Origin of the sequence: Liquorilactobacillus mali (assembly GCF_001437155.1) — a bacterium.
In the GTDB taxonomy this organism is placed as follows: Bacteria; Bacillota; Bacilli; order Lactobacillales; family Lactobacillaceae; genus Liquorilactobacillus; species Liquorilactobacillus mali_A.
In genome coordinates, this window is record NZ_JQAR01000003.1 from 57,672 (window position 1) to 158,938 (window position 101,267).

Sequence of the window (101,267 nt, forward strand, 5' to 3'; positions counted from 1 at the left end):
CATGTACTGACTGCAGAAAAAAGTCCTTTTGTACAAGTTTATCGGCTAGCAGGAATTCCAGCGGCGGCAGCTATAATTAATTTTGTTGTTTTAACAGCAGCTGCCTCTGCTTTGAATAGCTCTATTTTTTCTGCTGGCCGCCATTTTTACCAATTAGCTCTTGAAACATCAGATCAAGATTGGTTAAAAAAAAGATTTGCTCACATTTCCAAAAATGGAGTTCCAACAAGAGCGATTATAGTTTCGGCCACATTGGTATTGATTGCACCTTTAATGAGCCTTTTGAAAGGAATTAACAAAGCTTTTACAATTGTTACTGGAGCTTCTAGTGACCTCTACATTATAGTTTACATTCTTATTTTATTTGCACATCGTAAGTATCGAATCTCTAATGACTTTTTATCAAATGGTTTCCTCATGCCAGCTTATAAAATTACGAGTGTAGCCACTATTATTTTTTTTATTTTAGTTTTTATTAGTTTGTTCCTAATTCCTGCTGATATTCCAGGAGCAGTAGGAGCAATCATTTGGATAGTTGCTTTGTACAGTCTCATCTCAATAAGCAGGCATAAACAAATATAATTTAAATTGGCTATTCCAAGAAATAATAATTGTTTCAAAAATGTCCAAGTATTAATTCTACAAAATCTGTCATTGATAATAAGTTCTACTACTTTTAGCTCAACACAAAATGCCTATTAAAAATATCAAAACGATATTTTTAATAGGCATTTTGCAATAACTTTTGTTTCACATGAAACCCATAATTTTTTTATACCTTAACCTGACAAGATTGATCAATCATATCAGCGGCCATCCGCCCCTCGTAAATACCCCAAATTACAAGACTAGCACCACGACGTGCATCACCAGCTACATAGACTCTTTCTTGATCCGTGGTAAAGTCTTTATTCATTTCGGTAATGTCAAAGGCATCAATAACTGATCTCTCAGCACCCGTAAATCCAAGGGCAATTACTACAAAATCAGCATCTAATTCTCTTTCGGTTCCAGGAACTGGCTTATATAAGCGTGCCTTGCTTATGACAGCTTTCTTAATCTTTCCGGCTCTACCCTTGAAACCAGTGGCAGTTGTCTCATAAATGGTCAAATCTCCATTGATTACACTGTCTGCCTCTTTTTGCCCATAACCTTTCTTAGAAACAATCGGCCATTCTGGCCATGGATTGCTCGATAGTCTCTTCAAAGGAGGCTGTCGACTGATTTCGAGCTGCTTGATGTCTGTTGCTCCTTGCCTTACTGCAGTTGCAATGCAATCAGTTGCAGTATCACCACCACCAACAATCAGAACCTTCTTACCAGCTAATTTTTTACTTGCTGCTACACCATCGTGCAAAACTTCCTTGGTAGCCAATGTCAAATAATCAAGTGCTTGCATGATACCTTTCAATTCACGACCCTCACCGTTAATATCGCGAGCCTGACGTGCACCAACAGTCAATAACACTCTAGCAAAACTTTCCTTGAGTTCATCAGCCGTAATATCGACACCAACATTGGTATTCACAACGAATTTTATGCCAACATCTTTCATTACCTGAATTCGACGCGCAACGATATCTTTAGGAAGCTTCATATTTGGAATACCATACATTGCTAACCCACCAGGGCGATCATCTCTCTCAAACACGGTCACATCATACCCATATTTGTTAAGCTGCCAAGCGGCAGATAAACCCGTTGGCCCGCTTCCGACAATCGCTATCTTAATACCATTTCTATGAAGTGGCATCCCACTTTCTCTAACCCAATCAAATTTAAATCCTTGTTCAATAATAAACTTTTCATTGTCTTTAATTGTAATCCCTTTGCCATGAAGTGCCTCATTACAAGCCGCCTCACAAGGTGCAGGGCATACCCTCCCAGTAAACTCAGGAAGAGGATTAGTTTTTGTTAATCGTTCAAAGGCTCGTTTATCCTCACTCCGATACACTAAATCATTCCATTCAGGAATCAGGTTATCGTTGGGGCATCCACTAACAGCCTTACCACCAGCATAGAAGAAACCAGCATGACAATGCGGAACTCCGCAGTTCATACAACGGGCAGCTTGCTTACGTCGTTCTTCATCACTAAGTGAATTCTGCATTTCTGCAAAATCTTTAATTCGGTCTTCTACAGAACGTGTAGGGTTATCTACACGCGGATATTTCAAAAAACCAAATGGATCTGCCATCTTCGTTTCCTCCTTACTTCATGATAGTTGGCTGAACACCCACAATTTCGTCAAATGCTTTTTGTTTCAGCTCTTCTTCAGTAACATTTTCACTTGCATACTTAGCCATAATTTCGTTGATATGTCTAAATTCTTTAGGATATACCTTCACAAAATGGCCTGCTTCTACTTCCCAGTTATCCAGAATGAACTTGGCCTTTTGTGAATCAGTATATCTAAAATGCTTACGCAACAAGTCCTTTACAATTCTTTTATCCTGATCATTATTAGCAATATCAAATAGTTCAATCATTTCTAAATTGCACTGTTGTGGGAAACTGCTCGCGGGATCATATACATACGCAACTCCGCCAGACATTCCAGCACCAAAGTTTCTTCCGGTTGAACCTAGGATCATCGCAATTCCATTTGTCATGTATTCGCAGCCATGATCTCCAATTCCTTCTGCAACCACATGTGCACCCGAATTTCTAACACAGAAACGCTCACCTGCTCGTCCATTGAAGAATGCCTCACCACTAGTAGCGCCAAAACATGCAACATTTCCAACAATTGGCGCATTGCTATAGATTTGTTGGGCAATTTTAGGTGCTCGGACTACCAATCGTCCACCGCTTAGACCCTTACCAACATAGTCATTCGCTTCGCCCGTCAGATCTAGCTCCAATCCACGCGTAATAAATGCACCAAAGCTTTGTCCGGCGACACCAGTGTACTCAAACTTAATTTGTCCCTCAGGCAATCCATCATTACCAAAGCGTTGCGCGATCCAGCCGCCCATTCTTGCTCCAACAGTCCGCATTCGATTATTGATTGGTTGTTTGATAACTACTGGCTGTTTACTTGCCAGTGCCATTTCAGCAAAAGCATTCAGTTCTGGCCATTGGTATTTAGGTACAAATGGATCAACCGACTTACGTTTGATTCCAACAGATGTACTTAAAATTCTAGAAAAATCAAGCGATTTTGCTTTGCCTTTGGCAATAAATCTTGGAGTAATATTTTCAGTGTGTCCTACCAATTCATCGATTGTACGATAACCCAATGAGGCCATTTCCTCACGTAAATCTTGGGCAATAAATCTCATGCAATTTTTTACATGCTCTGGTTTACCTATAAATAGTTTGCGCAATCCTGGATTCTGCGTTGCTATTCCCGTCGGACACGTATTGAGACTGCATACCCGCATCATAATACATCCAATTGAGACCAACACCAGCGATGCAAAACTGAATTCTTCAGCACCAAGCATAATCGCAATAGCAACATCACGGCCCGTCATTAACTTACCATCAGTTTCAATTGTTGTTCGCTGTCTCAAATTATTTAAAGCAAGAGTCTGATGTGCTTCTGCTAATCCCATCTCCCATGGGAGACCTGCATCCCTGACAGAATTACGTGGGGCAGCACCGGTTCCTCCATCGTAGCCACTGATGGTTACTTTGTCGGCTCCAGACTTGACGACACCTGTAGCAATTGTTCCTACGCCCGTACTTGATACAAGTTTGACGGTTATCTTCGCAAAGGGATTGATTTGTTTCAAATCGTGAATCAACTGTTTCAAGTCTTCAATTGAATAAATATCATGATGCGGTGGAGGTGAAATCAGACGAACTCCTGGAACAGAACCACGGATTTCTGCAACCCAAGGGAAATTCTTAGTTCCAGGTAGTTGTCCCCCTTCTCCGGGCTTGGCACCTTGAGCAACCTTAATTTGCAACTCTTCAGCACTCATTAAATATTCAGCATTGACACCAAATCTTGCTGATGCAACCTGTTTTATCTTGCTGTTAAGGTTTCTTCCATCCGGTTGTGGTTTAAATCTTGCACGATTCTCGCCACCCTCACCGCTATTACTCTTAGCATTTAATTCATTCATAGCCTGTGCAATACATTCATGAGCTTCCTTAGAAAGTGAGCCAAAACTCATTGCTCCAGCTTTAAATCTTTTCACAATTTGGCTAACCGGTTCAACTTCAGACAGAGGTACCGGACCATTCGTTCCCTTGATCTCCCAAAGAGAACGGAGTGTCGTTGGTGAATCCAGTTCCTCTTTTCGCACATCTTCAACATATTCCTTATAAGTCTCATAATTTCCTGTACGTACGGCCTGTTGAAATTTATACATCGTCAAAGGATTATATAGATGATGTTCACCATCAATACGATACTTGAAACTGCCACCTGATGGTAAATCCTCAACCGCTCTTGTGTTAAATGCCTTGCGATATCTCACAAGATATTCTTCTTCAATTTGGTTTAGGGTCAAACCACCAATACGACTTTCGGTCCCAGTAAAGTACTTATCGACTACCTTCTCTGACAGACCAACAGCCTCAAATAATTGAGCACCTTGATAACCGATAATGGTGGAAATTCCCATTCTACTCATAACCTTAACAATCCCTTTTTCAGCCGCTTTTCGATAATTTTCAAGCTTATCTCCTAGATTGTAAGAAAGTAATGTTGCATATGCACCATATGGGTGAATTGCTGATGCGCCGTATCCAAGTAATGTTGCAAAATGATGAATCTCGCAGGCCTCACCCGTATCAACAATAATTGATGCTAATTCTCTTTTCCCTTTACGTACCAAGTAATTATTCAAGCCTGAAACTGCCAATAACACGGGAATGATCAATTGTTCTCTTGTAGCGCCTCGGTCACTCAGAATTAACAGGTTTGCACCTTGCTCAATTTGCAATTCAGCTTCCTTGAACATGTTGTCCAATGCTTGTTCCAAACGATTCGGACGTGGTGCAGTATCATAGCAAATTGATATAATTGCGGCCTTAAATCCATTTTTTCCGTTCAGATGTCTTAATTTCTCATATGATTTTAAGTCCAAAATTGGTGAATCAAGCTTAATCTTTTTCGCATTCAAAGGAACATCCTTTGTAATATCTCCGTCTGCGCCAAGAAACATCTCAGTTCCAATAACCAGCTTCTCTCTGATTGCATCGATAGGTGGATTTGTGACCTGCGCAAATTGCTGTTTAAAGTAGGTAAATAGCGATTGTGGTTTCTTGCTTAACACCGCCAGTGGAGAATCATATCCCATTGAAATAACCGGTTCCTCACCTTTTTGAGCCATTGGAATCAGTGCATCGCGAATGACATCTTCTGTGTATCCATGACGTCTCCATAAAGTCCGCAGTGCGCTTTCTGAAATGTTTTCATCAACATCTGCTTCTGACAAATCATCAAGTGTTAGTTGCTCATCTTTAAGCCATTTAGCATATGGTTGACTGCTCGAATATTTTTCTTTGATTTCAGCAGTCTTGTAGAACTTGCCCAGACTAGTATCTACAAGAATCATATCAGCCGGTCCTAGAATTCCTTTTTCAATAATATCCTCGGGAGCAACATCGTAGACACCAGATTCGGAAGCAACTACTAAAAAATTACCCTTTACAAGATTATATCTTGATGGTCGTAGTCCATTTCTATCTAATGCTGCGCCAACCTGAACACCATCCGTGAAGCAAAGAGCTGCGGGACCATCCCATGGTGCAACAAATCCTGCATTGTATTCATCAAATGCCGCCTGCTTTGCGGACACATGGGCATCTTTACCCCAAGCCTCTGGAACCATCATCAACAGAATCTGAGGAATGTCTCTACCATTTCGATATAGATATTCCATACAATTTTCCAATTTAGCCGAATCAGAATCTTCATCATTATATATTTCTATATTATGACTTACCATCCAATTTTCCGCTCTCTTCAAAGTGTTAATCTCACCATTATGAGCAATAAATCTAAATGGTTGCGCACGTTCCCAACTAGGGAAGGTATTGGTGGAAAAACGCGAATGAATCAATGCAATTGCAGATTCCATAGATTCATCATGCAAGTCTGGGAAGAATTCTCCTACTTGATATGCATGCAGCATTCCTTTATAACAGATTGTCTTACTTGATAGACTAACGATTGCAAATTCTTCGGCAGAAAAAGTCTTTTCCAGATGTCTACGCAAACGGTAAAGGGAGTCCTCATACTCTCTTCCTGGAGCTATATCAAACGGTTTCCCAATAATTAACTGTACAAAGCCCGGCATTGTTTTCTGAGCTGTTGGTCCACAACTTTCATATACATATGGAACGTCTCTTGCCCCAATAACACGAAACCCAGCACTATTGACTTCATCCTCAATAGATGAAAGCATTGCTTCTTTTTCATTTTGCTTTTGAGGTAGGAAAAACATCCCAACAGCATATTCCCCAAAAGCCGGTAGGTTTATCTTTTGCTCACTAGCATATGTTCTAAAGAAATTATCAGGCATCGCAAATAGTATACCTGCTCCATCACCTGTATCCGGTTCAGAGCCCGTACCACCACGATGATTCATTCTCCTCAACATAATAAGAGCACGCTCAATTAATTCATGACTTGCTTTCCCATCAATCTGGGTAATAAACCCCATCCCACAAGCATCATGCTCAAAGGATGGACTATACATCGTATTATTGAAATTCTCCATCTCTGTTCCCACCTTGCTAACAATCTGACTTCAATAAAATAAAATCTCGATTAAACACTCTAATGTTCTTTTAATTCTAGTTATAAAATAAAAAAAACACAAGACTAATAACTCTATTGTTTGGAATCAAAAGAAATCTAACATCAAATGTTAATTATTATTAGCCTAATTTATCATTTGTACTCACACCGTACTCCTGTAATTCCAGAAATGCGAATAATCATTCGTATACTGATTTTTTATTCGCTGATTTCCCGTAATTGCGAGGCAAAATATTAATATAATTAACTTTTAGACTCAATTCAAACTGTATTGGTTAGTTTAGGTCAAAAATAAAGACTGGGTTAAAAGCCATCTCTTAACCCAGTCCTAAAATCTGTCTATAAGCCAGAAAGCCTCTATCTAATTTCGAATTACTTCTAGCAAGATAAACACCACTTGCACGTAATCTCAAGTTAATACTTAAGTCTTTCCCAACTCACTCTACGGATAATTCTCTTATTTAATTTCAAATTATAATTTCCGTTTATTTTCCCTTGATATAATTCTGACCATCTGCTGCTGGTGCAACAGCCTTACCCAAGAAGATTACCAAGACAATAATTGTTATCGCATAAGGTGCAATTTGGAACCAAACTGAATTAACATGCGATAGCACAGGAATATAAGCTCCTATGATTGGCAGGCTTTGGGCTAAACCGAAGAACAACGCTGCTCCCGTCGCACCTAAAGGATTCCATTTACCAAAAATCATAGCTGCTAGTGACATAAATCCTTGTCCTGAAATAGTACTTGCTGAGAAGTTCAATGTAATTGATTGTGCCATTACGGCACCACCAATCCCACCAAAGAATCCTGAAATCAAAACACCCATGTATTTGTATTTAACTACATTAATTCCTAATGTATCAGCTGCTGCTGGATTTTCACCCACAGATCTCATCCTTAATCCAATACTTGTACGGAAGAAGAAATACCAACACAAAATACCGACAATAATTGCGATAAAAGCCACAAGTGAAGTATTCGTAAATAAAACTTTCCCAATAAATGGAATTTTAGACAAAATTGGAAAGGTAAAGTCACCCATACTCTGGTTAATAACTGGTGTTTGTCCTTTGCCTTCATATATAACTCTTGTAAGAAATACTGCCAATGCTGGTGCCATAAGATTCAAAACTGTCCCACTAATAATGTGGTCAGCTCTGAAAGTAACGGTCGCAACAGCGTGTAATACTGAAAAGATCAATCCGAATAAGGCACCGATAAATAGTGATATCCATGGGGTAAGACTCCCAAAGGTGCTTGCAAAAGTCAGGTTGAATACTGTACTTCCAAACGCTCCAATAATCATCATACCTTCAAGTCCGACGTTAACGACACCACTTCTTTCAGAGAAGGTTCCACCTAAGGCAGTAAAGATAAGTGGTGCAGCATACACAAAGGTAGTCGAAAAGACCGTCATTAATATAGTTGTTAAACTCATTTTTCAGCACCGCCCTTCTCTACCTTATTCTTACGGTTAAACCATCCTTTTTTGGCCATAAGTTCAAATGCATACTTGATACCAACAAAGAAAATGATTGAAGCAATAACTATATCAACAATTTCACTTGGAGTATTAGAGTATACCGAAATACTCAATCCACCTATTTGTAACGCTGAGAAAAGCAACGCGGCAAAAACAATTCCAATCGGATTTTCGGCTGCCAATAGTGCTACCGCCATGCCATTAAAACCAACATTAGGTAAATTATTAGAAACTGAGATATTTTCAAAATTGCCGAGTCCATCAATTGCACCGCCAAGTCCGGCCAACAAACCAGAAATCAACATTGCGATGATTATTGTTCTCTTCACATTGACACCTGCATATTGCGAAGCAGATTCGTTTAGACCAACTGCTTGAATTTCAAACCCAGATTTAGTTTTATTGAAGTAAAACCAAACCAAAGCAACAACTGCTAACGCAATAAAGAAACCCCAGTTAAACGTTGAATTATCAGTGATATGCTGCAGAAAAGGCGTATTCAAGTTTGCTTTAGAAGTAATGTTAGGTGAAGAATCACTACCCTTGCTGGCAAGCCAGCCCTTCACTGCAAAATTAACGATGTACAAAATAATGTAATTCAGCATGATTGTGGTAATAACTTCACTAGTTCCAAAGTATGCCCGTAAAATACCGGCTATCATAGACCACAAGCCACCAGCCAACGCTCCACACAATAGTGCGCCAATTATCAGAATAATTGCAGGCAAATGTGAAAATTTCAATGTAAAAACAATTGCCCCAAACCAGCCAATCAAATACTGGCCGGGTCCACCAATATTGAAAAACCCAGCTTTACTTGCTACCGCAAATCCCAAAGCAGTTAAAATTAAGGAAATCATGTTTCGTAGAGTTTCTCCTATTGAATAAACACCACCAAGTGATCCAACCAATAGATTTTGGTAATTCTGAATCGGATCATATCCAAATATTAGCATCAAAATTGCACCAACTATAAAACCGGCCAAAACTGAAACTAAAGGTATAGCTAACCCTTTAAGTGATTTAGTATTCACTGTATGTTCCTCCCCTATCCTTCTTGTCCAATCGGTGTTTTTCCAGCCATCATTAATCCGAGTTCTTCACTAGATGTATGTCTGGGATCAATCTCACCAACAATTTGACCTTCATGCATTACCACAATTCTATCAGAAAGTTTCAAGATTTCATCGAGTTCAAAACTGATTAAAAGGACCCCGCGCCCAGTGTTTCTTTGCTCAATGATTTTTTCATGTATATACTCAATAGCGCCAATATCAACACCACGAGTTGGATTAGCCGCAATTAAAAGATCTGGACTAGCAGAAATTTCCCTTGCAACAATCACTTTTTGTTGATTTCCACCAGAAAGATCTCCTGCAAGTTCTTTTTCACTTTGTGAACGAATATCAAAAGATTTAATAAGCTGTTTACCCAACTCGTTAATTTTCTTATAATTCAGCAGGCCATGCCTACTGGCAGGCTTTTTATAATAGCTTTTCAAAACGAGATTTTCAGCAATTGTAAAAGGCAGTATTAATCCCACATTTTGCCGATCTTCTGGAATACAGCCCACACCAGCTTCTGATATTCTGCGGGCGCTCAGATTCTGCAGTGGTTTACCTTTTAACTCTATAGATCCTTTTTTAATTTTACGTAGCCCGGTAATCGCTTCGATTAATTCACTTTGGCCATTTCCATCGACCCCAGCTACACCAACAATTTCTCCACTATGAACATTTAAATCCAAGTCTTTGACTTTAAGCAATCCATGAGCTTCAACATTCAAACCATTAACTGACAAGATAGTCTTTGACTTGTCAGTCTCCTTTTTTTCTACTGCGAAGTTAACCTTGCGGCCAACCATCATTTCAGCAAGAACTTCTTCTTTTGTCTCTGCAACCTGAACTGTTTCAATAACCTTCCCCATTCTAATCACTACACAACGATCAGCAACTTCTTTAATTTCTTTGAGCTTATGCGTAATGAAAATCACTGAGTTGCCTTCTTCTGCAAGGGCACGCAAAATTTTAATTAACTGCTCGATTTCTTGAGGAGTTAACGCTGCTGTCGGTTCATCAAAAATAAAAACATTTGCTTTTCTATACAATGCCTTCATAATCTCAACTCTTTGCTGCATTCCGACCGTAATATCACGAACTTTTGCATTTACATCAATATCCAAATGATATTTCTTTGCCAGTTTTTCAATATCACTTGCTGCTTTTTTATAATCTATCCTTGTTGCTTTTGTTGGTTCATCGCCAAGTATAATATTTTCAAGCACCGAAAAAGCAGGAATTAACATAAAATGCTGGTGGACCATCCCTATCCCCAACTTTTTAGCATCTCTTGGATTCTCCATCTTGACGACTTTGCCATTAATTAATATCTCACCATCAGTTGGTTCTAATAAACCTGAAAGCATCCCCATTAAAGTTGACTTGCCCGCACCATTTTCACCTAAAAGTGCTAAAATTTCACCTTTTCTTAATTGTAATGAGATATCATTATTTGCTTTGTAGCTACCAAATTGTTTCGTAATGTGTCTCATTTCAACGACATAATCTTCCATATGGTCCTCCTTAAAGTTCTCATACCCTATGCACTAAAATGGTGAAGAATTGGTTATTTCCCAATGCTTCACCATTTTATACAAACAATCAATTATTAATTATAATACCAAAATGCATCTGCTAATTACAACCATTCTTTATTTTGTTATTTAGGGCTAACTTTAATTGTCCCATTTTCAATCTTTGTTTGATATGATTGAACAGCTTTCCATGCACTTGCTGACATATTATCGTTTACAAGTCCAACACCATTACTCTTAAGATCATAAGTTACAGTCTTCCCACCAGGGAACTTGTTCTTCATTGCGTCATTTGAGAGATCCTTAACGGCCGTACCAACCTTCTTAATAGCAGAAGCTAAAGTAACGTTACCGCCCTTGTATTTACCATCGGCTTTTTGATCTTGATCAACACCGATAACCCATACTTTTTTGCCATTTTTTGCTGCATTCTTTGCTGCTGTGAAGACACCTGCACCAGTACCACCAGCTGCTTGGTAAACAACATCTTCGTTATTATTATACATAGCAGTTGCCAATGATTGACCAACATCAGCTTTTGTGAATGAGCCAGCGTACTTAACATCAATCTTAATGTTAGGATTTACAGCCTTTACACCTTGTTCAAATCCTTTTTCAAATGTTGTAATAACATCGCTTTGGATTCCGCCAATAAATCCAACCTTATTTGTCTTTGTTGTTTTAGCTGCGGCGACACCTGCAAGGAATGAAGATTGCTCTGTCTTAAATGTTACAGAAGCTACATTCTTACGGTTGCTTACAACTGAATCAATAATTGCAAAGTTAACATCAGGGTTTGCCTTTGAAGCCTTTGAAATTGCATTATCGAGCTTATAGCCAATTCCAAAAATAGTTGCATATTTTGCTTTGATTAACTTATTGATATTTGGTAAGAAATCTGAATCATCAGTAGACTGAGCATAATTATACCCATTGATACCCTTTTGGAGATTGTGACTTTTTCCCCAGCTCTCTAGGCCTTCCCATGCTGACTGATTAAATGATTTGTCATCGATTCCGCCACCATCAGTTACCAAAGCCGCTGAATGTTTTGTTCCCTTGCTAGATGATGAACTATTTCCACAACCCACAAGAATTGCCCCTGCCATCATTGTCGCTGCTAATACTGCTAAGACTCTTTTTTTCACTAAAATACAGCCCCCAAAATATAATTTTCTTAATAGTCTAAAGTATACACATTAAGTTACGCAGAATCAATATATTTTGTGCTTTTTTTTTGGAATTGTTCGCTTTTAACAAAGTATCTTATGACAGAGTATGTTAGCTTATGAATAATTATCTATTTTGACGAACGGTATTATGTTCTGTATAATTCGCTTTGCGTTGAATAAAAATATTTTATGGGGGTTTAATAATATATGTCAGAAAAAGTATACTTTAATCATGATGGGGGCGTTGATGATCTAATTTCTTTATTCTTACTTCTACAAATGGATAATACTGAATTAATTGGTGTTGGAGCTGTTGACGCTGATAGTTACGTTGGACCATCTGTTCAAGCAAGCCGTAAAATCATAGATCGTTTTGGCCATGGTGCTAACTTAGCCGTGGCAACCTCAAATTCTCGTGGTGTTCACCCTTTTCCAAAAGAATGGCGTATTTCAACATATTCTGAAAATGCACTACCTATCCTCAATGAAAGTGGCAAGATAATAACTCCTGAGGCTGATGAACCTGCCCATTTAGACTTGCTCCACAAATTACAAAATTCTTCAGATAAAGTAACTTTGGTCTTTACTGGTCCACTAACAGATTTAGCCCGTGCTTTGGAACTTGACTCAAGTATCACAAAAAAAATCAAGCGGCTTGTCTGGATGGGTGGAACCTTTTTAGAGAAGGGTAACGTTGAAGAACCCGATTCTGACAATACTCAAGAATGGAATGCTTTTTGGGATCCAGAAGCTGTTAAAACCGTCTTTGATTCGGACATTTCAATTGATCTAGTTAGTCTTGAAAGTACGAATAATGTTCCATTAACACAAACTGTTCGTTTGCATTGGGCCGCACAGCGTCGCTATCCTGGTCTCGATTTTATCGGTAACAGTTATGCCTTTGTTCCTGAACTAGGTCTCTTCGAAACTTATTCTACCTATTATCTTTGGGATGTTCTAACAACTTGTTACTTTTATGATTCAAGTCTTGTTAAAACCAGGGAAATTCACTGCGATGTTAGTACCAAGACCCCAAGCGATGGCCGTACTTTCTTAACAGAAAATGGTCGCAAGGCAAACCTTGTATATGATGTAGATAACGCGAAGTTCTTTGCCTTGATTGATAAATTAGCAAAAAAAGTTGATTAAAAACATTTTAATACCTGTGTTTGTTCTTTTTAAAGTTATTCATTTTGCGGTATAATAAGCTGATATAACTTCAAATAGGAATTTTCTATAAAATTTACTCTTACCTAAAGGTGAACTAAATGACAAAATCATCTGAGCATAATTTACCAAGCACCATTGAACTAGAACGCAGTGTGCAGCTATTCAAAGCTTTCGGCGATCAAACACGCTATAAAATTCTTTCACTACTATCCAACAAGAATTTGACGGTTAACGAAATAGCCGATGAAATTGGAATAACACAGTCAGCTATTTCCCATCAACTAAAACTCTTGCGGCAGACTGGTTTAGTGAAGGGTATTCGTGATGGTCAGAAAATTAATTATGAATTATCTGATCAGCATATCATTACTATCTTCGAACAGGTTAGGGAACATGTACGCGAAGGAAATTTATAGTTATCCTAAACAAATATACAAACACAAGAGAATAAGATCATTCTGCTGTTTATGTATAACTTAGGCAGGTGTAAAAAAGGAGGCTTTTACGCCTCCTTTTTTACACCCTCACAAACTAGTTTGTTTTCTGGTAATGAATAATTTATATTGCAAACATGATCTTATGAATTAATTAGCTGAGTCCACTCGCTTTTTAGAACTCCATACTTTACGGAATCCCAATACTTTCCTTGCCAGTAGCGAACCTTTCGTACTTCTGCCTCTTTTTTTAAACCTAAACTTTCCGAAAGTGCCAGCATTCGGTAATTTCCAGACCATGTAGTTAAACCAATATGCGGAAGCTGAACTTCGTTAAAAAGTTCAGTAATCCACTGTGTTAGGGCCAATTTACCTATACCCTGTCTCCATTTTGTATGTTGATAAATACTAATACCTGTATCTAACCATTTATTTAATGGTGCATCTTCATAATATGCAAAAACCATTCCAACCATTTGATCATCGACCCAAATAACTTTTCTAAAGGGATTATTTAAATAGTTATTCTTATCACTGCTTATAAAATCAGCTTTTTTTGGTAATTTATCATGAAAATACGGGCCATTCCACTTAGTCCATTCGGCATTTGGATTACTAAACGCCAGATCCCAAAAGTCTGACAATTCATCACGTTGAAGCATTTTTAAAGTTATTTCCATATTTTTCCCACCATTTCATAAAAATATTAAGAGAAATAATTTCCTCATTGATTTCGAATTCATTCAATTTTGTCAATATTTCTTCAGCATCAGTTGATATTCCCTACTACAGAGAAGTTGAAATATTTTCAGAGCTGTAAAAATTATAGCATTTTTTATTTTCACGATTATACTATTCTTATCAGTAATTGAGCCAATTCTATCATGCAATTCTTCACTCTTCTCAAATACTGTTTATGAAGAGCCGTATACTCGTCCAATAAGATTTGTTTGGTTTTTGGTGCTGATAAGAGTAGCTGCTTTTTGCTTTACAAGTTATGCATAATATGCCAATAAAACAGACATTGCAAAAGAAGGTTTCCCTGTATATTATTAGGTATTGTTACTTACAACAAAGTACAGAGTGTGCATAGGACGATAAGATTTGAGCACCGAAATGAAATTACAACTATGGCGTATATTTTGTTATGAATAATTCAAGACCACAGAGTTAAACGGAGAATGTTAACTTATAGAACATGTTTTACAGAATAAATAGTGGAACTAGGTTCAACTTTAATTTTTGACCCAGCCCCCAAAAATATACTGAAGGGATAGAAAAAACTTGAAAAAGCTTGAAAAAAAAGTGCTAATTCAGAGTTTAACTCTTTTGCTAATCATTCTAATTGGTGCAAATTTAAGGACACCACTGACTGCTGTACCTCCAATCTTAAATAACATTTCTAGCTCATTTAATTTGCCCACCTGGTTCTTAGGCAGTATGACAACGATTCCCCTGTTATGTTTCGCTATAATTTCACCTTTTGTAAGTCAACTTAGCCGTAAATTCGGTATCTTAACAACCATTACCATAGCGATAATTGGGTTACTTATTGGTTCCCTTTTTAGAGTTTATTCATTCCCAACTTTGCTGGTTGGAACTCTATTAATTGGTAGTTCAATAGCAATCTTAAATGTTTTATCACCTGTTTTAGTCGCAAAGTTTTATCCACACAAAATCGGACTAATGACCAGTGCATATACTTTTTCGATGACCATTTTCAGTGCTCTATCGGCAGGATTCAGTGCCCCACTTTCGGCAAGAATTGGATGGAAATCCACACTTCAATGGTTAGTTGTCATCCCAGTTATAACTTTATTAGTATTATTTTGGCAGCGTGACAGCAAAAAAGCCAATCACTTATCGAATAAATCATTTGTTCCAGCCGAGCAATTAAAATCAATATGGCACCAACCACTAGCCTGGTACTTAACTTTTTATATGGGATTACAATCATTTTTATTCTACACAATTTTAACTTGGTTGCCATCAATTTTTGTAGCTCATGGTATTAGTCAAAATCAATCAAGCTTTCTGCTGGGATTAATGCAGCTATCATCGCTTCCTGTAGCGTATCTCATTCCAAATTTAGCCAGTCACCTTAAAAAACAGACATTTTTAATTTGGATGATCTTCTGTTTATTCATTTTTGGGTTCAGTGGCTTATTATTTAAAACCTCTTCTCTTTTCTTTGCGGCTATTATCTGTATCCTATTGGGATTCGCGACCAATTCTGCCTTTTGCTTATCTATGGTTCTGTTCTCGCTAAAGACAAACAATCCCGACGAAACATCAGCTATGTCGGGAATGGCTCAATCAATTGGTTACTTAGTCGCCTCAATTGGGCCTGTCCTTTCCGGAATCATGCACAGTCTGACCAACTCTTGGAATTTAGTTATCCTTATGTTACTTGCACTTGTTATCATTCAAACAATTTTTGGGTTGATGATCGATAAAAAAAAGACCGTATTCGGCTAAAATTTGGCTCACTTATGTCTGTGAATTAACTATGCATTTTAATTAGAGATTTTATATGTAGTACATAATAAACTATTTCCAACACAAAAAAGAGGGTGGATCAAAAGTTATATTTTGAACCAGCCCCTCTGTTTATCCCGTATAAACGTATCCCATAAAATCTTAGTTTAAGTTTGGCTGCCCGGTCGATGCACTTGTTCCTCCATCTACAGTCAAAATAGTTCCCGTAATATATTTTGCATCTTCTGTGGCTAAGAATAGTACCGCGGGGGCTATATCTTCGGGAGTTCCTGGTCTCCCTAATGCCACTCGGCTGTTTATCAGCGCTAACTGATCTTTATTTGTTGCCACATCGCTTGTCATTCTGGTAAGCGTAAATGCTGGAGCAACTGCATTTACTCTAATATTATCCTTACCCCAATCTAATGCCAAAGAACGAACAAAACCGTTAATGGCATGTTTACTTGCATTATAAATGGCCTGCGACCAATCGCCTGATATACCAGAAACCGATGAAATTGCAATCAACGTTCCCTGAGTTTCTTTTAATGCAGAATAAGTAGCTGTAGCCAAGTAGAAGAAGGCATCAATATTAGTTTGACGAACTTTTTCCCAATCATCATTACTTAGTTGATCAATCGTACCACTGATATATGCCGCAGCATCGCTAACAACAATATCTATTCTTCCAAATTTTTTCTGAACCTCATAAACTAAGTTTTTAGATGTTTCGGGTTTGGAAACATCCCCAACGAAAGCTCCAGCTTGATCATCTTGATAGTTTTGAATGGTTTCTTGTAAAGATTTCAAATGACGTCCAGCTACTGCTACTTTCGCACCATTTTCTAAAAAGCTTTGGGTAATTTCACGACCGATTCCACTACCACCGCCTGTTAATAAAACTACTTTGTTTTCTAAGTCATATTTGTTTTTTGTCATTTTATTACCTCTTTTAATTAAATTTTATAAATAGCTGATAAATTCTATTCTTAGTTACTTAATTTGAGTTTTGAAAGCCTCCATTTAAAGAAATAAATTAGTTGCAGGAATAACAAAATCAAGTTCCTAAATATTAATTATTTTTTTGAGATTTATACTCTCCTTCTTTATACTACTGTCGTTGACAACCAAATAGGTACATTTTACAATAGGCGTTAAATTATAGACAGTACTGATTATTTTGATACTACCTTTACATACTGAAAGAAGGCTTTAAAATTGCAAAAAACATATCGACAATTATTACAGTGTAACTGTTCTTCAGCCAACACAATGGCTTTAATTGGCGGTAAATGGAAAGTTATTGTTCTAGACCATCTGCATCACAAAGATTATCACTTTAACGAATTACAACGATCAATCAATGGGATTACACCTCACACATTGAGCCAAATATTAAAAGAACTTGCAAAAGATGATTTAGTTAAACGCCATGACTTTAAAACTATCCCACCACAGACCGTTTATTCATTGAGTAGTAAAGGGAAAGAACTAATTCCATTGCTGAATGAAATTACCAAGTTTGGCAAGAATCATCCCTTACAATGATCAAATGACTTATTTTATTATCTTTTCAATCTTAAAATGGCAGAAAGCCTACCAATGCAACACAATTATCACATTGGCAGGCTTTTTGATATAAATTTTTTCTAATTTTAAAGTTAACTTAGTTTAGTATAGGGAAAAAATACAGGAAATTATCCTTATCTTCGTGATAAATCTTTCGCCTTCATTCTTTCAAGTTCCCCTCTTATCTTCTTTTCATGTCTATTTTTTCCGCTAACAAAATAGCCAAATAACCAGAAGTTTCCTATAACTAATACGGCTACTGCGGCTACTAAAGTGATGTGTTTTCCATTGAAAAAAAGTAAAATTAGAAAGACATTATATAATAGAGTTATCAAAAAACCTGTAATTCTTAAATTAAAATAGCCAAAGATATATTGTAAGACCGTAGCAATAACGGCAATACACCAAAATAACACTGAAAACATATCCATCTTTTGATCACCTCTTATTGTTTTAAAGATCTCTGGCTTTCATTTTTTTGTCACATCATGACCACTAAATATTAGCTAGTTTTGGTAAAATAATGCTTCAACAGTGGTATTAAATACATTAGCTAATTTAAAAGCTAATTCTAGTGAAGGAGAATATTTTTGCTTTTCAAGCGCATTTATTGTTTGTCTCGAAACACCGCACAACGTCGCTAATTTTTGCTGTGACCACTTTCTCAATACACGCTGTTCATATATTTTGTTCTTCAAAATTATGAATACTTCCTTTTGTTGATGACATAGCTAATAAAGTAAAGTATTAGACTAATCCCAATGTAAAATAACGGATCCCATTTTGAAACACTAACAAACTTAGGGGTAAAAAAGTTATCAAAAACTAATACCGACATCAACCCGACCCATGAAAATGTGATTTGATTTGCTCCTAAGTCAATATCTGGCACATAAACGATGCGCGAAACTGGCGCATATCGTGTTTACACGCAATCTAGTTTTGGTTAAACTGAACAAATTGTTGTTAATTTCTCGGACTATTTTGCGGATCCATTCTTTATTTTTTTAACTATTTTACCGGTATTTTATAAAGCTTGTAGTCTTCCTAGCAAATCAATGTTTCTTTAATGTTAGCACCGCTAACCGCCAATTTATTGCCGTAACTTTACCTTGTGCTATGCTCATGGATTGCAAACAAATTTTTTAATTAATTTGGATTCTTTTTCATTTTAAAAATAAAAAAGTACACGTAATAAAAAAATGAATTATTTTGTTGCTGAGAACAACTTCTAAAACAAATTTTGAAGTCAGAGCTTTCACCTAAAAGTAGTTGAGTAATTGCTATACGTTTAATTATATACATTGAAAACTGCAATAGTACAGAGTATTATGAGAAATAGAGTCTTTGGAGATGCTGTAAAAAATTTATTATGCAGGTATTTTTTAGAGGGTTCAAAAAAACTATAAGGAGTACTTTCCATCCATGTCAAAAAAAGCCATTATTATATTCAGTCTGGGCGTCTTTTTCATTTTTCTAAGCTTTGAAATTTTTAGTTACAATGTTTCCTCTACAAAAAATATTTTGCCAAAAACAAATAGCTTTGTTCAATCAATTAGCTATATTACTGATCTCAAAGATAAACATATTCAGGGAAAATATGTTTATAAAGTTGACAATGCTACTATTAGCAGAAATTCTCGAAAAAATCCAACTCTTGATATAAATGGATGGATCATAAAGAAGGGAACTCATATAAATAGCGTGTCAATCAAAGTAGCTTTAAAGAATAAATCTAACTCTTATTCTTTGTTGCCCACAGTAGTTACCACTAGACCCGATGTTACTAGTACTATCGACGACGGAACTAACTATAATTATTCAGGCTTTTCTGTTCATATGCTAGCCCGAAAGAAAATAATTAATCGAAGAACACGATTGTATATATTTTTACAAATAAATGGATCAACAAAAATCATAAAAACAAATACATATCTTGAATAGTCAAAGGGGAAAAATGAAAATTCTTAATTGGTTAAAATCAGATTTTAGACAAAATTATTTCTTCTATTTTCTTGCTTTAACATATGGAATAATTTTTAGCGCAATTAAAATTGTACATGACGATATCATAAATATGAGTTCACAATTCATACATGGGAAAAGTGTTTTGGGTATTGTTTATCAAGGATACTTTACTTGGTCATCTAGAGTTCTTATCAATACTATTATGTATTATACCGAAATTATTAGTAGCCATTGCATTTTACTTTTTGGCTTTATAACCGGAATATTAGTCCTCTTATTATCTAAATCTCTTAATTCAGTATTTAATGAATTTGATAACTTGTATATTAAATTAGCTATCATTGTTTGCATACTTATGTATCCTTTTAGTATTTTGTCGTCTGCTGGCTGGGTCGCTACTATAGCTACTTATTTTTGGCCATTTGTTTTCATGAGTATTAGCATTATGTCTTTAGTACAAGTACTTAACAAAAAAAAATTATCTTTAACTCAAAAAATTATGTCCATTATCAGTATTATTTATGCTGCTAACAATGAGCAAATTACTGTTATCCTAATATTTGTGTATACAATTTTTTTTGTTGTTTTTCTATTTGAAAAGAAACTGAATAAATTTTTTATTATTCAATATATGCTTATTATAATTAGTTTGCTCTTTATAATAACAACTCCTGGTAATGTAGCACGTAGTCATAGTGAATTAGCAAACTGGTTTCCAAGTTTCATAACATTGAATAGTCTATCTAAGTTTCAATTAGGATATACAAGCACTATGTATAAAATAATTTTTAACCCTAATTGTTTGATTATAGTTTTTACAATGTTAGTCGCTATTATTGTTAATACAAACTCTAAAAGTCTTTTTGTTAAAATAATTAGTGTCTTTCCTTCTGTATTATGTTTGGTGTTTGGACCATTACAAATTGTATTCACCAATTTGTTTCCCAATTTAATTTATCTGAATCATCCTGTAAGTGAATCTAATCTAATATATGGATTAATAACTGAAAATAATTATGCCGATAAAAGTATTTTTTTAGAATATTTAGTTCTAGGTATATTTTTACTTACCTTGTTTTTTGGAGTATATTTTTCTTTCAACTCTAAAAATGAAAGAATTTTATCCTTATCTCTATTAGTTGGCGGTCTTCTCTCTAGAATTTCCATAGGGTTTTCTCCAACGATTTGGGCCTCTGGTGATAGAACTTTCAGTCCTCTGTATGGATGTATTTTTCTTATATGCATAATCCTAATGAAAAATTTATTTTCTGACAGTTCATTTAAGAAACAAAATAAGACATCCATTATTATTCTTTCTATGTTATTTGGAAGCTTTAATTTTTTATCTTTGCTCATTCAAATTTTGGTCCAATAATGCTCAAACAAATTAAATTAGTAATCAAAGGGATTTATGGTCCAACTCCGCCTCCTACGATTAGTCAAGCATTAAAATTCATAATAGAAATAGAACATGATAATTGTGCTTGAGATCGATCTTTTCAGGAAATAATTTCTTCCAAGATCATAAATTGTCAGAGCCTGCAAAAATTTTGCCATTATCTGGCACAACTTAACTAAATTTTTGTACCCTAATAGTCCTCGTAAATAATAGCCTTTAAACTTTTACGAGGTATAATCATGGGAGTGTGACATAAGTCGGTAAAATTTGAATACCAACAAGAAATTACGAACATAGCGAGTAACTTGCTATGAGTGATTCAAGGTTAGACGGAAAATTTTGATTTATGGAACACGTTTATCCGGAATAAATAGAGGGGCTAGGTTAAAATTTCATTTTTGGCCCAACCCCTTTAAAATTGCTAAACTGTCATATTTAAAGAGTTTAAATGGAAATATAACCTCCACCCCTTGTGTTTCATAATTAAAATCTAATGACGGAGGATTGTTACAACAGGAAACAAATCTATATGTCCGACTATAGAAAAAAATCAGGGAGAGAATCATTGCTTACCTATTCATAGGAGTTATTTGATTGTCATATATTTTTATTTTATTATTTTGCAGTAAGTACTTGACCTTTACTCTACGTCAAAGTTTATACTTTATTTTGCAAGTGAGGCGACACAATCATGACTTATTCGATAACAGAATTAGCAAAACTAGCAGGCATTTCAACGAGAACATTGCGCTTCTATGATAAAAAAGGCCTTTTAGAAGCACGAAGAGATCCAGAAAACAATTATCGTTATTATGATGAAGCTGAAGTTAACCAGCTCCAGAAGATTATGTTTTTAAGATTGTTCGATTTGCCACTGAATCAAATTAAAAAAATTTTGGAAGATTCTGTAGCCGTACAATATCAGGCTTTATGTGACCAACGTAAGAAGATTATTGCTGAGCAAAATCGATTGTCAGATTTGATTGTCAATTTAGACGAAACACTTGCGACAATGAAAGGAGCATCCGTAATGAGTGATACAGAAAAATTTGCGGCCTTTAAGGCAAAAGCAATTGATGACAATGAGATACAATATGGTAAAGAAATTCGAAGTAAATATGGTGAAACAACCATTGATGACAGCAACCGAAAGTTTAATTCCCTAACAGAAACCGATATGATACACCTTAAGGAGTTGACCAATCAAATTTTAACAAAGCTTAAGGCATTAGTAGGTACCCATGATTTTAAACTGCCTGCTGCAAAACATCTTTTTGATTTACACAAAGAATTTTTACTTGTGCATTGGTCAAAGGAACAGTATTCACCTGAGGCACATAGGACTTTGGCAGCCATGTATATCTCTGATAAACGTTTTATCAAATATTATGAAGATGGTACTGGCAAAAAAGGAGCGGCTAAAACACTAAAAGAAATAATTGATTATTATGCTTAGCCTAATCCAGCAGTAACCATAGATTTAATTCCTAGTTTTTTTAGCATGTGGTGTATCATCATTCAATATAAAAAAGTCGCGATTTTCATAATTGCGGCTTTTTTATGTTTCAGTCCTCTTATGTATCTGTTCTTAGCAATAATTTTTTCAGTAGAAATCCAAAAAAGATGAGGACTATTAAATAAGCGGTACGACAACATACCAAATTGATGAAATATTAAGGATTACCAATAATACTAAATTTAGTATTTATTGTAGATAATGGCCTCCTAAAACTGTTCCTAGGAAACTTTTATTTTTACATCAGAGCTACTTATAATTTGGGATCACCTATCAATCTGAAAAGATGAGGTTTTTCATAAAAATATCCTTGACGCAAAGGAAGATCAAGTTCATTTAATAATTCATCGTCTACAACACTCTCGACCCCCTCAACGATCAATCTTAATCCAAAATTCTGCGTTATTTTCCGCCAAAACAGCAACTGGCCTGGAATCTCTGATGCCCGGTGCTCACTGCGCAAGTTTTGCATTGGAAATTTAATCTCTGATGCAATATCTAAAAGCGGAGCGATTTTTTCGTAAGTATTGTCTCCACTGCTGACATCATCTATACTCAACTCTATCCCATACTTAAGATATTGCTTTGCATATTGCTTGATTTCTTCGATCCTAATATTTTGATTTCCCTGATCTTCCGTTAATTCAACGATTAACGTTGCAGGATAAATTTGTTTTTGGGTTTCAATCAGTATGTTTGTCATCGTTTGACTGGTGAATTGTTCACGGTTAAGGTTAAAAGACAAAGACTCGACCTTCAATTTGAGATCTGTTCCTACCTTTTTTAATAAATTAATTTGTTCTTCAAGCGGAATTGATGCAAAGTCCTGGGGTAAATGCCATCCATTGCGGTCATATTTACGAAACAACATCTCGTAACCAATCAGTGAACGCGTATATACATTTTGTTGAGGTTGAACATAAAATCGATACATTTGAATCACTCCTTATCTTCTCAAAGAATAATTGTCGTAAACAATCATTTAATGTTATCTGTTTATCTATTATTTCTTAAAAATAATTGTTAAAACTTAAAAAATAATAAATTATACTTAATTATAGTACACAATACGGGGGAAGTTGTCATGAAAGTAATAATAATTGGTTGTACCCACGCTGGTCTAGTAGCCGCAAGGGAAATATTAAAAAATCATCCAGAAACAACTCTGACAATTTATGAAAGAAATAACAATTTTTCATTTGCATCTGACGGTATTTTTTTATATTTAAAAAAGCAAGTCAAGGATTTAGCAGATATTTTCATCTCTTCTCCTAAAGAGATTCGCCAACTGGGTGCAACGGTCAGAGAAATGCATAATGTTTTGAGTGTAGATACCAAAAAACATCAACTTCGTGCAGTAGATATGAACACAGGAGATATCATTAATGACACTTACGATAAGTTGATAGTAACAACCGGTGCCAATGTTCGTCTGCCCGCAATAGCAGGAATTGATAATCGAAGAGTTTTAGTATGCAAAAGCTACCTACAATCTAAAAAAATCTATGAATTAGCACAAGAAAGTCCCAAAATCGCAATTGTCGGTGCGGGGTATGTTGGAGTAGAACTAGCAGAAAGCCTTGTTACAAGGAAACACGGACACAAAGTTGATATTTTTCAGTCACACGGACAAATACTCAACAATTACTTCGATACCCAAATCTCAGATATGGTTGAAGACCTACTTAAAGAACATGGTATCACGGTTCATTTGAATTCAGATGTTTCTGATTTTGCGGATGAATCTGATTCAACCGTTCGTCTAATAACTTCTAATGGCAACTTTACCGAAGATATGGCTGTTGTTTGTACTGGGTTCGTTCCTAACACAAGACTCTTTGCGGGACAATTAGCAGTTGAGAAGCATGGCGCCCTCCTAGTCAATAGTTATCTTCAAACCTCAGATCCTGATGTTTATGCTGCTGGAGACTGTACCGTGACCCACTTCAATCCTACAGATAAGGACATATATTTTCCCTTAGGAACCAATGCAGTTCGACAGGGGCTTTTAGTCGCCCATAATATATATGGCCATTCATCACCATATATGGGTACACAAGCCACTTCGGCATTAAAATTATTCGATCATAATTTTGCAACCACTGGTTTGACTCTAGCAAATGCCAAACGACAGGGACTAAATGCATTCAGTGTCTCATATACCGATAATTGGCGTCCAAAGTATATGCCTGACAAAGAACCAATAATGCTGACCTTAGTCTATGATCGCAATAACCGCAAAATACTAGGACTGCAGTTAGCCAGTAAACATGATATTACATTAGCAGTAAACGTTGTTTCAGTTGCAATTCAAAACAGGAATACTATCGATGATCTTTCATTTGTTGATATGTTCTTTCAGCCAAATTACAGCCGCCCATTTAATTATCTAAATCTCGTTGCACAAAAGGCAGTTGAACAGGAGCGGCAAGCAGGATTTAACCAGCCGAGATATACTCATTTATATTGAAATATATCATCATCCCTGTACAACTACTTCTTCTATATGTTATTTGTAAGACTCTAAGCAATTGTCCCGTGTACAGTTTTAGTATAGACATGTGTCCTTTTTTGATAGTGGGACTATTCACTGCTATTTAGAACTTTCAAAACTAATTTTTTCGTTAATGGCCTAAATATTACAATGATAGTTTCTCTGTTAATGAGTCCCCTAGTGGTATTAATGCTCCAATTCTCAGTCTTCAGAATTTTCTGATTGCAGTGATGGTCAAAAAATCTTAACTAATGTCTGTATATACTGAGGCAATATCTTTGTTGGAATAAAGACAGCAGATAAAGTAGATAAAAATGTTAAGTACAGCACCAAAATTTAGCCCATGTAAAGGACTTTTGACAGTCATTTTCCTTAAAATATGCTACTTTATAGACAACAAGGAGATGAAGACATGTATTTTGGAAAACAGTTAGCACTTATGAGAAAACAACGCGATCTTTCACAGGAAAAACTAGCTAGACAGCCTTATGTTTCACGACAAACAATATCTAGTTGGGAAAACGATAAAACATATCCGGATCTAAAATCCTTACTCATTCTATCAAAAATATTTAATAAATCGGTGGACAACCTAGTTAAAGGTGATATTGATCAAGTTAGGTATCAAATGATGCGACGAAAGATATATTGGCTTTACATCAGCAATATTTTTTGTCTAATATTAATCTATCTAGCTTTCACCAGTCTACATTGGTTACCATTGTCAATTAGTCTGATCCTTATGGTTACTTTCACTATTCTTGGAATTGAAAATACCTTTTATTTAATTAAATTTAGCAATAGAACTAATTTGCATAATGTTCACCAAATTATGAACTATTTGAATGGTAAAACTTCTCAGGCAAATGAGATAAATAAACGAAATTTATGGATTCAGTATATTGCCGGTGGATTCCTAGGAATATTTATCAGTTTATTGTTTTTGTTCTTAATAAGTAAATATATTTTGGATATACACTTTTAATCACATTTTTTTCGGGCATTATTTGTAATACAATCCCCAAAACAATAACATACCTTACTAAGCAGACAATATTTTCAAGCATATCAGTATAATATCTCTGTTATTTTATACTTTTAAATTACAGATTTTATTGAACCATACTCTAACCGAATTAATTAAAGGGGATAAATAAAGATGAATAATATCATAATTATCTATTGTCATCCATATCAGAAGAGTCTGAACCACGCTGTTTTAGAGTCTGTTGAACATAATCTACTGCAAAAAAAGATCCCATATAAAATTATCGATCTTTACCAAGATAACTTTCAGCCATTTTATGATTTAGAAGAACTTCGTTTATTCCACACGGGAGGAACGCATGACCCCCTAGTTACACAGTACCTTGAGCTCTTAAAAAAGGCAAAGGGCATTATTTTTATAACACCAATTTGGTGGAACAGTATACCTGGAATGTTGAAAGGATTTATTGATAAAGTTATGAAAGAGGGCGAAGGGCTTTCACATACTGTTTCTAAATATGGCATACATGGTTGTCTAACCAACCTATCTCACGCTTATGTCTTAACGACTTCTACTTCTCCCACTTTTTATTTTAGGCTGTTTATGGGTAATGGTATCAAGAAAATCTTTATTTCTAAAACGCTAAAACAACTTGGAATTAAGCAAGGAACCTGGATAAACTTTGGTAATGTGACTAATTCAACCCATGACAAAAGAGAAAAATATTTGAAAAGAATCAAAAATTATCCTTTTCAATTCTAAAATTCAAATTTGACCTTTTATGGACTCTTTCCTAATCTAATATTCTCACCTAATAAAAACTTATGGGTCATCTGTATTGATTTGCAGAATATGTTTGTATGAAATCAAAGAAATAGAAGAGTCAGGTCTAAATTAACTATTGACCCAACTCTTCTATTTTTTACAAACTAATCCATATTATTCAATTAACTTTTAAATCTCTAGTTTACCTGGCAATAATTTTTGTTGGACTGGATTAGATTCACCCACAAAGAAATATTCATTGTCGTCATTACGTAAAACATAGCCGATTCCACGATCTAAAATATTTGTACCATTGAAGTATTTTGCCATCCATTGATCAACTTTGACACTTGAGTCAATTGTTTTACCTGTCGATACTTGAACGCTATTAAATAAATCTGGATGTTCAATTTCCAATAAGTCTAGGAATTCACCACCATACTTCTTTTGGTATTTTCCGCCACCAATAGTATTGGCAACGTACAACATCTCATGTATCTCCGAGTTTGCTAATTGATTCCCTTCTTCATCAGTTCGATTAACTGTTACTAACTCTTCAATAGGTAGGTTGTAAATCTGATCTGGTACCCAATCAGCAATTGCTTGAATACCGGCCACATGCAACGCTTTAATAGCATTTCGTAAATCATCCACCGTACCATATTTTGTTGGTGTTCCAAAACCGAGATCATAGCGATCAGTGAAAGCATAGCCATTATCAATTCTTGAGTCCAAGAATGTCTTGTCACCACTTGAGCGGTATTGCGGTGCCAATTCAAAGCTTGTAAAACCTAACGCTTTGAATAAAGACGTATTTTTGGCAATAATTACATTTGTGTTATTATCATGTGAATCAGGATAGAAAATAAAATTTGAGAATCCCTCAAAAATAACATTTGAATCTAGTGCCGCATTTGAGTGAAATACTTTACCATCGGTTGACGCCGTTGTTGTTGCCACCGTGCGTACATCTTGCTCAGCTGCTGCACCAACAGGTACCCAAACTGCTAAATAACCTGTAACTTCAGGATTAGCATACCCCTGAACACTTGTATTAACCTCATCCTTACCATTAACTAGTAAATCATGATTTGTAAAAATCAAATCCCCACTATCATCAGTATATGCAATTGGTGCACCCTCATCCGAAGTATAATTAACAACTCCGTCTGTTGTAGTTAGAACAGCTGCTCGGTAGGTTTGATTACAATGGGCTGCTCCCATATGCAGTACTACCTGCTCGTCGTCTTTTAAACTCAGGCTAGTATTATTGCTAACAATGACTCCGACACCTTCCGTCCGTGTTTCTTCCGTACCCTTGTCGTCAACCGTCATTGCACCTTTTCCAAAACGAACACTGGTTAAAATATCATTACTATCAACTGCCATTGTCTGACCGCCGGTAACGTATTTAATACGACTTGTCAATAAATTAGCGATTGTATCATAGTAAATCGTCTTATCAGCCATATATTGTCCACCTTCAAGATACATATCCCCGTAGTAGATACGCGGAACCGTATCTTTATTCGTTAGCAGGAGCGCATAAGCACTAGGCATATTATAACGATTATATTGCTTAGAAGTTGATGCTTGGTCTTCATAATATAGCTTCAAACCTTGCTCAAGTTGATCCCATGTAAAATCACCATATTCACCACCAGTTGCAGCCTGAACAGCCGCTTGGATTTGATCCTGCGAGTTAGAATCATGGGCTCTAACAAATGTGTAGTTGGGAATTGCTGTATTATCAGTACTATCTTCAGAACGGTCAATCAAATACCATTGTAAAAAACGCGCCATTGTATCATTCGAACCAGGTGTATTTTCCAGAGACGAGTTCATTTGCCCGACAAAATAATCATCCATCGTTAGTTGATTAGCACCTTGATCATATATATACTGTGGATCATCACTGCCCCAATCTTCTAAAATTGATAAATGAGCATTCGCTGTTTGTTCATTTTCGTCGACATGATAAACATCCTTAAAGTAATCGGCTGCAATACTTAGTAGATCTGCATCAACATTATCGACAGCATCAACACGAATGCCATCAAAGTTTGCAGATGAATCATTTGCAGTAATTGAACCAAAGTTCATCAAATAATGAAGCCAATTCAACTCTTCTGCTTGAACAATTGGATTAGAATTATCAATATCATTCGCCAATAAGAATTCGGAACCTTTATTTTCATGATCTCTAATATATGAAGGAACGTAGCCTAAAATACGATAATCAGAGTTTGCTTTAGAAGTCCTTTGACTATTCTGGTATGCCAAAAATCCACCTTGCAAAGACTGCAATCCATCTGAACTGACATCTTCTGTTGATTTATTCCAAATTGATTCTGTTTTAATAAAACTATGCATTAACTGTCGTAACCAATTGGTAGACTTTGTCAAAGTTATATCTTTTTCTAAAGCAATTTGAATAGTCTGTACCGCGCCGTTGAGCATTAACCAACTGTCAGTTGTTGAAAATACATGATTACTTTCCACAATTCCACGTTCAATCATATAGTTTACATAATCTGATTGAATACTCTTACTTGGCCACCAAGCCATCAGGAGTGGGCGGAAATCTTCAGATTTAGATTTCCTCCAAGTCTTACCACCAAGTAATATTTCCTTAGGACGGTACCAAGAATCGGCAGTTAAATAACCATCTAACGTCTCAAAACTTTCGATACTCCTTGTTTTTACGCCATTGTGAGCCGCAAAACTGTTAACAGCTTTGCCTGAATTAACCTGCTTCGGTATATGCTGCGAGACTAGCCGCTGGACTTTTCCGGTTCCAGCTTCAGAATAATAGGCTTTGCCCTTGACTGTTTCTATCTGATCTTTAATCAAATAGCCATCCTCATCAAAGTAATAAACCTTTCCATCAATATTTTGCATTCCTGTTACAAAAGAACCATTCTTATCAAAGTAATAAATCATCTTATCTTGGTCGGTGAAAAAACCTGAACCTGCTGGTTGGCCTTTTGCCTGGTAAGCAGTTGTTTTTCCATTTTCTTCTAAAATATACGGAATGGCGTTTCCTGAATCTTTATCAAAATAAAAAGTTGTTTCACCGTTTTTTACGTACTCGCCTTTGACTTGTGCGCCAGAAGTTTGATCGAAATACTGTAAGTTGCCATCAATCAAATTCAATCCTTTAATCTTATTTCCCTGCTCATCAATGAAAAACCACGTATCATTAATGTTTACATATTCACCTCCCACAACTACTGGAATTCCCCAACTGCCAAAGATGCTCTCAAAAGAGCCTAATCGAGCAGTTTCTTTAACTCTTAGGCCTTCACCATCATAAATGTGTTTTGGCCTTTCTACTGTTATTTGATCCATCTTAAAAACTTCCTTTCCTTTAGGTTGACATTATCTTAAGCCCGTATTTTTGCTTAATCAAACATATGTTCGATTAAATTGTAAAAAAAATTTCTATTCCCTTTTTGTTTGTTCTTTTTCTCCAACTTGTCGCTGCTTTACAGCTGTAAGTTCTTTGGTTAACAATTCAATGGTCTGGTTAGCATCTTCCAAAGCTTGTTTAAATTGAGGATCCTGTAACTTACTTCCAGTTGAGATTAAAATCTGATTGTTCAAAACATTGCCGATTAAAATAATTAATGAGCCAATTGCACTAATTATTACCGAAATATCAGCCGCAGAAATAGTTATATGCCATACCCATTTAGCAACCATCAGCATAATTATTCCGCCGAAAGCAATTAAAGAAATCCAAAAATTAAGTTGATGTCGATTTGTCTCCCATAATGTACATAAACGCGAAAAAGTTTTCCTAATCATTTTCTTCACCTCCTAAAAATTTACCTAGCTTGTAAACCCTGACTGTGTCCGCATAATTTGTCCTAGCTGCATATGTTGGAGTTGCTTTGAATCGTAGCGTCTTAATCGAAGTATGATGCCGTACCGCCAACTCTCTAAGTGTCCCAACATCAACAAACTCGTCACCACGATATAATGCATACCAGCATGTTTTTCTGTTCATGTAGACCACCACCTTAAAAATTAGTTGTAGTTTTCGTTCTCAATAAAGAACACAGCCAGACTAACCCTTTCGTTCTTTATTGTCAAACACTAGAGAAAAAAAATATCATTGTTCCCATTAAAGAACAATGATATAATATATTTACAAAATAATTTTTTTAGGAGGTGTCCAGATGAAAAACAATACTGAGGTAATTGAAACGATTATCAGGTTAAGTCATGAGCAAAACCTATCCATTAGTGAGGTTGCTCGTCGAACTAAAATGGCCAAATCAGCCGTTTCTAAATACTTCAATAAAACACGGTCATTTCCTTTAAACCGGATAGGGCAATTTGCCGAGGCCCTTGGGGTAACACCGGAGGAATTACTAGGTGTTCCTAGTAATCTTCATCCAATCACTAGGACGGTTAAAATCCCTGTTTTAGGGGTTATTGCTTGTGGAGATCCAATTACAGCCGAGGAAAATATTGATAGTTATATTGAAGAACCTAAGGAAACTCTGCCTAATGGTAAACTTTTTTACTTACGAGCTAAGGGCCGTTCAATGACTCCAACGATTCCAGACGGAGCTAATGTATTAATTCGGCAGCAACCTGACGTTGAAGACGGTGAAATTGCTGCTGTTTTACTAACCAATGAGAATGAAGCAACCTTGAAAAGAATCAAGCACTCAAAAGGTATAATTCTTTTGATACCAGATAACCCTGAATATCAACCAATTGTTTCAAGTGACGAAAATCCCATTCGCATTTTGGGTAAGGCTTTGCGCTACGTATCAAAACTCTAATCAAGAAGAATATAAGTATTTTCAATACCTTTGCTCTTATTTCTGTTTTTCAAACACTGCTTGCTGTACTGTAATCTTTTGCGCTATCCGTGATACATCACTCTTTGTACCGCGTAATTCAAATTCAGCAAGCACAGGAAATCCAAAGCGGCTTGCATATTGCTTCGCTGTTAATGCAAACTGTTTATTAAAGTTGCGGTTACCGCTACCGATAATTCCGTAACAGTACCGATAATTATTCTCATAGGCCAAGTAATCACCAAGAATTGTTGTTAAAATCTCAGTGTAGCCACTATCAATTCCATTACCGCCCTTTAAAAAGGTAGGTAAAAAAGTAACAAAGGGAGCGTTTAATCTGGTAAACTCTGGAAATTCCTTTACATTAAGTGCATTCACTGTAACTCCTTGTTCTGCAAAATACTGTGTTAATTTTCCAATAAAAGCCTTAGTATTCCCACTAAGACTAATATAAAGAATATTTATTTGTTTATTCATAAACACCTTTCTCCTCCATATATAGTATGTATATTACATTGTAACACGATATATATGGGATAAGAATGTGAAATAGGGGAGTGCTTATTGCATTTGTGCTGAAAGGTAGTCATTCCTTTATTCACGGATGAAGATTTCATTTTTTATTTTCACTGCTAAAATTTTAGTTATTATTTTTTTAAATTAAAAAGATTCCAACATAATTCTAGAAGTGCTACCTAGAATTATGTTGGAATCTTGACATATTAACTACTTTAATTTTTTTGCTAATTCATAACGTTTTACCTTACCACTAGCTGTTCGTGGTAGACTTTCTACTCTCACAAAATGCTTAGGAATTTTAAAATGAGCCAATTTTCTCTTACCGTATTCAATTAATTCATTTTCTGAAATAGTTTGACAGCCAACATAAAATCCAACTGGGACTTCCCCCCACTTGTCATCAGGGATGCCGCAAACTGCAAGTTCGGTAATTGCTGGAAAGCCAGCGTATGCATTTTCAATCTCATCTGGGAAAATATTCTCCCCTCCGGAGATTAACATCTCGCCCTTTCTCCCTTCAACAAATAAATACTTTTCTTTATCGTAGTGTCCAATATCACCGGTTTTAAACCAGCCATCTTTTGTCATTTTTTCTTCATAAGCATTTGTGTCACCCAAATATCCGGGCACCACGTTAGGGGCTTTGATTTCAATTTCCTTTGTTCTTTCATCGATTCTAAGTTGTACGGGAAAAAGCGGTTTCCCAACTGAGCCCACCGCGCTTAGCGCATCACTAAAGCTCAACGCAACAACCTGCGAACAAGTTTCAGTCATACCATAAGATTGAATAACTGGCAAATTCAAAGCAATACATTGTCTTAGTGTCTTCTCATCAATTGCTGCCCCACCCAAAAGAAAGCATCTAAAATTCTGATTGTAACCTTCAACAGGGAACAATGCCAATAATCGTTTTAACATCTGTGGTACCACGGACATCAAGGTAACTTGCTTTTCTTGCAGCAACCGTGTTACTTGTTTCTCTTCAAAATGTTCAACTAATAACACCGGCATTCCATAAACTAAGCTACGCATCATTATTGAGAGTCCACTAATATGAAAGAGTGGAACTGCACACAACCACATATCATTAGCCTGCAAGCCTAAATTAATAGCGGAACCTACTGCTGAAAAGAAATGATTCTTGAATGTTTGCAACACCCCATGTGGATTGCCAGTTGTCCCCGAGGTAAACATGATTGTTGTTACCCGCTCGTCTTCATATTCTTCTGCCACATTAGGTTCATGCTCGGCAAGCCGTTTTATTTGTGACAGCTTCCAGCACTTGACACCTGCAGCCTCTGCTAACTTTTCTAGTTCACTATTTCTGTCTTGCAAAGAATCATCTATCAAAACCTGATTGATTTTAGCAATATTAATCTGCTTAGATAGTTCAAACAAACTTAATCTAAAGTTGAGTAAGACTATCTCTACCCCTAAATCCTGTAATGCTAAGATTGTGAGGTAACTATCAAAAGTATTGGCAGCCAAAAGTCCAATCCTACCGTGTAAATTGCCAACAACATTTTGTAATTTACCATTAAGTATCAATGTTTCTTCTCTCAATTGCTGAAAAGACCAACTCTGATCCTCAAAAATTAGCGCTGTTCTATCAGGAACAAGTGATGCTTGTTTATTTAACCAATTTTCCAAACTAGAGACTCCCCTTTCCAGTTAATTATTAAGGGAATTTTGGAAATTGGTCAAAATCAGGTTTTCTCTTCTCATTGAAAGCATCTCGGCCTTCTTTTCCTTCATCCGTAGTATAGAAGAGCATTGTAGCGTCCCCTGCCAACTGTTGAATACCAGCTAAACCATCCGTATCCGCATTCATTGCTGCTTTTATAAATCGCAAGGCAGTGGGTGACTTGGTAAGTATCTCATCGCACCATTCGAGAGTTACTTCTTCTACCTGATCCAGAGGCACAACTTTATTAATCCAGTTCATTGCATATGCTTCATCAGCTGTGTACCAATGATTCATAAACCAAACTTCCTTTGCGCGTTTATGCCCAATTACCCGCGCTAGATATCCTGATCCATAGCCAGCATCAAAGCTGCCCACCTTTGGTCCAGTTTGTCCAAACATTGCATTGTCAGCAGCAATTGTCAAATCGCAGACTAGTTGCAAAATATTACCGCCGCCAACTGACCATCCCTTGACCATCGCAATAACTGGTTTAGGAATTATTCTAATCAAATGCTGTAAATCAAGCACATTTAATCTAGCAATTTTATCAGAACCAACATATCCGCCATTCCCACGAATACTCTGGTCCCCACCTGAACTGAAGGCTTTGTCTCCAGCACCCGTTAAAATAATTACACCAATTGTACTGTCATCACGACAAATTGTGAAAGCATCAATTAGTTCTTCAATAGTCAGTGGTGTGAATGCATTGTGCTTCTCTGGCCTATTCATTGTTAGTTTAGCAATTTTGCCAGTTCTTTCAAAAATTATTTCTTGATAATTCTTTACATTAGTCCATTCTCTAGTTGTCATCTTTGTAGTCCTTTCTGTTACAATAGAATAAATTAATCTTGGAGGCACTTCAAATGAATCTTCTTGAATATTTACACATTAAAACTGTTAAAACATCCAAACAACAAGTTGTTCTCTCTCTCGAGGTTGATAAAATACACAAACAGCCGTACGGTTTGCTACATGGTGGCATCAATGCTGTTCTTGCCGAAACAGCAGCTAGTATGCTGGCAAATTTAAACGCCCCTGCAGGATTTGTAGCTGTTGGTGTCAATATCAATACAAATCATCTCTCAGCTGTAAAAGCGGGACGAATTGAAACCATTGCTGAACCCATAAAAATCGGAACAAAAATACAAGTTTTAGCTGTTACGACGATCAGCTATCCTGAAAAAATCAAGACCAGTTACAGCACTGTCACAACAACGTTCCTTAAAGAATAATATTTTTGTACGTTCACAATTTTAGCATAAATCTATACTGAAAGTTAAAATTAAGCCTTACTGAATCACTATCTAACCAAGCCTACCATCATCTTATTCCCCGAATGTTTGGCATTTCTTTTGCCATTTCAAACCGACTTCTATTAATTATTGAAAGCACGCTTCTTTCGATTACACTTGTATCTGGATCCATACCTTTTTCCACCCAAAGTATCAGAATTCCAGAAATTCCCGCAGTAACATAAGCATAAAGATAGTCAAAGTCGGTATCTGTCAGCATTTCTATTTCCTGCATTACTGTTGGCCTAATTGCCTCTCTAAGACATGCAAATATTCTGCTGATGCATTGATTACCATTTTTCTTGTTTAGCGCTACCTTAACAACTTCTGGATCACTTTTTTTAAGTACTTCAAATATTATTGGTAGAATATTCCAGTCAGCTTCATCGAATCGTTCTTTAATCAAGGCTATTATCTCTTTTGCTAGATTATTCTTAAGCTGATCCATTAATGCAAATGTACTCTGATAATAGCGATAAAATGTCCCTCTAGTAATTTTTGCTTCCTTACAAATGTCAGTTACAGTAACTTCCTCAAATTTTCTATGTTTCAGCAGTTTAAGAAAGGTCTGGCGAATTATTAATTTCGTTTGGATTACCCTCTGATTATTCTTCGTACCTACCATTTTTTTCTCCTCTCATTTCCTGGGAAATATTATTCATGAAGCTCCAATGGTAATCCATCCGGATCAAAGAAAAATGTCATTTTTTCACCTGTAAAGTCATCTCTTCTTATTTTCTCAACTCTGATTTTCTGTATTTCCAATTCCTCAACAATTGATTCAATGTTCTTGACCTTAAAAGCTAAGTGCCTTAAACCTGTTCCTTCACCAACCGGATACGATAGACGCTTAGGGGCATCTGGTTTAATAAATAATTCTAACCGTAAGTTCTCTTTTTCAACATCAATCTTTTCATCGTTTTTTTCAATTCTTTTATAATCTGAAATAATCTTAAAACCTAGCTTTTCAACATAAAAACTAAGTGCTTTCTCTCTATTATGACAAATTATTGCAACATGATGAATGCCTTCGAAAATCATTCAAGTTCACCTTCTAAATTATTCTTTATTTATTTCAAAATGACTGCCATTTTTATCCACGATTCCGTACAGATGCTGTGTTTCCTCTTTATCAACATACCCCATATCGATCTTACCAAATAACTTTTCATCATCTGCTATTGAAACATCGACAAAAGTAGCATTAACAAATTTCTTACAAATTATAACTTGTTTTTTTCGCTGATCAGCCTGTTCCGCAGCTTTAGCGAGTGTAAATCCTTCATCCAAGTACTTCTTGATTGCTTGTACTTTGTAGAAAACTTCAAATTTATATTTTCGTGTAATATTTTTTTCTGTAATAGGCGTCTCTAGATATCCTCGTTCTTCCCAATAACGAAGTTGGCGTGTTGAAACCCCTGTCAGCTTACTCAAATCACCTATACCTATCACCAAATCAGCTTTTAGTGAAAATTTTTCTTTCATCATCTCTACTTCATCCTTCATAAGTCATACCGTTATAGTTTAGACTAATTCTAACTAATTTACTTAAATTGTCAATCAATTATGTATTTATGCATTTTTGACAACTAATAGATTAAAATATTTCTGTATGTTAAAATTACCTTGTGATTTCGCCATTTGTTATGAAGGGAGTTTACTTAATGTTCACATTATTTATCCTGTTACTCCAACGGCTTGGAATAATACTTGTTTTAGCATTTTTATTGGTTAATGTTCCTTTCTTTCGCAAACTTATCGACAAAAGAACACGTAAAGCCAAAATTTCGCTAATTATAATTTTTACCATTTTTGCTATAATATCCAATCTAACTGGTGTAGAGATAACAAAAGACAATACCCTGATTCAAGCTCCCTTTCTAACTGGTTTGCCCCAGTCTGATTCTATCGCAAATACTAGGACACTTGTAATTACAGTTGCTGGGATAATTGGTGGCCCTTTTGTTGGTGGTATTGTTGGTTTCTTAGGAGGAATACACCGTGTAATTCAGGGAAATTTCTCTGATTTCTTTTACATTATCAGTTCCACTCTAGTTGGACTCTGTATCGGAATTTTGTCAAAAAAGTTTCGTCAAAACAACTTTTATCCGTCATTTTTCAGTGCTGCCCTTCTTGGATTATTTGCTGAACTCATCCAGATGGCTTTTGTTGCTGCTTTCAGCGGCCTAGATCTTGTTAAACTGATTATAATTCCCATGTGTTTACTCAATAGTATTGGTGTTTCAGTATTCATCTCAATATTGAATGCATATCTTTCAAACGAACAACAATTAATGGCTGTACAAACCCATAATGTATTGAATCTGACAAATGAAACTCTTCCATATTTCAGGCAGGGTCTGAATATCAATTCGGCTCAGCAAGTTTGCAAAATTATCAAAAAATTCACTAATTTTGACGCTGTCGGTATTACGGATAGAGTGAATGTCCTTGCGCACATTGGCTCTGGGGAAGACCATCATCTTGCAGGTCAAGCTGTTTTAACAGATTTATCAAAACACGTAATTTCTAGTGGTGAAACTAGGTATGCTTATCACCGCAATGAAATAGGATGTCCACATAAAGATTGCCCCCTTGCTTCTGCGATAGTACTACCATTAAAGGTTAATAATAAGACCATTGGTGCACTTAAAATGTATTTCAACAAGGCTGAAAGTTTAACACCTGTTGAAGAAAATCTTGCTATCGGCCTCGCATCGATTTTTTCTGGACAACTAGCCTTAGGAATGGCCGAGGAGCAGTCAAAATTAATTAGTGATGCGGAAATCAAAGCCCTGCAAGCCCAAATAAATCCACACTTTTTTTTCAATGCTATTAATACTGTTAGTGCACTTATGCGGACAAATGTTGAACAAGCCCGTAGCTCCCTAATGCAGTTGAGCACCTTTTTTCGCTCAAGCTTGCAAGGAATCTCCGAAACAGAAATTCCCTTAGAACAAGAAAAAAAACATGTAAATTCATATCTCTCACTTGAACAAACTAGGTTTCCTAAAAAATATATAATTGATTATAAAATTTCTGCGAGTCCGCAAACTAGGGTTCCACCATTTTGCATTCAAGTTTTAGTCGAAAATTCAATTAGACATGCATTTCCGATTAGAAAAAGCGGTAACAAGATTACAATAATTGTTCGTGAAACAGAGCAAAATGTAGTTATTATTGTTGAAGATAACGGAGTTGGAATTGACCCAGAATTGCTCTCACGTTTAGGTCAAGAAACAATCGAATCAAGCACAGGAACCGGAACAGCACTAGTTAATTTGAATAGAAGACTAATTGGTTTATATGGAAATGAGAGTCATTTACAGATTACAAGTTCTGAGAAGGGTACAATAATCCAAATTAATATCCCAAATAATAAGGCAGATACAATATAATTTAGTTAGCCAAAGTGCTATCCACAAAATGAGCTACATCCCTTATGGTCAGGATCTTGTACACCAAGGATGGAAAATATTTTTTTAATTTTAATTCACTGGTATCCTTTATAAAAACTGTCCTAAAATTGCTAGTTTTATTTAGCAATTTTAGGACAGTTTACTTTGACTCAATACCTAATAAATTATTTTTTTGCTTCGTTAATTAACTCCTGCAATGCTTGCTTTTTAAAATCCTTTTGTGCTTGTAGACTTGCCTTAGCTGTTAATGCTTGTTGCTCTTGTGCTGACATAGTCGGATTCTTAGTCATAGCTGCAGTTAGCTTCTCTTTAACTTGTGTTTCAACGTATTCCTTAGCCTGAGCCTGGACCTTTGTTTGATCTTCATTCTTAGCTAATTTTTGTAACTTCTTGGCTTGCTGCGTACTAAGGACTACCCAGTTATCATTTATTTTAAAAGTATTGTAATGACGAATTAACTTGTGATCATTACCTGAGATCCCAAACCAGAATTTGTAGAACTTGTTTTTATATTCCCACCTTAGTGTTTTGGTAACGAGTTTTGCAGTTCCAGCCGTCTTTTTGATCTTGTTTTGCGTCTTCGCAGGATCTGGATTAGTTGTAGTTGCTTTTTTCTGATTTGATTTGCTCTTATAGATATAGACCTTTTCTTTACCTGAAGTGCCAACTGTTTGGTACAACAGTAAATTAATTTGTTTTGAAGAAGCCGCTGAAACTAACTTGCTGCTTTTGACGGTCTCCACCTTATGCATTCCAAAGTGATGTCGATCATTTTCGATCATAAAAATCATTGAAATTATTAAACCCAAAGCAAAAACAATACTCAGAATATTCCGCAAAAAAGCTTTATCAATACTAATCATTGAAGCAAATAATAATATCGCACAGATTATTAAACTAAAAATTATCATTATTTGTCACCCCCAACGGCTTGCTTTTTATGCAACATTTCATTTGGGGTACTGCTACTTACGAAGAAGGCAACTAAGAGACCAATTGCACTGAAACCTAAAGCCACAATAAATGCTGCGTGATATCCGCCTAAAGTTGCTGAAAAAGCAGCATTCTTGTAAGCCAACGGATCGGATTTAAGTAGTGCTTTAGCTGGCATGTCATTCTTTGTAACATTTGATAAAATACTGATTAAAATAGCTGTACCTACTGAAGCAGCCACCTGTCTAATCGTATTATTTACAGCGGTCCCATTACTCATCATCTTGATAGGCAATGCATTCATCCCAGAAGTTGTCACGGTCATCATTGACATCGCTATCCCTGCCATCCTGATCGCATAAAGTGAAATTATATAAATTAACGGTGTTGTCTTCGTAACAAACATAAATGGAATTGTCCCCACCGTTAATAGGAACAGACCTGTAATCGCTAAACGTTTTGCTCCAATCCTATCAAAAGCACGACCTGCAATTGGGCTCAAGATTCCCATCATCAAGGCACCTGGTAGTAATGTAAGCCCAGAATGAAAAGCACTTTCACCTCTAACAGTCTGCAAGTATAATGGTAACACCATTTCGACACCAATCATTGCCATCATTAAAACAGAGCACAGGAGTGCAGCGATTGAAAATTCCGAATTTTTTAACACTCTTAAGTCTAAGAATGGTTTTTCCAAACGTAATTGGCGAATACCGAAGGTTACAACAAAGAGTACACCTACGACGATTCCAACTATGACAACTGAACTTCCCCAACCTTTTTCACCCACTTCAGAAAATCCATAAAGTAAGCTACCAAAGCCGACTGTTGAAAGTATAGCCGAAAACCAATCTAATTTGACTTTGTGTGTTGGTAAGACACTCTTCATCAACCAGAAACCAGCAATAACTACAATTGCAGAAATCGGAATTAAGATCCCAAACAAAGCTCTCCAATTATAATTGTCAATAACCCAACCAGAAAGTGTTGGGCCAATAGCAGGTGCTACACCAATAACTAGTCCAGCCATTCCCATTGCGGCTCCACGCTTATTAGCAGGAAAGATCGTTAACATCAGCGTCTGAAGCAGTGGCATTGTCACACCAACCCCCAGAGCCTGCACCAATCTACCAGCTAATAAAAAGCTAAAACTGGGCGCTGTATAGCAAATTATTGTTCCTATTAAGAAAACAAACATTGCACTTTGATACAATATTTTTGAATTTATTCTTGTTGTAAGCCAGGCACTAATTGGTATCATTACACCACTAACCATCATGAAACCTGATGACAGCCATTGAACAGTAGATGTATTAATATCAAAACTCTTCATAAGAGTCGGAAACGCTGTTGTTAAAATGGTTTGATTTAGTACAGTACAAAACGAACCAACCAATAATAAAGTCACGAGAAGCACTCTATTATATGGATTTCCGTTCTGATCAATTGCTTTATCCAATTTAAGTTCTCTCCCTTTTACCAAATATTTAATAATTTTCAGTATTAATTTTCTTTATATGAAAAAATACAGTTCTTACTTTTGTAAATCATATACTCATCTTTTTTCTTTGTCAAATTAATTGACAAATAAGTAATAAAAGTTACAATTATTGAATATAAACTTACAAAGGGGACTATTATGGATAGTGCACAAAATAATATTTACGTTGATAGATTCAAGGATATCCTGAAACATGAACACTTTCTTTTAGGAATTGGCGAGATATCAAAGGCAACAGGCGTCTCGCAGCGTCAACTACGCTATTGGGAAGAAAAAGGTTATATAAAATCCGAAGAAGACACAGATGATTCGAAGAACTGTGATCGCCGCCATCGAAAATACAGCCATTTTACTTTTTTTAAAGTATCCATGATTCAATCTTTTATCAATGATGGCTATACTTTGAGTGCGGCCGTACAAAAAACCAATGCTCACAGTCTTTTGAGCAAAGCTGTAAAACAATTTTTAAAAGAAAGAATTTTGGATGTAACTGTTGTACAGGATGGCTATGAGCTAGATCTAGGACCAATAGATGATGTACCTGGCAAACACGTATACGCCGTTATTCAAAAAAATGCAAAAGCAAAGCTTATTTTGAAGGACTTTTCATAGCATAGAAGTATGTTATAAGTTAGTATACTTGGGTACTAATGTGAAATTACGAGCATAACGAGTCCCTTTCAATAAATAATTTCAAAATCAGATGAAGAATTTTTAAATTATGAACACAATCTATCCAAAACAAACGAGAAGTTTTTTCAGAACTTAATTCTTAGTCCATCTCTATTCTCCAAACTGTGCACTATGCTTCTAATCTCAAACTGATTTATTCAATAATTTTTATCATTTCATTTTTCTTTATTATGTACAACGTTATACTTGTTCTTCACCCCACAGACGACTTTGCTGTATAATTACCGTGTATTTACCATAACCGTCTTCTGGAGGAAAATAAAATGAACGTACTTATTATTGATGATGAACCTCTTGCACGCAACGAATTAGACTTCCTTTTAAAACAAAATATTGCGGTGACAACTACATATCAAGCAGAAAGTATCCAAGAAGCACTCGATATTATCTTAAATGAAAAAATTGACTTGCTATTTTTGGATATCTCTTTAAATAATGAGAACGGCTTCAAGTTGGCCAATGAACTCAATCAATTGGCTGTTTCTCCTCTTGTGATTTTTGCTACTGCTTATTCAAATTATGCTGTTCAGGCTTTTGATATCAATGCTATTGACTACATCTTAAAACCGTTTGAACAAACTAGAATCAACCAAGCAATTAAGAAAGCCCAAGTGGCTATTTTAAGTAGAGCTGAACCAAAAGATGAAACTACAATCCCCGACAAGAATCGTTTTATTTCAATTCCAACTGAAGATCGTACGGTAGTAATAAAAAGTAATGAAGTCGTTTCGGCAGTCACTGAAAATGGACTTCTATCAATTTACACAAAGGACAATACCTACGTTTCACATGAAACTCTCTCATGGCTACGTGAATACTTGGATCAACAAAACTTTGTACAGGTTCACCGCAGTTCAATCGTTAATATTAATAATATTGTTGAAGTCCAGCCCTGGTTCAATCACAATTTTATACTAATATTAACTAACAAACAGCGCATACCAGTGGGACGTTCTTATTTAAAGGGCTTAAAATCTATTCTAAATATGTAGCGCTCCATTCATCCCATCAAATAAGCAGTTCACTCCCATTTTTTTACATTTAACCCCAAAATTAGACTTTTTTGTATCATCTTACGTTATCCTTGCTTTGAAAATAATTAAAGGAGGATGATTTATGATGAATTCAAAAAAGAATGGAGCTCCTATTCTGTTACAGATGGGTATATACTCAGCTATTCTCTTTGTCTCAAACATTATCTCTAGCCTATTCCCGGCATCAATGCCTGTTCCCACCCCAGTTATTGGTCTAATAATCTTATACTCCCTCTTAACATTTAAAATTATCAGAATTGAGTGGGTTGAATCTTTAGGTGCATTTCTCATCAGCATCATTGGCTTTCTTTTTGTACCATCCGGTATTTCTCTCGCAGCTAACTTAGACGTAATGAAAACCGCTGGTGTACAGCTCGTTTTGGTCGTCTTTTTCTCAACAATCATTTTATTAGTTGTCACAGCGTATACAACCCGTCTCTTTATCTTCTTGCACACACGCCAAGAAAGAACTAAGCAACGGAGAATAATCACAAAGAAAATATACGCTGAAAAAACCCAATTAACGAATGGAGATGATCGCAATGGCAATGTTTACTAACCTTTTTTTTGGAATCTTTCTTTCGCTGTTCGTATATCTGATAGGCCAGCAACTATTCAAGAAATTCAAAGGTTTCTTCTTATTTCAGCCATTATTTGTTGCAATGTTATTGGGTATTTTTATACTATTCGCACTCTCGAAATTTCTAAATATAAATATCGCCACCTTTTATCAAAAAGCTTACAAGCCTGGAGGAGATATTCTTTTCTGGTTTTTAAGCCCCGCAACTATTGCATTTGCAATTCCCTTATACAAGAGAAATGATATTGTTAAAAAATATTGGAAAGATATTTTGGCTGGTTTATTGATTGGAACAACACTTTCCTTAGTATTGATTATCGTTTTTTCAAAACTTATAGGACTTAGTCATACCAGCATTGCATCAATGCTTCCTCAAGCAGCAACTACCGCAATTGCATTGCCTATCTCAACTGCAATTGGCGGCAATGCATCAATCACTGCAATGGCTTGCATTCTAAATGCTGTCATTATCTATGCTCTTGGGAAGTATCTCTTTAAAATCTTTCACTTAGGCTCTGAGCCGATTGGTGCTGGGCTTGGACTAGGGACGTCTGGTCACACAATTGGTGCTGCCTTTGCACTTGAATTGGGATCTGTAGAAGGCTCAATGGCAGCCATTGCGGTTGTTGTGATCGGTGCAGTTGTTGATTTATTAGTACCCATAGTTTCACATATTTTCTTGTGATTTTTTAATTAGAAAGCTGCAATTTAAAATATTAGGAAGAGGCTTGCTACAAAGCAGCAACCAAGAAATCCCCCCAAAGTTAAAGTAAAAACTTTGGGGGGATTTCACATGCAGGCGACACACCTTTTCCCACATAATTTTCCTAATCAGATTATCGAATATGTTCCTTCTGCCCTAAAAACCTAACCAATGTCCAGTGATCACATCTGAAAGACTAAAAATCATTAATTTTCTGGATCAATTCTCCTACCAATGCTCTTTATCAAGGACACATCATTTTTATATTCTTGTGATGTCATGTCAACATTCGCAAAACACGAAGTTAACTTACCTTTAATCTCATACTTCTTATTCTTACCTTTTTTCGACAAGGTAATATAAACCCGACGCCCATCTTCTTCGCTGTGTTTACGTTCTATCCAGCCATCTTTTTCCATTCTCTTTAATAAAGGTGTTAAGGTCCCATTGTCAAGGCTCAACTTTGCCCCAATCTCCTTAATCATCATAGGCTCACCATTCTCCCACAATGTTAAAAGGGTAATATACTGTGGATACGTTAACTTGTATTCCTTCAGTGCACTAGCATAAAACTTATTATAGATCTTTTGTGCTGTATAAATAGCAAAACAAAGCTCATCGTCTAATTTATCTGGCTTATGATCTAATCCCATCATCATTCTCCTTCTTCCGCAAGATATCGTTACTTATTATACAATTAAACACTCACAATTCCGATGTTTTTTTTAGTAAAAAAATAAAATCCTATTAGCAGACTTTTATAAACTGTTTATCCAAATTTTCCAAAAAACTATGTCTACCACTACCTTTTTTATTATAGCATTTTATTTCATGATAGTTGTAAAATAAAGCGTTTAACTTTCTTGCTTTATTTTGAAGTTGTTTCGCAACTTACCATATTATCCGGTAATGTAGTAAAATGGTACCAGTAGTTTATAAATACTTGGAAGCGAGGTTTTTCGATGAAAAGTTTGATAGATACTTATACTTTAAATAACGGTATAAAGATACCAATTGTTGGCTTCGGCACATGGCAAACACCTGATGGAGCAATTGCAAAAGTAGCCGTGAAGTCTGCACTATCCTCAGGGTATCGCCATATTGATACTGCTGAAATGTATGGAAATGAAAAAAGTATTGGAGCAGCTATTAAAGAAAGCGGCGTTTCCCGCAACAGTCTTTTCATAACAAGTAAGCTGTCTAATTCTGCTCACAGTTATGAAAAAGCAACCGCAGCTATTGAAAAATCGTTGAAAGATCTTCAAGTTTCAAGCCTAGATCTTTTTTTGATTCATTGGCCAAATCCCAAGATGTTTCGTGATGCTGATTGGGAAAAACATCTACAAGATACTTGGCGCGCCTTAGAAGACTCATATAAGGCAGGAAAGCTAAAAGCTATTGGTGTTTCCAATTTTAAAAAACATCATTTTGATATTTTGAAAGAGACACAGACAGTTAAGCCAATGGTCAACCAGATTCGAATCTGTCCTGGAGATTACAATGCACAACTTATCAATTATTGTAAGAGTGAGGACATTTTGCTAGAAGCTTACAGTCCTTTGGGTACAGGAAAGATTTTTACAGATGAGACAATGAAAAAACTTGCTGAAAAAAATAACAGGACAGTTGCTCAGATCTGTCTTCGTTGGTCTTTACAACATGGTTTCTTACCTCTACCTAAATCAATTCATGAAGATCGAATCGAAGAAAATTCTCATTTGTTTGATTTTGAATTATCTGCACCTGATATGTCTACAATTGACAGTTTGAAGGATATTGTTGGCTATGTCTCAGATCCCGATACAGCTGAATTCTAGATTAAATTATCTTTAGGTTCGGATTTTTCATTCAGTTTGAAAAAAGGAAGCGTATTTATGACAAAAACAGTAAATAAAGACTTAATTAAAGACAATCTTTACCAAGCAGTGAACGGTGAATGGCTGAAAACTGCCAAAATCCCTTCAGATAAATCATCTACTGGTGGTTTTGCAGATTTAGCAGATAATATTGAAAAAATATTGATGTCTGATTTCGGAAAGATGTTGGCAGATCCTGATCAAGTAACAGATCCTTATTTAAAAGAATTTATAAAGTTCTATGCTTTAACTTCTGACTTTAAAAAAAGAGATGCTGACGGTTTTAAACCAGTCAAAGATTACTTATCAGTGATTGAGAAGCTTGACTCTTTTGAATCTTGGGAAAAACAATTGGGCTCATTAACTCTAGCAGATTATCCGATGCCCTTTTCAATTTATCTTGAACCTGATATGAAAAACACGACTGCTTATGCGCTCACTGCGGATGTTCCCAGTTTGATTTTACCGGATAAAACTTACTATGAAGATGGTAATGAGTCTTCAAAGGCACTCCTTGACATCTATACTAAAATGCTGGCGAAACTTTTTAAACTTGCTGGTTACACTGAAGATGCTACTAATAAGATAATTGCGGGAACACTTGCTTTTGATAGGTCAATTGTACCTTATGTAAAAGACAGTACCGAGTTAGCAGACTATGTAAAGAGTTACAACAAGTATGATTTTACTGATTTTCTGAAATTTAGTGATAATGTTAATTTGAAAAAATATATAGAAGCACTGATTCATGATGATCCTGATCAAGTTATTGTTGCTGAGCCAAAGTTTTATGAAGCTTTTGACAAAATCATTAAGCCTGAAGCCTTCGATAATATGCGCAGTTGGCTCCTTTCTCGAACCCTGTTATCCGTGAGTTCTTCAGTTTCTGATGAAGCAAGAGTTATCTCTGGTGAATACTCTAGAGCTATCTCTGGAAGCAAAGAACCTATGTCACCTCAAAAGAGTGCTTTTTATAAGTCTGTTAATGTCTACAGCCAGGTCGTTGGTCTATATTATGCCCATAAGTATTTCGGACCAGAAGCGAAGGCGGATGTGACCGACATGGTTAAAAAAATGATTAATGTCTACAAAGAACGTCTACAAGATAATGATTGGCTAGGAGAAAAAACACGTAAGAAGGCTATCCTAAAATTAGAAAAGCTTGGCATTCAAGTAGGATATCCTGACAAATTGAAAGAAATTTACAAGAAATTTATTGTTGAGGGAAACGAATTATTCAGCAATACTCTTAAGTTCACTCGTTTATCAATCATTGACCACTACAACAAGTGGAAGAAACCCGTAGACCGCACTGAATGGGAAATGAGCGCATCTACTGTCAATGCCTATTATCATCCTTCTTACAACATCATTGTCTTCCCTGCCGCGATTTTACAGGCACCCTTTTATAGCTTAAGTCAATCATCAAGTGAGAACTTCGGTGGAATTGGTGCAGTTATTGCCCATGAAATCTCGCATGCTTTCGATAATAATGGCTCTCATTTCGATGAATTCGGTAATTTAAATAATTGGTGGAGCGACTCTGACCTAGAGCATTTTCAAAAACTAGCTGATGAGATGATTGCTGAATTTGATGGTCTTGAGACTCCTGCTGGCAAAGTAAATGGTAAACTAGTTGTCTCAGAAAACATTGCCGATGTTGGTGGTCTAAGTTGTGCTCTTGAGGCTGCAAAGAAAGAAAAGGATGTGAACCTTAAGGAATTCTTCTTCAACTGGGCTAGAGTATGGTGTCTTAAGTCATCATTAGAAAGACAGAAATTGCTGCTTAATATTGATGTACACGCACCTCATGAACTGCGAGCAAACATCCAACCTCAAAACTTGGCTGATTTTTATTCAACATTTAATATCTCCCCAGGAGATGGTATGTATCTACCAGAAGAAAAACGAGTTGTAATCTGGTAAATCTGCTGCTTCTCTTGCTATCTTTTTATTAAACCTTGAGAGCTCAATTAAGAAGAAGCTCTTTGATAATGCTATGACGCTTTTGCTACCATTTTCAATAAAAGAGATATGGATAGATAAGCAAATTTGATCGTAAAAGAAATTCCCCATAATTATTAGACTTAACTATCTAACAATTATGGGGAATTTCTTTAGATTCATGACCTAAAATCGAAGCTTATTTTCTTTTACTCTTATAAGCTCTTCGTTTTGCTTTTTCTATAGCTCTCTTTTTTTCTTTTTCAACTTTTTTCTTTTCTTCACGTTCACGATTAATTTTAAATGGATTACTTATTAACAGTGTCTGTCCCGCTGAAAAGGCATTTCCTATCACCCAATAAAGTGATAACGCTGATGGTAAAGAAATTGCAGTTATTAAGATAAATATTGGCATTCCATACGTCATCGCAGTTGTCATCCCATTTTGTTCGGGCTGTGACATCATGCTTAACTTAGAAGTTAAGAATGTAAATATTGCGGCTAAGATAGGTAAGACAAAATATGGATCCTTATCTCCAAGTTTCATCCATAAAAAAGTCCCGCTCTTCAAAACATCCGATCTCAAAATGGCTTGATACAAAGCAATTAAGATAGGCATCTGAATTACCATTGGCAGACAGCCAGCAACTGGATTAACACCAGCTTCAGCGTACAATTTCTGTTGTTCCGCACGCAACTTATTCTGTGTTTCCATATCCTTTGTAGAATATTTGCTTTGCAGTGCTTTCAACTGCGGCTGTAACTCAGTTGTTTTTCTCATGCTCTTCATTTGATAAAACATAAGCGGCAAAAGAATGATACGAATAATGATTGTAAACACAATTATGCCTAACCCATAGCTATTACCAAAAATCTTACTTAAGAATACGATTGCTTGGATAAAACTCCAGATTATGTAATGATCCCATATACCAGAGCTATTCTGAGTTACTGTTGATGTACTACAACCACTTAAAATAAAAACCAGTCCCACAACACATAATAATGTGAGAATACGTTTTGTTCTTTTCACTACATTCCCCTCACTTCACAAGTCACAAGCTATTTCAGCAAAACATGAGCTAGACGTAGGACATGCATTAAATTCTTCTTGGTATCAGCCATCGACACACCAGAAATTGGCGGACGAGCAATGATTATAAAATCACAATCTTGCCGTAAATTAGGTTTTAGTTCTGTCAAGCTCTGTCTAATTCTTCGCTTAACCCAATTACGTGCTACTGAATTTCCAATTCTCTTTCCTACAGATATCCCTACCCTAAAATGCAACTGATCTGGTTTATCAATCACATAAACAACAAATTGTCTATTTGCAACAGATTTCCCTTGCATGAATACTTTTTGAAAATCTGCTTCTTTTTTGACACGGTATGATTTTCGCATAATCCATCTCCATGTGTCGTCTAAAAATCTACATCAAAATAAAAGACCACTGACGGTCAGTGGCCTATGCAGACAATACTTTTCTACCTTTACGACGTCTACGTGCTAAAACAGCGCGACCGTTACTTGTACTCATACGTTTACGGAAGCCATGAACTCTTTGACGATGACGTTTCTTAGGTTGATATGTTCTCTTCATTAGATTTTCCACCTCCTTGATAGACACTTAACAATGATACCGAAAATATTACTAAAAAAAACAGTTTTTGTCAAGACCCCTATCTACTCAAGATATCTTATCATAGATTATTCACGGGTTAAAGTTATTTTGAGAAAGTACTCTTCAAAGTTATCCACAAAAGTAATAGAAAAAAGCTTTTTCCTGTGGATTTCTTTTTTATCCTTGTTTTGTTTCCACAAGGAGTTCAACATAGATTTACACCAATACACAAGCTGTTTATAGTTTATCCACAAACAAACTTTCAACTGTTGAAAACTTTTGAAAACATTGATATATCAACAAAGTTTACTCGCAAGCTCACTGTGGATAAGTCATGAAAATAATAAAACGTGGTTTTCATTTTTTGCCTTGTGGATAAACAATTTACAGTCTGTGCCTTTTGTTCCTTTCTTTTGTACATACCTGTGGAAAACTTTTGAAAAAAATGCTAGACTATTATAATGAACGTTACAACAAAGGAGGTATCTATGTGCCTGATCTTGAAACCTTATGGCAATACATTTGTGATGAATTCAAAACAAAATTATCTACGATCAGCTATAATACTTGGCTAAAAGCCGTCAAGCCGATAGCTTTTTCATCTCAAACACTTGTTATCGAAGTCCCGACTGCCTTACATAAAGATTATTGGAAAGCAAACTTAAGCAAACAAGTTGTCGCTCTCGTTGCTGACTCGATCGGTCAGACAATCACGGTGATCGCCAAGTTACCTGAGGAACCCAATCCACTTTCTTCAAACTTTTCCAGTAATAGAGCTCAAAACAATACTAAGTTAGTTGATTCACGCCCAACCTTTATGCGCGAGACTAAACTAAACGAAAAGTATACTTTTGACACTTTTGTTATTGGAAAGGGTAACCAAATGGCACATGCCGCAGCACTTGTAGTTGCAGAAGAACCTGGTGCTCTTTACAACCCGCTTTTCTTTTTCGGTGGTGTTGGCTTAGGCAAAACCCATTTAATGCACGCAATTGGTCACCAGATGTTGGCTAATAATCCGCAAGCAACAGTCAAATACGTCACTAGCGAGGCTTTCGCCAATGACTTCATTAATTCAATTCAAACAAAACGTCAAGAGGAATTTCGTAAAGAATATCGCAGTGTTGACTTACTTTTAGTAGACGATATTCAATTTTTTGCCGACAAAGAAGGGACGCAAGAAGAGTTCTTCCATACCTTCAATGCATTATATGATGACAAAAAACAAATTGTTCTTTCGTCAGATCGCTTACCAAATGAAATTCCTAAGCTGCAAAAAAGACTTGTATCTCGCTTTAAGTGGGGATTATCCGTTGATATAACACCCCCTGATCTTGAAACCAGAATTGCAATTCTTCGCAACAAGGCTGATGCTGATGATTTGGCTATTCCTGATGACACGTTAAGCTATATTGCTGGCCAAATTGATTCAAATATTCGTGAGTTGGAAGGCGCATTAGTTCGCGTACAAGCCTATTCTTCAATGACCCATCTCCCAATCTCAACTAGTTTGGCGGCTGATGCTTTGAAGAACTTAAAGCTCAATGGAAAGTCAAATGAAATCTCTATCTCAGTTATCCAAGACAAAGTAGCAAAGTACTACCACATATCAATCAGTGATCTAAAGGGAAAGAAAAGAGTTAAAAACATTGTAATTCCTCGCCAAATAGCTATGTACCTTGCACGTGAACTTACAGATGCTTCTCTACCTAAGATTGGGCATGAATTTGGAGGGAAAGATCATACAACCGTGATCCATGCTCACGAAAAGATTTCAGGCGCATTGAGTACCGATGCAGAATTACAACGTGAAGTTAATGACTTAAAAGGCAAATTAAAAAAATAAGAGCAATTGTGAATTACTGTGAACAAAAAACGTACTTATACACAAGATATACACATGTGCATATCTTTTAGATTTCTAGCTACTCTTTAGTTTTCCACAGAATCAACAGGCCCTACTACTATTACTATTTTCTTTTATAATTAATATATATACACTTAGGAGGCACTTCATGAAATTTACAGTAAATCGACTTGAATTCATCAAAAGTCTGACAGATGTCCAAAGAGCTATTTCGACAAAGACAACGATACCTATATTAACAGGATTAAAATTGAAACTAGAAGCAAGGGGACTGACTCTTACAGGTAGTGATGCCGATATTTCAATTGAGACATTTATTCCTGCTGAAGATGATAAAGCACAATTACAAGTTGAAGAACCCGGACAAGTTGTTTTAACTGCGAGAATATTTAGTGAAATCATAAAGAAACTTCCTGAGGATGTTCTTACCTTGGAAGTAACTGAGAATTACCAAACAGAAATTCTATCAGGAAACGCATCATTTTCAATTAAGGGACTGAATGCAGAAAATTATCCTCATTTACCAGAAGTCACAACAGAAGATACTTTAAATCTTGAAAGTGATGTCTTAAAACAGATAATAGGACAAACTGTTATTGCTGTTTCGACACAGGAAAGTCGTCCAATTCTTACAGGAGTTCATTTAACTATTAAAAACGGTCAATTATCTGCAGTTGCAACAGATAGTCATCGTCTAAGCCAACGTAAAATTGCAATAGCAGCAGACAATGTGTCTTATGACATCATCATACCTGGTAAATCACTCAGTGAGTTATCAAAAATGATTGGAGAAGATGCAGCTCAAGTTGAAGTGAGAATATCTGAAAATCAAGTATTATTTAAGTTCAACAACACGACCTTTTATTCACGCCTGCTTGAAGGAAATTATCCAGACACAGATCGTTTGATTCCAAAAGATTCAGATACTGAAATCGACTTTAATGCAAGCGAATTTCTTGCTTCAATCGAAAGAGCTTCGCTGTTATCCCATGCTGGTCAAAACAATGTTGTAAAATTGGCACTGGATACTGAAAATCAAAAGGCAACAATTTATAGTAATTCACCTGAAATAGGTAATGTTGAAGAAGAATTAAAATTTCAAAGACTGTCAGGTAATGATATCGAAATTTCATTCAATCCTGACTACATGAAAGATGCACTAAGATCCTTTGGACAAAGTACGATTACAATTTCATTTAATGCTCCTTTGCGACCATTTACATTGGTACCTAGTGAAGATCAAGAACATTTTATTCAGTTAATTACGCCGGTTAGAACGTACTAAAATGAAATAAATAAAAATCCCAAGAAAAGTAAGGGCTAGGCCAAGAGTTAATTTTTGACCTAGCCCTTATTCTGTATATTTTTATAGTCCCATAAACGCTCTGATTCTTTGACTATCAGCAGTTAAATACCATTTTTACTGGCAATATGATAAAAATTAATAGTCTGTCTCACTACATATAATATTTATTTATAATTGATTTAGATTTTGACTATATTTGAAGTGCACACGTATATTAATTATGTGCATATGTGAACAATAAAAAATAGTCAAAATAAGGAGAGTTGATCTATGTTAAAAAGTTATGAAGTATTGCGTAATCCCTTTTTAAATAAGGGAACGGCTTTTACAAGAGAAGAACGTGAAAAATTAGGCTTGGTGGGAATTCTGCCAAGTAAAGTTCAAACAATTGAAGAACAAACAGCGCAAGCTTATGCTCAATTTCAAAGTAAACCAAGTCTTCTTGAAAAAAGAATTTTCCTGATGAATCTTTTTAATGAAAATGTTACATTATTTTATCATCTGATGGACCAGCATGTTGTTGAATTTATGCCCGTTGTCTATGATCCAGTTGTTGCTGACTCAATTGAACAATACAACGAAATCTACACGAATCCACAACAAGCAGCATTTTTATCGATTGACCATCCCGAGGATATTGAAGACACACTAAAGAATGCTTCTGACGGCCGCGATATTCGCTTAATCGTCGTTACAGATGCTGAAGGTATTTTAGGTATGGGCGACTGGGGTGTCAACGGTGTTGACATCGCAGTTGGTAAATTGATGGTTTATACAGCCGCAGCGGGAATCAATCCAGCTCAAGTATTGCCAGTAAGTATTGATTCAGGTACAAATAACCAAAAATTAATTGATGATCCTATGTATTTAGGAAACCGTCACGAACGTGTTGCTGGTAAACCTTTCTTAGACTTCATTGATAAGTTTGTAGAAGCACAACAAAAAGTGTTCCCTGAATCACTTCTTCATTTTGAAGATTTTGGCCGTGCAAATGCACAGGTTATTTTAGATAGTTACAAGGACAAAATTGCAACTTTCAATGATGATATTCAAGGAACTGGGATGATTGTCTTAGCAGCAGCGATTGGTGCCATGAAAATCTCGAAACAAGAACTAAAGGATCAAAAATTTTTAACATTCGGTGCAGGTACAGCAGGGATGGGTATTGCTAATCAAATCTTTACTGAACTTGTTCAAGAGGGACTAACGGAAGAAGAAGCACGTAAGCACTTCTATTTGGTTGATAAGCAAGGTCTTTTATTCAACGACACTCCTGATTTGACGCCTGCTCAAAAAGCATTTACACGTGATCGTTCGGAATTTGCAAATGCAGATGAATTAACAAATCTAGCAGCAGTTGTTAAAGCAGTACATCCTTCTGCTATGGTTGGTACATCTACTCAACCGGGAACATTTACAGAAGAAATCGTCAAAGAAATGGCTGCACATACAGAACGTCCGCTTATCTTCCCACTTTCAAACCCTACCAAGTTAGCAGAAGCTAAGGCAGCAGATTTGATTAAATGGACTGATGGGAGAGCACTTATCTCAACGGGAATTCCTGCAGCAGATGTTGAATATAATGGTGTCACTTATCATATTGGACAAGGAAATAATGCCTTGATTTATCCAGGATTAGGTTTCGGTTTGGTTGCTTCCACAGCAAAGCGTTTAACACAAGAAACGATTTCAGCAGCAATTCATGCACTTGGTGGATTAGTTGATGCAGATGCAGCTGGTGCAGCAGTACTGCCACCAGTCTCACAACTTACAGAATTCTCACAAATCATAGCTGAAGCAACTGCTGAAAGTGTTGTTTCGCAAGGATTGAACCGTGAAGAAATTACCGATGCAAAAAAGGCTGTTGCCGATATGAAGTGGGCTCCTGAATACTAAAAAAGAAAATACAAGCTGATAAAAATTTGAATACTAACACGGAATTACAAAAATAGCACGTACTTCAATGTTAGGTAGAGAATTTTGGCTTATGGGGTACGAGTACGTTTATACAGAATAAATTAGGAGCTGGGTCAAAATTTAATTTTTGGCCTAACTCCTTTTTGCTTTGCTCGAAATAGGCTTAAAAAGCCGAAAAATACAAATCTGTGGGTTTTAAACCAGATATAGTCTCTTTATATTAACAGACCTTAAAATAGCTTATACTGCATAATAGGCCCTTATATGATTGTTATTTGCTATAAAGAAGTTTATAATTAAGGTTAAATGAGGAAGTTGGTGAAATCTGTTGGATAATGAGATTCTTCTAAAAACTGAGTATATTACTTTGGGACAAATGCTCAAAATAGCTTCAATAATTGATTCCGGTGGACAGGCTAAATGGTTTTTGCAAGAAAATGAAGTTTGGGTCAACGGAGAGCAGGATAATCGAAGAGGCCGAAAACTTTATGCGGGTGATCAAGTTAACATCCCTTCAGTAGGTAAATTTTCAATGCGTTCTAAACAGGCCAAGTGAGCCTATGTACTTAAAAGAATTGTTACTGAAAAATTTTCGCAACTATTGTGATGTAGATTTAGAGTTTTCACCGCAAATTAATGTATTGATTGGTGAGAATGCACAGGGGAAGACGAATCTCCTTGAAGCAATCTATGTTTTAGCAATGGCAAGAAGTCACCGAACAAATAATGAGCGGGAATTGGTGAATTTTGCGGAAGATGAAGCATTGATTCAAGGAACATTGGAACGAAAATTAAGCAAGTTGAAACTCGAACTTTTTTTGGGGAAAAAAGGGAAAAAGGCAAAAGTAAATCACTTAGAACAAGCGAAGTTATCGCAATATATCGGTCAGATGAATGTTATTTTATTTGCTCCAGAGGACTTAGCAATTGTCAAAGGATCACCAGCGGTAAGGCGAAAATTTATTGACATGGAGTTTGGGCAAATTGATGCGCATTATTTATATAATTTGAGTCAGTATCGCGTACTTTTAAAACAAAGAAATCATTATTTGAAGCAACTTCAGCTGAAACAAGCAAAAGATTTAGTTTTGTTGGAGGTTCTTTCTGATCAGCTTGCAGCATTTGGAGCAGAAATTATTGCAAAGAGAATTATTTTTTTAAGTGAACTTGAGGAGTATGCCCAAATTGTTCAAGCACAGATAACGGAAGAAAAAGAAGAACTTAATTTCAAATATGAAACTAGTGTAGAAGATGTTTATAAAAAAGATGTTAAACAAATATATGCTGACTTAAAAAAACTGTATCAAAGCAATCAAAATAAAGAAATATTTCAAGGTTCAACCTTGTATGGACCACACAGAGATGATGTTCAATTTTTGATTAACAAAAAAAATGTTCAAGTTTTTGGCTCGCAGGGACAGCAGAGGACGACCGCACTGGCCGTAAAATTAGCAGAGATTGATGTAATGAAAAATGAAACGGATGAATATCCGATTTTATTGTTGGATGATGTCTTATCGGAACTTGATGGAGCTCGACAAACGCAATTATTGCGGGCAATCCAAGATAGAGTTCAAACTTTCTTAACAACACCTAGTATGAGTGAAATAACAAGAAAGTTAATAAAAGATCCTAAGGTATTCAGGATTAACGCGGGGAAGATAACAGCGGAAGAATTTAGATAATGACATTTTTGTAGATGAATAGCTGGAGGGGATTAAAGTTGACAGATAAGGAAATGGAAGAGGTCAAAGAAGAGCAGGCAAAAAAATATGATGCTAGTCAAATCCAAGTGCTGGAAGGACTCGAAGCTGTAAGAAAACGTCCGGGAATGTACATTGGCTCAACAAGTTCACAAGGACTGCACCATTTGGTATGGGAAATCATTGATAATGGTATTGATGAGGCGTTAGCAGGCTTTGCCGATGAAATTAATGTAACTATTGAGAGTGACAATAGTATAACAGTTGTTGATAATGGTAGAGGAATACCAGTAGATATACAGGCAAAAACAGGCAGACCAGCGCTTGAGACAGTTTATACTATTTTGCATGCCGGCGGAAAATTTGGCGGTGGTGGATATAAAGTTTCAGGTGGTCTTCATGGAGTGGGGGCTTCTGTCGTAAATGCTTTGTCTACGACCTTGGATGTTGAAGTTAAGAAAAACGGTAAAGTCTATGCAATTGATTTTAAACGCGGAAAAGTAAATCATGAAATGAGGATCATTGGTGAATGTGGTGAGCATGAACATGGCACGAAAGTTCATTTCTTACCAGATCCAGATATTTTTGTGGAAACAACTGTTTATGATAGTAAGATATTAACCACAAGAATTAGAGAACTTGCATTCTTGAACAAGGGATTAAAAATTACGATCACAGATAAACGTGTTGAAAATCCTAAAACAAAAGAATTTCATTATGTTGGTGGGATTAAGCACTATGTTGAATTTTTAAATAAGGGAAAAGATGTCTTATTTGATGAACCTATTTATGTAGAAGGTGAGCAAAAGGGCATTATAGTTGAAGTAGCTCTGCAATACACTGATGACTTTCATTCTAATTTGATGACGTTTACCAATAACATTCACACATATGAAGGTGGAACCCATGAAGCTGGATTTAAGACGGCATTGACTAGGGTGATCAATGATTATGCACGCAAGAGTGGAATGATGAAGGAAAATGAAGACAACCTTTCCGGAGAAGATGTACGCGAAGGATTAACAGCCGTTGTCAGCATTAAACATCCTGATCCACAGTTTGAGGGACAGACAAAAACTAAATTAGGTAATTCGGATGCAAGAACGGTCACGGATAGAATGTTTGCTGAACATTTTTCTAAATTTATGATGGAAAACCCAGCAATTGCTAAAAGGGTTGTAGACAAGGGATTATTGGCTTCCAAGGCGAGAATTGCTGCAAAACGTGCGCGTGAAGTTACTAGGAAAAAGAATGGTTTGGAAATCAGTAATTTACCTGGAAAGTTGGCCGACAATACAAGTAAGGATCCCGAAATTTCAGAATTATTTATAGTCGAGGGTGATTCTGCTGGTGGTTCAGCAAAACAAGGTCGTTCAAGATTAACACAAGCAATTTTGCCTATCAGAGGTAAGATTTTGAATGTTGAAAAAGCAACTTTGGATAGAATTTTAGCCAATGAAGAGATCAGATCGCTATTCACAGCTTTGGGGACAGGATTTGGTCAAGAATTTGACGTTGAAAAAGCTAATTATCATAAGTTGATAATTATGACAGATGCCGATGTCGATGGAGCACATATCCGGACCTTGTTATTAACGCTTTTCTACAGATTTATGCGTCCTATGATTGACAAGGGATTCGTTTACATTGCCCAGCCGCCATTGTATCAAGTAAGACAGGGAAAATTAATTAGATATATTGATACAGATGCTGAACTTGATGAAGTCTTAGGACAGTTGCCACCATCACCAAAACCAGTTATTCAGCGATACAAAGGTTTGGGTGAAATGGATGCTGAGCAGCTATGGGAAACAACTATGAATCCAGAAAATAGACGTTTGTTAAGAGTTAAACTTGAGGATGCCGAAGAAGCAAATGGAGTATTTGAGATGTTGATGGGGGACAAGGTTGAACCAAGACGTGAATTTATTGAAGCAAATGCAACCTTTGTCGATAACTTGGATGTATAGATATTTCCTCGGAAATATTTGAGAAATTAGGAGGGATAGACGTTGGTAGATCTTCCAAATAGAATTAAAGATTCTGATTTGTCTGGAATTATGCGAAAATCTTTTATGGAATATGCAATGAGTGTTATCGTTGCTCGTGCATTGCCAGATGTGCGTGATGGATTAAAACCAGTCCATCGCAGAATCTTATATGGTATGAATGAGTTAGGGGTAACTCCTGATAAACCGTATAAAAAGTCTGCAAGAATTGTAGGGGATGTTATGGGGAAGTACCATCCTCATGGCGATTCTGCAATTTACGAGTCAATGGTCAGAATGGCGCAAGACTTCAGTTATAGATATATGCTTGTTGATGGGCATGGTAATTTCGGGTCTGTTGATGGTGATGGTGCCGCTGCAATGCGTTACACAGAAGCGCGCATGAGTAAAATAGCTACAGAAATGTTGCGTGATATTAATAAAAACACCATTGATTTTACAGAAAATTATGATGGTTCAGAAAGGGAACCTGTGGTGCTCCCAGCAAGATTTCCGAACTTATTGGTCAACGGTGCTACAGGAATTGCGGTGGGGATGACTACTAATATTCCACCTCATAATTTGGCAGAAGTAATTTCCGGATTACATATTTTAATGAAGAATCCTGAAGCAACAACGGCTGATTTGATGGAAGCAATAAAAGGTCCTGATTTTCCTACAGGTGGGATTGTCCTAGGTAAATCTGGAATTCGCAAAGCTTATGAAACAGGCAAGGGAACCGTTACAATTAGAGCCAAGGTTGAAATTGAAGAGTCAGCGAACGGCCGTGAACAAATCATTATTAATGAGTTACCATATATGGTCAATAAGGCAAAGCTGATTGAAAGAATTGCGGAATTGGCGCGTGATAAAAAGATTGAGGGAATTACGGATATTCGTGATGAATCTGATCGAGAAGGAATGCGAATTTCGATAGATGTTAGACGAGATATGAGTGCATCTGTAATTTTAAATAATTTATATAAATTAACACTGATGCAAACTACTTTCGGTTTTAATATGCTTGCGATTGTTAAGGGAACGCCTAAAATTCTTAGCTTAAAGCAAATTTTAAAGTATTATCTTGAACACCAGGAGATAGTTATCAGGCGCAGAACTGAATTTGAGTTAAAAAAAGCCCAAGCGAGAGCGCATATTTTGGAAGGTTTAAGAATAGCGCTTGATCATATTGATGAAATTATTCACATTATTCGTAGTTCTAAGAGTGGAGAAGTTGCTAAGGCTAAGCTGATTGAGGGCTATCAGTTGTCTGACAAGCAAGCACAAGCTATTTTGGATATGCGTTTAGTTCGTTTAACAGGCTTGGAACGCGAGAAGATAGAAGATGAGTACAACAAACTTCTTGAAGCTATTGCGGATTATAAAGATATTCTTGCACATACTGAAAGAATTGATGAGATTATCTATCAGGAGTTGCTAGAAATCCAAGAAAAATATGGCGATAAGCGCAGAACCGAATTATTAGTTGGGGAAGTACTCAGCATTGAAGATGAAGATCTGATCGAAGAAGAAGATGTTGTGATAGCACTCACCCATAATGGCTATATCAAGCGAGTGGCAACGAGTGAATTTAAGGCACAACGCCGAGGCGGTAGAGGTGTCCAAGGAATGGGAGTCCATGATGACGACTTCATTGAGCACTTAGTTAATACTTCTACGCACGATGAGCTTTTGTTCTTTACGAATATGGGGAAAGTCTATCGGATGAAGGGTTACGAAATTCCTGAATATGGACGTACTGCAAAGGGAATACCGGTTATCAATTTGCTTGGTATAGATTCAGGTGAAAAGGTACAGGCAGTCATAAATATTTCCCGCGATATGAAGACAAAGGAACTATACTTGTTCTTTACTACACGACTAGGAATTTCGAAGCGTACAGCAGTTAGTGAATTTTCAAATATTAGAAGTAATGGCTTAAGGGCAATTACGCTAAAGGAAAACGATGAATTAATTAGTGTCCTGATTACTGACGGAAACAAAAATATTATAATCGGAACGCATTTGGGATATGCTGTTAGTTTCTCTGAAAAAGATGTCAGATCGATGGGAAGATTGGCTGCAGGTGTCAGAGGCATTCGCCTAAGAGAAAATGATTATGTAGTTGGTGCAGATATTTTATACCCAGACAGTCATGTTTTTGTAATTAGTGAGAATGGGTTCGGTAAACAAACATTGGCTTCAGAGTACCCAATAAAAGGTCGAGGAGGTAAGGGAATAAAAACCTCTAATGTAACTGAAAAGAATGGACCAGTTGCGGGACTAACAACAGTTAATGGTACTGAAGACATTATGTTAATCACAAATAAGGGTGTTATGATCAGATTTAATATTGACAGTGTTTCTGAAACTGGAAGGGCAACATTAGGTGTTCACCTTATCAGAGTTGAAGAAGGTGCATTTGTTTCAACAATGGCAAAAGTCGCACCAGAAGAACTTGACGAAGGGGAACAAGAGGAACAAAAATAATATTTGACAGAATTAAAAATTTTGCGTATTTAAAAATATGGGCAGTGATAGAAATTTAAGTACCTTGTAATATTATTTTATAAATGATATAATGTTTGTTCGTTAGTATCTAACTAGAAATAGCATTAGATTACTTTCCTTGTTCTTAACTGAATTAAGAACCAAAAGTCCATAAGGAGGTGTAAACAGTCATGACATACGAAATTACTTATATTATCAGCCCAGCAATTGATGAAGCTGCTAAGGCTACATTGGTTGATCGTTTCGACAGTATCTTGAAGGATAATGGTGCTGAAATCGTAAACTCAAAAGACTGGTCTAAGCGTCGTTTTGCATACGAAATCGGTGGTTTTACAGAAGGAACATACCATATTGTAAATGCTAAAGCTGATGATGCCGTAGCAATCGATGAATTTGATCGTCTTGCAAAGATCAATGATGCAATCTTACGTCATATGATCGTTAAACGTGAAGCTTAATTAAGAAAATAAATATTTTTTGTAGAGGGGGAGTAGAACTTTGATTAATAGAGCTATACTTGTAGGTCGATTAACAAGAGATCCTGATTTGCGTTATACCTCTAGCGGTGCCGCTGTTGCAACATTCACCGTCGCTGTAAATCGCCAATTCACGAACCAACAAGGTGAACGTGAGGCAGATTTTATTAATTGTGTCATTTGGCGCAAGGCTGCGGAAAATTTTGCGAATTTTACACATAAGGGATCTTTAATAGGTGTAGAGGGACGTATTCAAACTAGGTCTTATGAGAACCAACAGGGAAATAGGGTCTATGTTACAGAAGTTATCGTTGATAGTTTCTCGTTACTCGAATCACGTTCACAATCTGAACGTCAACAAAGTAATAATAACTCACAAAGTTCTAGTCCTTCGCAAGGAGCAAAGTCAAATTCAGGAGATAATCCATTTGGTAATATGATGAATAACAATAATTCATCTAATAACACAAATGATGCTGATCCGTTTGCTAGCAATGGGAAACAGATTGATATCTCAGATGATGACTTGCCATTTTAGGATAGCAAGGAGGGAAAATAATGGCACAACAACGTAGAGGTGGCCGCCGTCGCCGTAAGGTAGACTTTATTGCAGCAAACCATATTGATTATATTGATTATAAAGATACTGATCTTTTGAAACGCTTTGTTTCTGAGCGTGGTAAGATTTTACCTCGTCGAGTAACTGGAACTAGTGCAAAGAACCAACGTCGTTTGACAATTGCAATCAAACGTGCACGTATCATGGGTCTTTTACCATTCGTAACAGAAGATTAAAAATTAAAGATGTGGCTGGTCCGCATCTTTTTTTTGTGAAAAAAAGGTACAATATTCAAATTAATAACAATATATAGTGTGCTATATTAAAATTAATTCAATATGTAGTATTAATGGACCTGAGAATGTGGTAAAATATTCTCAGATCTTTTTTTCAAAAAAAGGTGTCAAAACTACTAAAAAGGGATGGAAACATGTTTAATCGTTATGTGGATGTTTTATCAAATTTACCGAAGTATTCGAAGAATGTTTTTAGGAGTAATTATTTTAGCTGGTTATTAAATCAGTGCAAAGGCTGGGGTAAGTTCAGTTATGGTCTTCTTTTATTTAATTTTGTATTGCAGGTATTTTCATTATTGCAATCATTTAGTAGTGCCCCTACACAATCGATTCTATCATTTGTCGGAGGCAATTTATCGGTTGCTTGCGTCATAGGCATCTCTAACCGCTCGGGAATTCAGGGTTGGGCCGGAGCATTAAGTGCTGTCTGTATAGCAAGTGTCGGGTTCATGGCTGGAAATTATGCAACGGCTTGGGAACAGATTGGATATTTAATTTTTCTTGATATTTTTTGTATTCTCGATCCAAAATGGAATGATGATATTCAAGCTGAAAAATTTGAGAACATCAAAGATTGGATTTATTATATTCTATTCTTTATTGTGGCGTGGGGTGTTATCTATTATATCTTTAGCATGACCAACGATCCGCGTGTCTTTTTGGATAGTTTGAACTTGGCTATGGCTATTACTGGTTCTTTATTAGAGTTAAATCGTAAACGTGAACAGTACTTTGTTTGGACTATAAGCTCTGTTTTCACAATTGCATTGTGGATGCAAACGATGCTGCAAGGTGATGGTAACTTCGCACTTATTTTCAGCTATGGAATATTTTTCTTGAATGATATGTATGCATTCTTTAGTAAACGTGGCTGGTTCAAAACTACAGCGCAAATTAAATAAAACATTTTTATAATGAAAAAAGGGATTATGGCAGAGTAAAATTATTGTCATTTTCTTTTTTTTATTTGAAATCAATAATTGATCAGGATAATAAGTTCATTTCTCCTAGAATGTGTATCTCAGTTGTGTTTGTGATAAAATAGGGAACAGAGTGTACAGGGCAATGTGTGTTTTCAAGCAGTAAGATTTTTTATGAGATTTAATTTAATTTTGAAAATACTTCTAGGAATGGGGAGAACATTTTGAAACAGCTTTTTTCAAGGGATTTTTTTCATTTCCCTTCATTCATGAAAAATGAAAAATTGCGTATTATTGCGATATTCATATTAACGATATCTCTGTTTTGTGTGGCAATGTCATTTGCAGTCAGCTGGGTTCTAGGAATCATAATAGCTATACTTGTTTTGATAACTAGTATTGTTTCTTTTTTTGTTTTGAAAGCAATTACTGAGGATACCACTGAATATATTTCGGACTTGTCATATCGTATAAAAAGAGGAGAACAAGAGTCCTTAATAAAGATGCCGGTTGGGATCATGTTTTTGAATGGAGAAAATGAGATTGAATGGGTCAATCCTTATCTGCAGAAGTATTTTGGTCAGGAAGAAATACTAGGTAAAGCTTTATCTGCTGTAGATAAAGAATTGGCAACAGTGGTAGAGAAGTACGGTGCAGAGAAAAAGCCCGTCGAGGTTTCGTGGGGTGATTATCGATTCCAAATGTTAATCGAAAATGATATTCATGCGGTATACTTAATGGATATTACGCGTTATGCAAAAATCGAGCAGCATGACAAAGATACTGATGTGGTGATTGGGCAGATCTTTATTGATAACTACGATGAAGTGACCCAGACGATGAATGATAAAAACGTTTCAAATATTAGTAATTATGTAACAAATGAACTTTCAAATTGGGCAAAAAAGTACCAGATGTATTTAAAGAGAATAGATGATGATCATTTCTTTATCTTAGCCTATACAAGTGTCTTAGAAAAATTGGAAGAAGACAGATTTAAAATTTTGGATAGGATTCGTGAGAGGACATCCAAACAAAATCTTCCTCTGACTTTGAGTATGGGAATTTCTTATGGTGAAGATGATTTGGCGCTTCTCTCGAAAGCTGCACAGAATAACTTGGATCTTGCCCTAGGAAGGGGTGGAGACCAGGTTGTGGTCAAAGCTCCTGAAGGTCAGGCACGCTTTTATGGTGGAAAAACAAATCCGATGGAGAAAAGAACTAGGGTTAGAGCTAGAATGATAGCTCAGGCCTTGCAAGAACTCATGAGTCAAACAGATCAGGTTTTTGTTATGGGACATAAATATCCTGACATGGACTCGATAGGTGCATGCTTAGGATTACGCAGAATAGCCGCTATGAACCAAAAGAAGTGTTGGATTGTTCTTGATAATGAGAAATTACATTCAGATGTAACCAGATTAATGGATGAACTCTCACAGTATCCTGAAATAAAGGGAACAGTTATTTCAGTTGAGGAGGCTCTTGAAAAAGCAACGAAGCAGAGTTTATTAATAATGGTTGATCATTCCAAGCCCTCAATCTCGACCAGTCCAGAGCTATATAAAAAGTTGGCCAATCGAATGATGGTGATTGATCACCATAGGCGTGGTGAGGAATTTCCAGAAAATCCTATTTTAGTTTATATTGAACCATACGCATCTTCGACATGTGAATTAATCACAGAAATGTTTGAATACCAGTCACGTGATAGCGAGCCTATTAATAAGATAGAGGCCACGGCAATGTTGACCGGAATAATAATTGATACAAAGTCATTTACTTTGCGTACGGGAACAAGAACGTTTGATGCGGCAAGTTATTTACGTTCAGTTGGTGCTGATTCGGCGATGGCACAGCACTTTATGAAAGAAAAAGTTGATAATTTCTTGCAGAGAAATCATTTAATCGATCGTGTAGAATTTATCGGTAATAGGGTCGCACTTTGTGTTGGTGAAAAAGATAAGATATATGATTCGGTTATTGCTGCACAGGCTGCTGATGCGTTACTGAATGTAAGTGGTGTAGAAGCATCATATGTCGTTACTAGACGTTCTGATGAGAAGATAGGGATCTCTGCACGAAGTAATGGTAAGGCAAACGTCCAAGTTGTGATGGAAGAACTTGGCGGCGGCGGACACCTTTCGAATGCCGCAACGCAATTAAAGGATGTCTCGATTGATGTCGCAAAAGAAGAATTATTAAGAGCAATTGAAGAAAACAGCTAGTATTAATTTTTGGAGGTTTAAGTTATGAAAGTTATTTTTTTACAAGATGTAAGAGGCAAAGGCAGACGCGGAGAAATTAAAGAGATTCCAGATGGTTACGCAAATTTCTTGATTAAGGGAAACAAGGCTAAGGTGGCAACTGCTCAAGCAATGAGCCAGCTTAAAGGGCAACAAAAAGCTGAAGAAAAGCGAGAAGCCGAAGTTTTTGCGGAAGCAAAAGAATTGAAGCAAAAACTAGAGTCTGGTGAAATGGTTGTTGAAATGAAGGCCAAAGCAGGTGAAGATGGACGTTTATTTGGTTCAATTACAAGTAAGCAAGTAGCCCAAGCACTCGCTCAACAGTATTCCTTGAAGATTGATAAGAGAAAAATGGAGCTTAATGAACCAATCAAGACACTCGGGTACACCAACATACCAGTTAAGCTGCACAACAAGGTTACGGCAAAAATTAGAGTACACATTACAGAACAATAAATTAATTTTAACGGGTGAAAGGTGAATGGATTATGAGCAATGAAGAGTTGATTGATCATTTGCCTCCTCAGAATGTAGGGGCTGAACAAGCCGTTTTGGGTGCAGTCTTTTTGCGTTCAGAGGCTCTTATAGAAGCAATGGAATATTTACAACCAGAAGACTTCTACAAAAGAGCGCATCAAATCATCTTTCAAGCAATGATTGATTTGAATAACCAAGATGAGGTCATTGATGTTATTACAATTAATAACTATTTAACTTCGAACCAACAAGTTGACGACGTTGGCGGGGTTGCATATATTGCGGAGCTTGCTGCGGCAGTTCCAACGGCGGCAAATGTTGCATATTATGCAAAAATTGTCGAAGAAAAAGCATTGTTGAGAAGACTGATAGCAACTGCTACCAATATTGTTACGCAAACTTATTCGCAAGATGATGATGTCCCATCATTATTAGATGATGCTGAACGTCAAATTATGGAAGTTTCTGAACGTAGAAATCGAACTGGCTTTAAGCCAATCAACGATGTGTTAAACAGCACTATGGAGGAAATTGATAGACTTTATCAGCAGGATGAGGAAGTAACAGGTTTACCAACTGGATATCCTGATCTTGACAAGATGACTGCTGGATTGCAACCGGATAACTTAATTATTTTGGCTGCTCGACCAGCCGTCGGTAAGACTGCTTTTGCTTTAAATATTGCACAAAATATCGGAACAAAAACGGACAGTACAGTAGCCATTTTTTCATTAGAAATGAGTGCTGAATCATTAGTTAATAGAATGCTGTGTGCTGAGGGGAGTATCAATGCTAACCATTTAAGAACAGGGCAACTCGAAGATGATGAGTGGCAAAAGTTAGTTGTGGCTATGGGCTCCTTGTCACAGGCTTCTATCTATATTGATGATACTCCTGGTATTAAAATGGCAGAAATTCGGGCGAAATGTCGAAGATTGGCGAAAGAAAAAGGAGACCTAGGGTTAATTGTAGTAGATTATTTGCAGTTAATCGAGGGTTCTAATAAAGAAAGCCGACAACAAGAAGTCTCAGAGATTTCGCGGCAGTTAAAGAAGCTAGCTAAGGAACTATCTGTACCAATTATTGCTTTATCACAGTTATCACGTGGTGTTGAACAACGGCAGGATAAAAGACCAGTCTTATCCGATATAAGAGAGTCAGGTTCGATTGAACAGGATGCAGATATTGTTGCCTTTTTATATCGTGATGATTATTATGAGCGGTCAGACTCAGACGGGGATGAAGATGAAAAACGAGATGAAGCTGCACAAGATGTTGGTGAAGTTGAGGTTATTATCGAAAAGAACCGTTCTGGAGCCCGTGGAACAGTTAAGTTATTATTTGTGAAATCATATAATAAATTTTCATCTGTATCTTATATTCCAACGCAAGGGTAGTAATTGTAAGAAAATGATTATAGAGTATATGTATCGATAGGAAGATGGCCAATTAATTTGAGGTTATCTCCTTTTTTTGTGTGTATAATATTGTCTGAATTATCTATCATAAGAAAAGATTCCAATTGTAATTATGAATTAGTACTCAAAGGTTTATGTTTTTATGTAGTTAAAGTTCGTTATTAATCTAATCAGCAATGTTTAATAATAATAATATTCGGAATTTACTTGAAATATAGGACTGCTACTGATACAATTATCGAGGTTGATGGTACAAAAGAAAGATATTCAAATCATTTTATGAGGTGAAAAAAATGTCATCAGTAGTTGTTGTAGGTAGTCAATGGGGCGATGAAGGAAAAGGGAAGATTACAGATTTTCTGAGTCGTAACGCAGAAGTTATAGCAAGATACCAAGGTGGAGATAACGCAGGTCATACGATTGTTTTTAATGGGGAAACGTACAAGTTACGCTTGATTCCATCAGGCATATTCTATGAATCAAAAATTAGTGTGATAGGTAATGGCGTTGTATTAAATCCTAAGTCATTAGTTGAAGAATTGGCATATTTAAAAGAACGAGGAATTTCAACTTCTAATTTGCGTATTTCTGATCGTGCACATGTTATTTTACCTTACCATATTCTTTTGGATGGTTTGCAAGAAAAGGCAAAGAAAGATCAAAAGATTGGGACAACAAATAAAGGAATCGGACCAGCTTACATGGATAAAGCAGCACGTGTAGGTATTCGTGTTGCTGATCTCTTGGATAAAGAAATCTTTGAAGAAAAATTGCGTCATAATCTTGAAGAAAAGAATCGAGAATTTGTTAAATTTTATGAAGTTGAACCTTTGAAGTTTGAAGATATATTTGAACAATACTACGAATATGGTCAGCAGTTTAAAGATAATGTTACTGATACATCGGTTGTCTTGAATGATGCTTTAGATAGTGGAAAACGCGTGTTGTTTGAAGGTGCACAAGGGGTAATGCTAGATATTGATCAAGGTACATATCCTTTTGTAACATCTTCAAATCCTGTTGCCGGTGGTGTAACAATTGGTAGTGGCGTTGGTCCTTCAAAGATTGATAAAGTCGTTGGTGTGTGCAAAGCATATACCTCTCGTGTTGGGGATGGACCATTTCCTACAGAGTTAGCTAATGATACTGGTGACTTTATCCGTGAAGCAGGTCACGAATATGGAACTGTTACAAAGAGACCACGTAGAATTGGATGGTTTGACAGCGTTGTAATGCGTCATGCAAAACGAGTTTCAGGACTGACTAATTTATGTTTGAACTGTGTTGATGTACTGACGGGGTTGGATGAGATAAAGATCTGTACGGCATATGAGTTAGATGGAAAAAGGATTTATCATTATCCAGCCAGTTTGAAACAATTAGCTCAGTGCAAACCAGTATACGAAACATTACCAGGCTGGAGTGAGGATATTACACAGTGTAAGAGACTCGAGGATCTACCTGAGAATGTAAGAAAGTATATTCACCGCATTGAAGAGTTGGTTGGAGTAAAAATCTCAACTTTTTCAGTTGGACCAGATCGTAAACAGACGAATGTATTGGATAACATTTGGGCAAAAATATAATTTAAAGTAAATAGATAGAACAATAAAAAAGCAAAAGCCTTTTATGCAGTTAAGACCCTGTCATAGGCTATTGCTTTTTATTTTATTATTAAAGCTCATAAGATAAGGTTCAAAGATCAATTATCAGCTGCTTATACTGCTTAAAAACCAGTTAAAATTATTTTACCTGAAAATACTTTGTTCTCGTTTTTTTGTTTTAAACGGTATAGAATGTTAAGAGTGAAATGATGAATACCAGTTTGATTGAGAGGTCGTAAAAATGGTTTATAAAGTTGATACAGAGTCGACAATTAAAGAAGTAATGAAACAGCGAGCTTGTACATATGAAGAAGCTGTTGCTTTTCTAATTCAGGTTGTTAAGAAACAGGAATCGGATGTTTAATTACTTATTTTGGTTAGTCTAGTGAAAGAGAGTCAGTAATCGTTTTAAAAGTGAGTGCCTCCTTCTTGTGTTCGGCGCGTCGTTGAGGATATGAGTTACAAACTGTAATTTCTTCTGGAGATTGTGGTATGAGAGTTGGGAGCTTGATTTCTTTATTAGTAATGACAAACGTTAAAAAGGAAGTTGCTACCAAGAAACGTTCCCCAGAATTTAGATGTTCACCAATGATTTTTGCGAAGACTTCAATTGAACTATTACCAATGCCGCTTACATAACTCTTGATGATTAATGCATCATCTAGTTTTACTGGAGCAATGAAGTTGAATTGATTGATAGCAGCAGTGACTGTGCTGTTGTGAGCAGTTCTTGCTGCTGATATTGACGCTGTCCCATCAAGAAGCTCGAGAAGGCGTCCTCCAAAGACGGTCTTGTGTTCATTTAAATCGTTTGTTAAGACGCGATGTTCCGTTATTGTAATAGTTTGAGAGCAATATATGGAAGATTTGTTAGTCAATGAAATAACCTCTTTTAAATTTAATATAGTAATATCTTCACTCAATTTAGAAAATAATTCAACCCATGTTTTATATAGGGTAGTAGTCTACAATATGAAAATTTTGTTATTTACCAATTTAAAGGAATAAAAAAGGCAAGGTAGAAAGTTCTTGAATTTCAAGAACTTTCTACCTTGCCTTTTTTATAAATTTTGAACTGTCTGTCAAAGTAGAGAACGAAAAGAACGTAATCCCTGTGCATACTGTACAAAAAAAGAAAGTTTACTGGTTTGAGTAAACAAATAAAGTAAAATTTTAACAAGTAAAGCTATTAAAACAGCAACGAGAGTCAAAAAGTTTCACGTGGAACGTTGAATAAAAGAAATTGCTTCATAAAAATGAGATGCACTCCAAAGCTAGAGTGAAAATTTTAACTTTGAATGTATTTCTCAGAAGGCAGAAGTAGTTCTTTTTATTATGTAAACATATTGTTTTCTTTAATTTTACCTATGTTATACGAAAAATTTACAAAATAATGGGGGATAGCCAAAAGTAGAAAGTGTATACTTCATCTCCTGGGGTAATTTAGGTTAGATAACCCAGAAACCTGAAAGGAGCGACACAATGGATGTTAAATTTGAAAATGTCTCATTAGCATATGAACATAAAAATGAAGTATTACATGATTTGCGCTTTGTTATTCCCAAAGGTAAATTGACTTGTCTGCTAGGTCCGAGTGGATGTGGCAAATCAACAACATTGAATTTAATAAGCGGGTTGTTACAGCCAACAGCTGGAAAAATATTTTTTGGTGAGCAAGATGTTACTAAAAAAGATGCGCTAGCACGAAAAGTAGGAATGGTTTTCCAGAATTATGCCTTATACCCACACATGACAGTTTTAGAAAATATTTGCTTTCCTCTAAAAATGAAGAAAATAGACAAAAAGAAGCGAAACGAACGCGGTGAAAATCTTGCACGGTTAGTACATGTTGAGAATGAGCTTACTAAATATCCCGGAGAACTTTCAGGAGGACAACAGCAGCGTGTAGCAATTGCAAGAGCACTGGCTAAGGAACCAAGTATTTTATTGTTAGATGAACCCTTATCTAATTTAGATGCTCGTTTACGCGTAGAGATGCGGGAAGAAATTAGAAGAATACAAAAGCAAACTGGAGTAACAACTGTCTTTGTAACTCACGATCAAGATGAAGCGATGCATATTTCAGATTACATTATGGTTTTAGATAATGGACAAATACAACAATTTGCTGATCCGAACACCATTTATGATTATCCAGATAATTTGTTTGTGGCGAGTTTCATAGGAAATCCCGTTATTAATAAAATACCATTTAGCATATTAAGGCAGGACTTCTCTCCAATTATACCTATGACTATTAATGAAAAAGCGGAGACACTGTTAATACGAGCAGAAAGTATTGTGCCCATTAGAGATCATCAAGAACATCTTGGTGTAAAGCTGCAAGGAAAAGTAGTATCAGTTCAAAGATATGGGCATGAAATGTTTGTTAGGCTAGATGTTCAAGGGCAAGAGTTAATGGTAACGGGTTTTAAAGAACGTGATTTGTTAGAAAAACAACAAATACTTGAATTTACGTTGAGGACAAATGGAGTGTTTATTGCTAACAGCGAAAAAGAGGTCATTTGGAACGCTACATCAGTTTAGGGAGGTACAGCTTGTGATCAAACAAAAACCATCAGCAAAATCGACGCTAATTGCCTTTTTGTATTTATCCCCAATGTTGATAATTATTGGTACATTCTATCTTTATCCGATCGTAATGTCTTTCGCAATGAGTTTTTATACGAAATATAACTTTTATACAAATAAGGTTAGTGAAGTTGGCCTTTCTAACTTTGTAACCATATGGACAGATCCTGATTTTATTGAAGCTTTAAAAAATACAATTATTTTTGTTGTCGGTGTTGTTCCCTTGTCAGTGATAATCGCTCTTGTCATAGCTATTTTGTTGAACAAAATAAATTTTGCTGCAGGTTTCTTTAAGACCGTATACTTCTTACCGTTTGTAACTAGTACGGTAGCTATTTCGTTGATTTGGCAATGGATCTATAACTCGCAGTATGGATTATTAGACGCTTTTTTGGGAATATTCGGAATAAAACCAATTGATTGGCTCAATGATCCACACTGGGCAATGACAGCTTTGATAATTATGACGATCTGGCAAGGATTAGGATTCAACATAATCTTATTTTTAGCAGGATTAAGCAATATTGACAAAAGATATGAGCAAGTAGCGCAAATTGATGGAGCAAATACCTGGCAGAGATTCAGATATATCACAATTCCACTTTTGTCACCAATGACATTTCTTGTTTCTGTTACCAGCATAATAAGTGGGTTTAAAGTATTTGATCAAATCTTTGTATTATTTGGAGGAAATCCAGGGCCGGGTAAGTCAACACTGACACTTGTTTTTTATTTGTACGAAAAATTCTATACAGAATGGAAATACGGAATAGCCGCAGCCGCAGGAGTGGTTCTTTTTACATTGACACTGATCATCACAGTAATTCAAGTTTGGTATAGCAAGCGGCATGTCCATTACGTGTAAGGGAGAGGGCAAATGACAAAAAAGAGTATCAGTAAAATATTGTTATATTTCATTTTAACCTTAGGCGGAATAATAATGATTGTTCCTTTCTTATGGATGATAGTAACGGCTTTAAAAACTGGATCTGAAACTGCTAAGATTCCGCCAACTTTAATTCCACAAAATCCACAATGGGGTAATTTTATTAAGGCGTGGAATGCGGCTCCTTTTCTAAGATATTTTCTGAATAGTACTTTCGTGATGATTGTAACTACTATCGGTCAAATAATTACCACGATTCTAGGAGCCTTTGCGTTTGCTAGGCTGGAATTTTATGGCAAAAAAACAATTTTTATTCTTTGCATGGCAACAATGATGGTGCCTAGTGAGATGTTAATCATTCCTAATTTTGTAACTCTTTCAAAATTAGGGATGATCAACACATATGCGGCTTTGATTGTTCCTTGGTTAGCTAGCTTTTTTGCGGTTTTTACGCTACGACAAACTTTTATGACTATCCCGGATGAGCTGTATTATGCCGCAAAAATTGATGGAACTAGTGACTGGTATTTTCTGTGGCGAATAATTGTTCCACTATCAAAATCAACAATTGTAGCATTGGCAACCTTGGAGATGATTGGAAGCTGGAACTCTTTTATGTGGCCAATGATTGCTACCAATTCAGATAAAATGAGAACACTTCCTGTTGGGCTTAGTGCATTTACTACTGATGCGGGAACTCAATATCAGCTATTGATGGCAGCATCAACAATTATTGTGATACCAATGATTGTCATATATGTTTTTTTGCAAAAATATATTATAGCTGGAGTTACTCGCTCGGGTTTAAAAGGTTAAATATTAGTTAATAAACAGAGATTCCTGAAAGGGGGAATGCTTATAGTAATTTTTAGCAAAGTAGTTAGTGGGGTGTTTTACTATGAAAGGTGGAGAAAAAATGAAAAAAAGTAGGATAATTGCAATTTTAGCAGTGATAAGTACCTTATGTGTTTTTTTAACAGCATGTGGTTCGAAAAAGGCTAGTACAAGCGATCAGGGAACTACGAAAACACCAGTAAAGATCAGTTTTTGGACGGGATTAGCGGGACCATACGAAAAGAATCTGAATAAAATTATCACTGATTTCAATAATTCACAAAAAAAATATAAGGTTGTTGCAACCTCACAAGAAACGTATGACAAATTAAATCAAAAAGTTATGGCAGCAGCTAAATCTAACAGTTTACCTGTTTTAGGTATGGCATCATATACTAGTTTGCCAGACTATAAAAACAACGGATTCATTGAAAACTTGGATGCAATGTACAAAGGAATGTCTGCAAGCCAAAAAAAGGATATTTACTCTGCATTCCTTAGCGGTTCAAAGATAGGGAACAGTTATTATTCAATTCCGTTTTCTAAATCGACAAGGGTAATGTATGTTAACGAAGATATTTTAAAAAAATATAATTTAGAAATTCCTAAAACATGGGAACAAATGCGTAAAGATGGAGAAGTACTAAAGGAACACGGAATCTATGCTTATGGTTTTGATCAAAGCTTCCAAATGGAGTGGGAAGGACTATTGCATGCAGCTGGAGTAACTCCAATCACAAGTACAGGTAAAGTTAATCTTTCAAGTTCAAAAGCTGTTACTGCTGCAAACTTTGTACTTGATATGATTAAAGATGGCACTGCTAAATCGGCGGGATCAGACATTTACTGGACGAATAGTTTTGTAAATGGTAAATCAGCGTTTTATATCGGTTCCTCTGCTGGGATGACAGCAATTAAACAAGTTGCTCCTTCATCTCTAAACTGGACAACAGCGGTAGTTCCATCATATGAAGGTAAATCAGGTACAGAAGTAGCCGGTAATGACATTGTGTTATTTAAAGGTGCAAGTCAAGAACAAAAACAGGGTGCTTATGCGTTTATGAAGTACCTATTAACTTCTAAGGCTACGACTAAATGGGCCATGTTAACGGGTTATGTTCCATTAACAAAATCGGCGGTTAAGTCAAAAGAGTATCAAGCATTTTTAAAGAGCAATAAAAGGGCAAAAGCTGCTGTGGAATCACTTCCAGACTCATTTTCAACAAAGAGTTTTGTAGGTTATAACGAATACTATACAGATGAATTAAATGCTTTTGATAGCATGCTGACAAAGCAAACGCCTGCAAAAGATGCGCTCACAAATTTGGCTAAACAAGCTAAAAAAATAATATCAGATAATAAGAATAACTGATGAAGCGTTGCGACAAGGGAAGTGAAAAATAAGAAATGACGAATATTAGGTTCCTAAATGGACTAAATACAATTGGAGCAAATATTGCAGAAATAAGTACTCGAAGTTCAAGAGTAATTACGGACTTTGGAATGGCAGTAGATTTTAAAATAGGGACTTCACAGTCGTTGATTGAAAAACACGTACTTCCCGATGTACCTGAGCTTTTTGGCGATAAGCAAGAACAGATCAAAGAGTATAAAGATGAAGCAATTTTTATTACACATCTGCATTTGGATCATACTTCAGCATTGGCATATCTCAAAAGTGATATTCCTGTTTATCTATCACGGCCTTCATATAAGTTATATCGAAGTCTTGTAAAACAAGGATTAGGATTGGCGCTTAATGTAAATTTTAAGATTTTTGATTTTGAAGTTCCTGTAAAAATTGGTGACTTAACAGTTACGGCTTATCAAAGCGATCATGATATTTTGGGAGCAGCTGCATTTTTAATCGAAGATGGGAAACATGCGTTTGGTCAATCTGGGGATGTGAGGTTGAGTGGTTCGCATAGATCAGCAGTTGATAAATGGATGAATTTGTTTAAGCAGCGTAATTTGGATTTGCTAATGTTGGAGGCAACAAGCTTTAGTTTTGAGGATGATAACAGCTTGAATGGACAGGGAGATAATGAAGTTACCGTGGAATCAAAGTGTCTAGAAGACTTCAAGAGGATTTTAAATAAGCACAAGAATCTAACTGTTATCAATCCATACTCCAGAGATATCGAGCGATTGTTACAGATGAATAAAGTAGCTAATCATTTGAATAGACCAATTGTCTGGGAGCCGCAATACGCACATGTGATAAGTGAATTTTCATTAGAAGAACCAATTTTTGTGTTAGATGATGGTAATTTAGGATTGAAAGGTATTGCTGGGTTAATACCAGTATCATTGCTAACAATTATGAATAATCTGAATCATTTTTGTTTACAAAATAGCTTTGAAAACTTAGACATTCTTATGAATTTCAATAAATTTATTTATTTGCATTGCAATGGAGCGCCACTTGGAGATTATGATCCACATTATCAGACGCTAAAGAGTTTTTTAGAAAATAAAAGAATTGAGTTTATTGATATTGGAGTATCAGGACATGCTACAAAAGCAGAAATTTGTGAGGTAGCTAGAACTGTTGCTGCAAAGAAAACGGCTTTTTGGCATTCGTTTGATCCGGATGCTGCCGTAAATGCGCTGAAAAATAGTGGATTACAGTTTTTAAGGCCAAGGTACACAGAAATTTATCGTTTTAAGTAGGTGTAATATAGTATATGCAAATTAAAATTTTAGTAACAAGTGATATCCATGGATATATGTATCCAACAACATATTTAAAACGTCATGAAAACCAAGATATTGGCTTTGCGAAGTGTGCAAGTGTGATCGAAAATGTACGAAAAAACAGTGCGAGTGAAGATTTGGTATTGGTAATCGACAATGGTGATTATATCCAAGGTTCGGCGTTAGTTGATTTCCTTTTTCACAAAGGTAACTATCAAGTAAAGGAATTGGTACAAGCTGAGAACATAATTAAATATGATGCAGCAATTCTTGGTAATCATGAATTTAATTATGGTCGAAAGTATCAAGAGAAAATTAATAGTTATCGAAAGCATCCAATTTTATGTGCGAATATTTTGGATGATGATAGTAAACCTTATATGGGAAAAGCATATGAGATTTTTGAAGAAAAAGGAGTTCGGGTTGCAATTCTCGGATTGACAACCCAGTATATTCCCCATTGGGAAACCCAGGAAAATATTCATGGACTCTATTTTAAATCGGCGGTTCAGACAGCCAAAGAGTATATCCCACGGTTGAGAAAAATTGCTGATATAGTAATAGTTGCTTATCATGGAGGTTTTGAAGCCGATGAAAATGGTATTGCAACAGAAGAATTAACAGGTGAAAACGAGGCCTACGAATTAAGTAAAATTGCGGGAATTGATGCTTTGATCACTGGACATCAACATCGTAAAATTGCAACTTTCTATAATGATATACCTGTGATTCAGCCAGGTTATGCTGGTGAAGTTGTTGGTGCAATTGAACTAGAGTATAGGGATAGTGTAATTACTAAGAAAACAGCAAAATTACTTTCAACGAGAGGCATTGACCCAAATAACACCGTTATAAATTTATTGGAGTCTGATAATAAGGACACAGAAGAGTGGTTAGACAAAAGTGTTGGTGTTCTTGACAAGGGCTTCAAATTGACTGATGTTGCGTCGGCCAGATTGCATGGACATCCATTTATTGATCTAATGAACTATTTTGTGAGAGAGGCTACTGGGGTCGAGATTGTAGCCAGTTCGATATTTAATAATCAACAACCAGGTTTTGCACAGATGGTTACCATGCGAGATATAAAAGCTAATTATCCATTTTCTAATACTTTTGCAGTTCTTGAAGTAACAGGAAAAGATTTACTAGCGGCGCTTGAACAAACAGCAATGTATTGGGGCGAAGAGGAGGGAAGAATAGTTGTAGCAACAAAAAATGGCAGACAACGCATTCCTGACTTTAATTATGATATTTACGGGGGAATTGACTATACAATAAATGTGAGCCAACCTCAAGGAAAGAGAATTACAAATCTTTGTTACCAAGGTCATAAAATTGTTCCAGAAGATACTTTAAAGATTGGTTTGAGTAAGTATCGAGCAATGGGCGGTGGAGATTACCAGATGTTTGATGCTAGTAAAATAATCAGTGAAAGTGAGTTTGAGGTATCAGAGGTGATAGTGCAAGTATTGACGCAGAATAAAAAAATATCACCAAAAAACTTACCAAAGAATGACTATAACATTTTATTGTAAATGAAAGAAAACGGTTAGTATCAAAAGACGAAAAAGTACAGCATTGGGTGTAGAGTTTAATACCCGATGCTGTACTTTTTATAATCGCAATTTAATTAATAATTACTGGTTCAGCATAGAAAAAAAGTACCTTGCCAAATCAGCAAGATACTTTAGGTTAGCTGCTCAGGTAGGGTTCGAACCTACGACCTCTTGATTAACAGTCAATTATTCTACCACTGAACTACTGAGCAATATTATTAGCATGTATATATTTATATCATATTATGATTAATAAGTAAATATACTTTTGACAAAAAATTACATTTTCGTTAGATTTTAAGGCAACTATCTTTTGAAAATGAATAATGGCTTGATTCTAATGGCATTGCGAAGCAAAAAACAGCTAAATATGAATGAAAAAGAGAACAACACACACAGCCCCACATATTAATTGTAAAGCGCGCATACCATTCTCTCTAAGTTAGTCCTTGATAAACTTAATCAAATTCCTCATATTCATTTGGATCTTGATTATCTATCCTTCCATCAGTGCGAGATAAACTATTAATTGCAGTAATTTCTTCTGATGTTAGTTCAAAATCAAAAATATCTGCATTTTCTCGTTGATGGAGCAGATTGCTTGATTTGGGAATTGGAATAATACCACGTTGTACATGCCACCTTAAAACAATTTGGCCAACATTTTTTTGGTATTTTTCAGCCAGATCTTTAATTATTTTTTCTTGAAGTGTACGATTACCTCGTCCCAGCGGACTCCATGCCTCAGTGACAATTTTGCGTTTAGTATTCTCTGATAGCATCTTGTCTTGGACCCAATAAGGATGGATCTCAATTTGGTTAACAGCTGGTGTAACTCCTGTATCAGCAATAATTTTGTCTAAATGTTCCGGTTCAAAATTAGAAACACCAATCGAACGGCAAAGACCCATTTTTTGAGCTGTAACCAATGCACGCCAAGCTTCAGTATAGAGTTTTCTTTTTGGAAGCGGCCAATGAATCAAGTAAAGGTCAAAATAGTCTAAACCCATGCGGCAAAGAGACTCTTGAATCATCATCAAAGCATCTTCGTAATGATGATATTTCCCGGGCAATTTACTGGTAACAAAAAATTCGGATCGTGGAATGCCAGAGCGGCGAATAGCTTCACCAACAATTCCTTCGCTGTCGTAGTTTGTTGAGGTGTCTAACAGACGATAACCATCTTGAATAGCAGATAATATTTGATCAATTCCTTGACCACCACGAATTTGATAAGTACCAAATCCAATTTTAGGAATTAAATGTCCGTCATTCAATAATCTATTGGGAATTTTCATAAAATTTTGCCTCCTGCGAATTTATTTTAAGTACACCTTTACTTTATTACAAAGAAGGTAGGTTGGTTAAATAATTTGCCTAAGTACAAATCTATAATTGTTCTGCTTACATTTGATATATCTGATGATATATACCGTTTCTTTATATTAATGATGTGTGTGAATCACATTCTATTGTTCAGTCTTTTTCCAATACCAGAATTTGGGTTGGATACTCAATGGTTGGTAAATGGGCGATAGAAGATGGGCAAATTGTTCTACTTTTACTAAGATAGATGTGGTATTTTTAATATGTTTAAAAACAATTGATAAAAAATTAAAATGATTGTAAGATAAGGCAAGCTGAAATGTACTTGTGTTGTGTAATAAAAAACGGAAATATATTAAGGAGAGATGAAATATGGGTATTGAAAACGAGATATTAAATTCCTTACCGCGGCTTTCAAAATCAAAGAGAAAAGTTGCAGAGTATATTTTACAAAATCCAAATAAAGTAATAAAAATGAAGATTGCACAATTAGCACAAGCCGCAGATTCAAGCTCTGCGACAGTCGTTAGACTTGTGAAAGATTTAAAGTTGGAGAGTTTCACGGCATTAAAAATCGAATTATCTGCCAGTTTATCTAAAAGAAGTCTGGAGAGTAAAAGTTATGGTGATATTTCGGCGAATGAAGCATTAGATTCAATAAAACAAAAACTATTGGCAAATGCGCAAAGATCAATTAGTGAAACGGTAGAACAAATTGATGAAAAAGAGATAAAAGAAGCTGTTAAATTATTAAATAAGTGTAAGCAAATGATTATTTTTGGTGTGGGTGCTTCAGGTCTTGTTGCTGAAAATATTGCACAAAAATGGAGCAGGTTAGGATATTTGACAATTGCCGAAAATAATTTGAATTCACTACTGCCAAAGTTGGTTGGCAACCAAGCTGATACTCTAGTTTGGCTAGTATCCAATTCAGGTGAATCACCAGAAGTGATAAATGCGGCAATACATGCAAGTGAAAGAAACTTTCCGCTTGTTTCTTTAACAAGAAGAGGAGATAGTTCATTGGATAATTATGTAAAGACAGGCATTCACACAGCCTTTCCGAGAGAGAGCAAGTATCGTATCGCTGCCACAAGTTCATTGCTTGCACAGTTTACCGCTGTAGATATTATTTTCTATTATTTTGTAAGTCAGAACTTTAGCTTCAACGTTAAATTACTTAGTAAATCATATGATATTGTTGCGAAGTATAAGAAAGAGCTTAATTATCGAAGATAAAAAAACGCTTTCGCTAGATTTAGTAAAATAAAATTTCAAAAAACAATTGATTAACACACCATTTATGAAACCTTATTTCAAAAGATGCTTTAAGTGATATAATCGTCCCTAATAATTATTGGTTTTTAATTAATAATTATCCAAAATGATTTGTTGCCTCATTCGCTTTGAGAAATCAGGTTTTTTGTTTTGTAATTATAGACATGGCAGCAGGAGAATAATATTTTGAAGGGGTGAGAATCTAATGGCAATTACAGCAGTAAGAGTTGATGGCCGCTTATTACATGGCCAAGTTGCGAATATGTGGACTAACGTAGTAGGTGCGACAAGAATCATGGTTATTGATGATGAAGTTGCAAGTTCAGATGTCGCTAAGGCTGGTATTAAGTTAGCGAAACCAGCAGGGGTTAACCTAAGTATTCTAAGTGAACAAAGGGCAGTTAATAACATCAATGAAGGCAGATACAACTCGCAAAAGGTGTTTATTCTTGTAAGGCATCCCCGCGTACTAGTTAATATGATACAAAAAGGTGTTCCTATCACAGCCGTTAACGTAGGAAATATGTCACAAACTGATGAAACAAAGGCAATAACAAACTCTATTAATGTTGTACAGGCAGATGTCGATGCTTTTAATGAATTACATAAGTTAGGAGTAAGTGTAACCGCACAAATGGTACCAAGTGATCCTGTTTTAAACTTCATAGATTTATTAAAGAAATTCTAATCAAACAAATCGGGAGGAGGTAACCAATTATGCATGGAAATATTATTTTTTGGCAAGTTTTACTATTAACGCTTTACTCAATGTATCAAATATGGGATGAATTAACGATTGTTTCTTCCCTTTCTCAGCCAGTATGGGCTGGATTGATTACGGGTGCTATTATGGGCGATGTTACCAAGGGATTGATTATTGGTGGGAGTTTGCAATTAACTGTTTTAGGTGTAGGGACATTCGGTGGTTCATCAAAAATTGATGCTAATTCAGGAACAATTTTGGCTACTGCATTTTCAATTAGTACAGGTATGAATGCCTCAACTGCAGTGGCGGCGATTGGAGTTCCGGTTGCATCATTAATGATCGAAACGGATATTCTTGGTCGCTTTACCAATACCTTCTTTCAACATCGGATTGATCGATTGATTGATGAAGAAAATTACTCAGCAATTGAGCGGAATTATCTATACGGGGTCTTTCCATGGATCTTATCACGTGGTATTCCAGTCTTCTTAGCTCTACAGTTTGGTGGCAACTTTGTATCGACTGCGGTTAAGGTTTTGGATACACATCTGAAGTGGCTCAGCAATGGACTGGCTACAGCTGGAGCATTATTGCCTGCCGTTGGATTTGCCATTTTACTGCGCTACTTACCAGTCAAAAAGCATATTGCCTACTTAATCCTTGGCTTTACATTAACTGCATTATTCAGCACATTGTATACAAATGTTCAATCCTTAGGAACAACGATGGCTACAGTATCAAAAGGATTTGCAGGATCATTTAATTCTGTATCAATGGTCGCAATTGCCTTGATTGGGTTAGGATTCGCTATAAATGAATACAAAAGGAATACTGAGAAACAAAAGCTAACGGAATTGGTAAGTTCGTATAAAGATTCATCTCAAGAAAAATCTAATGATAGTGAGGATGGTGAAATCTATGGCGACGAAGACTAATTATAAATTAACTAAAAAGGATTTTAATCAAATAAATAGACGAAACTTATTCTTCAACCAATTGGGTTGGAACTATGAGAAAATGCAAGGTTCGGGGTATCTGTTTTTAATGTTGCCACAGCTGCGCAAATTATATGGTGATCATACGCCTGAATTGAAAAAGGCAATGAAGACCCACAACCAATTTTTCAATACAAATCCATGGGTAAATACGATTATCCAAGGAATAGATTTGGCAATTGAGTCAAAGGAAGGGGCGGAATCCTTAGAAACAGTCTCTGGTTTAAAGACAGGTTTGATGGGACCGTTAGCTGCTATTGGTGATTCAATCTTTGCATCATTGCTTCCTGCGATCCTTGGTGCGATTGCTGCAAACATGGCTGTTCAAGGGAATCCTTTTGGAGTAGTGATATGGTTGATAGCAAACCTTATTATTATGTATATTCGCTGGATCCAGTTACCACTTGCTTATCGTGAAGGGACAACTCTTGTAACCAAAATGCAGGGTCAATTAAATGCTTTGACAGATGCAGCAACCCTATTGGGTGTATATGTGGTCGGTGCGTTAGTTGCGACGCTGATTAATATACAGGTACCATTTGTTGCTCATATTGGTAAGGTAACTGTAACGTTGCAAAATGAAATAGATATGATTCTGCCTAAGCTAGTTCCAGGTCTACTTGTCGGACTGATCTATTGGTTACTTGGACGAAAGAAAATGACATCAACTAAGGCAATCTTTACAGTTATCATTGTTGCGGTTGTTTGTTCAGCCTTGGGAATTTTAGGTAAAGGATAAGTACTCACTAATTTATCAAAGGAGGGAATTTTGTGAAGCTGATTTTAGCCAGTCATGGACCACTTGCAAAGGCAATCCTAGCTAGTGCAGAACTAATTATTGGGAAGATTGATGACGTTGCAACTTTTAGTCTGACCAAAGAGATGGGCCCTAAAGACTTAGAAAAAGAACTGAGTGAAGAAATTGAAAAAACAGATGATACTGATATCATCTTGGGCTTAGATCTTTTAGGTGGAACTCCTTCAAATGTGTCGGTTGCATTGTTGGCAAAGTACCCAAACTTAGAAGTGATTACGGGAATAAATTTACCAATGATTATTGAATATGGTAATCAAAAAATGCTCGGGCAACTTGATGTTGCACAATTGATTTCGATGGGAACCTCAGGCATCAATAATGTTAAAGAAAAATTAGCAGAAGATCAAGATGACGAAGATTAAGTCAATCATTTATGTACAGAGAGAGAAAGTGTGCATATAAGTCGTTAAACCGAAAGGCTTGACTTAGGAGACAGATTTATACTTAATCAATTAAGGACCAGGTCAAAATATAACTTTTGATCCGGTCTTTTTTAAATGTACTAACTTTTGCTGTTATAGTAAGAAGTAAATAATATAAAATTAATCAGTGAGAAATGGTGATCTTATGAAGATAAATGAGCTAGAGACAGAGCTGCGTAATCCTAGAACAATGGAGCTTGATAATTTACCTGTATTAGAGATGGTTAGACTTATTAATGCAGAGAATCAAAAAGTTGCAGAAGCTGTAAAGTCGCAAGATCGAGTAATTGCACAAGTAGTTGAGGAAATCAGCAAAAAATTTAATATGGGTGGCAGAATAATCTACTGTGGAGCAGGAACTTCTGGAAGATTAGGAATATTAGATGCTGTGGAGTTGGTACCAACCTACGGACTAAAGCCTGACCAAGCAATCGGATTGATTGCCGGTGGTGCGCAAGCTGTATATAAAGCAGTAGAAGGTGCAGAAGATTCAATTAAACTAGCAAGGCAAGATTTAAAAAGGATAGATCTGAATTCATATGATAGTGTAATTGCAATTGCAGCGAGTGGACGCACACCTTATGCAATCGGTGCATTAGACTATGCCAATGAGATTGGTGCATTGAGTGTAGCTTTAGTTTGTGTTTCACACAGCGAGATGGAAGAGCATGCGAAATATACGATTGCTCCAGTGGTTGGTCCAGAAGTTGTGACGGGTTCTACAAGGATGAAAGCAGGAAGTGCACAGAAAATGGTACTAAATACGATATCAACGGGTGTGATGGTTAAAAGTGGTAAGGTGTATCAGAATCTGATGATAAATGTTTTGCCAACTAATGAGAAATTGGTTGAGCGGGCTGTTAGGATTATTGCAGAAACAACCGGATGCAGTGATGAAGAAGCACGGAAAAAGTTAAAAGAGGCCAAGCAGAGTGTCCCGATAGCAATTGTTATGCAGAAAAAAGAATTAAATTATGAAGATGCGCAAAAACTACTGATTAAGAATGACAATAAAGTAATTGAAGCACTGAGATAAAGAGGAAAAAGATGGTAGAAGAAAGTGTAGAATTAATCACAGAACGTATTAAAGAAGCTACAGAGAGCAAAGATATTTACGGGGCTTCTTATGCAATTACTGATAAAAAGAATAGTTCAGAATTTTACTTGGGTACGCAAGGAAATGGTAAGTATGATATTGCTTTAACTAGTACGATGATCTATGATTTAGCATCATTAACTAAGGTTGTTGTGACGACTACTAGGATCCTGCAATTGATTGAAAGTGGTACGCTTGATCTGAATACAGAAATAGGGGAGATATTATTTGGATTCAAATATCCACAAGTGACGATAGCTAATTTATTATTGCATAACAGTGGATTACCGGCTGACATCACGGGTGTTAGGTCAATGACAAAAGAAGAACTTATAAAAAGGATAAAAGAAACAAACTTAATTAGTTCGCCAGGAGAAAAAATTGTTTATTCAGATTTAGGTTTTATTATTTTAGGCTGGATAATCGCACAAGTTGATGGAGAACTGAGTACAAGCTTGAATGAACATATTTTTGAGCCATTATTGATGAAAAATACGGGATATAATTTATCTGAAAGACCGTTGGCTAATTTTATACCAACTGAAGATGAGCCACAAAGAGGCGGGATAATCCAGGGTGTTGTCCATGACTATAAGGCTTATTTGTTGGATGGTGTAAGTGGTCATGCGGGAATTTTCTCGACATTAGGCGATTTGAATAATTTTACTTCAATGTATATAAATGAAGGTGTTTTCAAAGGAAAACAGATTTTAAGCAGTCAAAGTATTAATTTATTAAGACAGTATTCTGGCGGAGGGAGAACGTTAGGCTGGCAAACATGGAATAATGATTCTACAAAATTATGGCATACAGGATTCACTGGAACTTCAATCGCACTTGATTTAAAAAACAAGCAATCATTTGTTTGCCTAACTAATAGAATCTATCCGACTAGAAGAAAAAAAGAATGGATTAAAACTCGTAAAGAAGTCATTAGGCTTTTTTATGGTGAATAATAGAGAATGCGGTGGAATTATGGATGAAACTGGTGTTATTGAACGAATAGAGTTTGAGACTGTTAAAGAAGACTTGCAGCACCTCTTTGTGACTGCACTTCATGAAGTGAGATATGTGATTGCCGTTCGAGTTAGGATAATCTTAAAAAATGGATTAGTTGGTTTGGGTTCTGCCACACCAAATGATAAGGTGACAGGAGATACGTTGGAAAGCATGTCTTATGTGATGAAAAATGTAATTAAGCCGAAAATAATTGGTTTGGATATAACCAATTGGGATTGTATTTTACAAATTATTAGAGAGTCAATCGCAGATAACTCTCCCGCAAAGGCAGCTTTTGAAATAGCTTTATATGATTTAAGAGCACAACTGTTTCAAATGTCTCTTTCACGGTTATTGGGAGGAACTCCCCGAAATTTATATACAGATTATACCGTTAGTCTTGCGCCACTTAGTGAAATGGTAGAGGAATCATGTGAATTGGTGAAACGGGGGTTTAATGCTTTAAAAATTAAATTAGGTGATCATGATTTTGAGGAAGATGTTCAGTTGATTTTAGATATTGCAAAGGTTATTCCAAACGCAGTTTCATTGAGAATTGATATTAATCAGGCATGGACGGTTAGTGAAACATTAAGTGCAGTTGATACGTGGACTAAATACAATGTTAATATTGACTTTATTGAGCAACCAGTAAAGGCTGATAATTATTCGGGAATGCGGCAAATTACGCAACGTTCCAAATTGCCAGTCATGGCAGATGAGAGTGTTCATACTTTTGAAGACGCAAGAGAATTAATTGCCAATCATGCCTGTGATTTGGTCAATATTAAGCTAATGAAGACTGGCGGCATCAGCCAAGCTGAAAGAATCAATCAATTATGCGAGATGGCGGGAATTCAATGCATGATTGGCTGCATGATTGAGTCAAGAGAAAGTATAGCGGCTGCAATTGCATTTGCCACAGCACATCGAAACGTTAAATATGTTGATTTGGATTCAGTTTTTATGAGTAGGAGTAAGCGAAAGGGTGGATTTGAAAGTGAAAAGAATATGTTGAGGGTGACTAAAAAGGCTGGATTGGGATTTTAAGGAAAATAAATGTTTCATGTGAAACACGATAGTAAATGAGAGTGTGACATAGGTCGGTAAAATTTGAGTATTAATTGAAATTACAAATATAACATGTGCCTTACTATGAGTAATTTGAAGTTGGATGGAAAATTTGGATTTATTGCAACATATTTATCTGGAATAAATAAAGGGTTGGCCAAAATATAACTTTTGACCGATCCCATGTTTTTTAATTATTTATAAAAAGGGTAAAAGAAACTTGTGAAATTAAAATGAAGAGCGTTAACTAGTGATAGTAACGAAAAAAACCTTAAGGTGTAATTATGAATAAAAAGTTATTGTCAGGCTCTTTTTGGCTATCCTTTGGGAGTGTGTTCTCCAGGGCATTGGGTGTGTTGTACTTGATACCATGGTTGGCCATGATGGGATCAAAAGAAAATATTAATGCTGCACAGGCGCTATTTAATTCGACATATAATATATATGCGATTTTTTTATCGTTGGGAATGGCAGGATTTCCTTCTGCAATTGCACGCAAAGTTGCAATGTACAATGGCAAGAATGAGTTTACAAGCAGTAAAAAAATTTTCAAATTAGGTTTAGGATTAATGTGTATCTCAGGTTTGTTATGTGCATTGATTTTATATGTAACTGCTCCAATTTTCGCTAAAAATAGTCCTGTTGTTTCACAAAGAGATTCGGTGATTGCTATTAGAAGTATGGTTCCAGCAATTGCAATTTTACCAGCTATGAGTGTGATTCGTGGATGGTTTCAAGGTAATCAAGACCTTAAACCCTTTGGTATTTCACAATTGTGGGAACAGGTTTTTAGAGTTATTTTTATCCTCGCATCCAGCTATGTTTTAATATACATATTTCATACAGGTTATGTGATTGCGGTTTATGCAAGTGTATTTGCTGCTTTTGCGGGGGCCTTAGCTAGTTATATATACTTGATTGCCCATTATAAGGTTAAGTTACCAGAATACAAGGCGAAGCTAAAAAAAAGCAAAGCTCCTATGGTATCTGACGTAAGAAAAATATTTATGGCAATAGCATATGAATCAATTCCATTTGTAATTGTCGGGGCAGGAATAAATTTATGTCAGATCATTGATCAGCTGTTTTTCAAACAGATAATGCAAGGTGTTCTAGGTTTATCGGCAGAGTATACTCAACAAGTATACACAGCCTTTTCAGCTAACCCATCCAAATTAACTTCGGTAATTACGGCGTTAGCCGCAGCGATTGCTGGTAGCAGCCTGCCTTTACTTGCATCGGTTAATGCAGGCGGGCAAAAGAAAAATGTAAGACATTACCTGGCAGATAACATTAATTATCTGATTTTTATTGTCTTTCCTGTGTCTACAATTTTTAGTGCACTATCATTCGAGGCTAATGGGATTTTTTTCTTTTTCAGTAAAGCCGGAGCGGAGTTTCTAACCTATAATATTTGGCAAAGTTTGATCATGGCAGTTGCGGTCAATGGGTTGACGGTACTCCAAGCACTTCATTACAGTAAGAAAGCTATGTCATATCTATTGATAGGTTTGATAATTAAACTTATTCTTCAATTTCCGTTGGTTTTTATGCTGCAGGGCACCGGGGCTATAATGGCAACAAATATTGCTTTTGCAGTTATTTGTATACTGGCTTATAGGAAAATAAGAATAGAGTTTTCCATTGATTTTAGAGATTTTGTACCAAATGTCTTGTTGAATGTAATTTTTCTTATCATTGTTGTGATAGCACAAGCAGTCATTTCTAGCATTTATATACCACAAACCAAATTAATAGCATTAATGTATAGTGTGATATTTGGAATGTGTACCGGCTTGCTTTATTATGGAATTTCGAAGAAGTTTGGTTTTTGGAACAAAATTTTCAAGTAATAGTGTACGTTTTTAAACGATTCAAGATGAAGAAGCATTATTTTTGAGGGGGAGCGTGGTTTATAGACACGCTTACCTAAATTAAAGTGGGAAAGCTAAGCCAAAATTTAACTTTTGGCTTATATTTTTTGAGGGAGGTATTTGTATGACACGAAAGTTTTGGGGAAGATCGCTAGGAGGTTGGATATGTATAACAATTTCCGTAGTTTCAATTATTTTAGCCAAGTTAAGTATACTTCCAAATACTTTAGCAGTTGTATTGGCTAGTGCAGGTTTGATTGGTGTGTCCATTTTTTATTTTATAGGGAAATCAAAAGAATCATAAAAAGCTATTTCGTTTTTTGATTTAAGTTTGTTTTTAAAGAGACTTATTGATTTTGATATATTTTTCTTGAAAAAAGAACTAACTATTTTTTCTAAGTTCAAATAACATAATTGTCCACAATCAGGGTACAAAAAAACCAGCAACCACGGTATTTTTGATACCCAATGATTACTGGTAATATTTCGTCGATGGGTGGCCAGGGGATCGAACCCTGGACCCACGGATTAAGAGTCCGTTGCTCTGCCAGCTGAGCTAGCCACCCAATATATTCTTCATCAACAAGAAATATATTACCATGGGTGAAAAGAATATGCAATAGAAAAATAAAAAAACATATAAAAGCACTTTTGCTTAATCCTTATTAACAGCTGAAAAAGCTTTACGTAGTAGGAAATACAGTAGAGGCACACAGACTGCAGTCGAAATAGAATTGATGACAGTTGCAGGAAGACTCAGAAAAGATGCAACAATAGCGGTTTTAAATGCCGTTCCAACCATCAAAGCCTCAACGATTGACGTACAGTAAGAAGTAACTATTTTCATAGCGCCAGCAGTAATTGCGACAATAATAATATTACGTTTACTGTCATTATGGTGAAAATACTTGAAAACAGCTTCTATGGTTAAACCAACTATAATCACTTCGAGAACAGTCAACCAAGATGTTAATGCATACCCATTGAGTACATCAAAACCGCCAAGGCCAATGATTCCCGCGATAATTCCGTTTCTCGGGCCCAAAAATAAAATAGCTAAGACAGTAAGTGTATTTCCAAAATGAATGAATGGTCGTCCAACCATTGCAGGAATAGGTATTCTTAAGATAAAAATACCTAGATATATAATTGCAGCAAACAATCCTGTCAAAATGATCATTCTAAGAGAATTTTTATTTTTTTGCATTTTTTTAACCTCCTAATTTAATTGTTTTAATAATACAGGTAATTCAAGTGAATAATCAAGACCAAAACGGGAATCATAGCGATTAAATTGCATATTTTTTTCAATTGTATTACTGATGAATTGCATAGCAATTTTTGCTGCTGCTTTCAGTGTATTGCCATGCAGTAGTGCTCCGAGTAACACACTTGCGAAAATATCGCCTGTTCCAAAGAAGTTTGTGCCGATTTTTGCTGTTTCAAGCTGCCATATTTCCTGGGAAATGGTGTTGATGCCCACAATTCCGATTTTTCCATTTGTTTTAGGAATTCCTGTTAGAAGAATTTGCTTATTTTTGTACTTTTCATTGAGTTCAGTGACTAGGTCAATAGCAGCAGTAGAGGAAATTGCTCCTGTTGTGCATTCTTTGCCTAATAATAATTGTGCTTCTGTTACGTTTGGAGTAATGAGATCTGCCTTTTGTACCAGGTGCTGCATTTGATGAACATAGTCTAAGTCGAATCCACGGTATAATTTTCCATGATCACCCATCACGGGATCTAAGAGCAAAAAAGAATCAGCAGCCAGTTCATCGATGCTGCTGAGGAGAACATCTAACGGCTTTTTGCCTAAGTAACCTAGATATACTGCAGAGAAAGAGAGTGGAACAGTTTCCCAGTGTGCAATAATTTTTTCCATTTCTGAACTGAGGTCTAAGTAGATATTTTTACCGAACCCCCCTGTATGTGTTGAGAGGATAGCCGTTGGCAAAACTGTAGGGTTAAAACCGAGTGCCCCAAGGATCGGCAGTGCAACCGCCATGGATACTTGCCCAGCACAAGAAAGGTCCTGTGAGATTAATATTGATTTTTTCATTTTAACTCCTTATCTATGTATATATAAATTAACGATATTATAGCACGAACTAAAGTTGTGATAACATTTCTGATGCGTGTTTGGCATCAATCAGCCGATAGGTTATAATATAGACGGTTGTACCCTTTTTGATAATGAAAACAATCCACATTGGAACAACTAGAAATTCTAAACCACGTAAAAGAAAGTGGCTTTAGGAAAGGAGCTTCAAAGTGAAGAAGATTTTAGTAGTTGATGATGAGAAACCAATTTCCGATATAGTTAAATTTAATTTGACAAAGGAAGGCTTTGACGTTTATACAGCATTTGATGGACAAGAAGCTGTTGAACAAGTTGAAGAGATAGTACCAGACTTGATTTTGTTAGATATTATGTTACCCAAGATGGATGGACTTGAAGTTGCACGGGAAGTTCGGAAAAAATATGATATGCCAATTATAATGGTTACAGCTAAAGATGCAGAAATAGATAAAGTTTTAGGACTAGAACTAGGGGCCGATGACTATGTAACGAAACCATTCTCTAATCGTGAGTTAGTTGCGCGTGTTAAGGCCAATTTGAGAAGACAAACAGCGGCTTCGGCTTCAGCACAAAATGAAGAAGAAAAGAATAATGAAATTACTATTGGTGATTTAACCATTCACCCAGAAGCGTATATGGTTTCAAAAAGAGATGAAAAGATTGAATTGACCCATAGGGAGTTTGAATTACTTTACTATTTGGCAAAACATATCGGTCAAGTCATGACAAGGGAACATCTATTGCAAACTGTTTGGGGATACGATTATTTTGGTGATGTTCGAACAGTCGATGTAACGGTTCGAAGATTAAGAGAAAAAATCGAAGACAATCCTAGTCGACCAATTTGGTTGGTAACGAGACGTGGAGTGGGTTATTATTTACGTAATCCAGAGGCAGAATAAATAAGATTTTTAGTGGAGTAATAATGAATAAAAAACTACATTTTTTCCAATCTATCCATTTTAAAATAGCACTAGTTTTTGCTTTGTTATTGTTGATAACATTCCAAATAGTAGGTGCTTATTTTGTGCAGCAATTAAAAAAGGATGACTTGAAATCATTCAAGCAGCAGGTTGAATTATCAAGTTATATCGATAGTTCCTTAGTCACCAATCTTTCTCGTAGTAATCTGACTAAGGCTAATTCGAGTATCAAAGATATATTGGAAGATGTAGATAATTCAAATATTACAAAAGTTCAGGTAGTTGATACAAAAGGAACAATTCGTGGCGATAGTGATGTAAACAGTCAGGATTCAATAGGACAAAAGACGACAGATAATGATATTAAGCAGGTTTTATATAATGAACGTTCATACGCAAAGTCAGCATATGATCGAACAGATAATAAAAGGTATTATGTCTCAATCACACCACTTTTCAGTACGACTGGAAATACTAATACTTTAGTAGGTGCAGTTTATTTACGTGCAAGTTTGGAGCCTGTGTACAGTTCAATCAACAAAGTTACAATAATCTTTGCTACTGCAGCATTGATAGCGACAGGATTAGGATTAATTTTGGCAATTTTTATTTCCAGTGCAATAACACGTCCGATTGACGAAATGAAAAAGCAAACAACAAGAATTGCGCGGGGAGACTATTCAGGACAAGTCAAAATTTATGGGTCTGATGAATTGGGACAGTTGGCGCAAGCCGTTAACAACTTGTCAGTCAGGATTGAGGAAGCCCAGGAATCGTCTGAAGCTGAACGTCGTAGATTAGATAGTGTTTTATCCCATATGTCTGACGGGGTTTTGGCGACTGACCGACGGGGTAATGTCATCATCATGAATGAGACTGCTTCACAGGCATTGGACATTGATCCCAATATAGCTGATGGACAGTCAGTATTAGATATTTTAGGAATCAGAGATAAGTATACGTTACGTGATCTACTTGAAAATCAAGACGAAATTATCATTGACTTGTCGGACGAAGACCATGATGAAATTTTAAATGCTTATTTTTCTTTAATTCAGCGAGAATCTGGCTTTATTAGTGGACTTGTCTGTGTGCTGCATGATATTACGGAGCAGCAGCGGATCGATCGCGAAAGAAAGGAATTTGTTTCTAATGTTTCACATGAGTTGCGGACACCACTGACAAGTGTGAGAAGCTACGTTGAGGCGCTAAATGATGGAGCATGGAAAGATCCAGAAGTTGCACCGTCATTTTTGAAAGTTGCACAAGATGAAACGCAACGTATGATTAGAATGATTAATGATCTATTAAGCCTGTCTAGAATGGATTCAGGAACATCTAAACTTGAATTGGAACTTGTTAATTTAAATGAATTATATAACTATATTTTGGATAGATTTGATATGATGTTAAAATCTGATGATGCACATGAGAAAGGAAAGAAAAGATATTCAATTAAGCGAGATTTTACAAAAAGAGAATTATGGGTTGAAATTGATACTGATAAGTTTATGCAAGTTGTTGATAACATTATAAATAATGCTATTAAATATTCACCTGATGGAGGGGTAATTACCTGCCGTCTTCTAGAGACCCATGATCATGTTATCTTGAGTATTTCAGATCAAGGACTTGGTATTCCTAAGAAGGATGTAGTTCATATTTTTGATCGTTTCTTCCGTGTTGATAAGGCTCGATCACGTGCTCAGGGTGGAACCGGATTAGGACTTGCAATTTCAAAAGAAGTTATTGAAATGCATGGTGGAAGAATTTGGGTTGATAGTATTGAAGGCAAAGGTTCAACCTTCTATATTTCGCTGCCGTATGAAGAATATGAGGGGGAATTGTGGGATGAAGGTTAGGAAATTCTTATTGCATACAGGTCTGATAATTACAATTCTGATTAGTATCATATTTTCTGCGCTTATTTGGTTTAATCCGGCAATGTTACAGCATGACTCTAAGGAAACCACTAACACAGGAGAAAGTACGACAAGTGTTAGTAAAAGAACTTTGAGTGACATTTTCTTGCCTCTGCAGGCTACTTATAATGTAAATGACACGCAATATCAACTTCCAAGTTCTGAAGATTACTTGATCGGTAAGGTTTGGAAAGTCATGAAGAAGTGGAATAGTGTCTCGAACTCAGTGAAGTCTTATAAAAATGAGACCGATTATATGACATTTTTAAATCAAAATAATGTATTATTGCTAAACTATAACAGTCCAATAACTGTAAAAATTTTTAATAAGGTGTTTTCACAAAAGATAAAGGGTATACAGAGCTTTAAGTTCAATAGAATTATGATTCCCGTAGAAAGTGGTAATTATATTTATCTGATGAATGACCAGTCGAGGAAGGTCTGCAAGATCGTTGTCAATAATGCGAAATCTGTAAAAAAGATACAAAACTATTTGAAAAGTAATAGTGTTGAAAATAATAAGGTAGAAATTGATTATTATTTACTTAACAACAAGATAGTTAATTTCTATGTTAATTCGGTGCAGCTTTCCAAGTACAGTTATCTCTACAATAAAACAAACATAAGCTCATATGTGAGTGAATTATTGAATCCAAGTGGACAAACTTCGATTTCAACCAAGTTACAAAAGAACAAGACAATCTATTTAGATGGATCAGATAACAGACTGACACTGAATGACACTACGGGCGCTGTGCAATATGAGAATTATTCCGCCCTAGATTATTATGATGAGGCAAGTAGTGGGAAAATAAGAACACAAAAGCTGAATTACTATACACACTTAACGGAGAGCCTGAATCAACTGAATAAAATTGGGGTGGCTCCAGATAACTTACGTTTTGATGAGGTTAGCTCTGAAGACGGAACAGTCACATATCGAAGTTATATTGCTGGTTTTCCAATTATTGATGATGATAATTACGGTACGTACAAGATTAAATTAATGAGTACTGGTGGTAAAGAATATAATTTCTCATTGAATAGTTTACAAGTATCGGTACCATCTAGTCAGTATAAAGAAGAGTTGCCTTCAACCTATACAGTTTTACGAGAACTAGAAAATAAAGGATATACACTCAGTAAAATAAAGGATATCCGAATTGCTTATAAGTGGCAAAAAAATCAATCTTCAAGCCTTGTTATTGATATGATACCTACCTACTATGTTTATATAGATGGGCGATGGAGTGAGTTAGATGATCTTTTATCTACAAATTAACTAGAAAGGAAGTTAGGATATGAACTTCAAGAGAATAGAATTAATCTTCTTTATAGCTTTCATAGCACTGGATATCTTTTTGTTCATGTCCTATTCACAAAAAGATGATGCTGTTATTTCAACAACAAAATCAACAAATGAAAATTCACTTTCCTCAGTCTTAAGGAGTATTAAAGGAGATCAGATTACTTACGGGGAGCTCTCTAATAAGAAAGGAGAAGGTTTTTATATTTCGAGTTCTACTAGAAATGACCTTCAAGAAAATATTAGTTCGCTACAAAATCAAACTGTATCCTATCAAAATCACAAAATAGTGAGCTCATTTGAAAATCCAATAAAGATCAAAAAAACCAGCAAGCCGCAAAATACACTTGATGCAATCGTTAGTGATAAGACGAAGATTGTAGAGGGAAAAAAGTATAAATATAACAAAAGTCTTTCTACAAAAAGTACTGTAGTTTATACTCAGCTTGTTCATGGAACACCTGTTTATATGACAAATGGCCAAATAAGATTTAATATAAGAAACGGTTATGTGATGGGATATTCTCAAGGAATACTTGATGATGTAGAGATTTTGCAAGAGCACCCAATAATAAGTCAAGAAAGGGCTGTTATCTGGTTGTACCAGTATAATAAATTAATGAGCAATAGTTCAGTTGAATGGGTGAACTTGGGATACACAAGACTACTGTCTGTTAATAACAATATTGTATATATCCCAACGTGGGTAATAGCGGTTAAGAGCAACTCAACTGGTAATATACAATATAGGAGGATAAACGCCTTTTCAGGTGCAATAATGGACGAATCAGATAGTATAAATTAAAATGAAAAGTGTGTAGAAGATAGAGGGATAGGAGTATGGATTTAGTGAGCCAAGAAAAAGATGATATGAAGATAAGTGTTTTGGCTAGCGGAAGTAGTGGCAATGTCACTTATATCGAAACTCCAAAGCGAAAAATTTTGGTTGATGCGGGGTTAAGCGGTAAAAAGATTGCGAATTTGATGACCTCAATTGGAAGAAATATTGCCGATGTTGACAGTTTACTTGTTACACATGAGCATACTGATCATTGTAAGGGTGTTGGTGTTTTAGCAAGAAAATATAATTTGGATGTATATGCTAACAAGGGCACATGGGATGCAATGGCCCACAAAATAGGCAATATACCAAATGAACAAAAACATTTATTCGGGATGGGAGAAACAAAGTCCTTCGTTGACCTTGATGTTGAGAGTTTTGGTGTGTCTCATGATGCTGCAGAACCTCAATTCTATCAATTTCATCATAATGGACATTCGTTTGTAATTCTAACTGATACAGGGTATGTTTCTGAACGTACTGAGGGAATTATCAAAAATGCCGATGGTTATTTGATTGAATGCAATCATGATACAGAGATGCTGCGAATGGGAGCCTATCCATGGTCTTTGAAACAACGAATTTTGAGTGATCGTGGGCATTTATCAAATGATGATGGTGCATCGGCGTTGATAGATGTGCTTGGTAATCGAACTAAGCAAATATACCTAGGGCATTTAAGTAAGGACAATAATGTAAAGGAATTGGCACATTTGACTGTGGAAACCGCGATGAAACAACAGGATTTGGGTGTTAATGAAGATTTTGGAATTTATGACACGGATCCGGAAAAGGCAACGGAATTAGTAGAAATATGATTCCAAAAATAGGCTGCTTTAAACAAATATAGTATTTATTTCATGATTTTTTCAAAATTTATCGATAGAATGTAAATAAGATACTAGTATTCTATATGAAGAAGGGAGGAGGGTGCTGTTTTTCGTAAGACAGCACATTGCTTGTATGGATAAAAATGAAGAGAGAGAAACGATTGATGAAAAAGTAATCAAGGATGAATCTTCTCAGAAAAAGCAACCGCCTAAGCAGCCTCGCATTGGGAAAATTTTTTTAGTTGCACTAATTGGTGGCCTTTTAGGCGGCGGAATAGCATTTGGTGGGTATGCTGCATATCAGGCTTACGAAAATACGGCAGTAACTGCTGAAAATTCAAAGGGAACTGCAAAGGTCAGTAACATTAAGGTAAATGTAAGTACACAATCTACGAAAGCTTTCAATAAGATAAAAAATGCGGTTGTCTCTGTAGAGGCATATACAACGAGTAGTTCTTCCAATTCACTGGACGATTTGTTTGGTGATAGCTCATCAGGTGAAACTACCTCAGAGAGCGAAGGCTCTGGCGTAATTTACAAGAAAACAGGTAACACTGCATTTATTGTGACTAATAATCATGTTATATCTGGTGCTAATAAAGTTAAAGTTCTCCTTAATAGTGGGAAAAAGTTATCAGCTACGGTAGTTGGACATGATTCAGTTACTGATTTGGCAGTTTTAAAGATAAATGCGGCAGATGTTACTCAGGTGGCAACATTTGGTAATTCAAATAATATTAGTGTTGGACAAACAGCACTTGCGATTGGTTCACCACTAGGATCAACATATGCGACATCTCTTACCCAAGGAATTATTTCTGCTAAGAAGAGAACTATTGAGACTACTGATAGTGATGGAACGAGCACTGGGCAGACAACTGTAATTCAGACGGATGCAGCTATTAATCCTGGTAATTCAGGAGGACCATTAGTCAACCTAGCTGGTCAAGTTGTGGGAATAAACTCAATGAAGTTGACGAGTACAGGTACTAGCACAAGTTCTTCGAGTTCTTCAACTACTGTAGAAGGAATGGGATTTGCAATTCCAAGTAATGAAGTTGTAAAAATAATTAATCTGCTTGTTAAAGATGGTAAGATTAAACGACCGGCTCTTGGAATATCATTGATTAATCTGAGTTATGTTTCCGACAGTGACCAGAAGTCAACGCTTAAGTTACCAAGTAGTGTAACTAGCGGTGTAGTCGTGATCAAGGTTTCCAGCAGTTCACCAGCAAAGGCTGCGGGTATCCAAAAATATGACGTTATTACATCACTTGGTGGTAAGAAAGTTAAGGGATTATCTAGCTTACGGACTGCACTTTACTCTCATAAAATAGGTGATACCGTGCAAATTCAGTATTATCACAACGGTACATTAAAGACTGCTAATATTAAATTAACGCTTGAGGCAAATGATTCAAATACAACAACATCTTCAAACTCTGGAAATTAATAAATATAATTCATAGTTTACTCAAAAAAGTATTTATCCTTGAAATGCAAGGTGTAAATACTTTTTTTGTGTAAAAAATAAGTATTAATTGTGTAATGTGAATAAGATTGTGTGAAACTTTGGGATAGGTTGTTAAAAACTAAAAAAAATAGTGTAAAATAAGGATTTTTAGCCTCTTTATAGTTATCCACAAGCTGTGTATTAAGCTGTTGATATCTTTTTATAGTTCATCATATGTCCTCTACAAACGTTGATTTAATGGTGTTTATAGAATATAGTTAACAGTGTGTAAATAAAATTTTCTTGTGGATAATACACTAATGGTTGACAAATTCAATTTAAATAAATATTGTGACGAAAATATGTTCGGCCCAGTATATTGATTGTGTAACTGTGGATAAGTGGATAACTATGTGGATAAAGTGTGAAAAGGTGGAGAGTTATGAACATAAAAGTTGTTGTTGTTGGTAAGTTGAAAGAGAAGTATTTGAAACAGGGAATTGCAGAATATGCTAAACGCTTAAGCAAATTCTGTAAATTTGAAATTGTTGAAGTCAATGATGAGAAAGCACCAGAAAAATTAAGTGCAGCAGAAATGGAACAAGTAAAGATAATTGAAGGTAGTCGAATATTAGATAAGATTAAGGACAAGGAATACGTGTTTGTTTTAGCCATCGAAGGCAAGGAGAGAAGTTCAGAGGAGTTTTCAACAGAATTAAGCAAGTTAACTACTTATGGGAAGAGTGATATTACTTTTGTGATAGGTGGTTCTCTAGGAGTAAGTAAAGATGTTATGAGTAGAGCAAATGCAGAAATTTCTTTTGGCCGGTTTACATTGCCTCATCAGTTGATGAGATTGGTTTTGACGGAACAGATTTATCGTGCATTTATGATTAATATTGGGAGCCCTTATCATAAGTGATCCACGTTTGTAAAAAGATTAGAAATTGGTTGGGAAATACTAGCATGGCATTAGTTCGGTAGACCACTATAATTACTAAACTGATAAGAGTTAGTTTTGTGTCAGTGAAGAGCATATTAAATTGTCATCAAATCTTTAAAGCAAGTATTATGCAGCCGTATATGGTTAAAGAAAAATATACAGACGCTCAAGAAGAAACAGCTGTAACATTCAGAGAGTACTTTTAATGAAAGATATCATAACAATAGAGGGACTAGGTTCAAAAGTTAACTTTTGAACCTGGTCCCTCTATTTATTCTGTATAAACATGTTCTCTAATACATTGTGTTGAAACGATAGTAATTGCAGTAACATGAACAGTTATTGGGTGAAGATCAAGAATAAAATTATATAAATTAAAAACTCATGTCATAAAATATCTCATATAAGAGGCTGCTTTAACCAATTAGATGCGTCAAAACAGCTTGAGAAAATAAATATCAAAAAATAACAATGAATATTACTGAGTTAATAAAGAATATCTATTAATATGTAAACAATACCATTTTATTTTTATGCATTATTGTAGGGGCCCAAGGGTCTCATAAACTTTTGAAAACAATTATTTTTTGTATATATACAATGTTATATTCGTTGACATGACATTCCAAAATGGATTAACATTTTATTAAGATTTAATTTGTTTTTTATTATATAGAGGTGTTTTACTCTCTTTTGTTTTTAAGATTGTATATCAAATAAAAATAATGAGGTGACTGGATGTTAGATTTGCGTGAACAGATGATGATTGTTAGTTGCATACTGCTGGTAAATTGAGGCAACTGTTCTTGAGATACAATTTAATGTCTGTGATTAAATTATGGTTAAGTGAAAATCCATATGGTTCATATACGAAACACCCGCAACAACAATGAAAGAAGGAAACTTTCAGATAAGCTAACTTAACTGGGACTTGAAGTGTCACTTTATTTTTGAAGTAGAGCAGGCAACTAAAAGAAATAGTGAATTAGTTTTTGTCAAATAAGGTAACTTGATATTAAAGGAGTTTAGTAAGCTATGAAAAAGGGTTCAATTCTATTTATAAATGAAAAAGAAGCTAAAACATTAATAACAGCGGAAGAAGCTATTAAATTATCGGAACAAGCATTTGCAGATTTTTCAGACAAAAAAGTAATCAATCCAGTTAAATTACACACACCTCTTTATCCTTACCATGATGGTTATACTAATTGCATGCCTGCATTTTCGGCTACACAAGATATTGCTGGTGTAAAGGTAATTAGTGTCTACAAAAACAACATTAAGAAGCATGATTTACCAGCAACAATAGGAACAATAGTTTTGAATGATCCAGATTCTGGATGCCCGCTTGCGATTATGGATGGTACTTACGTAACCTCGGCGAGAACAGGGGCAACAATGGCCATCTTTTCAAAATATTTGGCTAAAGAAGCATCCGAAGTCGTGACGGTTATCGGGACGGGTGCACAAGGATTGTCTAGTGTCATAATGATTTTAAAAGTTCTCCCCCAAATTAAAGAAGTAAGAGCTGTTGACATCAATCCTGCTGCAAGAAAACACTTTATTGATGAGGCATCTAAAATATATCCTCATGTTGATTTTGTAGAACTTGAGGATTTACAAAGTGCTTGTACCAATTCTGATATTGTAGTTAACGCGGCAAATTCTAGCGTGCTGCTGTTACCAAAAATCAAGTTTGATAAAGGGACAACCGTGTTGGTCCTAGAAGAGGACTTAAAGCCTAGTTACGTCAAAAAGACATTTGATGCTTTCGTTGTTGATTTCATTGACTGTTTTGTGGAGAGAAGTAATATTTCTCTTAATCACCGCCATGATGCTTATGGTGAAGAAGTTGAACTGGTTACAGCTGAATCTATTTCGGGAGAAATTGGAGATGTTATTGCTGGGAAAAAGAGTTTTAGGGAGTCTGATGATGATATCATCGTTGCTTCTTCTATTGGAATGGGTATTCAAGATGTCATGACAGCTGATTATATTTATAAAAAAGCACTCAAGAAAAATGTGGGTAAAGAATTGGAATTCTTGGATCTTTAAAAGGCAGAGAGATTAGTTAAGAGGTTAGCGAATCTGCAATTTTTAGATTTCAGAAATGTTAACAAGTAACAGGGTCATAATTGTTGAAGAAACTTAGAATTGAAATAACTTCAGTACAAAAGTTGATCTGCAAAGATGGCTCCAACCTCAAAGGAGCGATTAGAAAAATGAAAACGAGAAAAATTTTAGGAATAGTTGGGGCAGTAATGACACTGGGGCTTATTCTTGCAGGCTGTGGCAATAAAAATACAGATAACAGTGTTAAAAGTATTCAGGACAAAAAGACATTAGTCGTTGGTACTTCGGCAGACTATGCACCCTTTGAGTTTCCAGTTATGCAAAATGGTAACAAAAAAATTGTTGGCTACGATATGATGGTTGCACAGAAGATTGCTGATAATTTGGGAGTCAAGTTAAAAATTGAAAACATAGAGTTTCCATCTTTGATTTCAGAATTGAAAAATAATAAAGTGGACATGGTTCTAGCAGGAATGGCTGCAACTAACCAACGTAAAAAGGTTGTTGCTTTTTCAAATCCTTATTATACCGTTGGAAATGTTCTTCTGGTTCAAAAGAAGGATGCTGACAGCTTTAATAAAGTAGCAGATGTGAAAGGAAAATCCATCGGAGTCCAACAGTCTTCTACCCAAGCAGCGATTGCTAAATCACAGTTAAAGGGAAGCAATATTGTTACTGAAGGAGTTTTAACAGGTCTAACTACTGAATTGTCGCAAGGGAAATTAAGCGGAGTTGTTGTTGAAAGAGAAGTTGCCGATAATTATGTTAAGCAATATCCAGAAAAGTATGCAATTGCAAAAGTTAAATTATCAACTCCTAAGCAGGCTCGTTATTTCAATATTGCTATCAGAAAATCTGATAAAGCATTGTTGAAGAGAGTGAACAAAGAAATTGCTAAGTTACAAAAGAGTGGAGAATTGACTCAAATGTTTAAAAAAGCACAGGATTTACAGGCTAAGAATAATAAATAATATGCAAGAAAGATATGAGTAGGTCTAAACTATATGATGTGTTGCTGATTTATATTTTGCTTTTTGGGAGTGTCAAGAAGTTTGTGTAAATGGGAATACCTTTCCCCTGTAAAATTAAAC

The 101,267-nt window shown here is 35.9% G+C and carries 92 protein-coding genes and 2 tRNA genes (1 of these 94 only partly in view); 62 read left to right on the forward strand and 32 right to left on the reverse strand.

Annotated elements, in window-relative coordinates; all coding sequences use genetic code 11:
- On the forward strand, positions 1-582 hold the 3' portion of the coding sequence (locus tag IV36_RS02220) for an amino acid permease (protein ID WP_420864913.1). The gene continues 795 nt to the left of window position 1, outside the view; the window shows 582 of its 1,377 coding nt (coding positions 796-1,377); its start codon lies beyond the left edge, outside the window; it ends in the stop codon at positions 580-582.
- Positions 583-772: 190 nt separating this feature from the next.
- On the opposite strand, the gene IV36_RS02225 is transcribed toward IV36_RS02220, so the two are convergent.
- The 6 genes from IV36_RS02225 to IV36_RS02250 form a co-directional block, all read right to left on the reverse strand.
- Positions 773-2,197, reverse strand: a complete 1,425-nt coding sequence (locus tag IV36_RS02225; RefSeq protein ID WP_056990588.1) for a glutamate synthase subunit beta — start codon at positions 2,195-2,197, stop codon at positions 773-775.
- 13 nt (positions 2,198-2,210) lie between these two features.
- Complete coding sequence (gene gltB, locus IV36_RS02230; protein ID WP_056990589.1) at positions 2,211-6,683, reverse strand: glutamate synthase large subunit; 4,473 nt, start codon at positions 6,681-6,683, stop codon at positions 2,211-2,213.
- Between the two features lie 526 nt (positions 6,684-7,209).
- Positions 7,210-8,169, reverse strand: coding sequence for an ABC transporter permease (locus tag IV36_RS02235; RefSeq protein ID WP_056990590.1), 960 nt, complete (start codon positions 8,167-8,169; stop codon positions 7,210-7,212).
- Entirely contained in the window at positions 8,166-9,248 is a 1,083-nt protein-coding gene (locus tag IV36_RS02240) for an ABC transporter permease (protein WP_056990591.1), read from the reverse strand. The genes IV36_RS02235 and IV36_RS02240 overlap by 4 nt, the downstream gene beginning before the upstream one ends.
- Before the next feature lie 14 nt (positions 9,249-9,262).
- The gene (locus IV36_RS02245; protein ID WP_056990592.1) at positions 9,263-10,786 is read right to left on the reverse strand and encodes an ABC transporter ATP-binding protein; all 1,524 of its coding nucleotides are present in this window, start codon (positions 10,784-10,786) and stop codon (positions 9,263-9,265) included.
- A 146-nt stretch (positions 10,787-10,932) separates the two neighbouring features.
- Entirely contained in the window at positions 10,933-11,919 is a 987-nt protein-coding gene (locus IV36_RS02250; RefSeq protein ID WP_415586901.1) for a BMP family lipoprotein, read from the reverse strand.
- A 267-nt stretch (positions 11,920-12,186) separates the two neighbouring features.
- On the opposite strand from IV36_RS02250, the gene IV36_RS02255 reads away from it, so the two are divergent.
- Both IV36_RS02255 and IV36_RS02260 read left to right on the forward strand, forming a co-directional pair.
- Positions 12,187-13,128 (forward strand): nucleoside hydrolase, encoded by a 942-nt coding sequence (locus tag IV36_RS02255; RefSeq protein ID WP_056990594.1) that lies wholly within the window; start codon positions 12,187-12,189, stop codon positions 13,126-13,128.
- Between the two features lie 119 nt (positions 13,129-13,247).
- On the forward strand, positions 13,248-13,565 hold the full coding sequence (locus tag IV36_RS02260) for an ArsR/SmtB family transcription factor (RefSeq protein WP_056990595.1): 318 nt from the start codon (positions 13,248-13,250) through the stop codon (positions 13,563-13,565).
- Between the two features lie 161 nt (positions 13,566-13,726).
- Here IV36_RS02260 and IV36_RS02265 read toward each other — a convergent pair whose 3' ends face one another.
- Entirely contained in the window at positions 13,727-14,263 is a 537-nt protein-coding gene (locus IV36_RS02265) for a GNAT family N-acetyltransferase (RefSeq protein WP_056990596.1), read from the reverse strand.
- 604 nt (positions 14,264-14,867) lie between these two features.
- On the opposite strand from IV36_RS02265, the gene IV36_RS02270 reads away from it, so the two are divergent.
- The gene (locus IV36_RS02270; protein ID WP_235810221.1) at positions 14,868-16,061 is read left to right on the forward strand and encodes a CynX/NimT family MFS transporter; all 1,194 of its coding nucleotides are present in this window, start codon (positions 14,868-14,870) and stop codon (positions 16,059-16,061) included.
- Between the two features lie 162 nt (positions 16,062-16,223).
- On the opposite strand, the gene budC is transcribed toward IV36_RS02270, so the two are convergent.
- Positions 16,224-17,000: a meso-2,3-butanediol dehydrogenase gene (gene budC, locus IV36_RS02275; RefSeq protein ID WP_056990597.1), complete on the reverse strand. Its 777-nt coding sequence runs from the start codon at positions 16,998-17,000 to the stop codon at positions 16,224-16,226.
- A 279-nt stretch (positions 17,001-17,279) separates the two neighbouring features.
- On the opposite strand from budC, the gene IV36_RS02280 reads away from it, so the two are divergent.
- Positions 17,280-17,609: a winged helix-turn-helix transcriptional regulator gene (locus IV36_RS02280; RefSeq protein ID WP_082623690.1), complete on the forward strand. Its 330-nt coding sequence runs from the start codon at positions 17,280-17,282 to the stop codon at positions 17,607-17,609.
- A 155-nt stretch (positions 17,610-17,764) separates the two neighbouring features.
- Here the strand turns inward: IV36_RS02280 and IV36_RS02285 are convergent, their stop codons facing one another.
- Positions 17,765-18,061, reverse strand: coding sequence for a hypothetical protein (locus tag IV36_RS02285; RefSeq protein WP_056990598.1), 297 nt, complete (start codon positions 18,059-18,061; stop codon positions 17,765-17,767).
- Between the two features lie 75 nt (positions 18,062-18,136).
- Positions 18,137-18,328 carry a helix-turn-helix transcriptional regulator gene (locus IV36_RS02290; RefSeq protein WP_056990599.1) on the reverse strand — a complete coding sequence of 64 codons (192 nt, stop codon included), beginning with the start codon at positions 18,326-18,328 and terminating at the stop codon, positions 18,137-18,139.
- A gap of 727 nt (positions 18,329-19,055) precedes the next feature.
- Between IV36_RS02290 and IV36_RS02295 the strand changes: the two genes are divergently transcribed.
- The 3 genes from IV36_RS02295 to IV36_RS02305 all read left to right on the forward strand — a co-directional run bounded on the left by IV36_RS02295 (position 19,056) and on the right by IV36_RS02305 (position 22,453).
- Positions 19,056-19,574: a hypothetical protein gene (locus tag IV36_RS02295; RefSeq protein WP_056990600.1), complete on the forward strand. Its 519-nt coding sequence runs from the start codon at positions 19,056-19,058 to the stop codon at positions 19,572-19,574.
- Positions 19,575-19,587: 13 nt separating this feature from the next.
- Complete coding sequence (locus tag IV36_RS02300; RefSeq protein ID WP_056990601.1) at positions 19,588-20,973, forward strand: hypothetical protein; 1,386 nt, start codon at positions 19,588-19,590, stop codon at positions 20,971-20,973.
- A gap of 715 nt (positions 20,974-21,688) precedes the next feature.
- Entirely contained in the window at positions 21,689-22,453 is a 765-nt protein-coding gene (locus IV36_RS02305; RefSeq protein ID WP_056990602.1) for a MerR family transcriptional regulator, read from the forward strand.
- A 313-nt stretch (positions 22,454-22,766) separates the two neighbouring features.
- On the opposite strand, the gene IV36_RS02310 is transcribed toward IV36_RS02305, so the two are convergent.
- A complete protein-coding gene (locus IV36_RS02310; protein ID WP_056990603.1) occupies positions 22,767-23,447 on the reverse strand; it encodes an EAL domain-containing protein in 681 nt (226 codons plus the stop codon).
- Between the two features lie 150 nt (positions 23,448-23,597).
- Here IV36_RS02310 and IV36_RS02315 point away from each other — a divergent pair, with 150 nt between their 5' ends.
- The 3 genes from IV36_RS02315 to IV36_RS02325 all read left to right on the forward strand — a co-directional run bounded on the left by IV36_RS02315 (position 23,598) and on the right by IV36_RS02325 (position 26,757).
- A complete protein-coding gene (locus IV36_RS02315; protein WP_056990604.1) occupies positions 23,598-24,983 on the forward strand; it encodes an FAD-dependent oxidoreductase in 1,386 nt (461 codons plus the stop codon).
- Between the two features lie 436 nt (positions 24,984-25,419).
- Positions 25,420-25,992 carry a helix-turn-helix transcriptional regulator gene (locus tag IV36_RS02320; RefSeq protein WP_056990605.1) on the forward strand — a complete coding sequence of 191 codons (573 nt, stop codon included), beginning with the start codon at positions 25,420-25,422 and terminating at the stop codon, positions 25,990-25,992.
- Positions 25,993-26,166: 174 nt separating this feature from the next.
- Positions 26,167-26,757 (forward strand): NAD(P)H-dependent oxidoreductase, encoded by a 591-nt coding sequence (locus IV36_RS02325; RefSeq protein WP_056990606.1) that lies wholly within the window; start codon positions 26,167-26,169, stop codon positions 26,755-26,757.
- 192 nt (positions 26,758-26,949) lie between these two features.
- Here IV36_RS02325 and IV36_RS02330 read toward each other — a convergent pair whose 3' ends face one another.
- The 3 genes from IV36_RS02330 to IV36_RS02340 form a co-directional block, all read right to left on the reverse strand.
- Positions 26,950-30,111, reverse strand: a complete 3,162-nt coding sequence (locus IV36_RS02330) for a glycoside hydrolase family 70 protein (protein WP_056990607.1) — start codon at positions 30,109-30,111, stop codon at positions 26,950-26,952.
- A gap of 93 nt (positions 30,112-30,204) precedes the next feature.
- The gene (locus tag IV36_RS02335) at positions 30,205-30,570 is read right to left on the reverse strand and encodes a hypothetical protein (RefSeq protein ID WP_056990608.1); all 366 of its coding nucleotides are present in this window, start codon (positions 30,568-30,570) and stop codon (positions 30,205-30,207) included.
- Entirely contained in the window at positions 30,563-30,772 is a 210-nt protein-coding gene (locus IV36_RS02340) for a hypothetical protein (protein ID WP_056990609.1), read from the reverse strand. The genes IV36_RS02335 and IV36_RS02340 overlap by 8 nt, the downstream gene beginning before the upstream one ends.
- A gap of 172 nt (positions 30,773-30,944) precedes the next feature.
- Between IV36_RS02340 and IV36_RS02345 the strand changes: the two genes are divergently transcribed.
- Positions 30,945-31,559, forward strand: a complete 615-nt coding sequence (locus tag IV36_RS02345) for a LexA family protein (RefSeq protein WP_056990610.1) — start codon at positions 30,945-30,947, stop codon at positions 31,557-31,559.
- 36 nt (positions 31,560-31,595) lie between these two features.
- On the opposite strand, the gene nrdI is transcribed toward IV36_RS02345, so the two are convergent.
- The 3 genes from nrdI to menB all read right to left on the reverse strand — a co-directional run bounded on the left by nrdI (position 31,596) and on the right by menB (position 34,596).
- Positions 31,596-32,054 carry a class Ib ribonucleoside-diphosphate reductase assembly flavoprotein NrdI gene (gene nrdI / locus IV36_RS02350; RefSeq protein WP_056990611.1) on the reverse strand — a complete coding sequence of 153 codons (459 nt, stop codon included), beginning with the start codon at positions 32,052-32,054 and terminating at the stop codon, positions 31,596-31,598.
- A gap of 249 nt (positions 32,055-32,303) precedes the next feature.
- A complete protein-coding gene (locus IV36_RS02355; RefSeq protein WP_056990612.1) occupies positions 32,304-33,746 on the reverse strand; it encodes an o-succinylbenzoate--CoA ligase in 1,443 nt (480 codons plus the stop codon).
- A 28-nt stretch (positions 33,747-33,774) separates the two neighbouring features.
- Positions 33,775-34,596, reverse strand: coding sequence for a 1,4-dihydroxy-2-naphthoyl-CoA synthase (menB, locus tag IV36_RS02360; RefSeq protein WP_010078037.1), 822 nt, complete (start codon positions 34,594-34,596; stop codon positions 33,775-33,777).
- 53 nt (positions 34,597-34,649) lie between these two features.
- On the opposite strand from menB, the gene IV36_RS02365 reads away from it, so the two are divergent.
- Positions 34,650-35,018, forward strand: coding sequence for a PaaI family thioesterase (locus tag IV36_RS02365; RefSeq protein ID WP_056990613.1), 369 nt, complete (start codon positions 34,650-34,652; stop codon positions 35,016-35,018).
- 88 nt (positions 35,019-35,106) lie between these two features.
- Here the strand turns inward: IV36_RS02365 and IV36_RS02370 are convergent, their stop codons facing one another.
- Genes IV36_RS02370 through IV36_RS02380 form a run of 3 tightly spaced genes read right to left on the reverse strand, consistent with a single transcriptional unit; the run spans position 35,107 to position 36,566 of the window.
- Positions 35,107-35,703, reverse strand: a complete 597-nt coding sequence (locus tag IV36_RS02370) for a TetR/AcrR family transcriptional regulator (RefSeq protein ID WP_056990614.1) — start codon at positions 35,701-35,703, stop codon at positions 35,107-35,109.
- A gap of 29 nt (positions 35,704-35,732) precedes the next feature.
- Positions 35,733-36,119: an SMU1112c/YaeR family gloxylase I-like metalloprotein gene (gene gloA2, locus IV36_RS02375; RefSeq protein ID WP_056990615.1), complete on the reverse strand. Its 387-nt coding sequence runs from the start codon at positions 36,117-36,119 to the stop codon at positions 35,733-35,735.
- Positions 36,120-36,137: 18 nt separating this feature from the next.
- A complete protein-coding gene (locus IV36_RS02380; protein WP_056990616.1) occupies positions 36,138-36,566 on the reverse strand; it encodes a MerR family transcriptional regulator in 429 nt (142 codons plus the stop codon).
- Between the two features lie 176 nt (positions 36,567-36,742).
- On the opposite strand from IV36_RS02380, the gene IV36_RS02385 reads away from it, so the two are divergent.
- A complete protein-coding gene (locus IV36_RS02385; protein ID WP_056990617.1) occupies positions 36,743-38,476 on the forward strand; it encodes a sensor histidine kinase in 1,734 nt (577 codons plus the stop codon).
- Positions 38,477-38,661: 185 nt separating this feature from the next.
- Here the strand turns inward: IV36_RS02385 and IV36_RS02390 are convergent, their stop codons facing one another.
- Together IV36_RS02390 and IV36_RS02395 are read right to left on the reverse strand one after the other, a co-directional pair.
- Positions 38,662-39,408, reverse strand: a complete 747-nt coding sequence (locus tag IV36_RS02390; RefSeq protein WP_056990618.1) for a DUF4811 domain-containing protein — start codon at positions 39,406-39,408, stop codon at positions 38,662-38,664.
- Positions 39,408-40,889, reverse strand: a complete 1,482-nt coding sequence (locus tag IV36_RS02395; RefSeq protein WP_056990619.1) for an MDR family MFS transporter — start codon at positions 40,887-40,889, stop codon at positions 39,408-39,410. The genes IV36_RS02390 and IV36_RS02395 overlap by 1 nt, the downstream gene beginning before the upstream one ends.
- A 180-nt stretch (positions 40,890-41,069) precedes the next feature.
- Between IV36_RS02395 and IV36_RS02400 the strand changes: the two genes are divergently transcribed.
- The 4 genes from IV36_RS02400 to lrgB all read left to right on the forward strand — a co-directional run bounded on the left by IV36_RS02400 (position 41,070) and on the right by lrgB (position 43,923).
- Positions 41,070-41,543 (forward strand): MerR family transcriptional regulator, encoded by a 474-nt coding sequence (locus tag IV36_RS02400; protein ID WP_056990620.1) that lies wholly within the window; start codon positions 41,070-41,072, stop codon positions 41,541-41,543.
- Between the two features lie 344 nt (positions 41,544-41,887).
- A complete protein-coding gene (locus IV36_RS02405; protein WP_056990621.1) occupies positions 41,888-42,616 on the forward strand; it encodes a LytR/AlgR family response regulator transcription factor in 729 nt (242 codons plus the stop codon).
- A 124-nt stretch (positions 42,617-42,740) separates the two neighbouring features.
- Complete coding sequence (locus IV36_RS02410) at positions 42,741-43,217, forward strand: CidA/LrgA family protein (protein WP_056990622.1); 477 nt, start codon at positions 42,741-42,743, stop codon at positions 43,215-43,217.
- The gene (lrgB, locus tag IV36_RS02415; protein WP_056990623.1) at positions 43,201-43,923 is read left to right on the forward strand and encodes an antiholin-like protein LrgB; all 723 of its coding nucleotides are present in this window, start codon (positions 43,201-43,203) and stop codon (positions 43,921-43,923) included. The genes IV36_RS02410 and lrgB overlap by 17 nt, the downstream gene beginning before the upstream one ends.
- A gap of 224 nt (positions 43,924-44,147) precedes the next feature.
- Here lrgB and IV36_RS02420 read toward each other — a convergent pair whose 3' ends face one another.
- The gene (locus tag IV36_RS02420) at positions 44,148-44,594 is read right to left on the reverse strand and encodes a MarR family winged helix-turn-helix transcriptional regulator (RefSeq protein ID WP_056990624.1); all 447 of its coding nucleotides are present in this window, start codon (positions 44,592-44,594) and stop codon (positions 44,148-44,150) included.
- A 309-nt stretch (positions 44,595-44,903) separates the two neighbouring features.
- Between IV36_RS02420 and IV36_RS02425 the strand changes: the two genes are divergently transcribed.
- Together IV36_RS02425 and IV36_RS02430 are read left to right on the forward strand one after the other, a co-directional pair.
- Positions 44,904-45,758: an aldo/keto reductase gene (locus IV36_RS02425; protein ID WP_056990625.1), complete on the forward strand. Its 855-nt coding sequence runs from the start codon at positions 44,904-44,906 to the stop codon at positions 45,756-45,758.
- Positions 45,759-45,815: 57 nt separating this feature from the next.
- The gene (locus IV36_RS02430; protein ID WP_056990626.1) at positions 45,816-47,723 is read left to right on the forward strand and encodes a M13 family metallopeptidase; all 1,908 of its coding nucleotides are present in this window, start codon (positions 45,816-45,818) and stop codon (positions 47,721-47,723) included.
- Positions 47,724-47,940: 217 nt separating this feature from the next.
- On the opposite strand, the gene yidC is transcribed toward IV36_RS02430, so the two are convergent.
- The 3 genes from yidC to rpmH form a co-directional block, all read right to left on the reverse strand.
- On the reverse strand, positions 47,941-48,774 hold the full coding sequence (gene yidC / locus IV36_RS02435; RefSeq protein ID WP_056990627.1) for a membrane protein insertase YidC: 834 nt from the start codon (positions 48,772-48,774) through the stop codon (positions 47,941-47,943).
- Between the two features lie 29 nt (positions 48,775-48,803).
- The gene (gene rnpA / locus IV36_RS02440; RefSeq protein WP_010078019.1) at positions 48,804-49,145 is read right to left on the reverse strand and encodes a ribonuclease P protein component; all 342 of its coding nucleotides are present in this window, start codon (positions 49,143-49,145) and stop codon (positions 48,804-48,806) included.
- Between the two features lie 64 nt (positions 49,146-49,209).
- Complete coding sequence (gene rpmH / locus IV36_RS02445) at positions 49,210-49,344, reverse strand: 50S ribosomal protein L34 (RefSeq protein ID WP_010078018.1); 135 nt, start codon at positions 49,342-49,344, stop codon at positions 49,210-49,212.
- Positions 49,345-49,855: 511 nt separating this feature from the next.
- On the opposite strand from rpmH, the gene dnaA reads away from it, so the two are divergent.
- The 16 genes from dnaA to IV36_RS12495 all read left to right on the forward strand — a co-directional run bounded on the left by dnaA (position 49,856) and on the right by IV36_RS12495 (position 69,017).
- Entirely contained in the window at positions 49,856-51,211 is a 1,356-nt protein-coding gene (gene dnaA / locus IV36_RS02450; protein WP_056990628.1) for a chromosomal replication initiator protein DnaA, read from the forward strand.
- A 169-nt stretch (positions 51,212-51,380) separates the two neighbouring features.
- A complete protein-coding gene (dnaN, locus tag IV36_RS02455; protein WP_056990629.1) occupies positions 51,381-52,517 on the forward strand; it encodes a DNA polymerase III subunit beta in 1,137 nt (378 codons plus the stop codon).
- A 291-nt stretch (positions 52,518-52,808) separates the two neighbouring features.
- Positions 52,809-54,434, forward strand: a complete 1,626-nt coding sequence (locus tag IV36_RS02460) for a malolactic enzyme (RefSeq protein WP_056990630.1) — start codon at positions 52,809-52,811, stop codon at positions 54,432-54,434.
- A 349-nt stretch (positions 54,435-54,783) separates the two neighbouring features.
- Positions 54,784-55,011, forward strand: coding sequence for a S4 domain-containing protein YaaA (gene yaaA / locus IV36_RS02465; protein WP_010078014.1), 228 nt, complete (start codon positions 54,784-54,786; stop codon positions 55,009-55,011).
- A 4-nt stretch (positions 55,012-55,015) separates the two neighbouring features.
- Positions 55,016-56,140: a DNA replication/repair protein RecF gene (recF, locus tag IV36_RS02470; RefSeq protein WP_056990631.1), complete on the forward strand. Its 1,125-nt coding sequence runs from the start codon at positions 55,016-55,018 to the stop codon at positions 56,138-56,140.
- 38 nt (positions 56,141-56,178) lie between these two features.
- Positions 56,179-58,128, forward strand: coding sequence for a DNA topoisomerase (ATP-hydrolyzing) subunit B (gene gyrB / locus IV36_RS02475; RefSeq protein WP_056990632.1), 1,950 nt, complete (start codon positions 56,179-56,181; stop codon positions 58,126-58,128).
- A gap of 42 nt (positions 58,129-58,170) precedes the next feature.
- Positions 58,171-60,636 (forward strand): DNA gyrase subunit A, encoded by a 2,466-nt coding sequence (gene gyrA, locus IV36_RS02480; protein WP_056990633.1) that lies wholly within the window; start codon positions 58,171-58,173, stop codon positions 60,634-60,636.
- Between the two features lie 191 nt (positions 60,637-60,827).
- Positions 60,828-61,115, forward strand: a complete 288-nt coding sequence (gene rpsF / locus IV36_RS02485) for a 30S ribosomal protein S6 (RefSeq protein ID WP_056990634.1) — start codon at positions 60,828-60,830, stop codon at positions 61,113-61,115.
- A gap of 40 nt (positions 61,116-61,155) precedes the next feature.
- Positions 61,156-61,671: a single-stranded DNA-binding protein gene (gene ssb, locus IV36_RS02490; RefSeq protein ID WP_056990635.1), complete on the forward strand. Its 516-nt coding sequence runs from the start codon at positions 61,156-61,158 to the stop codon at positions 61,669-61,671.
- Positions 61,672-61,691: 20 nt separating this feature from the next.
- Complete coding sequence (gene rpsR, locus IV36_RS02495) at positions 61,692-61,928, forward strand: 30S ribosomal protein S18 (protein ID WP_010078008.1); 237 nt, start codon at positions 61,692-61,694, stop codon at positions 61,926-61,928.
- 194 nt (positions 61,929-62,122) lie between these two features.
- A complete protein-coding gene (gene pnuC, locus IV36_RS02500) occupies positions 62,123-62,890 on the forward strand; it encodes a nicotinamide riboside transporter PnuC (RefSeq protein WP_056990636.1) in 768 nt (255 codons plus the stop codon).
- Positions 62,891-63,132: 242 nt separating this feature from the next.
- On the forward strand, positions 63,133-65,136 hold the full coding sequence (locus IV36_RS02505; protein WP_056990637.1) for a DHH family phosphoesterase: 2,004 nt from the start codon (positions 63,133-63,135) through the stop codon (positions 65,134-65,136).
- Positions 65,137-65,160: 24 nt separating this feature from the next.
- On the forward strand, positions 65,161-65,610 hold the full coding sequence (rplI, locus tag IV36_RS02510) for a 50S ribosomal protein L9 (RefSeq protein ID WP_056990638.1): 450 nt from the start codon (positions 65,161-65,163) through the stop codon (positions 65,608-65,610).
- A 32-nt stretch (positions 65,611-65,642) separates the two neighbouring features.
- Positions 65,643-67,028 (forward strand): replicative DNA helicase, encoded by a 1,386-nt coding sequence (gene dnaB, locus IV36_RS02515; protein ID WP_056990639.1) that lies wholly within the window; start codon positions 65,643-65,645, stop codon positions 67,026-67,028.
- A gap of 314 nt (positions 67,029-67,342) precedes the next feature.
- A complete protein-coding gene (locus tag IV36_RS02520; protein WP_010078003.1) occupies positions 67,343-68,635 on the forward strand; it encodes an adenylosuccinate synthase in 1,293 nt (430 codons plus the stop codon).
- Positions 68,636-68,894: 259 nt separating this feature from the next.
- The gene (locus IV36_RS12495) at positions 68,895-69,017 is read left to right on the forward strand and encodes a hypothetical protein (RefSeq protein WP_268872856.1); all 123 of its coding nucleotides are present in this window, start codon (positions 68,895-68,897) and stop codon (positions 69,015-69,017) included.
- 13 nt (positions 69,018-69,030) lie between these two features.
- Here the strand turns inward: IV36_RS12495 and IV36_RS02525 are convergent, their stop codons facing one another.
- Positions 69,031-69,531: an acyl-CoA thioesterase gene (locus IV36_RS02525; protein WP_082623692.1), complete on the reverse strand. Its 501-nt coding sequence runs from the start codon at positions 69,529-69,531 to the stop codon at positions 69,031-69,033.
- 604 nt (positions 69,532-70,135) lie between these two features.
- Here IV36_RS02525 and IV36_RS02530 point away from each other — a divergent pair.
- The 6 genes from IV36_RS02530 to IV36_RS02555 all read left to right on the forward strand — a co-directional run bounded on the left by IV36_RS02530 (position 70,136) and on the right by IV36_RS02555 (position 77,200).
- Complete coding sequence (locus IV36_RS02530; RefSeq protein ID WP_056990640.1) at positions 70,136-71,200, forward strand: ABC transporter ATP-binding protein; 1,065 nt, start codon at positions 70,136-70,138, stop codon at positions 71,198-71,200.
- A 13-nt stretch (positions 71,201-71,213) separates the two neighbouring features.
- Positions 71,214-72,110, forward strand: coding sequence for a carbohydrate ABC transporter permease (locus tag IV36_RS02535; protein ID WP_056990641.1), 897 nt, complete (start codon positions 71,214-71,216; stop codon positions 72,108-72,110).
- A 12-nt stretch (positions 72,111-72,122) separates the two neighbouring features.
- Positions 72,123-72,947, forward strand: coding sequence for a carbohydrate ABC transporter permease (locus tag IV36_RS02540; RefSeq protein WP_010077999.1), 825 nt, complete (start codon positions 72,123-72,125; stop codon positions 72,945-72,947).
- A gap of 100 nt (positions 72,948-73,047) precedes the next feature.
- Positions 73,048-74,337 carry an ABC transporter substrate-binding protein gene (locus IV36_RS02545; RefSeq protein ID WP_056990669.1) on the forward strand — a complete coding sequence of 430 codons (1,290 nt, stop codon included), beginning with the start codon at positions 73,048-73,050 and terminating at the stop codon, positions 74,335-74,337.
- Positions 74,338-74,372: 35 nt separating this feature from the next.
- Positions 74,373-75,638 (forward strand): MBL fold metallo-hydrolase, encoded by a 1,266-nt coding sequence (locus IV36_RS02550; RefSeq protein WP_056990642.1) that lies wholly within the window; start codon positions 74,373-74,375, stop codon positions 75,636-75,638.
- Positions 75,639-75,652: 14 nt separating this feature from the next.
- Positions 75,653-77,200: a bifunctional metallophosphatase/5'-nucleotidase gene (locus IV36_RS02555; RefSeq protein WP_056990643.1), complete on the forward strand. Its 1,548-nt coding sequence runs from the start codon at positions 75,653-75,655 to the stop codon at positions 77,198-77,200.
- Positions 77,201-77,361: 161 nt separating this feature from the next.
- Here the strand turns inward: IV36_RS02555 and IV36_RS02560 are convergent.
- Positions 77,362-77,433, reverse strand: a tRNA-Asn gene (locus tag IV36_RS02560).
- A gap of 246 nt (positions 77,434-77,679) precedes the next feature.
- Positions 77,680-78,519: an aldo/keto reductase gene (locus tag IV36_RS02565; protein ID WP_056990644.1), complete on the reverse strand. Its 840-nt coding sequence runs from the start codon at positions 78,517-78,519 to the stop codon at positions 77,680-77,682.
- Between the two features lie 400 nt (positions 78,520-78,919).
- On the opposite strand from IV36_RS02565, the gene IV36_RS02570 reads away from it, so the two are divergent.
- The 10 genes from IV36_RS02570 to IV36_RS02615 all read left to right on the forward strand — a co-directional run bounded on the left by IV36_RS02570 (position 78,920) and on the right by IV36_RS02615 (position 88,109).
- The gene (locus tag IV36_RS02570; RefSeq protein ID WP_056990645.1) at positions 78,920-79,786 is read left to right on the forward strand and encodes a MurR/RpiR family transcriptional regulator; all 867 of its coding nucleotides are present in this window, start codon (positions 78,920-78,922) and stop codon (positions 79,784-79,786) included.
- A 244-nt stretch (positions 79,787-80,030) separates the two neighbouring features.
- A complete protein-coding gene (locus IV36_RS02575; RefSeq protein ID WP_056990646.1) occupies positions 80,031-80,513 on the forward strand; it encodes a PTS sugar transporter subunit IIB in 483 nt (160 codons plus the stop codon).
- Between the two features lie 29 nt (positions 80,514-80,542).
- The gene (locus IV36_RS02580) at positions 80,543-81,466 is read left to right on the forward strand and encodes a PTS mannose/fructose/sorbose/N-acetylgalactosamine transporter subunit IIC (protein ID WP_056990647.1); all 924 of its coding nucleotides are present in this window, start codon (positions 80,543-80,545) and stop codon (positions 81,464-81,466) included.
- Entirely contained in the window at positions 81,450-82,265 is an 816-nt protein-coding gene (locus IV36_RS02585) for a PTS system mannose/fructose/sorbose family transporter subunit IID (protein ID WP_056990648.1), read from the forward strand. The genes IV36_RS02580 and IV36_RS02585 overlap by 17 nt, the downstream gene beginning before the upstream one ends.
- A 32-nt stretch (positions 82,266-82,297) precedes the next feature.
- Positions 82,298-82,705 (forward strand): PTS sugar transporter subunit IIA, encoded by a 408-nt coding sequence (locus IV36_RS02590; RefSeq protein ID WP_056990649.1) that lies wholly within the window; start codon positions 82,298-82,300, stop codon positions 82,703-82,705.
- Between the two features lie 205 nt (positions 82,706-82,910).
- Positions 82,911-83,801: an N-acetylmuramic acid 6-phosphate etherase gene (murQ, locus tag IV36_RS02595; RefSeq protein WP_056990650.1), complete on the forward strand. Its 891-nt coding sequence runs from the start codon at positions 82,911-82,913 to the stop codon at positions 83,799-83,801.
- Positions 83,802-83,812: 11 nt separating this feature from the next.
- Positions 83,813-84,817 carry a serine hydrolase domain-containing protein gene (locus IV36_RS02600; protein ID WP_056990651.1) on the forward strand — a complete coding sequence of 335 codons (1,005 nt, stop codon included), beginning with the start codon at positions 83,813-83,815 and terminating at the stop codon, positions 84,815-84,817.
- Positions 84,807-85,910 (forward strand): dipeptide epimerase, encoded by a 1,104-nt coding sequence (locus IV36_RS02605; RefSeq protein ID WP_056990652.1) that lies wholly within the window; start codon positions 84,807-84,809, stop codon positions 85,908-85,910. The genes IV36_RS02600 and IV36_RS02605 overlap by 11 nt, the downstream gene beginning before the upstream one ends.
- Before the next feature lie 305 nt (positions 85,911-86,215).
- On the forward strand, positions 86,216-87,784 hold the full coding sequence (locus IV36_RS02610) for a polysaccharide biosynthesis protein (protein WP_056990653.1): 1,569 nt from the start codon (positions 86,216-86,218) through the stop codon (positions 87,782-87,784).
- Positions 87,785-87,929: 145 nt separating this feature from the next.
- A complete protein-coding gene (locus IV36_RS02615) occupies positions 87,930-88,109 on the forward strand; it encodes a hypothetical protein (RefSeq protein WP_056990654.1) in 180 nt (59 codons plus the stop codon).
- 189 nt (positions 88,110-88,298) lie between these two features.
- Here IV36_RS02615 and IV36_RS02620 read toward each other — a convergent pair.
- The 3 genes from IV36_RS02620 to IV36_RS02630 form a co-directional block, all read right to left on the reverse strand.
- Positions 88,299-88,371: transfer RNA gene (locus IV36_RS02620), tRNA-Lys, on the reverse strand.
- Between the two features lie 89 nt (positions 88,372-88,460).
- The gene (locus IV36_RS02625) at positions 88,461-89,012 is read right to left on the reverse strand and encodes an ECF transporter S component (protein WP_056990655.1); all 552 of its coding nucleotides are present in this window, start codon (positions 89,010-89,012) and stop codon (positions 88,461-88,463) included.
- Between the two features lie 12 nt (positions 89,013-89,024).
- The gene (locus IV36_RS02630) at positions 89,025-89,864 is read right to left on the reverse strand and encodes a pyridoxamine kinase (protein WP_056990656.1); all 840 of its coding nucleotides are present in this window, start codon (positions 89,862-89,864) and stop codon (positions 89,025-89,027) included.
- A gap of 212 nt (positions 89,865-90,076) precedes the next feature.
- On the opposite strand from IV36_RS02630, the gene yycF reads away from it, so the two are divergent.
- The 10 genes from yycF (at position 90,077) to IV36_RS02675 (ending at position 101,147) form a co-directional block, all read left to right on the forward strand.
- A complete protein-coding gene (gene yycF, locus IV36_RS02635) occupies positions 90,077-90,787 on the forward strand; it encodes a response regulator YycF (RefSeq protein WP_010077982.1) in 711 nt (236 codons plus the stop codon).
- 23 nt (positions 90,788-90,810) lie between these two features.
- Positions 90,811-92,670, forward strand: a complete 1,860-nt coding sequence (gene walK / locus IV36_RS02640) for a cell wall metabolism sensor histidine kinase WalK (protein WP_056990657.1) — start codon at positions 90,811-90,813, stop codon at positions 92,668-92,670.
- Positions 92,660-94,012, forward strand: a complete 1,353-nt coding sequence (locus IV36_RS02645) for a YycH family regulatory protein (RefSeq protein WP_056990658.1) — start codon at positions 92,660-92,662, stop codon at positions 94,010-94,012. Before walK ends, IV36_RS02645 begins: the two co-directional genes overlap by 11 nt.
- Positions 94,013-94,031: 19 nt before the next feature.
- A complete protein-coding gene (locus IV36_RS02650) occupies positions 94,032-94,841 on the forward strand; it encodes a two-component system regulatory protein YycI (protein WP_056990659.1) in 810 nt (269 codons plus the stop codon).
- Between the two features lie 35 nt (positions 94,842-94,876).
- Positions 94,877-95,695 (forward strand): MBL fold metallo-hydrolase, encoded by an 819-nt coding sequence (locus tag IV36_RS02655; RefSeq protein ID WP_056990660.1) that lies wholly within the window; start codon positions 94,877-94,879, stop codon positions 95,693-95,695.
- Between the two features lie 145 nt (positions 95,696-95,840).
- The gene (locus IV36_RS02660) at positions 95,841-97,160 is read left to right on the forward strand and encodes a S1C family serine protease (RefSeq protein WP_056990661.1); all 1,320 of its coding nucleotides are present in this window, start codon (positions 95,841-95,843) and stop codon (positions 97,158-97,160) included.
- A gap of 442 nt (positions 97,161-97,602) precedes the next feature.
- Positions 97,603-98,082: a 23S rRNA (pseudouridine(1915)-N(3))-methyltransferase RlmH gene (rlmH, locus tag IV36_RS02665; protein ID WP_056990662.1), complete on the forward strand. Its 480-nt coding sequence runs from the start codon at positions 97,603-97,605 to the stop codon at positions 98,080-98,082.
- 98 nt (positions 98,083-98,180) lie between these two features.
- Entirely contained in the window at positions 98,181-98,309 is a 129-nt protein-coding gene (locus IV36_RS12500) for a hypothetical protein (protein WP_268872857.1), read from the forward strand.
- Positions 98,310-99,138: 829 nt separating this feature from the next.
- Positions 99,139-100,158 (forward strand): ornithine cyclodeaminase family protein, encoded by a 1,020-nt coding sequence (locus IV36_RS02670; protein WP_056990663.1) that lies wholly within the window; start codon positions 99,139-99,141, stop codon positions 100,156-100,158.
- A 167-nt stretch (positions 100,159-100,325) separates the two neighbouring features.
- A complete protein-coding gene (locus IV36_RS02675; RefSeq protein ID WP_056990664.1) occupies positions 100,326-101,147 on the forward strand; it encodes a transporter substrate-binding domain-containing protein in 822 nt (273 codons plus the stop codon).
- Positions 101,148-101,267: the final 120 nt, after the last annotated feature.

Excerpts from the sequence above, each read along its gene's own strand:
- IV36_RS02670 (WP_056990663.1), top strand. The coding sequence starts at position 99,139 with ATGAAAAAGGGTTCAATTCTATTTATAAATGAAAAAGAAGCTAAAACA.
- menB (WP_010078037.1), bottom strand. The coding sequence starts at position 34,596 with ATGACAACTAGAGAATGGACTAATGTAAAGAATTATCAAGAAATAATT.
- pnuC (WP_056990636.1), top strand. The coding sequence starts at position 62,123 with ATGTTTAATCGTTATGTGGATGTTTTATCAAATTTACCGAAGTATTCG.
- IV36_RS02610 (WP_056990653.1), top strand. The coding sequence starts at position 86,216 with ATGAATAAAAAGTTATTGTCAGGCTCTTTTTGGCTATCCTTTGGGAGT.
- IV36_RS02675 (WP_056990664.1), top strand. The coding sequence starts at position 100,326 with ATGAAAACGAGAAAAATTTTAGGAATAGTTGGGGCAGTAATGACACTG.
- IV36_RS02425 (WP_056990625.1), top strand. The coding sequence starts at position 44,904 with ATGAAAAGTTTGATAGATACTTATACTTTAAATAACGGTATAAAGATA.
- IV36_RS02655 (WP_056990660.1), top strand. The coding sequence starts at position 94,877 with ATGGATTTAGTGAGCCAAGAAAAAGATGATATGAAGATAAGTGTTTTG.
- IV36_RS02385 (WP_056990617.1), top strand. The coding sequence starts at position 36,743 with ATGTTCACATTATTTATCCTGTTACTCCAACGGCTTGGAATAATACTT.
- walK (WP_056990657.1), top strand. The coding sequence starts at position 90,811 with ATGAATAAAAAACTACATTTTTTCCAATCTATCCATTTTAAAATAGCA.
- IV36_RS02310 (WP_056990603.1), bottom strand. The coding sequence starts at position 23,447 with ATGTATCGATTTTATGTTCAACCTCAACAAAATGTATATACGCGTTCA.
- IV36_RS02645 (WP_056990658.1), top strand. The coding sequence starts at position 92,660 with ATGAAGGTTAGGAAATTCTTATTGCATACAGGTCTGATAATTACAATT.
- IV36_RS02370 (WP_056990614.1), bottom strand. The coding sequence starts at position 35,703 with ATGGTAGGTACGAAGAATAATCAGAGGGTAATCCAAACGAAATTAATA.
- IV36_RS02630 (WP_056990656.1), bottom strand. The coding sequence starts at position 89,864 with ATGAAAAAATCAATATTAATCTCACAGGACCTTTCTTGTGCTGGGCAA.
- IV36_RS02330 (WP_056990607.1), bottom strand. The coding sequence starts at position 30,111 with ATGGATCAAATAACAGTAGAAAGGCCAAAACACATTTATGATGGTGAA.
- IV36_RS02405 (WP_056990621.1), top strand. The coding sequence starts at position 41,888 with ATGAACGTACTTATTATTGATGATGAACCTCTTGCACGCAACGAATTA.
- IV36_RS12495 (WP_268872856.1), top strand. The coding sequence starts at position 68,895 with ATGGTTTATAAAGTTGATACAGAGTCGACAATTAAAGAAGTAATGAAA.
- IV36_RS02615 (WP_056990654.1), top strand. The coding sequence starts at position 87,930 with ATGACACGAAAGTTTTGGGGAAGATCGCTAGGAGGTTGGATATGTATA.
- rplI (WP_056990638.1), top strand. The coding sequence starts at position 65,161 with ATGAAAGTTATTTTTTTACAAGATGTAAGAGGCAAAGGCAGACGCGGA.
- IV36_RS02325 (WP_056990606.1), top strand. The coding sequence starts at position 26,167 with ATGAATAATATCATAATTATCTATTGTCATCCATATCAGAAGAGTCTG.
- rlmH (WP_056990662.1), top strand. The coding sequence starts at position 97,603 with ATGAACATAAAAGTTGTTGTTGTTGGTAAGTTGAAAGAGAAGTATTTG.
- IV36_RS02295 (WP_056990600.1), top strand. The coding sequence starts at position 19,056 with ATGTCAAAAAAAGCCATTATTATATTCAGTCTGGGCGTCTTTTTCATT.
- IV36_RS02550 (WP_056990642.1), top strand. The coding sequence starts at position 74,373 with ATGACGAATATTAGGTTCCTAAATGGACTAAATACAATTGGAGCAAAT.
- IV36_RS02605 (WP_056990652.1), top strand. The coding sequence starts at position 84,807 with ATGGTGAATAATAGAGAATGCGGTGGAATTATGGATGAAACTGGTGTT.
- IV36_RS02285 (WP_056990598.1), bottom strand. The coding sequence starts at position 18,061 with ATGGATATGTTTTCAGTGTTATTTTGGTGTATTGCCGTTATTGCTACG.
- IV36_RS02300 (WP_056990601.1), top strand. The coding sequence starts at position 19,588 with ATGAAAATTCTTAATTGGTTAAAATCAGATTTTAGACAAAATTATTTC.
- lrgB (WP_056990623.1), top strand. The coding sequence starts at position 43,201 with ATGGCAATGTTTACTAACCTTTTTTTTGGAATCTTTCTTTCGCTGTTC.
- IV36_RS02400 (WP_056990620.1), top strand. The coding sequence starts at position 41,070 with ATGGATAGTGCACAAAATAATATTTACGTTGATAGATTCAAGGATATC.
- nrdI (WP_056990611.1), bottom strand. The coding sequence starts at position 32,054 with ATGAATAAACAAATAAATATTCTTTATATTAGTCTTAGTGGGAATACT.
- IV36_RS02530 (WP_056990640.1), top strand. The coding sequence starts at position 70,136 with ATGGATGTTAAATTTGAAAATGTCTCATTAGCATATGAACATAAAAAT.
- IV36_RS02555 (WP_056990643.1), top strand. The coding sequence starts at position 75,653 with ATGCAAATTAAAATTTTAGTAACAAGTGATATCCATGGATATATGTAT.
- gltB (WP_056990589.1), bottom strand. The coding sequence starts at position 6,683 with ATGGAGAATTTCAATAATACGATGTATAGTCCATCCTTTGAGCATGAT.
- IV36_RS02235 (WP_056990590.1), bottom strand. The coding sequence starts at position 8,169 with ATGAGTTTAACAACTATATTAATGACGGTCTTTTCGACTACCTTTGTG.
- IV36_RS02390 (WP_056990618.1), bottom strand. The coding sequence starts at position 39,408 with ATGATAATTTTTAGTTTAATAATCTGTGCGATATTATTATTTGCTTCA.
- IV36_RS02315 (WP_056990604.1), top strand. The coding sequence starts at position 23,598 with ATGAAAGTAATAATAATTGGTTGTACCCACGCTGGTCTAGTAGCCGCA.
- IV36_RS02650 (WP_056990659.1), top strand. The coding sequence starts at position 94,032 with ATGAACTTCAAGAGAATAGAATTAATCTTCTTTATAGCTTTCATAGCA.
- IV36_RS02380 (WP_056990616.1), bottom strand. The coding sequence starts at position 36,566 with ATGATGAAAGAAAAATTTTCACTAAAAGCTGATTTGGTGATAGGTATA.
- IV36_RS02660 (WP_056990661.1), top strand. The coding sequence starts at position 95,841 with ATGGATAAAAATGAAGAGAGAGAAACGATTGATGAAAAAGTAATCAAG.
- IV36_RS02255 (WP_056990594.1), top strand. The coding sequence starts at position 12,187 with ATGTCAGAAAAAGTATACTTTAATCATGATGGGGGCGTTGATGATCTA.
- IV36_RS02540 (WP_010077999.1), top strand. The coding sequence starts at position 72,123 with ATGACAAAAAAGAGTATCAGTAAAATATTGTTATATTTCATTTTAACC.
- IV36_RS02625 (WP_056990655.1), bottom strand. The coding sequence starts at position 89,012 with ATGCAAAAAAATAAAAATTCTCTTAGAATGATCATTTTGACAGGATTG.
- IV36_RS02580 (WP_056990647.1), top strand. The coding sequence starts at position 80,543 with ATGCATGGAAATATTATTTTTTGGCAAGTTTTACTATTAACGCTTTAC.
- budC (WP_056990597.1), bottom strand. The coding sequence starts at position 17,000 with ATGACAAAAAACAAATATGACTTAGAAAACAAAGTAGTTTTATTAACA.
- dnaB (WP_056990639.1), top strand. The coding sequence starts at position 65,643 with ATGAGCAATGAAGAGTTGATTGATCATTTGCCTCCTCAGAATGTAGGG.
- IV36_RS02575 (WP_056990646.1), top strand. The coding sequence starts at position 80,031 with ATGGCAATTACAGCAGTAAGAGTTGATGGCCGCTTATTACATGGCCAA.
- recF (WP_056990631.1), top strand. The coding sequence starts at position 55,016 with ATGTACTTAAAAGAATTGTTACTGAAAAATTTTCGCAACTATTGTGAT.
- IV36_RS02245 (WP_056990592.1), bottom strand. The coding sequence starts at position 10,786 with ATGGAAGATTATGTCGTTGAAATGAGACACATTACGAAACAATTTGGT.
- IV36_RS02345 (WP_056990610.1), top strand. The coding sequence starts at position 30,945 with ATGAAAAACAATACTGAGGTAATTGAAACGATTATCAGGTTAAGTCAT.
- IV36_RS02250 (WP_415586901.1), bottom strand. The coding sequence starts at position 11,919 with ATGATGGCAGGGGCAATTCTTGTGGGTTGTGGAAATAGTTCATCATCT.
- IV36_RS02585 (WP_056990648.1), top strand. The coding sequence starts at position 81,450 with ATGGCGACGAAGACTAATTATAAATTAACTAAAAAGGATTTTAATCAA.
- murQ (WP_056990650.1), top strand. The coding sequence starts at position 82,911 with ATGAAGATAAATGAGCTAGAGACAGAGCTGCGTAATCCTAGAACAATG.
- IV36_RS02565 (WP_056990644.1), bottom strand. The coding sequence starts at position 78,519 with ATGAAAATTCCCAATAGATTATTGAATGACGGACATTTAATTCCTAAA.
- IV36_RS02260 (WP_056990595.1), top strand. The coding sequence starts at position 13,248 with ATGACAAAATCATCTGAGCATAATTTACCAAGCACCATTGAACTAGAA.
- IV36_RS02520 (WP_010078003.1), top strand. The coding sequence starts at position 67,343 with ATGTCATCAGTAGTTGTTGTAGGTAGTCAATGGGGCGATGAAGGAAAA.
- IV36_RS02335 (WP_056990608.1), bottom strand. The coding sequence starts at position 30,570 with ATGATTAGGAAAACTTTTTCGCGTTTATGTACATTATGGGAGACAAAT.
- IV36_RS02410 (WP_056990622.1), top strand. The coding sequence starts at position 42,741 with ATGATGAATTCAAAAAAGAATGGAGCTCCTATTCTGTTACAGATGGGT.
- IV36_RS02570 (WP_056990645.1), top strand. The coding sequence starts at position 78,920 with ATGGGTATTGAAAACGAGATATTAAATTCCTTACCGCGGCTTTCAAAA.
- IV36_RS02225 (WP_056990588.1), bottom strand. The coding sequence starts at position 2,197 with ATGGCAGATCCATTTGGTTTTTTGAAATATCCGCGTGTAGATAACCCT.
- IV36_RS02600 (WP_056990651.1), top strand. The coding sequence starts at position 83,813 with ATGGTAGAAGAAAGTGTAGAATTAATCACAGAACGTATTAAAGAAGCT.
- rpsR (WP_010078008.1), top strand. The coding sequence starts at position 61,692 with ATGGCACAACAACGTAGAGGTGGCCGCCGTCGCCGTAAGGTAGACTTT.
- rpmH (WP_010078018.1), bottom strand. The coding sequence starts at position 49,344 with ATGAAGAGAACATATCAACCTAAGAAACGTCATCGTCAAAGAGTTCAT.
- IV36_RS02420 (WP_056990624.1), bottom strand. The coding sequence starts at position 44,594 with ATGGGATTAGATCATAAGCCAGATAAATTAGACGATGAGCTTTGTTTT.
- IV36_RS02320 (WP_056990605.1), top strand. The coding sequence starts at position 25,420 with ATGTATTTTGGAAAACAGTTAGCACTTATGAGAAAACAACGCGATCTT.
- IV36_RS02460 (WP_056990630.1), top strand. The coding sequence starts at position 52,809 with ATGTTAAAAAGTTATGAAGTATTGCGTAATCCCTTTTTAAATAAGGGA.
- rnpA (WP_010078019.1), bottom strand. The coding sequence starts at position 49,145 with ATGCGAAAATCATACCGTGTCAAAAAAGAAGCAGATTTTCAAAAAGTA.
- rpsF (WP_056990634.1), top strand. The coding sequence starts at position 60,828 with ATGACATACGAAATTACTTATATTATCAGCCCAGCAATTGATGAAGCT.
- dnaN (WP_056990629.1), top strand. The coding sequence starts at position 51,381 with ATGAAATTTACAGTAAATCGACTTGAATTCATCAAAAGTCTGACAGAT.
- IV36_RS02265 (WP_056990596.1), bottom strand. The coding sequence starts at position 14,263 with ATGGAAATAACTTTAAAAATGCTTCAACGTGATGAATTGTCAGACTTT.
- IV36_RS02365 (WP_056990613.1), top strand. The coding sequence starts at position 34,650 with ATGAATCTTCTTGAATATTTACACATTAAAACTGTTAAAACATCCAAA.
- IV36_RS02340 (WP_056990609.1), bottom strand. The coding sequence starts at position 30,772 with ATGAACAGAAAAACATGCTGGTATGCATTATATCGTGGTGACGAGTTT.
- gloA2 (WP_056990615.1), bottom strand. The coding sequence starts at position 36,119 with ATGATTTTCGAAGGCATTCATCATGTTGCAATAATTTGTCATAATAGA.
- IV36_RS02305 (WP_056990602.1), top strand. The coding sequence starts at position 21,689 with ATGACTTATTCGATAACAGAATTAGCAAAACTAGCAGGCATTTCAACG.
- IV36_RS02545 (WP_056990669.1), top strand. The coding sequence starts at position 73,048 with ATGAAAAAAAGTAGGATAATTGCAATTTTAGCAGTGATAAGTACCTTA.
- IV36_RS02430 (WP_056990626.1), top strand. The coding sequence starts at position 45,816 with ATGACAAAAACAGTAAATAAAGACTTAATTAAAGACAATCTTTACCAA.